Raw genomic sequence first — 115,343 nt, 5'->3', positions numbered from 1 at the left:
TTCCAATGAAATATAAACACCGGCTAATGAAAGAAGATTAAAGATTGCTTCAAGTGGTCCTTGATATATAAATGAATAGATAAGAATCACTGCAAATACAGCATATAAAATAGGTTTGAAATTGAAAGCTACTTTATTTTCTGCATTTTCAGTCTTTTCAAACAGAAGAACAAAATCTGTAGAATTCTTGTAAAGCTCTTCTTTATCTAGTGTTTTTGCTTTTTCGGAATACACAGAATAATTACTTCCAGATTTTTTCACCAGTGAGAAGGAATTGTCAACAATGGCAATAAATTCTTCCGGAAGCTCGTCCCAATATTCTTTGTCAAGTTGATAGGCATCATTTTTTACTCCCAAAAAGTTTAGTGTATCACTGAACGCCAGTGCGGACGGATAGTTGGGGTGAGAGTTAAACTGGAAAATAAATTCCTGCTTATCAAGTTTTAGGTAGTTAATTAGTTTATCAAAAATCATATTAATATTTTCAACTAAAATACACAGATGTTTTAAATTAACAAAAGAATTTTTCTTTTATTAGTGAGATATAAGGTGGTATTGGTAGATTTGATTTGAATATCAATATTTTATTTTATAGAATTTGGCTTTAAAACCAAGTTTCCTAAATTATAATATTGCATTGCTTCTTGATGCAAAGGATTTTGACTCCAGTCTTCCCAAGTGCACGTATATGGATTATAACCACATTTTAAAGGTTTTGAAATATCAAGACCCTCTTTATTCTTGTGGGTTCTTCCTGTGTAAGCACGGCAATCAGTGCAAACATACCGAAACTCACAATCTTTACAAATTTCTATTTTGTCTTTAGTGAGGTTCCAATACTTTTTGAAATTGTTTTGTATCAGAACCTCTTCAAGACTTGATTCATGGATATTTCCAAATTTTTCCGGCATTAAAGGGCAGTTCTTTATATTACCGTTGATATCAATTCCTATTTTTTTGTGTAAACAGGAATTGTGATTAATTGCTTCAAGAACTTTTGGAAGATTGGTATTGAAGTATTTTAGATCTATTTTTCCGCAAGCGGATATTTTGATGTTTTCATGGTTAAAGTTTATCGTAAATCTAAATACTTCTGTGGTCTTAAAAGGGATCTTTTTGCAATCGTAAAAAAAGAAATTATAAATTCTTGTGGTTGTTTGATTGAGTATTTGGAAAAACTCCTGATCTAAGGCATTATGAAATGGAGAATATATTTCTATACCTTCTAAAACAGAGCCTTTAAATTTATTGTCTATAGCCTGGCATTCTTCAAGAGAAAGTTTCTTAATACAATAAATTGTTAAATGTTTTACCCCTAAGTTGTTAATAGAGTTTTTTATCCTGTCAAGAATAATGATGTCATCAATTTCAATGAAAACATTTGAGACTTTGCTTACTTCCTGGAACTCATAGGACATGGGAAGGAAATTCCTATCCCAATCATCATTTGTTATAAAACCATATTCTTTTTCAAGCAGAAAGTCTATATATTCATGAATAATCTCTTTAGATTCAGCATCATAATTTTCTAAGATATTTTCAATAGAATCATTTTTCAGCTCCTCGATAATATCATATAATTCCAAAGGATAAAGATCCGAGATTTTCCTCTGAAGATCCGAGATCAAGATTCTTCCGGCTCCTTTGGTGATTAAAATATTACTGAATAGGTTAAAATATCTCATAATAATCTTGTAAGTGCTTTTATTGGCCTTTCCCTCATCAGATAATCTGTTTGATAGACTTCACACTCTATATAGTTTATGTTAATACTGGTTTTATCATTAGATTTTTTAGTGCCAAGCTTTTCAATAAATTTAAAGGTAAGAGGTAATTTATTTTTTTCTTCTTTAAATAATTTTTTCATAAATATTGTGCTATTTCTTTTTCTAATGAATAGTTGCAGATTTCTGATAGCCCAATGAACTGACCTGTAGGATTAACTTCCAAAAAGTAGAACGTGTTTCCACTTTTTATAAAGTCTATCGAGCCACAGCTTAAGTCCAGTGATTGCATAAGCAGATGCGTTTTTTCTTCAATGTCTTCAGGAAGTTGGTATTGTACTTTTCTATTCGGCTTTTTATAATTATATTTTCTAAAATCGGTTTTAGTCTGCTCATCATTTTGAGAAATAATAGCAGTAGACCACATTTTACCAGCCAGATAAAAGCTTCTTATTTCAAAGTCCTTTTCAATTTTTTCCTGAAAAAAGGTGATGAAGAATTCTTCTTTCTCTTTTTCCTGTATTACTGAAGTGTAAATGATGCCGTTGAAGTTTTTCTCGACAGAATCTAATATTACATTTTCTGTAATGGGTTTTGTAATTGTTTTATTGATAACAACTTCATCAGTATTTTCTGCTAGAAAATATTCTGGAACTTTTAACCCAATTTTCTTTGCCTGCTCCAGGACCAAGAGTTTATTAACATGATTGTTGCTCTGTTTATTAATGCTTTTTTTTGATTCCAAGGTTTTTATCACGTAATCTTCCAGCCAATGTTGGTGTTCATCCATATGGTGGTTGGCAGCATTATTATCATAGGATAGGCGTTTGAATTTTAAACCTCCTCTTCTGTACCATGTACTTGCAATTTCATCCAGAAAAAAATTGTTTCTGTTACTCACCAAATAAATTCTTTTTTTATCAGCCTTAATTTCAAAAAACTCATCTTCATGCACTCGAATAAACTTCTTTCCCATTGCCGAAAGATATTTGATAACTTTTGTGGTTGTGGAATCTCCGTTATTCGATATGATGAGTATCATCTTGTTTTAGTTTTTTAAAAAAATCTTTTCTTATTTTGGAACTGTGTTTCATGCTTGGAATTCCCAGACTTTTCCGGTTACGGTCAGTCAGTGCACTGTCTTTTACAGGAATCATATTAAAACCATATAGTGTAATTTTTTTATGAGCTCCTAAGTAGGTATCCTCCATCCTTGCATAGTCACGCGGGGAGAAGTCTCCTGATTTTACATATTCCAGTAATTTTTCCTTTATAAATGGATAATTTTTTTTGGACTCAACCATATGAGTAATAAAGGTTGGCATTGGAAACCATCCTATTTTTTGAGGTGTTGGAAATCCATGATTTTTAAAGGTCCATATAAGAAGATTTGCGTTTTTCTCTACATTTTTTCTGGTCAATGCTGTATCAAGGGGACGACCTGCCTGATCTCTTATCAGAGCAATCTTGAAAGAATCAACCAGTGTTTTATCTAGTCCTTGTTTCCATTCTGTTATTTTTTGTTCAACAGATGTATTGTCTATTCCATATTTATTAAAAAGAGGCAGATACTTTTTATATTCGTCTCCATTAGGGGCAATCAGAGAAATTAATTGATAAAGACTTTTTTTTCCACCAAAGTCTTCATGATACTGATCAGCAAGAGTGATATAAGTTGCATATTCTTCAATACGGTCCTGATTTTTAGGATCATATTCTTTGAAAATTTGCCTGTATTCATTTACAGCTAATTTAGGATTGTTGGCCAGTCTATATATGCTGTCAATCTCGTTCACCTTATTATAATAAGTTATATAGTTCTTTTTACAAGATGTAAGGAATAATAAAATGATAAGAGAGAGAAATGGTAAAATTTTCATAAATAATTCAATTTAATAATATGGATAAAAAGGAGGGATATTCACCCTCCCTTTTTCTTTTTCATATGTTTAGCAAACTTCTAGTCTACCGATATAAGCACCTCCATTAGATGTATAATGGTCAGCTTCATAGCATCCTGGTGTCGTAACTGCAGCACTAGATTCGATAGCATAAGACTTTAAACTACCATTAACTGATTTTAAATCGTCTCTTTTCAATTTTTTGTTTTCCAAAGAAGAAAAACCTTTCTTCATTCCTGTTAACTTTTTCATTGTTAAAATTTTTTTTTAAATTAATATTTGCTTGCCATATATCCCAGGCTTGGGAAGGTGCTGATCAGCTTGTATATTCATATTTTGTACTGTACACATACAAAAAATAAATTTTGTGTTTTTACCTGGAGCAAACTTACACAAGAACAAATCGTAAAAAAAGTCTTAAGGTTGTAGATTTATAAATCTACATATATGAATTTATAAAAATAGAATATTAAATCACTTGTATATCAGTTGATTATTGTTGTTTTGGGGATCGTTTAAGCTATCAATTTCTTTAATGTACATAGAAAGAGTAGTGCCTGTTTTTTTCTTAAAAGCTAAAGAAAATGCCTGTTCATTATTGTACCCCAACTCTTCAGCAATGACAGATAATTTGTAGGAACGGAATTTTTTATCTTTTACTAACCTGTCTAAAGCAAAATCAATACGGAGATCATTAAGATATGCTGCAAAGTTTTTTCCTTTATAGGTATTAATAATTTCTGATAAATAAGTGGTATTGGTTTTTATATTTTTGGCTAGGCTGGCTAATGTAATACCCTTTTTTAAGAAAAGATCTTTAGATTCAAATATTCTCAATTCTTGTAATATAAATTGAGTGACTTCTTCGGAAATAATCTTAGGGGCTTTATCATTTTGTTCACTTTGCTCTGGAGCCTCAATATGAGCTATTTTAAAGGTACTAACTTCATTTTTTTCATCTTCATTTCTCTCTTCAATATTTCTCTTTTCAACCAAATTGATTAAATCCTGAGCAATTTTTCTTTGCTCTTTTTCTGTTTTCTTAGATTTATAATATAAATATATAATGAATAAAAGGATTAATAAAAGTACCCCCACAGAAATATAGAGTACTCTTTTTCTAGTCTTTAACTCTCCAATGATATCTTCTTTTTCTTGCAAAAGATTGGGGGTATCATACTTTCTTGGTATTTCTGTTGAAAGATATTTGAATTGCTCATCAAGCTTTTGATCTACTTTTAGAAAGCGTTCAATATAGTAAAGTTGTTGCTCTTTGTTGTTTTTCTCTTTATAGTAATCAATAAGAAAAGTATAGACATCCCTCAGTTCAGGAAATGTATATCCACTTTTTGCAATGATGGAATCCAGTTTAGTATAATTTTCTACGGCTTTCTCATTGTTTTTTAACCCCTCATAAGATTTACCAATATTTAAAAGGGAGTAGTTCATATTCTGATCTTGGATACCAGAAAAATATTGATAAGCTTTTAAAAAATTTTTGACTGCAACATCATATTTTTTTAATTTTAAATTATATGCTCCTACATAATAAATATATTGATGATTAACGTATTTGTTTTGGGAAGTCAATGGTGCTTTTAACCCTTCATTGATCAGAATATTAGCAGAATCCAATTTATTAAGTTCAACATAACAATAGATAAGGCTTATGCGCATTTGATTATGCTGAGATTCATCTGTGATACCATCTCCGTTATATAAATAGTATCTGAATGTTTTGGCAGCATCGGCATTTTTACCCATATAGCTATTTAAATAAGCAATATTCATATTAGCATAGGCAATCTGTTTCTTGTCTTTTTGGGCTTTTGAGTATTGTAATCCTAAAATATAATTGTCTAAAGCATATTTTAAATTATCATACTTATAATAAAGATTTCCCTTCATCAAATAAGTCTGAGAGGGATATATAGTTCCTTTTAAGTCTTTGGTAATGATGGCTGCGCTATCCAGATACTTTAGAGCGTTTGAAAAATTTTCATTGAAATGAATAAGAACATATCCATCTGCTGTCTGAAGAGTATTTTGCTCCTTTTTAGCCTTTTGGAGGTAATATTTCGCTATGGTTTTAGCCTGATCGGTCTTTATATTTTCAAAATAATTATAAAATTTATTTTTCAATTCTTTATAGCTATATGTTTCTAAGCTATCATTTATTTTATTTTGTGAATAAAGTAAATTACTTAAAAGAATAAATAAAAAAAGGGCTTTAAATCTCATCATATTATATAAATACAGTACAAATTTACATTTTTTAATCCAAAAAAAAATTAATAATAAGTAAAGTGGATTTTAGTTTAACTGGTTGCTTTACAGTGGTTTTTTGTGTTTTTATTATACTTCGAATTTATAAATCTATAGTATAAGTTTTAATGTAATTTAAAAAATATTACTTTCTTTGTAAGGTAAAACTACAACATAAACAAACATGAAAAAGAGGGTAAAAGAAGAAAAAAGGCTATCTTTAAACAAGATGCAAATGATGAAAGCAAGTCAAATGAAAACCATTCGCGGAGCTTTCGGTATTACACTTGGTTTTAATGGAAATGGAAGTGATGATCCACCTCCAACACCTTTTCAAACAGCCAGCGGTAAATAATTTTTAAGAATAATGAAAATAAGAATATTTGTTATTATCTGTTTGTTATCTGTTTGCATTCATGCTCAAAAAACAAATCTAGCTCCATCAAAACCTGCTACTGACAGATATTTTGAAACTAGCATTGTTGATGAATACAGAAATTTAGAAAATATAGAAGATGTCCAAACTCTTAATTGGATGAAGTCACAGACTGCATACACCAATTCTGTTCTTGATCGGATTCCGAAAAAGAATTATTATTTAGAGAAAAGGCTAGAGATTGATAAGAGACAAGGCAGTTCTGTATCTAACTTAAAAATATCAGGTAATAATAAATATTTTTATTTAAAGAAGAAGGGAGATGAGAAAGTACAGAAATTGTATTATCGCAATGGATTTACAGGGAAAGAAGAATTACTTTACGATCCTGCTCATTACAAAAGCACCGAACCTAACCACAATTTTGTTATCAATAGTATAAGTCCTAGTTGGGATGGTAATAAAATTGCTTTTTCCATGTCTGAAAAAGGAAATGAATTGGCAGATATACTTATCATGGATGTCAAAACAAAATATATTCATCCTGAAATTATTACAAATGGCGCTCCTGCTACTTTTAGTGGAATAAAATGGATAGATGATAACAGTGGCTTTTTCTATGTTGCATTTTCGGTAACAGATCCTAAATCTAAAAATTTTTATAGAAATACACGAACTGTTTTATATAAAATAGGTACAGCCCCCAACACCATTCGTGAGGTTTTTTCTGCCAAAAATAATCCTAATCTCAACATCACTGAGGATCAGTATCCTATGATTTTAAATTTTGATTTAGATCAGGATTATTATATAGGAATGGTAGTAGATTATCAAACCTACAGAAAAACCTACATCATTAAGAAAAAAGATTTACTAGATGGTAAGAATAATTGGAAAGCTCTTTCTGATCCAAGTGATAAAGCAAAAAGCCTAGAAGTACGAAAAGATCAGATTATATTTCAATCAAGCTATAATTCTCCATTTGTTAAGCTTTGTAAAACCAATATTAAAAACCCTGACTTCAAGAATGCAGAGGTTTTGATACCTGAAAAGAAGGATGAAATCATTAAAAGTTATGAGGTCACTAAGGATGGTATTTATTATACGACTACGAAAAACGGAGTAGAATCTAAATTGTATTTATATAAAAACGGAATAGATACTCCTATTCAACTTCCTTATCCATCAGGGGATATTGGGTTAGAAGTTAAAGATGAAAAATCTTCAGATATATGGGTGACATGTTCAGGTTGGGCCAATGATGAACAGCGTTTTAGCTATGATTTAAAAACGAATACTTTCAAACCGGAAAATATTGCTCCGGTTGCAGAATATCCTGAATTTAAAAATATTGTAGTTAAAGAAATTACTATAAAAGCAAGAGATGGCGAAGAAGTTCCGGTGTCTTTAATTTATAATAATGACATTGTGAAAAATGGAAAAAATCCATTATTAATTGATTCTTACGGGTCTTATGGATTATCCAGTACTCCTTTTTTTGCCAAAACTTACTTATTGTGGGTAAATGAAGGAGGAATAGTAGCCATTGCCCATGTAAGAGGAGGTGGTGAAAAGGGTGACCAATGGAGGCTAGCAGGCTTTAAAGCTACAAAGCCTAATACGTGGCGAGACCTAATTGACTGTACAGAATATTTAATCAATGAAAAATATACTTCCAAAGAAAAGGTCGCTATCTGGGGAGCAAGTGCAGGAGGGATTACCGTGGGGCGAGCTATGACCGAAAGGCCAGATCTTTTTAAGGCTGTTATTGCAGAAGTGGGAGCGTTGAATATGCTTAGAGATGAAGCCGCTGTCAATAGCCAGCCCAAAGAATTTGGATCTGTAAAAGATCCGGAAGAGTTCAAAGGAGTGTTGGAAATGGATGCTTATCAAAATATAAAAAAAGGGATACAATATCCTGCTACCTTTATCACTGGAGGAATGAATGATCAGAGAGTAACCCCATGGATGCCTACAAAATTTGCGGCTAAATTAATAGCTGATAACGCTTCTGATAATCCTATATTATTGAAAATAGACTTTGAAGGAGGACATTCCGGTAATGTTCCTATAGCACAGAGATATGCCAATATAGGAGATATGTTTGAATTTGCACTATGGCAACTAGGACATCCTGACTACCAGCCTAAAGAAGAAATAAAAAAATAAATGTCTCGTTTTCCTTATCAATTTTTCGAAGAATATATTGTACGTACTCCTTTATTTTCATGTAAAAGATTTCTTGAAGCAGTAAATAAAGATAAAATTTCTGATGGAGAATTAAAAAATGAATTTGCCGATCAATCGGTTTTTCTGGAAGCAATTTATTTAGCTTCACCTGATTTGTATGAGGAAATTACAAGATGGCTTCACTCAGAAAAAGACCTTTTACCAAAAGAACACCAAAAACTAAAACATACTTTATTAAAATACTATAGCCGAATGAGTACCCGTTGTACCCCATTCGGCTTATTTTCTGGAGTTGGGCTGGGTGAGTTTAGTGAAGACTATGAAAACTCAGAATTGCATAATGATCATGTAATTCGGGATACAAAATTGGATATGTATTTTCTGGTATCTCTGGCTCAATATCTCGTTAAAAAACTGGAGATAAGAGATAAGCTGTTGTTTTATCCTAATAATACGATTGATAGAGTAGGAAAAAAAATACGATATATAGAGTATCAATATTCAGGAGGTAAAAGAGATTATATTATCTCATCGGCTCCGCTTTCTGAAGAATTGCAAGAATTATTACAATTTTCAAAACAGGGAAAGACCATACAGGAACTTTCAGAAATCCTGATTTCGGAAGAAATAACCCAAGAAGATGCCTCAGTGTTTATAGAAGAACTGATTGATAATCAGGTTTTAACAAGTGAGATTGAACCTAATGTTTCAGGAATGGATTTTTTAGACATTATCATTTCTGTTTTAGAAAGACTCAAGGCAAATGAAGCCAATATTTTGATTTCTATAAAAGATAGACTTAATAAGTTAGATCAAAATATAGGAAATGAGGTTTCAGACTATGTTGAGATTGAAGAACTCATTGCATCTTTTGGAATAGAATATGAACGGAAATATCTATTTCAAACCGACTTATATTATAGAAATCAATTGTCTTTATCATCGTATTGGAAAAAAGATATTAAAAGAGCATTTAGTTTTTTGAATAAAATAACCCTAGCTCAAGAAGATAATCGTTTAGAAAAATTCAAGAAAGCTTTTCATGACCGATTTGAAACAGAGGAAATATCATTGCAATATGTTCTAGATTCTGAGATAGGTATTGGTTATAAACAAAATACATCAATAAGAGGAGTTCATCCGTATTTAGATGACCTAGGACTTCCAATCTCTGAAAGAAATAAAAAGATAAGTATTGAGCTGAATCTGATTCAAAAGATCCTTAATGAGAAGTTACAGGATGCTTTATTAGAAAACCAATACAGGATAGAATTATCGGATGATGATTTTGAAGGCTTAGAAGAAAATTGGCAAGATTTACCTGATACAATCTCTTTTTTGACAGAAATTATATCAGAGGATAATAAAGAAAAATTATTCTTAAATGGGAGTACAGGAAGTAGTGCCGCCAATTTATTAGGAAGATTTTGTTCTGAAAAATCTGAAATACATAAACTTACCAAGGCTATTGCCGATAAAGAAGAAGCTTTGAATCCTGAATACATTTTGGCAGAGGTAATTCACTTACCTGAAGCAAGAATAGGTAATGTGGTGAGAAGGCCTACAATAAGGAATTATGAAATTCCCTACATGGCACAATCTGTTTTGCCGGAAGAAAACCAAATAACACTAGATGATCTTTATATTTCATTGCGAGGCAATAGATTTGTTTTACGATCCAAAAGGCTTAATAAAGAAATAAGACCGTATTTGACAAATGCTCATAATTATTTTCAAAATACACTACCCGTTTATCATTTCCTTTCTGATCTGTATTCTCAGGAAATAAGAAAGGGATTGTATTTTGATTGGGGAGGATTGAATGATATCTACAGATTTCTACCAAGAGTAGAATATAAAAATATCATTCTTGTAAAAGCTCGTTGGAAGATCTCGGATAAAGAGATTATCTTTTTAGATGAGTTTATTTTAGATCAAGCTAACTTTTTATCCGAACTAAAAAACTGGAGGACCAAAAGGAAAGTTCCTACATGGATACAATGGGCAGAGTCAGATAATACTTTAGCTCTAAACCTTGACAATTACGATATGGCCATGCTTTTTATCCAGACCGTTAAAAAGAAAAAAACAATCATGATAGAAGAGTTTTTATATAATGAAAATGAAAACTTTAAACATGAATTTGTTTTTGCAATGTATAAATTAAAATAAATATTGATGATAAGAAAGTTTATTCCCGGAAGTGAGTGGCTATATGTCAAAATTTATACAGGAGTGAAAACAGCAGATGTTATTTTGGATGAGGCTCTAGTCCCTTTATTACAGAAGCTGCAAGAGGAAGACCTGATAAAGAAATGGTTTTTTATTCGTTATTATGATCCACGGGTCCATCTTCGACTTCGTTTTGAACTTTCAGACCTTAATAATTTTAGTAGGGTGGTTTCGTTAATAAATAACTCCCTGCAGGAATATAGAGATTCTGGAGAAGTATCGGAATGTATCATAGATGTTTACCGGAGAGAAATTGAGCGGTATGGAGGAGCTACAATGGAAGAAGCTGAACTTTTATTTTACAAGAGTAGTGAGAGCGTGCTTTATGAATATCTCCATTTTGATGATGAAGAAAAAATTATGGTATGCCTTTATTATATTGATAAGGTATTAGAATATCTAGGGTTGTCCATGGAAGAAAAACTAAATTGGATCCACGAATTTAATTTTGCTTTTAAACAGGAATTCAATGCAGATAAAAAGCTAAATACTCAGCTTGATAAAAAATATAGAATATTTATTACTAAATATCAGGAGTTTATTGAATTGGAGGATTATATTTCTTTTAGATCTGCTATTCTCAATAATATTCATGAATCTAAGGAAGCCCTGCAACATATAAAACATCATTCAAACTCTCTTCAGCGCTTTTTTTCTAGTGTATTTCATATGCATATCAATCGGATGTTTGTTTCAAATCAACGACTGTTTGAAATGATTGTTTATGATTATTTATTCAGATATTATAAGAGCCTGGCTTTTAGAAGTAACAGAACGATATAATATGGGGAATATTTAATCCATATCCCACTATAATTTTTGGCTCAAAGAAATTCCCATTTCTATTAAAAATAGATGGGGAATTTAATGAAAGAGTAGGAGAGTAATAGTGGAGATATTTTGAATTTTCGAAAGGATAACTCTAATTTTTTACTCATTCAAAATCCAGAATAAATGGAATATTTTATGTTTAAATAAATATTTGGTTTTGTAAATTTTTCGCAGTTTAACTATAATTTGTTTATTATTTTAATAGTATATGTAAGGTGTGATTGTAATTCATGTTAACTACTGTCGAACTCAAAAAAACTTAAAAAATCATAAAGTTTTCATAAAGTTTCAAAAAAGAAAAGAAATGTTTTTGTATTTATAAAATATGTCGTACTTTTACATCGCCTTGAATGAGGGAACAAGTCAAGGTAATAAATTTTTTTTCATCATTTGTGTTTTTAGAATCGTATCGCCTGATACGATTCTTTTTTTATGCCTATTTTTCATAGTTTAGAAGGAGATCAATAAAGTAAGAATAGGTGACTGAACCTTCCTGTTGGTTGCTCTTCAGAAACAGATTATTCGTGAATCCAAAGAAGTTATCCAACCAACCCTGATGCCTGAATGCGAAACTTTTCTCATAAGCCCGGTCTCTTTTCATTCCGGGAGAGTAATTTTGGATAACAGATTTTACAAATTCCGGGTCTTTGTCAACTATAAAACGTAAAAGACTTTTCAAGGTAAAATATTCAGTACTGTATCTTAGCTCAGAATTACTGGAATGAACTCCTATCAGATAACCAATAAAATTAGCCTCTTGTTCTCTCGCGAAACCAAGTTGATGAGAACTTTCATGGGCTGTTGTAAAAGGGATGAAAGTATGGGGTAGTTCAGCGTTATATTGTGCTTCTGCGGTAAAAGGATTGTAATATCCTAATATCCCTGTAAAGTTCATTACATTTTTAAATAAACTAGGTTTAATAGAAAGAATCTGAGGTGACTTTTTATCCGAAATATATTTTGGAAGCTGAGTTTGCTGGAATAAAATTTCCTGTTGTACTGCCCTAAGATTGGTGACAATGAAGATCCCATTATGGTCCTCATGTATGGATGCACGGGTAAGTTTACATTTTTCCAGATAATGTAAGGCCAGTTTTTTTGCTTTATTTAGGTCAGGAGTGTCCTGACGGGAAAGTTTCTTAATGATTGGAGTCTGGAAATAAAGCATTCCCCAGAATATCTGATAAGTAAAGTAAAGGATGTTTCCAATGATAAGGATTCTTAACAGGGAAGTATGCCTATTTTTCTTTTTAAATAAAGCAATAAGGCTATATAAAAGAACAATTCCCAATACGATATAGATAATATCTCCCACTGAAAAAGAAAGCCCACTGAAGATCATCTGATGAAGTCTTTTCTGGAATTCGAAGAATTTTTCAAAAAAAGAAATCATGAATAAAGATTTTGAGAAACCATAAAACAAAAGAAATTGGGCAAGTAATACACCTGCCCAAAATCTTTTCTTCTTATATATATGTAGTCTATTTTTAGTGTGCACCTTCGGATTCTAAAACGTCAACGTTAATTCCCTGTCTAAATAAAGATTTTTTAGCCAGATAAGCAAATAAAGTAATGTAAACAAAACATAATACAGGAATTACATAAGAGCTGTGAATTCCGATAATGTCAGAAAGCTTACCCTGAAGCGGTGGAATAATACCTCCTCCAAGGATCATCATTACAAGGAATGCAGACCCCTGAGCGGTATATTTTCCTAAACCAGTAATGGCCAGTGTAAAAATAGATGGCCACATAATGCTGCAGGCAAGACCTCCGGAAAGGAATGCATAGATCGCCACATTTCCTGTAGTTAATAATCCTGTAATCATAGCAGCAGTTCCAAATAATCCAAAAATAATTAGCGTTAATGCCGGTTTATTTTTACTGATTAGGAATAATATAACCTGGATAGCTACACAAACTGCATAAAAATACAGATGTGACATGTCTTTTTGAGCAATCGTATTGATTCCGATAATCACAGAAAAAGCAATAAAAGGAACAATGATGGTAGCAATGGTCTGTTGTTGTTTATTCAGGTTAAAAACCGCTATAGCACCGGTCCATCGTCCGATCATTAAACTTCCCCAATACATGGAAATGTAAGGAGCAAGATCAGAAGACTGATGTCCCCCAAATTCAGGCATGCTTAAAAGTTCTCCAAGATTACTTCCTATGGCAACTTCCACTCCTACATAAGCAAGAATAGCGATCATCCCCAATACAAGCTGTGGATATTTCATCGCACCCCAGCCTTCAGCATTTTTCTTAGCACTGGAATTAGCAAATACAAGAGAAACAATGACAACAAGTAACGCACCTCCCAGGTACATCATCCTTTTTTTCTCCAATGGATGCTTGATGGTTTCCAGTTCTGTTTTCTTATCTGAAATATGTTGCTTGAGTTCTGTGATTTTTACGGTATCAGTTTCTTTTTCAAGAGTTTTGTCTAATACAGTAATTTCATTGCCCAAAATTTCAATATTTTTAGCTTCATCAGAATTGTAGCTGCTGAATACCGGAATAAAGAAAAGAATAACAAGAATTGTCATGGCAATCAATGTTTTTCTTGCTTTTCCAGCTTTTTCCATAGGTTCGGTAGAAATTCCGTCAGGAAGCTTCTTTGAAAAGTAAAAGATTCCTGCAGCAATCAGGAAAAGAGCTCCCACTGCTGTATAAAGAAGGATTACTTTGTCAAGAGCAAGATGTTTGATCTGGTCGTCATCTACTGTTGCTGTAGTTCCAAAAAGTGCCAGTCCAACGATAATAGGTCCGATGGATGTTCCAAAAGAATTGATTCCACCTGCAAGGTTTTGTCTACTGGCTCCTGTTTTAGGATCTCCCAACAATACGGCAAAAGGGTTTGCAGCAGTCTGTTGAATAGAGAATCCTAATGCAACTACAAAGAGTCCGATGAGCATACCATAATATACATTGCTTTTAACAGCAATAATCATAATAGCAGCACCAAGGGCTGAGAGGAGAAGTCCGTAGACAATACTCTTCTTATATCCCCATTTTCCGATAATGTCAATTCCTTTTATGGTACTGAATATAAAAAGCAATAAAGCTCCCAGGAAATAAGCAGTATAAAAAGCAAAATCTATTAATTGGGACTGAAATTGGTCGAGAGAAAAATAGTTTTTACAGAATGGGATGAAAATACTATTGCCGGCAGCAATAAAACCCCAGAAAAAAAATACAAGTACAAGTGTGTACAGTGCCGGGTAATTAGTCGGCTGGTTGGTTTTTGACATATTTTATTGAAAATTTCGCAAACAAATATAACTAATTCTTTTAAATAGAATGCTCTGTCAAAGTTTTTTTAATTACTTGATAAGCCTCTGCTTTTAAGTCTTTTGGAGAATTAGTAGGTTCTATAATTCCATTGAAATAGACCTTTACTCTTCCGGGATAACCCTTAGAGCTATCAAAAGGAAACATTTCTTTAAGTCCTATAAAGGTATAAACAGCAATTGGAGAGTTATGTTTTGATGCTAACATAAACGCCCCGTCTTTAAAGTCATCCAGAATAATAGACGTGTCATCCGGTACACCCCCTTCAGGAAAAATGGCAATACTGTTGCCTTCCTCCATTTTTTCAGCACATCTGCGGTATACATCAGCACGGCTTTTTGCGCTTGATCTGTCTACCATTACACATATCCTTTGATAAATAGTTCCGAAAATAGGAATCTTAACAAGTTCTTTTTTTCCAACAAAACAAATTGGGTGATGTGGAAAAAGCATGCAGGTGAGCATAATATCCATAATAGAAGTATGATTCGAGATGAAAACATATTCTTTGTTTCTGTCTTTTTCTTGCTCAGAAAGTTTAATGAGATCATATCGAAAGCCCATGCCATAAAACATGCCGAAACACCATAGACGGACAAATTTATAAGCGTATTTATAATGCTTTTTACTAAAAGATAAAATATAAACGGGGATCCCGAGAGTGGTTGTTAGAACAAATGCTAATAACAACAGCCAAAATCTCCAGAGATAGTTTAGAATTTTTGCCACAGTTTAACCGTTAAAAATTACTTTCTTTTTTACAGAATAATTAAGAATGGAAACCAACAGGATCGCTGCAATCTTGCTTATCATTTCCGGACTCAAGGTATAAAAAATTAAATTGATATTATCCTTAAATATAAAACTGTAAAATATCTGAAAGAAACTAAGGCTTAGTAAAGTAGAGAAAAAGGATACTGCCATAAAATAGGCAAACTCTTTTTTCTTAGAATGTTTTCCTCTTTCAAAAACAAACCAAATACTCAGAAAATAATTGCTGATGATCCCGCAGCAGGTAGAGAAAATATTGCTTAAAGGATAGTGTATACCATGAAAATTAGTTTCTCTTGCAAAGAAGTGGGGCAGGTAAGTGCTGAATATTTTAAAGCTGCCAATCTCCACAATGGCACTCAGTCCTCCGGCAATAATGAAGAACAAAACTTGTTTCTGGCGTATGAGTATTTCTTTCATTTAATTAATATAAAAGCTGAAAATATATCTTATATTGTATTAGATACCAGGGTGTTTTATAAGAAAAACAATCAGTAATTCTTTGGATCCTATGTGTTCATAATGTTTTTCAATTATTTTAAATCAGGATTCTTTACAATATCAATCTGCAAATTTATAACTATATGTTAAACACTGAAAAAAGTTGTTAAAATATTTTTTTAAATAAAAATTATTTCTAATTTTAATAAGCGGAATGATGTCACTATAACCTGATAATAAATTCATTTTCAAATCCTTGTGATGTGGGTTTTTCTATCTTGTAATGCCTATTTGAAAGCATACTACTCTAATTTTTTATGACCAATTGTTAATAATATTTGTATGAAAAGTCAAAACAAATACAGAAAATTCCAGCTTCAACAAAAAAATATTGAAGCGTTGGAAAAAGAAAACTCCCGCTTCAAACGAGTGTATTCTGAATATGAAAATATGTCTAATGAACTTTGGAATCTTGAAAATTCCAATGGTGAACCCGTACCTGATGATTTTATCAATGCAATGGTACTGCAGGCATCTTATCTGGAAGATGAAATTGAAGATTGGCTTCTGCAATTCAATGAAAAGAAAACTAAGGTTAAACATTAATGATTTTAGACAGCTTCCAGGTTGTTTTTAAATGCTAATTGAAGATAAATTCATAATTTAGCACCCTTAAATTAAAATCTAAAATATGGTTGCTATTGTAGATAGTGGTTCTACTAAATCGGATTGGGTAATATTGGATGACTTCAAAAAGGTTTTTCTGAAAACGGAAACCATCGGTTTTAATCCGAATTTTATCAACAGAGAACTTATCACTCCTGAAATACAGAAGAACAGCAACCTTATATTGGTCAAAAATTCAATTACGAAAGTCTTTTTCTATGGCTCTGGATGTGGTGTGGAAAAAAACCGTGAGATTATAGAAGCTGAACTTAAAAAAGTTTTTAGCAAAGCTGAAATCATTGTAAAAGAAGACCTGATGGCTGCAGCTTATGCTGCCTATAAAGGAAAACCCGCGATCGTGTGCATTTTAGGTACAGGATCAAACTCATGTTATTTTGATGGCAAAGAGGTGAAGATTGAATTGCCATCCCTTGGATTCCTGATGGGAGATGAAGGAAGCGGAAGCGCCATTGGAAAACAGTTGGTACGCAGATACTTCATGAAAAAACTTCCCACAGATCTTCATAATGAATTTGAGGCTGGTTATAAACTTACCATAGAAGATGCATTGAAAAATATGTATCATACTCCAAGACCAAATGCTTATTTAGCTGATTTCAATAAATTTGTTGTCGAAAGAAAAGATCATCCTTATTTCATGAACATGGTTTTCGAAGAAATGAAAAGCTTCTTCGAATATCAGGTTATGCCTTATGAGGAAGCTCATGATGCCGAAATCAATTTTATTGGCTCTATTGCTTATTATTATGAAAATATTTTACGCTCTGTAGCGGAAGAACTTAATTTAAATGTGGGACATGTAGTTCAGAAACCAATTGAAAGCTTAGTAGATTACCACATTAAATATATACTCTAACAAAAAATAAAACGTATGTCAAGTAACAACAATCGCGACGAAAAGAATTTCAGTCAGGCCGCGTTAGATTATCATAAAGCAGAACCCAAAGGGAAAATCGAAGTTATACCATCCAAGCCACACTCATCTCAAAGAGATTTATCATTGGCTTATTCTCCCGGAGTAGCGGTTCCTTGTATGGAAATCCACGACAAGCCGGAAACTGTATACGATTATACAGGAAAAGGAAACCTGGTAGCGGTAATCTCTAACGGTACTGCAGTACTTGGATTGGGAGATATCGGAGCAGAAGCTTCAAAACCGGTAATGGAAGGTAAAGGACTTTTGTTCAAAATTTTCGCTGATATCAACGTTTTTGATATTGAGATTGATGAAAAAGACCCAGATAAATTCATTGAAATTGTAAAAGGAATTGCACCTACATTCGGGGGAATCAACCTTGAAGATATCAAAGCTCCTGAAGCTTTTTATATAGAGCAAAGACTGAAAGAAGAATTGAATATTCCTTTGATGCACGATGACCAGCATGGAACAGCAATTATTTCTGCTGCTGCATTAATCAACTCATTACAGATTGCCAATAAAGATATTGATAAAGTAAAAATGGTGGTAAATGGAGCCGGAGCGGCTGCCATTGCTTGTACCAAGCTTTATATTTCATTAGGACTGAAAAAAGAAAATGTCCTGATGTGTGACAGTAAAGGAGTAATCAATCATAAGAGAGAGAACCTTACTCCAGAAAAATTAGATTTCATTGCTCAGACAGATATCGAAACATTAGAAGATGCTGTAAAAGGATCTGATGTTTTCGTAGGATTATCAAAAGGAAATGTGATGACTCCTGAAATGCTATTAAGCATGAACGATAACCCTATCGTATTTGCTTTAGCGAATCCGGATCCTGAGATTGCTTATGATCTTGCTCTTGCAACCCGTAAAGATGTGATCATGGCAACAGGAAGAAGTGATTTTCCTAACCAGGTAAATAATGTATTAGGGTTCCCTTATATTTTCCGTGGAGCATTAGATGTTCAGGCAACAGGGATTAATGAAGAAATGAAGCTTGCAGCGGTACACGCTATTGCTGACTTGGCTAAAGAACCGGTGCCGGAAGCTGTAATTCTTGCCTACAATGTTCAGAACCTGCAGTTTGGAAGAGACTATTTCATTCCAAAACCATTTGACAACAGATTGATTACAAAAGTATCAAGTGCTGTTGCGAAAGCAGCTATTGAAAGTGGAGTAGCAAGAAAAGCGATTACTGATTTCGAAGAGTATGAGCACCAGCTTTTAGACAGAATGGGTCGAGATGAGAGATTGGTAAGAATGATGCAGAGCCGTGCAAAATCTAATCCGAAGAGAATTACGCTTGGAAATGCTGAAGAATATAATGTATTGAAAGCAGCTCAGATTCTTTATGAAGAAGGGATTGCTTATCCAAGCCTTTTAGGAGATAAAAAGTACATCAAGCAGCAGATGGAACGTTACGGGATCAACCTGGATATTCCAATCATTGATCCAAGTGATGACGATCAGAAAGAAAATAGAAAAAAATACAGAGAAACACTTTGGAAGCTTCGTCAGAGAAAAGGGATGAACGAGTACAAAGCCAAGAGATATGTTCGTCAGAGAGATTATTTTGGACCTTTAATGCTGAGACATGGTGATACTGATGGTCTGATTGTTGGTTTCTCTAAAAACTATACTTCTGTATTGCGTCCTGTTTTAGAAGTTATTGAAAAAGATAAAGGAGTAGATAAAGTAGCTGCAATGATGATGATCTTATCTGAAAAGAAGCCTATTTTCTTCGCAGATACTTCTATCAACCAAAATCCTACCTCTGAAGATCTTGTGAATATTGCTAAAATGGCTGAGTTTACAGTGAAATCTTTCGCTATCGAGCCTAGAATTGCGATGCTTGGATTTGAAAATTTTGCTGCCATTTCAGATACTTCCAAAAAAGTGGCAAAGGCTGTAAGCATTCTTCATGAGAAATATCCTAAGATGATCGTTGATGGTGAAATTCAACCGGATTTTGCAATGAATGCAGATCATCTAAGTGATTATCCTTTCTCAAAATTAGGAACAACTCCAGCAAACACCTTCATCTTCCCGAATCTTGAAAGTGCCAATCTTTCTTACAAGATTCTGAGAGGAATGAAAGTAGCACAGGTAATCGGGCCAATCCTGATGGGATTAAAACAACCGGTACACGTTCTTCAGATGCGTTCAAGCGTAGATGAAATCGTAAACCTTGCAACCATTGCTGTTCTTGACGCGCAGAGAAGAGAGAAAAAGTAATTTATTTACTCTATAATATTATAAAAAGCATCTTGTAAAAGATGCTTTTTTTGTTTATATATCCAGGAATTTATTAATTTTTAGAACAACTAGTTCTCTTAATAGTTTTTATTACCTTTGGCATCAATATGTGGTGATATATTTTTACTGTTTAAGACTACCACACTCAAAAAACAGAAGAATAAAACTAATAATCTGATATATGCAATTGAAAACGTTCTTAGCAATTCTGCTTTTCTCATTCATTCAAAATTTTTATTCTCAGGATATGAGAATAGACTATAATCTTGTTTATAAACAAGACACATTAAGTTCTGAAACAATATCCAAAAAGATGGTACTCCTCGTCAAGGATGGAGAATCCAGATTTTGCACTGAAAAACAATATCAGGTAGATTCTCTGAGAAGTATTGGCTTTTATGGTTTTGCCGTGGGAGATCATGTTTTTGATGCCGTAAGAGATAAGCAGAATAGAAGCTCAAGGTATTACTATATATCAGCCGATGCATATAAACTGACAGAACCTATACAGTTGGACTGGAAAATAGAGAAAGAGGTTGCTAAAAAATATGGTTATAACTGCCAGAAAGCAACATTAAATTATAAAGGAAGAAAGTGGGAAGCTTGGTTTACACAGGATATTCCATTGCATGAAGGCCCCTATGTCTTCAAAGGATTACCAGGCCTGATTGTGGAGATGGAAGATAAAAGCCATTCCTATAAATTCTCCTTTTCAGGGTTGAAAAAAAGCTTTCACAAAATGAGCTTTGAGAGCTTGGGCTTTAAGCGCGTAGATGTTTCAATGAATAATCTTAAAAAGGTAATGTTGGACTATTATAATGATCCGTTTCGTGAGATGACCTCTGGAAATGTGAAAGCAAAATTTAAGGATGAAAAGGGAAATGAAATAGAACCCAATTTTAGGGAAATGACAAAGAATGTACAAACTTCCCTGAAAAAAAACAATAATCCAATAGAATTATCAGAAGCGATTAAATATCCATAGTCGTTAAAAACAATTTATTTTAACCTTTAATGCTGTATTTGGAGGTTAAATTTTTATATTTGGGGAGTTTCAAAAATTAATAATGATATTTTCTTTACAAGGTACTGTTCAAGAACTTACACCTACCTATGCAGTAATCAACGTACAAGGCGTTGGCTACTATGTGGGGATCAGCTTAATGACCTCACAGACACTTACTTTAAATCAGCAAACTGTTTTATTTATTCAGCAGATCATCCGTGAAGATGCTCATCTTCTGTTTGGCTTTAACACTCGTTCGGAAAAAGAAATGTTCAATCTGTTAATAAGCGTTAATGGAGTAGGAGCAGTTTCTGCACTTATTCTTTTATCCACACTAAGCCTTGATGAGATTGCTGCGGGAATCCTTTCAGGAAACAGTGCACTCATTCAGAAAGCCAAAGGAATAGGAGCCAAAACAGCAGAAAGAATTATTGTTGATCTTAAAGATAAAGTACAGAAATTCAGTGGTCCAGCGGAGAATATTTCGTCGATGGTGAATAATAAAATCAAGGAAGAAGCGTTATCTGCATTAGAAGTTTTAGGAATTCCTAAGCGAACCAGCGAGAAGATGGCAGATAGGATATTAAAGCAGAATCCTGACCTTTCGGTTGAAGAATTGGTTAAACAAATTTTAAAAAACATTTAACATTTGGTGGCGAATAATAAGCATTTTAAAATATTTTTGTTCCTGTCGTTCCTGTTTATGTCTGTAAGTGCTTTCGCACAGCAGGCAAAAGACACAACGATCATACGAAAGCAATATGAGATAGCAGACCCCACGAGGTATGAGGCCTATTTCGATATCAAAACCGGGATGTACTATGTATATCCCAAAATTGGAAATACCATTACCGGTCCTCCTACTGCCATGTCTCCCGAAGAGTATAAAGAATATGTACTTGCTCTTCAGACCAGGGCATACTATAAGGAAAAATCGGAAAAATATAATCTCCTTTTTAGAAAAGACAAAAGTGATGCCAGAAAGAGAGGATTGATTCCTTCAGTGATGATTAACAATAAATTATTTGAAACCCTGTTTGGGGGAAATAAAATTGAGATCATCCCTTCCGGATATGCGTCCATTGATTTTGCAGGACTTTACCAGAAAATAGATAACCCGCTGATCCTTCCACAGAACAGGACCAGCTTTACTTTTGATATAGACCAGAGAATCCAGCTCGGATTATTAGGGAAAGTAGGAGAAAACCTTCAGTTGAAGGCCAATTATGATACCCAAAGTGGTTTTGCCTTTGAAAACAGGATGAATCTTGTGTGGCAGGCAAAAGGGAGCTGGAAAGACCTTCAGCAGAAAGGTCTTGGAAATGTGGATAAACCTAATGAAGGCGGCGAAGATAAAATCATTAAAAGAGTTGAGTTTGGTAACGTAAATATGCCTCTTTCAACAAGTTTGATCCGTGGTTCACAGTCATTGTTTGGGGTGAAAACAGAATTCCAACTAGGAAAAACTTTTGGAACGGTTGTCCTTTCCCAACAACAGGGTGAAGCCAGAAATATTGTCGTACAAGGAGGTGGGGTAATGAATAACTTTAAAGTCAGTGCCAATGAATATGAAGAGAATCAGCACTACTTTTTAGGGCATTATTTCCTTGATAAATATGATAATGCATTACTTAATTATCCACAAATCAATTCAACAATCAATATTACCAGACTTGAAGTTTGGGTATTGGATCAAGGAAACAGTAACCTGGCTTATCAGAAAGGAATTATCGGGATCAGGGATCTTGGTGAAGGAGGTGGTGTACTGCCGGATAACTCCGTAAATAATTTATATGATGATATTTCCGCAAAAGCAGGGACGAGAGAAGCCGGTAAAGATTATAATGGCGTTTACCAGGGACAAGTATTTGGGGGATCACAACCTTATATAAACGGTGAGCATTTTATTTTTAATAGCAAAGCAAGAAAGCTGAATGCTAATGAATTTACATTCCAGCCACAATTAGGATATATTTCATTGAATCAAAAGCTTAATGATCAGCAGCTTTTGGCTGTTTCCTATTCATATACGGTAAATGGAAGTAATAAAGTATACAAAGTCGGAGAATTCTCAGAAGAAAGCCCGGTTTTGATTACTAAAGTATTGAAAGTGAACAACAGTGTAGATGTATCTTCTCCAATGTGGAAACTGATGATGAAGAACGTTTATTCTTTAGATGCAGGTCAGGTATCTCCTGATGGGTTTATTCTTAATGTATATTATAGAGATCAGAAAACCGGAGGGAAGGTAAATTATCTTCCGGATACTTCTGTTAAAGATGTCAATCTATTGAAATTACTGAACTGGGATCGCCTTAATATGAATGGTGATATTCAGAACAATAAAGATGGTACCAAAGGGGACGGGGTTTTTGACTTTGTTAACGGAATTACAGTGAGACCGGAAACCGGAAGAATTATTTTTACCAAGGTGCAGCCTTTTGGTGATTATATGCAACAGGTATTAGGAACCAATGACCCACAATATGTTTTCCATGATCTGTATGATCAGATAAAGCCTACGAATGGTCAAACCATAGTTCCTCAACGATATACCATTGAAGGTCGTTACAAAGGGGTGCAGGGACAAGGTATTTCTCTAGGTGCTGTAAACGTACCTCAAGGATCTGTAAAAGTTTCTGCAAATGGAGTACAGCTTTCCGAAGGGGTAGACTATACCGTAGACTATATGCTTGGTACAGTAACCATCATCAATGAGAATGTAAAACAGTCTGGCCAGGCCATTAATATTTCCTTAGAAAACCAACTTACATTCAATACTCAGAGAAAAAGATTCCTGGGATTGAATTTGGAAAGAAGATTTAATGAAAACTTTATTTTAGGAGGAACCGTTATTAATTATTCAGAATCTCCACTTACCCAAAAGGTAAACTTCGGACAGGAGGCTGTAAATAATACAATGGCAGGGATTAATTTGATGTATAATAATCAGGCTCCTTATCTTACAAGATTTACAGATAAACTTCCACTGATAAAGACTGAAGCTCCATCTAATATCAACTTTAAAATGGAGGCTGCGTATCTTCTACCTGGATTGAATAAGGCAACCAACAGCCAGTCTTATATTGACGATTTCGAGCAGACAACTTCTAAAATATCTTTAAAGGAACCTGCAGCCTGGAGTTTAGCCTCAAGGCCAGAAAAAAATACAGAACCTCCTTTCAATATTCCGCCAACAAGTGATGACTTAACAAGCGGCTATGGAAGAGGGTTATTATCATGGTATAATATTGACCCAAGATTCTGGGGAGTTGGAGGGAGAGCTCCTGGAGGAATTACACCACAATCGGTATCCAACCATGCATCAAGAAGGGTACTACTCTCTGAAATTTATAATAACAGAGATTTTGTAGCCGGAGATCAAACCTATACCAATACTTTAGATATCTCTTTTTTTCCTAAAGAAAGAGGACCTTATAACGTGAATCCAGGAACAGAGCCGGCGGTTAGCAGATGGGGAGGAATTATGAGACCTATCAGTGTGCCTAACTTTGTAAGTTCAAATATTGAATATGTTGAATTCTGGATGATGGACCCTTATGCTGATGGTAATAAGCTAGGAGATAATCCAAAATTATTACTACACTTAGGAAATGTATCTGAAGATATCCTTAAAGATGGGAAAATGTTGTACGAAAATGGACTTCCTGCACCAGGAGTAGTATCTAATACAACAACTTCCAATTGGGGAGTACAGCCAAAACAACCTCCTATTTTATATGCTTTCTCTACTGAAGGAGATGGAAGAAAAGCGCAGGATGTAGGATATGACGGTTTAAGTTCAGACCAGGAAGCAATGAGATTCGGGAATACCTTTGTAAACCCGGTAACAAATATTGTTGACCCTGCAGTGGATGACTTTGTATTCTATTTGTCAGATAAATTTACAGGTAGTCAGGCCGCTTCATTGGTGGAGCGTTATAAATACTTCAGAAATCCTGATGGAAACTCAGAAGCAAATTCATTGAATGTGGCTTCACAGACTCCGGACGCAGAAGATATTAACAGAGATTATAACCTGGATCAAATAGAAAGTTATAATGAATATCCAATAAAATTAGATCAGGCCAGCCTTTCATTAGGATCAAATAATATTGTTGATGTTAAGACCGTAAAAGCTGTTTTCCAGAACGGGCAGTCGGGTGATGTGAAATGGTACCTTTTCAGAATACCGGTTTCCAATTTTGATAAAACGCAGGGAGCTCATAGTGAAACAGTACTTAATAATGTAAGATTTGCAAGGTTAATGCTTACAGGATTTGAAAACACGTCTACTTTGAGATTCGGGACAATGGATCTTGTAAGATCAGATTGGAGAAAATATCCTAGAAGTCTTGCTACTTATTCTAATGAGGCATTAGATCCAGCAACGGATGAAGGAGTAACAATAGATCCAGAAATTGGTAAACTTGAGGTAGGAAGTGTGAATATAGAAGAGAATGCTCTTAACCAACCTCCTTATGTATTGCCTCCTGGAATTGACAGGCAGGTATTAAGTGGAAATGCAGGAGCACAAAGACAGAATGAGGCGTCATTGTATATGAAGGCTAATGAGTTGAGACCAGGTAAATCACAAGGGGTATTTAAAAATACTACCCTAGACATGAGAAGATATAAAAAACTTAAGCTTTTTGTACATGCTCATGAACCTAAAAACAATATAGTAGGAATGGATAATAACACCAAATTCTTTATTCGTTTTGGGAATGATGCCACAGATAACTATTATGAGTATGAAGCATCTCTAAAGTTAACTCCAACTACTGCAACAGCTCCGATGGAAATCTGGCCAATGGAAAATGAAGTGAACCTTGAAATCCAGAATTTTGTTGATGCGAAGATTAGAAGAGATAAAGCATATGCAAATAAAATAGCAGAGCGATATCTTGATCCAGTTTTTGATGCAGGAGATAATCAAAAAAGAATTTATATCAAAGGACGTCCAAGCTTAGGAAATGTTACAACCATCATGATTGGTGTTAAGAATGCAGGGGGATCAAGAGTCCCTATAGATAGAATTTTATGGGTTAATGAAATTCGTCTTTCTGAAATTGAAAATGATGGTGGATATGCAGGAAATGCAAGCTTAAATTTCAACTTGGGAGATTTTGCAACCGTAAATACCAATGCCTCTTATACTTCAGTAGGATTCGGAAATATTGATTCTAAGCCGGCAGAGAGAAATCAGTCTACTCAGTCTGCGTTCAGTATCAATACAGCAATTAATGTTGATAAACTTTTACCGGAAAAAACAGGGGTAAAGATTCCATTGAACTATTCTTACTCACAAACAATAGAAGATCCGAAGTACAATCCTTTGGATACGGATGTTGAATTTAGTAAGGCTCCAAACAGAGAGCAACTGAAAAAAGTGGCAAGAACATATACGCAGCAAAGAAGTATTGGAGTTGTTAATATGCGTAAAGAAAGAGTCAATCAGAATAAAAAGCCTAAGTTCTATGATATCGAAAACGTTTCAGTAACTGCGGTATATAATGATGATTATTTCAGAGATATTTATACAAAGAGAAATTACAGACAGTATCTGAGAGGGTATGTTGATTACAACTATACTTTCAAACCATGGGTAATTAAACCTTTCAATAAAATGATTAGTGATACTGCTAAGTCTACTAAATACCTGAGATGGGTAAAAGAATTTAATATCAATCCTATTCCAACAAGATTATCTTTCAGAACAGAGGTTGATAGAAACTATAACGAACTTGAATTTAGAAATATTGAAGCTATTTTAGGAGGGAATACCGCAGGAGACATGGAAGCGATCAGAAATAGAAACTTCTACTTCGGATGGCAATATGGTTTAGGATTCAATTTTACAAAATCATTAAAACTGGAGATTAATTCAGCAACCAGAACGCTTAACGATAACATTGACGTAAATACGATGAATAATAAAGCGATTTTCGGGAATGTATTCAGAGCGGGTAGACCGGTATTGTATAATCACAGAGCACAATTGAACTATAAGCTGCCATTCCAATATTTGCCTTATCTGGACTTTATTGATGCGGAAGTAGGGTATGGATTTACTTATAACTGGAATGCAAGATCTACAGCCTTACTTTCAAGCCCTGAAGGAAGCTTAGGATCAATAGGTCAGAATACCAATGTGATCCAGGCAACTGCATCAGCAGATATTCCTAAATTCTTTGGACAGTTTAATTATTTCAAAAATATTAATACTAAACTTCAGAAGCGTAAGCAGGAAATGGATTCCCTGAACAATGTATATACAAAGCAATGGGAAAAGAACAGATACGCATATAAGAAGTATAAATTCAAAAATAAACTTACGGTACTTCAAAGTGCAGCCTTCTTCCTGACTTCATTCAAGCAGTTGGATGTAAGCTATACTGAAAACAACGGAACAGTGCTTCCAGGTTTATTATCAGCTCCGAACTGGTATGGCTCTGGTCAGACATTGGGAGGACCTACCATCGGATTCCTGCTAGGATCTCAGGCTGATATCAGAAGAACAGTAATGGAGAATGGATGGGTAAGCAGCTCTAATTATATGACTGATGCCTATGTAAGAATGTCCACCAGAGAATTACGGGCCAATTTACAGATGATGCCAATGAATGATTTTAGGATTGACCTGAATGTGTTGCATAATTTCAACAGTAACTTTTCGCACTCAGGATTTAACTATGTTAATCCAGGAGGGGTTGCTGACCCAAGTTTTACATTTGCAACCGATATGATTACCTATTCAAATTCTACAATGCTGATTAGCTCATCATTTAAAGATGGTACAGCAGTGTATCAGGCAATCAGGGAAAATGCAATGAAACTTTCACAACAGCTGGGAGGACCTAATGCAGAAATAGGAAATGATGGCTTTGCTAAACATTATAGTATTGCAAACGCTTATGTATTAATTCCTGCATTCAGGGCAGCTCTTGAAGGAAAGTCCGTTTCTCCGATAGGAAATCCTAAAAAGGCAGGAATGCCATTACCGAACTGGAGAATTACCTATTCAGGATTAAAGAACATTCCAATCATTAGTGGGCAGTTCACGAAGTTTGATATCTTGCATGGTTATACAGCTACCTATACTGCAACAGGAATTCAAAGTAATATTGATTACCATAGTAACCCTGGTGGATATTATCAGACCGTAGACGATGCCGGTACTATTAAACTGAATGATGGGGATAAGATTAATCCTTATACTTTTGCTCAGGTAGGTTATGTAGAGTCTTTCTCTCCACTTATTGGAGTAGATGTTACCATGAGAAACAATATGCAGTTCGGGTTACAGTACAACAAAAACAGAATGATGGTGCTGGGATTAGTAAACCATACCCTGACTGAAGATTCTAACTCAGAATACGTAGTAAGATTAGGATATATTGTCCGAAACTTCAGATTAGGAACTGCCAATGTAAGAGGAAGAGGAACCAGAGGAAAAGGAAGTGATCTTAACATCCGAGGAGATATTTCACTAAGAGATAGTAAAACTTCTATTATGAATATCCTATTAAATGATTCACAAATTACAGGAGGGCAGAGGCTTCTTAATATCAAGCTTTCCGCAGACTACAATGTCTCCGAAAACCTGAATCTGAGAGTCTTCTACGAACAGATGACTTCAAAATATAAGATCTCAACAGCCTTCCCGTTGTCTACGATCAGAGCAGGGATTTCCGCAACATTTACATTCGGAGAGTCCGGTGGCGGATTCTAGATAATAATATGAATTTTATAATAAAGCCTCTTTCTGAAAGAAAGAGGCTTTAATTTTTATTAATAATACTCTGATTGTTGAATTAAATGTTAATTTTATAGGTGATTAAACAAATAAACTAATAACGATGAATAAGATTATCCTATCTTTTCTTACTCTAGCGTCAGGAGTTCTTATGGCGCAAAGCCTGACCCCAACAGTTTCTATTTCAGCGGCAGGATCTGCAGATAATTTTAAGGGAGGTTATACCTTTGCTTATGCAACATCGGGAACACCCTGGAATGGCCCTCTCTTAAGTTTTGGTGGATTTAATAATAATTACGATGCCCAATTAAACACAGACTATGGTCCCAATGGAGGAGAGCATATATCATTTAGAACAAAAAATGGAGATGCAAACGTTTGGAATTCTTGGAATGAATTAGCAACTAGGGGAACTAATAATTTTACGGGCAAACAATCCATCATGGGAAACCTTGGTATTGGTACCGGTGCACCTTCTGAAATGCTAACTGTTTCTGGTGGTCATACGGGCTCTATGATTTTATTGAATTCGTCTGGTGATGGAGGAAATAGTCCTGCCAATTTAACGCTTTGGGCTTCAGAGCCACAAGAAACGTATACAGGAGTAGGAATTGGTAACAATGTGAAAAACTACAACAGTACCAATAATCAGGTTTTTCCCCGTATAAATGCTAGTACTGGAGGTTCTTATATGAGATTACTTGATAATCAGATCCACTTCAATATAATTTCTAATACAGGAGACAATAAGAAAATAGCTACTTTGGCAAGGGATAGGTTTGATGTAAGTGGTTCTCTATCTTCTCAAATTAGCTCAAATGAAGGAGGTGCTATTATTTTAGAAAATCCAACAAAAACAGCCGCCAACATGGCTAGAAAATGGGTGCTTTATAATATGACTGGAGGTTATGGAAATTCTTTACAATTCTGGAGCTATTCCGACGGAGGAGCCTATGGAGCAAAGCTTCTTCTTTCCGATGCGGGAAACATGGCATTACAAGGTAAATTTGAAGCAAAAGAAATTAAAGTAACCCTTACCCCAACAGCCGACTTCGTATTTGATGAAAATTATGATTTACCAAAGTTAGAATCTGTTGAAAAGCATATTAAAGAGAAGAAACATCTTCCTGAAATAGCCTCTGCAAAAGAGATGGAAAAAGAAGGGGTAAATGTAGGAGAGTTCCAGATTAAGCTACTACAAAAAATAGAAGAACTTACCCTGTACACGATTGAGCTGAATAAGCAGGTGAAAAAGCAAGCGGAAGAAATTGAAGCTTTAAAAAAATCAAATAAATAATATTCTACTACATTGATATTGGAACATCCACTTAATGAAAAACAAATGATGAATGCCAGAGTGAGTACCTGGATATGAAGTAGTTTTTATTTCGTGAGTTGGTAACCAGGAAATATTACATTAAAAGAATACGCAATAATTATGAAAAAACTAATATCCATGGCTGTAGTATTAGCAGCACAAATTTCTTTTGCACAATTATATACCCCTAATGGTGGTATGAATGCAACCTCTACTCCAGGATCTACAAATGTAGGGATAGGAATTCATGACCCTCATTCTAATTTAGAAGTAGCTGATCAAAACGGAGGTAAAATAATAATATCAACAGGTGGCTGGAGTGCATCATCAGTTAATCCTAAACTTCCCATCTTAGAATTTGCCGGATATTTGAATTATCCTAAAGTAAGATTGATGGCAACTGAGGAAACAGGAAATACAAATGGATCTAGATTTTCCATTTTAGTTAACGATAACACAAGTGCTACAAATCTTGTTGAAAGATTTTTAATTCTCCAAAACGGAAATGTAGGATTGGGAAATTCACAGCCAAAAGAAAAACTAGATGTTTTAGGTAATATTTTAGCCGGAGCTACCCATTCAACAGAAGGAATCAATGCTTTTGCGATAAGATATGAAAACGGATCATTAAGTAACTGGGGATCATTGAGAAGTTCAGCCGCAACTTATATGAGCTTTGGTACTAAAGCAGATCCTAATACGGCAGACGGATGGCTATCTTCTAATGGAACGCTAAATTTTTCCAAAGTTGCTATGACAATGAATAATGAAGGAGTAAGATTCTTAAGTTCACCAGCACAGGCTATTCCTTTAGATACTCCTGTAACAATGAAGGAACTAATGAAACTTTCTCCAAACGGTAATGCTTCATTACAAGGCAAATTTGAAGCAAAAGAAATCAAAGTTACCCTCACCCCAACAGCCGATTTCGTATTTGATGAAAATTATGACTTACCCAAGTTAGAAGCCGTTGAAAAACATATCAAAGAAAAGAAACATCTTCCTGAAATAGCTTCTGCAAAGGAAATGGAAAAAGAAGGGGTAAATGTAGGTGAGTTTCAGATTAAGTTGCTACAGAAAATAGAAGAGCTGACACTGTATACCATTGAGCAGAATAAACAGCTTAAGAAGCTTCAGGAGAATAATGATAAGTTAATGAAAGAAGTTTCTGAACTAAAATCTAATAAAAACTGATTAGAACATGAGAAAATTAAAATATACTTTATTTATATTCCTGCTTTTGATTAGTTTTTTCAAAAGCCAAGTAGGGGATAACGGATACCCATTTTTGTATGAAAAATTAACTTCTGAACGCCGTATTACAACCAGAGAAGAGTATAAAGACCATTTGGGTAACATTATTCCTTTGTTGGAACTAAAGCAGAATGTTAAAGCTTTTGAAACAGATGATGTTAATAATCAGCAAATAATAGATGAGGTTGCTGGTTTGAAAGATAAAGATTATATAAATCAAAATATTTACGGCAAAGCTGTTTATAGAGAAATTAATATTGCAGATGATAATAATAGGATTGAGTACGATGGAAGATATTATTACTTATATAAGGTTAAGTCGTCGGATGCTAAAGCACTGCAAATCTATTTTAAGAAATATCTTTTACCGAAAGATAGTAAGCTTTTCCTATATGCAGAAAATGGATTTGTCTTAGGAGAATTTAACGATAAAAATAATCCAGACCCTAAAAACAAAGGATTAGAATTTGGGACACAGCCAATACCCGGAAATACATTTTATATTGAACTTTCTTATCCTGTAAATAGTAATAATAAACCTTTATTAGTTACTGAGAAAGTTATTCATTCCTTTACAGATTTTTATGGTGGAGTTTATGGCACAGCAGGTAATTGTCATAAGAATATAGCATGTGGATTTACAATTGATAATAAGTCAAGAAATATAAAATCTGTTGGCTTGATGTTATATCCGATATATCAATGGGGGACAAACACACATACTTATTCCGCAAGTTGCTCAGGAAACCTAATGAATAATACTGCTCAAAATGGAGAACCTTATTTTTTGACAGCTGCTCATTGTATAGGATATGAAGCTGCTAATAATAATATCAATTGGAGTACAGAATTAATTACTTTATTTAACTATGAAGCGTTAAGCTGTACAAGTAGTGGAACAGATGCCCCAGCTGCATTATCCAATAATTCAGTTTTCGGATGTACCTTGTTAACGCAAAGTCCGGCTACTTCTTTAGATTATGCTTTAATAAAATTGAATACAACAGCGAGTGCCTTAGCTCAATATAAAATTTGTTATGCTGGCTGGGATAACAATCCTAACGCATATTCGGTAAATCCTACGAATGCATATTCAGTACATCATCCCAAAGGTGATGTGAAAAAAATATCTATGGTTCAGGAATTAAATCCTGTGATGAGTAACCAGCCTATACTACAATCAGGATTATTCGGATATTACGCTGTTCCGTGGCCAACAAATACATCAGGAACATTTTTACAGAACTCCTGGAGAAATGGTATTGTAGAGAAAGGGTCTTCCGGATCTCCATTATTCAATAGTTCCGATAGGTTAATAGGATCTTTATCAACAGGTCCTGACCCTAACCATTTTAATTGTAATAATCCGGATATTTATAGCAACAAATGGTTTACTTATTATTCGAGATTTTCTAATAATTATTATACCATGTCTCCGTGGCTAAATCCTAATGGAACAAACGTACAATCTATAGGACCATATTGTCCATCTTATATTCAAGTTGGTGCTCCTATTATTGTTAATCCAGGAGGTGGAGGAGGAACCCAACCAACAAATTGGGAAGATGAACCTATTGATATAAACGGAGAAAGAGTTCATCCTGCCAATACATGGGGTAAAAAAATCTATTTAAGAGAAAAAAATGGATCTTATAATTCCCTACAAGAGGTAGACACAAATTTTTATTATTATAGATCAGTCATGTCTGCAAACCAAAATACATTTGCCATGAGTGAAAACCTATATGATATATACTATTTTAATATAAACGATTTTTTATCTAAGTTCCAGCTTTGGGGAATATATAAAATAGTTGATTGTAATAAAATTAAGTATATAAAACCTGCCAAAATAACAATAAAAAACCCTGGAGTGACTGGTGAAATCCATGATTGTTTGATAGATGTTGTAGGGGTTACTAATGACAGAGTTCATATTCTTATTGAAGTTTGGAGAAGGAATGCTGCATTTGATTTGTATAAAACATACGAACTTCAATCTTTTAAAATAGTAAATAATGAACTCGTATTTGAAAATTATAAAACACTTTTTTATGATCAGCAAAACCTTAATATTTCAAAATATTATGATTTTGATAATGGGCATTTAATGCTATCCGTAAGTCATAATTCAAATTTGTTAAACAAAATATATTCGTGCTATTACAATGAGCAGAATGGTACCTGGTCAATGGATGCCAATCCAATACCGAACGGATCTACTGGTGTATTTACAAAAATTGTAGGAGATAAAGTTTTTATACAACCATCAGGACAAAATAAAGTTGATATTTATAATCTTGCTTCAAATTCACCCGCATTTAGTTTGAAGGCATCATTGTCTAATCAATTTTTATCTGTTCCTGGAACAAATGGAGTAGGTGATCGTTTATCTATATTTAAAAGGTCAGATGATGTATATAATATTGTCTATAAAAATACTAATGGTGTTGGATTTTATGAATTTATGCAAGTGAATTTATCAGGAAATTCAGCCACTTCTTCTCATATTACAATGCCGGCAGACTTTAGATACGTCTATGGTTCTGGGTCTAATTTTATTATAAAAGATAAGGAAATTATTAAATTAACTAATGTAGGATGGGCATCAAATGCGAGTAGTGAATATGGAAATCATTTCTATCAAAATTACATAAAAGATGGTAGTGGAAATTGGATAAAAGATAAAACATTTCCACTTAAATGGAAAGATATCGGAGCATTCAATAACAGATATATAATCAGTTCTGATGATTATTATAATAATAGTACTGGTCCAAAGCGCAGGATGTTTAGTATAAGAGAAATTGATTATATAGCACATCCGTATATTAGGTATGATGATAATGTATTTTATCCAGCAGCTTATCACCGTCCAAAAAAATTAGACAACTATTATTTTAGTGCGGGTATTGTTGTTAATGGAAGAGAAGAATTTAAAAATATAGCTGGAACTAGCTTAAACAAATTCTTATATAGATCTCCTAATTTAGGATATGATTTTAATGCTACAACTTATGATACCAAAACCGTCATTTTAGATGATAAAACACAGAAGTTGACGGGGTACAAGAGTGTGGCTATACACGGGAAATATTCTGTTGTAATGAAACCTGGCTTTAGTGTTTCTGCTTCAACCGGGGTAGAATTTACGGCAAAAGCACAAGCTCCTTTGCCAGCAGATATTCCTGCATGTTCTCTTACCTTTGATGATATGCTTAATCCTCAGATAACAGAAACACCTAATGAAACACTCTATCTTAAACAGGTCGGCGTGAAATTAGGAAATGAACCTTATTACGGAGAAATTGTACTTAATGGTACTCTTGCAAACCAGGAAGTCGTTATTGACAGGGCCGTGAAGTTATATCCAAACCCTACCAAAGATATATTGAATATTGACTTTAATGGGAAAAAGTTCAAAACATTAGACGTATATTCATTAGATGGTAAGAAAATTATGACACAAGATTTATCATCCTTGAATACTATCCAAGTAAACTTATCTCAATATCCTGCCGGAATTTATATGGTAACCCTCATAGATTCAAATGGAAAGAACTATCCAAATAAGATTATTAAAAAATAATTATTTAATCCAAATCGCTGCTTTTGCAGCGATTTTTTTATTTACAACCAAAATTTATTGAAGATGCCTATTAAGGCTTTGAACCTTTTATAATTTTGAATACATTTGTAGAAAATAAAAATTAAAAAATGAACACACCATCAGAATTAAAGTACACTAAAGATCACGAATGGATCAATATCGAAGGTAATGTTGCTACAATTGGTATTACAGACTTTGCTCAGGGAGAACTTGGAGACATTGTTTATGTAGACGTAGATACAGTAGATGATGATCTTAATGGTGGCGACGTTTTCGGAAGTGTAGAAGCAGTAAAAACTGTTTCAGACTTATTCTTACCTATTGCAGGAAAAGTTATCGAATTCAACTCAGAATTGGAAGACCAGCCAGAATTGTTAAATACAGACCCTTATGGAGACGGATGGATCATCAAATTAGAAGTTGCTGATGGAGCAGACCTTTCTGAATTACTTTCTGCAGACGATTACAAAGCGATCATTGGATAAAATTTCAAAAATATTTAGTAAGATATTGCCCATTTATTGGGCATTTCTTACTTATATGCTTCTCAAACCCGGAGAAGAAAACCAAGAATATTGGTTTATGTTCAGTGGTATCGATAAAGTATTGCACATAAGTATATTTGCCGCTTTAGGATTTTCTTTCATTGCCGCATTTCCCAAAATAAAATTTTCTTACTTCTTTCAGATTATTCTTATATATGGATTCCTTACAGAGATCCTTCAGGAAGAAATGGGATTGGGCAGATCTATGGAAACACTGGATATCGTCGCAGACACTGTAGGCTGTCTCATAGGCTACTTTACCTATAAGCTTTTGATTAAACGATTTTTCTAATTCTATTTTTAGAAATTGGACTTTCCTGGATGAGGTCCCTTACCTTTCTCTCGTCCCTTTCTTTTTAGAATTCTTAAACCATTCAGTTTATTCAGGAGCTATTTCCCGCTATCCACTCTTACTCCTCACGCCTTTACCCTCCAAGGCTCAAACCCTCCATCTCTCCAAACCCTGTTGCGGGGTAACCGTTACTATCGGGGCTAGGGTAGTGGACATATATTATAAATAATGAGTAATAAGTAATAGAGGATGGTTTTTATAAAAACCCGTCTTCTTATATATAAGTATACATCAATATCTCCTGAAGTCTTTGTCATTGGCGATGTTTAATCTTCTATTCCGGTAAGAACTCCCACAAAAGCTACCTATTCCTTTAAGAAGATCGAGTGACTCTTTCAATTAGATATACCAGAAAGCTATTCACAATACAACCCGCACTATCATCTGTGACAATCCGTGTCCTCCGTGAGAAATAAAAAAAAACACAGCGTTTTTCTATAAAACAATCTTAGAGAATAATCATCATATCCGTCAGTCTCTTTATTTCTCTATTTTCCTCCGTACCAATTTTGTCATCCTGTAGGGATCTCAACACCGCATTATTAAAATAAACCTTGATCTATAATTTCCAACGTACAGAAATCCATCAATAGGAGTGGGCTTTAGCCCACTCAAATAAAATAAACGCCCAGCCATTGGCTTTAGCCCAAACCTATTTCAAAATAACTCTGAAAACTTACCCCATGTATTATTTATCATGTATACCTTCCATTACCCATTACCCATTACCCATTACCCATTACCCATTACCCATTACCCATTACTCATCATTATATAGATGGTATATCATATATAAACACCCCCATTTCTTCCCAACTTTCATCCCCTTGGACCCTTTCCCTCCAATCCCCAAACAAATGTTTAAAATTTTTCTCTCATAGTACCAGCGCTTTAAGGGTGAAACATTACCTGAATATGAATTTTATGTTAAATAAACTTGCGGGTAATGGATGAAGTTTCTATCTTTGCCCCACTGAAAAACGAAAGGGATTCAGTAAGCGCAGAAGAGCTTTTAAATAAGCATAAACATTATACTCTACGAAAGAGACAGATGAAAAAAAACTTTTAATTTTTAGGATTTAAAAGTTGCGAGTTAAAATAAAGTTTGTATCTTTGCAATCCCAATTAAGGGAGCGCAGGAGTAGAGGGATTGAGGGTTAGGAAAGAGATTAAGGTTACTTAAAAAACTTTAAAATTTTCTTTCAAAACATTTGGTCGAATCAAAATAAAGTTTTACTTTTGCACTCGCAAATACGGAGCGACACTGACAGAAAGATTGCTTCGTTGAAAAGCGAAAGATATAAAGATCATTGACATACAATATAACAACCAAGTAAGGAAAAACTAAAGCGTTAAAAAACTTTGAGTGAGTCAGACAAACATACAATGGAGAGTTTGATCCTGGCTCAGGATGAACGCTAGCGGGAGGCCTAACACATGCAAGCTGAGCGGTAGAGATCTTTCGGGATCTTGAGAGCGGCGTACGGGTGCGGAACACGTGTGCAACCTGCCTTTATCAGGGGGATAGCCTTTCGAAAGGAAGATTAATACCCCATAATATAAGAGACGGCATCGTTTTTTATTGAAAACTCCGGTGGATAGAGATGGGCACGCGCAAGATTAGATAGTTGGTGAGGTAACGGCTCACCAAGTCTGCGATCTTTAGGGGGCCTGAGAGGGTGATCCCCCACACTGGTACTGAGACACGGACCAGACTCCTACGGGAGGCAGCAGTGAGGAATATTGGACAATGGGTTAGCGCCTGATCCAGCCATCCCGCGTGAAGGACGACGGCCCTATGGGTTGTAAACTTCTTTTGTATAGGGATAAACCTACTCTCGTGAGAGTAGCTGAAGGTACTATACGAATAAGCACCGGCTAACTCCGTGCCAGCAGCCGCGGTAATACGGAGGGTGCAAGCGTTATCCGGATTTATTGGGTTTAAAGGGTCCGTAGGCGGATCTGTAAGTCAGTGGTGAAATCTCACAGCTTAACTGTGAAACTGCCATTGATACTGCAGGTCTTGAGTGTTATTGAAGTAGCTGGAATAAGTAGTGTAGCGGTGAAATGCATAGATATTACTTAGAACACCAATTGCGAAGGCAGGTTACTAAGCAACAACTGACGCTGATGGACGAAAGCGTGGGGAGCGAACAGGATTAGATACCCTGGTAGTCCACGCCGTAAACGATGCTAACTCGTTTTTGGTTTTTCGGAATCAGAGACTAAGCGAAAGTGATAAGTTAGCCACCTGGGGAGTACGTTCGCAAGAATGAAACTCAAAGGAATTGACGGGGGCCCGCACAAGCGGTGGATTATGTGGTTTAATTCGATGATACGCGAGGAACCTTACCAAGGCTTAAATGGGAAATGACAGGTTTAGAAATAGACTTTTCTTCGGACATTTTTCAAGGTGCTGCATGGTTGTCGTCAGCTCGTGCCGTGAGGTGTTAGGTTAAGTCCTGCAACGAGCGCAACCCCTGTCACTAGTTGCCATCATTAAGTTGGGGACTCTAGTGAGACTGCCTACGCAAGTAGAGAGGAAGGTGGGGATGACGTCAAATCATCACGGCCCTTACGCCTTGGGCCACACACGTAATACAATGGCCGGTACAGAGGGCAGCTACACAGCGATGTGATGCAAATCTCGAAAGCCGGTCTCAGTTCGGATTGGAGTCTGCAACTCGACTCTATGAAGCTGGAATCGCTAGTAATCGCGCATCAGCCATGGCGCGGTGAATACGTTCCCGGGCCTTGTACACACCGCCCGTCAAGCCATGGAAGTCTGGGGTACCTGAAGTCGGTGACCGTAATAGGAGCTGCCTAGGGTAAAACAGGTAACTAGGGCTAAGTCGTAACAAGGTAGCCGTACCGGAAGGTGCGGCTGGAACATCTCATTTTAGAGCGTCGTTAGACGATAAAAAAAATAGTATCGCAAGATACAGAACTTACTTAAAGTTCAAGCTTTAGTTTTTTGTTTGGTTGATTATATTAAAAATACAAAACCCACTAGAAATTAGTAAAGGGATAGAGAGATTTTAGATTATAAATTATAGATTTTAGATTTAAAGAATCATTTAAAATTTTCAATTTAAAATTTAAAATTAATAATGAAGTCTCGTAGCTCAGCTGGTTAGAGCGCTACACTGATAATGTAGAGGTCGGCAGTTCGAGCCTGCCCGAGACTACTAATTATAAGACGGGAAGATATAAGACATCAGATGTCAGACAATAAAGTCTGTAATCTGAGATCTAAAATCTGAAGTCTACTAGAGGGGGAATTAGCTCAGCTGGCTAGAGCGCCTGCCTTGCACGCAGGAGGTCAAGGGTTCGACTCCCTTATTCTCCACATCGATGGTTTAATTTTAAAAAAGCAAATAGAGCCAAAAACAATATTTGCGAATTAGATCAGAAATAGATAAAGATCATTGACATTAACGGTAAAGACATCACAAAGAGATAACCGAGCACTTTCGAGTGCCGAGTTTATAAAAATATCGATAGACGAGAGTTTATCAAAAAATACTGAACTAATTTAATATTAGGAAAGAAATCGTTAAGGGCGTATGGCGGATGCCTAGGCTTTCAGAGGCGACGAAGGACGTGGTAAGCTGCGAAAAGCTGCGGGGATTGGCACACACGAATTGATCCGCAGATGTCCGAATGGGGCAACCCGGCTGGTTGAAGACCAGTCACCTCGTAAGAGGAGCAAACCCGGAGAACTGAAACATCTAAGTACCCGGAGGAAAAGAAATCGAAGAGATTCCGTAAGTAGTGGCGAGCGAAAGCGGATTAGCCCAAAAGCTTTTATATGTTTAATAGAATGTTCTGGAAAGAACAGCCGCAGCGGGTGATAGCCCCGTATATGAAAGGCATATTTAAGTGATAAATGAGTAGGGCGGGACACGTGAAATCCTGTCTGAATATGGGGGGACCATCCTCCAAGGCTAAATACTCCTGAAAGACCGATAGTGAACAAGTACTGTGAAGGAAAGGTGAAAAGCACTTCGAATAGAAGGGTGAAATAGAACCTGAAACCGTACGCCTACAAGCGGTCGGAGCAGCATTAAGCTGTGACGGCGTGCCTTTTGCATAATGAGCCTACGAGTTAATTTTACTAGCGAGGTTAAGGTATTAAGTACCGGAGCCGGAGCGAAAGCGAGTCTGAATAGGGCGCATAGTTAGTAGGATTAGACGCGAAACCTTGTGATCTACCCATGGGCAGGTTGAAGCTCTGGTAACACAGAGTGGAGGACCGAACCGGTTGACGTTGAAAAGTCTTCGGATGACCTGTGGGTAGGGGTGAAAGGCCAATCAAACTGGGAGATAGCTCGTACTCTCCGAAATGCATTTAGGTGCAGCGTCGTATATAAGTTTATTAGAGGTAGAGCTACTGATTGGATGCGGGGGTTTCATCGCCTACCAATTCCTGACAAACTCCGAATGCTAATAAATGTTCTACGGCAGTGAGGGCATGGGTGCTAAGGTCCATGTCCGAGAGGGAAAGAACCCAGACCAACAGCTAAGGTCCCCAAATATATGTTAAGTTGAAGCAACGCGGTTGGACTGCATTGACAGCTAGGATGTTGGCTTGGAAGCAGCCATTCATTTAAAGAGTGCGTAACAGCTCACTAGTCGAGCGGTCCGGCATGGATAATAATCGGGCATAAACATATTACCGAAGCTATGGATTTGTATTTTAGAATACATCTGGTAGGAGAGCATTCTATTTGCGCCGAAGCAGTACTGTGAGGTATTGTGGAGCGGATAGAAAAGAAAATGTAGGCATAAGTAACGATAAAGCGGGCGAGAAACCCGCTCACCGAAAGACTAAGGTTTCCTCAGCCATGCTAATCAGCTGAGGGTTAGTCGGGACCTAACGCGAACCCGAAAGGGGTAGTGGATGGACAATGGGTTAATATTCCCATACTTGCTCACACTAAAAAGGGGACGGAGTGCCGTACTTACTGGAGACTGACGGAATAGTCAAGGCCTAGCCTTCGGGCGAAGCTGCTGTAGGGAAAGTGCTTCCAAGAAAAGCCGAAGTGAAGCAACCCGTACCAAAACCGACACAGGTAGTCGAGGAGAGAATCCTAAGGTGCTAGAGTGAATCATGGTTAAGGAACTAGGCAAAATAGTCTCGTAACTTCGGGAGAAGAGACGCCATCAGCAATGGTGGCCGCAGTAAAGAGGCCCAGGCGACTGTTTATCAAAAACACAGGACTCTGCAAAATCGAAAGATGCAGTATAGGGTCTGACACCTGCCCGGTGCTGGAAGGTTAAGGAAGGTGCTTAGGGTTAAACCGAAGGCATTGACTGAAGCCCCAGTAAACGGCGGCCGTAACTATAACGGTCCTAAGGTAGCGAAATTCCTTGTCGGGTAAGTTCCGACCTGCACGAATGGTGTAACGATCTGGGCACTGTCTCAACCATGAGCTCTGTGAAATTGTAGTATCGGTGAAGATGCCGATTACCCGCAATGGGACGAAAAGACCCTGTGAACCTTTACTATAACTTCGTATTGACTTTGAGTAAGTAATGTGTAGGATAGGTGGGAGGCTATGAAGTGGGCACGCTAGTGTCTGTGGAGCCGACGTTGAAATACCACCCTTTACTTACTTGGAGCCTAACTTCTTTTAGAAGGACATTGCGTGGTGGGTAGTTTGACTGGGGTGGTCGCCTCCAAAAGAGTAACGGAGGCTTTCAAAGGTACCCTCAGCACGCTTGGTAACCGTGCGTAGAGTGTAATGGCATAAGGGTGCTTGACTGTGAGACCAACAAGTCGATCAGGTGCGAAAGCAGGACATAGTGATCCGGTGGTTCCGTATGGAAGGGCCATCGCTCATAGGATAAAAGGTACTCCGGGGATAACAGGCTAGTCTCCCCCAAGAGCTCACATCGACGGGGAGGTTCGGCACCTCGATGTCGGCTCGTCACATCCTGGGGCTGGAGAAGGTCCCAAGGGTTGGGCTGTTCGCCCATTAAAGTGGCACGCGAGCTGGGTTCAGAACGTCGTGAGACAGTTCGGTCTCTATCTATTGCGGGCGTTAGATGTTTGAGAGGGCTTGATTCTAGTACGAGAGGACCGAATTGAACAAACCTCTGGTGTATCAGTTGTACCGCCAGGTGCACTGCTGAGTAGCTACGTTTGGAAGAGATAAGCACTGAAAGCATATAAGTGCGAAACTCGCCTCAAGATGAGACATCTTTTAAGGGTCGTGGGAGATGACCACGTTGATAGGCTATAGGTGTAAAGACAGTAATGTCATAGCCGAGTAGTACTAATTACCCGTAGATTTATAGCCTGATATGGCGCACGAAAGTGCAGCAAGGTTAGCTCTTTGTGAAAGTTTTTATCGCTTAAAACAGATATCAGAGATTAGATCTCAGATATCAGACAAATTCGTCTGACATCTGATGTCTTGCATCTGACATCTTATATACAACCTTTAGGGTGGTTTTAGCGGTGGGGCTCACCTGTTCCCATTCCGAACACAGAAGTTAAGCCCACCAGCGCCGATGGTACTGCTAACGCGGGAGAGTAGGCCGCCGCCAGTTTTTATTTTATTTTTAAAAGTCTCATACAATTATGTATGAGACTTTTTTTTGCTCTATACCCAAATCCAACAATATAATGAAATAAGCAATCAGTGATAAGTAATGAGTAATAAGCAATGAATGATGAGTAATGGGGGAATATCTAAGTTTTGGCTAATGCCCAATTCAATTGAATATTGAATATATACAATATCAGAAGGCTTATTTTCAGTTTTTCATTCTTTTTGTAACGGATATTCTTTTGTATCATTACTATTCTTACTAAGCCTTCTATTGTCTTGCTGGAAGAGTCCGGCCAGCTTTATCCAGGCTTTTCTCATGTAGTCCTAGGATTACTCTTGGTTCTTTATCCTGTTCTTCATTTTCTATTTCTCCTTTAGCTTTTTTTTCCGGATTAACTTTTCTGTTTTCCATTCTTTATTTTATCATAGCTATCTTCTTTAGTATCATTACTTCTGATGAACTTACCGCATTTTGTCTTCTTGGGTGGATCTAAACAATAGGAAGAGAGTACTTCTTATTTTCAATAGTAAACATAGTAGTATAATAATTATAGATAATGTACTTTTGGATCCCTGCAGAATGACAAAGGGAGAAGGTTGCTGATAAATTGAAGGATCATACTAATGCTCATCATTCATTACTTATTATAGATTACTCATTATTATTCATAGATATCATAATTATCCCCAAATAATTTTTTACAAAATCACGTGTTTCCAGGTTCCAGCTATCCACCATATTATAAATCTGCATTTCGAATTTTAAATGTATAATGCGATATATGGTTTTATTCAGGTTTTCTTTTGGTAACTCCAGATTATCTATCCACATTGTGGATAAGTATAAACTTACATTTAAATACAAACAAACCAGTAAGTTAAACGGTATACTTATTCACAATTGCTTTATGGGTGTAAACTTTATGTTAAATAAACTTGCGTGAAATGGATGAAGTTTCTATCTTTGCCCCACTGAAAAACGAAAGGGATTCAGTAAGCGCAGAAGAGCTTTTAGATAAGCATAAACATTATACTTTACGAAAGAGACAGACGAAAAAAAACTTTTAATTTTTAGGATTTAAAAGTTGCGAGTTAAAATAAAGTTTGTATCTTTGCAGTCCCAATTAAGGGAGCGCAGGAGTAGAGAGATTGAGGGTTAAGAAAGAGATTAAGGTTACTTAAAAAAACTTTAAAATTTTCTTTCAAAACATTTGGTCGAATCAAAATAAAGTTTTACTTTTGCACTCGCAAATACGGAGCGACACTGACAGAAAGATTGCTTCGTTGAAAAGCGAAAGATATAAAGATCATTGACATACAATATAACAACCAAGTAAGGAAAAACTAAAGCGTTAAAAAACTTTGAGTGAGTCAGACAAACATACAATGGAGAGTTTGATCCTGGCTCAGGATGAACGCTAGCGGGAGGCCTAACACATGCAAGCTGAGCGGTAGAGATCTTTCGGGATCTTGAGAGCGGCGTACGGGTGCGGAACACGTGTGCAACCTGCCTTTATCAGGGGGATAGCCTTTCGAAAGGAAGATTAATACCCCATAATATAAGAGACGGCATCGTTTTTTATTGAAAACTCCGGTGGATAGAGATGGGCACGCGCAAGATTAGATAGTTGGTGAGGTAACGGCTCACCAAGTCTGCGATCTTTAGGGGGCCTGAGAGGGTGATCCCCCACACTGGTACTGAGACACGGACCAGACTCCTACGGGAGGCAGCAGTGAGGAATATTGGACAATGGGTTAGCGCCTGATCCAGCCATCCCGCGTGAAGGACGACGGCCCTATGGGTTGTAAACTTCTTTTGTATAGGGATAAACCTACTCTCGTGAGGGTAGCTGAAGGTACTATACGAATAAGCACCGGCTAACTCCGTGCCAGCAGCCGCGGTAATACGGAGGGTGCAAGCGTTATCCGGATTTATTGGGTTTAAAGGGTCCGTAGGCGGATCTGTAAGTCAGTGGTGAAATCTCACAGCTTAACTGTGAAACTGCCATTGATACTGCAGGTCTTGAGTGTTATTGAAGTAGCTGGAATAAGTAGTGTAGCGGTGAAATGCATAGATATTACTTAGAACACCAATTGCGAAGGCAGGTTACTAAGCAACAACTGACGCTGATGGACGAAAGCGTGGGGAGCGAACAGGATTAGATACCCTGGTAGTCCACGCCGTAAACGATGCTAACTCGTTTTTGGTTTTTCGGAATCAGAGACTAAGCGAAAGTGATAAGTTAGCCACCTGGGGAGTACGTTCGCAAGAATGAAACTCAAAGGAATTGACGGGGGCCCGCACAAGCGGTGGATTATGTGGTTTAATTCGATGATACGCGAGGAACCTTACCAAGGCTTAAATGGGAAATGACAGGTTTAGAAATAGACTTTTCTTCGGACATTTTTCAAGGTGCTGCATGGTTGTCGTCAGCTCGTGCCGTGAGGTGTTAGGTTAAGTCCTGCAACGAGCGCAACCCCTGTCACTAGTTGCCATCATTAAGTTGGGGACTCTAGTGAGACTGCCTACGCAAGTAGAGAGGAAGGTGGGGATGACGTCAAATCATCACGGCCCTTACGCCTTGGGCCACACACGTAATACAATGGCCGGTACAGAGGGCAGCTACACAGCGATGTGATGCAAATCTCGAAAGCCGGTCTCAGTTCGGATTGGAGTCTGCAACTCGACTCTATGAAGCTGGAATCGCTAGTAATCGCGCATCAGCCATGGCGCGGTGAATACGTTCCCGGGCCTTGTACACACCGCCCGTCAAGCCATGGAAGTCTGGGGTACCTGAAGTCGGTGACCGTAATAGGAGCTGCCTAGGGTAAAACAGGTAACTAGGGCTAAGTCGTAACAAGGTAGCCGTACCGGAAGGTGCGGCTGGAACATCTCATTTTAGAGCGTCGTTAGACGATAAAAAAATTAGTATCGCAAGATACAGAACTTACTTAAAGTTCAAGCTTTAGTTTTTTGTTTGGTTGATTATATTAAAAATACAAAACCCACTAGAAATTAGTAAAGGGATAGAGAGATTTTAGATTATAAATTATAGATTTTAGATTTAAAGAATCATTTAAAATTTTCAATTTAAAATTTAAAATTAATAATGAAGTCTCGTAGCTCAGCTGGTTAGAGCGCTACACTGATAATGTAGAGGTCGGCAGTTCGAGCCTGCCCGAGACTACTAATTATAAGACGGGAAGATATAAGACATCAGATGTCAGACAATAAAGTCTGTAATCTGAGATCTAAAATCTGAAGTCTACTAGAGGGGGAATTAGCTCAGCTGGCTAGAGCGCCTGCCTTGCACGCAGGAGGTCAAGGGTTCGACTCCCTTATTCTCCACATCGATGGTTTAATTTTAAAAAAGCAAATAGAGCCAAAAACAATATTTGCGAATTAGATCAGAAATAGATAAAGATCATTGACATTAACGGTAAAGACATCACAAAGAGATAACCGAGCACTTTCGAGTGCCGAGTTTATAAAAATATCGATAGACGAGAGTTTATCAAAAAATACTGAACTAATTTAATATTAGGAAAGAAATCGTTAAGGGCGTATGGCGGATGCCTAGGCTTTCAGAGGCGACGAAGGACGTGGTAAGCTGCGAAAAGCTGCGGGGATTGGCACACACGAATTGATCCGCAGATGTCCGAATGGGGCAACCCGGCTGGTTGAAGACCAGTCACCTCGTAAGAGGAGCAAACCCGGAGAACTGAAACATCTAAGTACCCGGAGGAAAAGAAATCGAAGAGATTCCGTAAGTAGTGGCGAGCGAAAGCGGATTAGCCCAAAAGCTTTTATATGTTTAATAGAATGTTCTGGAAAGAACAGCCGCAGCGGGTGATAGCCCCGTATATGAAAGGCATATTTAAGTGATAAATGAGTAGGGCGGGACACGTGAAATCCTGTCTGAATATGGGGGGACCATCCTCCAAGGCTAAATACTCCTGAAAGACCGATAGTGAACAAGTACTGTGAAGGAAAGGTGAAAAGCACTTCGAATAGAAGGGTGAAATAGAACCTGAAACCGTACGCCTACAAGCGGTCGGAGCAGCATTAAGCTGTGACGGCGTGCCTTTTGCATAATGAGCCTACGAGTTAATTTTACTAGCGAGGTTAAGGTATTAAGTACCGGAGCCGGAGCGAAAGCGAGTCTGAATAGGGCGCATAGTTAGTAGGATTAGACGCGAAACCTTGTGATCTACCCATGGGCAGGTTGAAGCTCTGGTAACACAGAGTGGAGGACCGAACCGGTTGACGTTGAAAAGTCTTCGGATGACCTGTGGGTAGGGGTGAAAGGCCAATCAAACTGGGAGATAGCTCGTACTCTCCGAAATGCATTTAGGTGCAGCGTCGTATATAAGTTTATTAGAGGTAGAGCTACTGATTGGATGCGGGGGTTTCATCGCCTACCAATTCCTGACAAACTCCGAATGCTAATAAATGTTCTACGGCAGTGAGGGCATGGGTGCTAAGGTCCATGTCCGAGAGGGAAAGAACCCAGACCAACAGCTAAGGTCCCCAAATATATGTTAAGTTGAAGCAACGCGGTTGGACTGCATTGACAGCTAGGATGTTGGCTTGGAAGCAGCCATTCATTTAAAGAGTGCGTAACAGCTCACTAGTCGAGCGGTCCGGCATGGATAATAATCGGGCATAAACATATTACCGAAGCTATGGATTTGTATTTTAGAATACATCTGGTAGGAGAGCATTCTATTTGCGCCGAAGCAGTACTGTGAGGTATTGTGGAGCGGATAGAAAAGAAAATGTAGGCATAAGTAACGATAAAGCGGGCGAGAAACCCGCTCACCGAAAGACTAAGGTTTCCTCAGCCATGCTAATCAGCTGAGGGTTAGTCGGGACCTAACGCGAACCCGAAAGGGGTAGTGGATGGACAATGGGTTAATATTCCCATACTTGCTCACACTAAAAAGGGGACGGAGTGCCGTACTTACTGGAGACTGACGGAATAGTCAAGGCCTAGCCTTCGGGCGAAGCTGCTGTAGGGAAAGTGCTTCCAAGAAAAGCCGAAGTGAAGCAACCCGTACCAAAACCGACACAGGTAGTCGAGGAGAGAATCCTAAGGTGCTAGAGTGAATCATGGTTAAGGAACTAGGCAAAATAGTCTCGTAACTTCGGGAGAAGAGACGCCATCAGCAATGGTGGCCGCAGTAAAGAGGCCCAGGCGACTGTTTATCAAAAACACAGGACTCTGCAAAATCGAAAGATGCAGTATAGGGTCTGACACCTGCCCGGTGCTGGAAGGTTAAGGAAGGTGCTTAGGGTTAAACCGAAGGCATTGACTGAAGCCCCAGTAAACGGCGGCCGTAACTATAACGGTCCTAAGGTAGCGAAATTCCTTGTCGGGTAAGTTCCGACCTGCACGAATGGTGTAACGATCTGGGCACTGTCTCAACCATGAGCTCTGTGAAATTGTAGTATCGGTGAAGATGCCGATTACCCGCAATGGGACGAAAAGACCCTGTGAACCTTTACTATAACTTCGTATTGACTTTGAGTAAGTAATGTGTAGGATAGGTGGGAGGCTATGAAGTGGGCACGCTAGTGTCTGTGGAGCCGACGTTGAAATACCACCCTTTACTTACTTGGAGCCTAACTTCTTTTAGAAGGACATTGCGTGGTGGGTAGTTTGACTGGGGTGGTCGCCTCCAAAAGAGTAACGGAGGCTTTCAAAGGTACCCTCAGCACGCTTGGTAACCGTGCGTAGAGTGTAATGGCATAAGGGTGCTTGACTGTGAGACCAACAAGTCGATCAGGTGCGAAAGCAGGACATAGTGATCCGGTGGTTCCGTATGGAAGGGCCATCGCTCATAGGATAAAAGGTACTCCGGGGATAACAGGCTAGTCTCCCCCAAGAGCTCACATCGACGGGGAGGTTCGGCACCTCGATGTCGGCTCGTCACATCCTGGGGCTGGAGAAGGTCCCAAGGGTTGGGCTGTTCGCCCATTAAAGTGGCACGCGAGCTGGGTTCAGAACGTCGTGAGACAGTTCGGTCTCTATCTATTGCGGGCGTTAGATGTTTGAGAGGGCTTGATTCTAGTACGAGAGGACCGAATTGAACAAACCTCTGGTGTATCAGTTGTACCGCCAGGTGCACTGCTGAGTAGCTACGTTTGGAAGAGATAAGCACTGAAAGCATATAAGTGCGAAACTCGCCTCAAGATGAGACATCTTTTAAGGGTCGTGGGAGATGACCACGTTGATAGGCTATAGGTGTAAAGACAGTAATGTCATAGCCGAGTAGTACTAATTACCCGTAGATTTATAGCCTGATATGGCGCACGAAAGTGCAGCAAGGTTAGCTCTTTGTGAAAGTTTTTATCGCTTAAAACAGATATCAGAGATTAGATCTCAGATATCAGACAAATTCGTCTGACATCTGATGTCTTGCATCTGACATCTTATATACAACCTTTAGGGTGGTTTTAGCGGTGGGGCTCACCTGTTCCCATTCCGAACACAGAAGTTAAGCCCACCAGCGCCGATGGTACTGCTAACGCGGGAGAGTAGGCCGCCGCCAGTTTTTATTTTATTTTTAAAAGTCTCATACATAATTGTATGAGACTTTTTTTTTGCTCTATACCCAAATCCCAACAATAAATGAAATAAACAATTAGTGATAAGTAATGAGTAATAAGCAATGAGTAATATCCCCACTTCTATTGAATATTGGCTGTATAGAATACAAATAGTATTTAGTTTTACTCAATATATTGGTCATTATAGATTGTCCCATTATTGATTATTCATACCTCTTTCTAGCCCTGATAGGAACGGTTACCCCGCAGCATGGGTTGGCCCTTGGGTTAGGCGTAGGGTAAGGTAAAGGCAACGGCGCGAGGAGTATGAGTGGAGAGCAGGATTAAGCTCGTGAAAATTATTTTTGTAGATATTAAATCGAGATTATTTCTATTCATAAAAATTATAATAGACTAAATCTCTTAAACACTTTCTATTTATGTTGTAACTTTATTTTATGAAAGAGCATATTGTGAGAGGGTTCAGATTTGAAACTTACAAAGCACCGGAACTCTCCGTATTCGATCGTTTACTGGAAATTTTTACAGATTTATTAACCCATACTTCGGGAGATTTTGATGAAGCTATTGACTGGCTTCGAATGCTGGATGATGAGTATCAGCTTACTACTCCGGAATACACGATTGATGACTTTATTGAAGATCTTAAAAAGAAAGGATATATCCGTGAAGAAGTTAATCCTAATGGAGGAAAAGGAATTCGTCTGAGCGCAAAAATGGAACAAAATATCCGTAAACAAGCGCTTAACCAAATATTCGGAAACCTTGGGAAAAGTGGTAACGGCAATCATAAAACCAATAAGAGCGGAACGGGAGAAGATACAACAGGAGAATTCCGTAATTATAACTTTGGAGATCCGGTAGAGAAAATTTCTATTACAGAAAGCCTTAAAAATGCTCAAATCAACAATGGAATTGGAGATTTTCATCTTACTGAAGATGATTTAATCGTAGAAGATAGTATTCATCAATCACAGATGAGTACCGTTTTGATGATTGACATCAGCCACAGTATGATATTGTACGGTGAAGACCGAATCACTCCTGCCAAAAAAGTGGCGATGGCTCTTGCCGAACTGATTACAACGCGTTATCCAAAGGATACTTTGGATATCATTGTTTTTGGGGATGATGCGTGGCCTGTTAAGATTCAGGAGTTGCCTTATCTGCAGGTGGGTCCTTATCATACCAATACAGTTGCGGGGCTTCAATTGGCATTGGATATTTTACGGAGAAAGAGGAATACCAATAAACAGATTTTCATGATAACCGACGGAAAGCCAAGTTGTGTTCGTCAGGCTGATGGTACTTATTATATGAATTCTTATGGCTTGGATGAATATGTTGTTCAGAAATGTTATAATATGGCATCCCAGGCTAGAAGGCTGCATATTCCGATTACTACTTTTATGATTGCTCAGGATCCTTATCTACAACGTTTTGTAAGTGAATTTACAGAAGCTAATCAAGGAAAGGCTTTTTATACGGGACTCAATGGATTAGGACACATGATTTTTGAGGATTATGAGACCAATCGTAAGAAAAGAATACGTTAAAAAAAATATATTTCAAATTTTATAAAATCAGATATTAAATAAAATGACTGAAAAGCCAAACATAAAGACACTGGGCTCATTAAGAGCATCAGGATATATATCAAAAAATATAAAAGACGAATTAAGAGATAATTTAAAAACTAAAATTCGTAATAAAGAATCTGTATTTGAAGGGATTTTCGGATATGAAAATACGGTTATTCCTCAATTGGAACACGCTATTCTAAGCCGACATAACATTAATTTATTAGGATTGAGAGGTCAGGCGAAAACCAAACTGGCAAGAATGATGACCTCTTTACTGGATGAATGGATTCCTTTTATTGGAGGAAGTGAAATTAATGACGATCCATTTAATCCGATTTCCCGTTATGCTAAAGAGTTAGTGGAAAAGGAAGGTGATAATGCTCCAATAGAATGGCTTCACCGCGATGAAAGGTTTTTTGAAAAACTGGCTACTCCGGATGTGACTGTTGCCGATCTCATTGGTGATGTGGATCCTATTAAAGCTGCCAATCTTAAACTTTCTTATGCAGATGATCGTGTGATTCATTTTGGGATGATCCCGCGAGCGAACCGTTGTATTTTTGTAATTAATGAATTACCGGATCTTCAGGCGAGAATTCAGGTTTCTTTGTTTAATATTTTGCAGGAAGGCGATGTGCAGATTCGCGGATTTAAGGTGAGAATGCCTTTGGATATACAATTTGTTTTTACCGCGAATCCTGAAGATTATACCAACAGGGGAAGTATTGTAACGCCACTGAAAGACCGTATAGGATCGCAGATTTTGACACATTATCCTGAAAACATCAATATTGCAAGAGAAATTACGAATTATGAATCCAGTTTAGACAGCCGTCAGAAAAATGGTGTATATGTTCCTTCTTTAGCGAAGGATCTTTTGGAACAGATTGGTTTTGAGGCTCGTGAAAGCGAATATGTAGATTCAAAAAGTGGAGTGAGTGCACGTATGAGCATTACTGCTTTCGAAAACTTATTGAGTACAGCGGAGCGTAGATCTTTACTAACTGGTGAAGAAGCAACTTCTGTAAGATTAAGCGATTTTGTGGGGGTAATTCCTGCAATCACGGGAAAAGTGGAATTGGTTTATGAAGGCGAACAGGAAGGGGCGGAAGCGGTTGCCCAGTTATTGATTGATAATGCGATCAGAACTTTATTTACATCTTATTTCCCGAAAGTAGAAAAACTGGAGAAAAAGAATATTGATGGGCCGTTTAACCAGATTACGGATTGGTTTTTGGAAGACGATGGATTTTTGGAAATTACGGACGAATCTTCGGATGAATCCTATGCAAAATCTCTTAACAGGATTGATCCTCTTGATCAAATCATTGAAAAATATCAACCAGATACTCAGCCGGAGGATATTTTATTCTTAAAAGAGTTTATTCTTTGGGGATTGGCAGTTAACAAAAAACTGAATAAAGAAAGATTCAGAACAGGAGTTTTCTTTTCTTAAATTTTCAAAATTTTAAAAGGCATAAAACAAAAAGATGTGGAAATTAATTTCCACATCTTTTTATATTTTTAATCAAATACTTATCAAACCTGGATAACTCCCAGATTAAACTTTTCTGTAATAGGAGCATGATTGGCTGCTTCTATTCCCATAGAAATCCATTTTCTGGTGTCGGCTGGATTAATGATAGCATCAGTCCATAATCTAGCTGCTGCGTAGGTAGATTCTGTTTGTTTTTGATATTTTTTTGAAATGGTATCTAATATCTCGTTGTGTTCTTCTTCAGAAATTTCTTTACCTTGTTTTTTCAGGGTAGACTCCTGAATCTGTGCCAGTACTTTAGCAGCTTGGGTACCTCCCATTACGGCAAGATCTGCCCAAGGCCATGCTACAATCAATCTTGGATCATAAGCTTTTCCACACATCGCATAATTTCCTGCGCCATAAGAATTTCCCGTAATGATTGTAAATTTAGGGACTACTGAGTTAGAAACAGCATTTACCATTTTTGCTCCATCTTTGATGATCCCTCCATGCTCTGATTTTGAACCTACCATGAAGCCGGTAACATCCTGTAAGAAGATTAAAGGGATTTTTCTTTGATTACAGTTGGCAATGAATCGAGTCGCTTTATCAGCAGAATCGGAATAGATCACTCCTCCAAATTGCATTTCTCCTTTACCGCTCTTTACTAATTTTCTTTGATTGGCTACAATTCCCACAGACCAACCATCTACTCTTGCCGTAGCACAAATAATACTTTTACCATAGTCTGGTTTATATTCTTCATATTCGGAGTTATCCACAATACACTTTATAATTTCGTAAGTATCATATTGTTCAGCTCTGGAAACCGGCATAATTCCGAAGATATTATCAGGACTTTCTTTTGGTGGAAAGCTTTCTATTCTGTCAAAGCCTGCTTTTTCAGTACTTCCGATAGACTTCATAATATTTTTTATTCTGTCTAAAGCATCTTTATCATCTTTCGCCTTATAATCGGTAACACCAGAAATAGAACAGTGAGTAGTAGCCCCTCCTAATGTTTCATTATCAATGCTTTCTCCAATAGCAGCTTTTACAAGATAGCTTCCTGCCAGGAAAATAGAACCTGTTTTATCCACAATCATAGCTTCATCGCTCATAATAGGTAAATAAGCACCTCCAGCTACACAACTTCCCATAACCGCTGAAATCTGGATGATTCCTGAAGCACTCATTTTAGCATTATTTCTGAATATTCTACCAAACATTTCCTTATCCGGGAAAATTTCGTCCTGCATAGGTAAGTACACTCCTGCAGAATCAACAAGGTAAATGATTGGAAGTCTGTTTTCCATTGCTATTTCCTGTGCTCTCAGATTTTTCTTTCCAGTGATAGGGAACCAAGCTCCTGCTTTTACCGATGCATCATTGGCTACAACAAGACATTGTCTTCCTGAAACATATCCCATTACTACTACAACTCCTCCGCTAGGGCATCCACCATGTTCTTCATACATTTCATAGCCGGCAAAAGCTCCTATTTCTATGGAATCAGAATCTTTATCAAGAAGATAGTCTATTCTTTCTCTTGCAGTCATTTTTCCTTCTTCACGAAGCTTCTGAAGCCTCTTTTCACCGCCTCCTTTTTTGATCTCGGCAAGCAAGCGATTTATCTCTGATAATTTTAATCTGTTCTGATCTTCTCGTTTGTTGAATTCGATGTCCATAGAATTTTCAATTTTTTACGCTTAAAGATACTATTTTTATGAGGAATATGATTAGGAAGTAAAACAGTTGTTTAATAGTTTGGTTATTAGTTAATTGTGAAATTTTTAACAAAAAAATATTTTTAAATAATTTAAATTTTTTCTAACTTTACAATAGAGTAACAGGGGGTGAAATCCTCTGAAAATACTCTGTTCCTAGTTTATTTTTTTAATAGTTTATTATTTGAAGGCCCTGAAAGTTTAATAAATTTTCAGGGTTTTTTTGATACTAAATAATAATTGTTAATAATATTTTCTAAATTCTAAAATAGTAAGATCAGTAATTGGATTTTTAAATTTCTTATATTTTTTAACGGGAATGAATCCAAGTTTTTCCGGAATTTTTTTACTGGCTAAATTGTCTTCATCTACTGGATATACAATATATTTAAATGTAAAATTGTTTTCAAGAAATTCAATAAGTTTGGTTATGATTTCAGTTCCTAATCCTTTCCCTTGAGAACTTTTTTTTAGCCATAATCCAAGCTCAATGGATTCCTCTGTTATGTTATGAATACCGCAGCATCCAATAAAAGTTCCTTTTGTATCTAAAGCAACCATTACCAAGTCCGTATTTTGTGATAAAGTTCTTTTCGATTCATTAACAAAATTGATAATCTCTTTTCTGTCACCTTGTGGGTTGAAGGGCATATATTTAGTGACTTCTTTTGTAAAATGTTCTAGAATATCATCAATGTATGAATCATTAACGGGTTGTAAGGTTATACGTTCTGTCTTAATTGTAATGTCCGGATTTAATATCATTATTTTTTTTAATCTTTTTTAGAAAATTAATAGAATAGATCATGTATTGGATACAAAAACTATTAAAAACTATATTTATCATTTTTTATTAACTTAAATTTATATTTTTTGTGAGATTTATAAAAGCCTATTTGTAAATTTGCCTGTTAAAATTTTAAAGAAGGTAGGATATGCATAAATTAGCTCTTTTCAGATTGCACTTAATAGTATTTTTATGGGGATTCACTGCAATTTTAGGAAAACTGATTCATGCGAATGCTCAGATTCTGGTATTTTACAGAATGCTGTTTGCAGCGATCTTTCTTTTTGCATTTATCAGAATATATAAAAAAGAAAGCATAAGGGTTTCAAAAAAAATATTTTTTCAGCTGGCTGCAATAGGTTTTACCATGGCCCTTCATTGGTACTGTTTTTTTTATTCCATTAAAGTTTCCAATGTCTCCATTGCATTAAGTTGTTTATCATTATCCACACTCTTTGCCTCTATTTTGGAGCCTGTTATCTTTAAAAGGAAGATTGATATTTCAGAAGTGGTGATGGGAGTCGTGATTGTAGCCTGTATTTTATTGATCTTCAAGACAGAATTTCAATATAAAGAAGGAATTATATATGGTATTCTGTGTGCTGTCTTTGGGACTATATTTTCTGTTTTTAATGGGAAAATGTTTGGAAAAACGAGTTCCGGAAATATTATATTTTACGAAATATTCTGTGGTTGGTTCATTTTAATGGTAATTTATTTGTTTTCAGGACAAATTTTTCAGATGAATGAAATAAACTATCGTGATATAGCGTTAATATGCTTGTTAGCCAGTGTTTTCACTGCTTTTCCAATGCTGGAATCGGTGAAATTAATGAAGTATATATCGCCTTTTACTCTAATTTTAACAGTTAATTTGGAACCTGTTTACGGAATTATACTAGCTTTTTTTATCTTTGGGGAATCAGAACATATGAGTCCTATATTTTATATAGCTTCAGGAGTTATGATACTGGCAATCATTGCGAATGGATTAATAAAAGCCAGAAAAACTAAAAACTTTAACTAGCATCAATTTTAAATGATGAAAAAATATTTTTTACTTGCATTTTCACTGCTCTATGGGCTGTCTCAATCTCAGATCATCAGGAAATATTCCAATGAATTCTTAAATATCGGAGCGGGTGCCCGAGGACTGGCAATGGGAGGTGCTGTAATATCCAATCAGGACGATGTGTATTCTCCTATGTGGAACCCGGCAGGTTTGATGTCTATTGAAAAAGACTGGCAGGGAGCTGCAATGCATGCTGAATACTTTGAATCTATTGCAAAATATGATTATCTGGCTTATGCTAAAGTATTGGAGGAAGGAGTTTTTGGAGTTTCTGTAGTAAGGCTAGGAGTAGATAATATTTTGAATACCACCCAGATGATTGATGCAGAAGGGAATATTGATTATGATAAAATCACAAAATTCTCTCAATCTGATTATGCTGCTATACTTTCATATGCATTCCGTCCCGGAGGAAATCCCAATCTTGATGTTGGGGTGAACGCTAAAATTGTCTATAGAAATGTAGGTAAATTTGCAAATGGATATGGTTTTGGTTTTGATGTAGGGGCTATTTATAAAGGTGAAAACGGATGGAAATTCGGGGGAATGATAAGAGATATTACGACTACTGTTAACTTTTGGAGTATTAATCAGAAAGAATTATCAACAGTGGTGAACGGCGAAGAATTTAACCCGGCACCAAAAGATAAAATGGAACTTACGATGCCTAAGCTTAATGTAGGAGCGAGTAAATTATTTGAAATCAACAGTAGTGTTTATGTATTGCCGGAAGCAGGAATCAATGTAGATTTTGCGAAAACGGCTTCTTTGATCTCAACCGATTTTGCCAGTATCAGTCCCTATGCAGGAGCTGAATTAGGATATCAGAAAATGATTTTTGTGCGATTAGGGATCAATAGGTTCCAGTCTATTACAGATATAGAAGATTTAAAAAGAAAAGTTTCTTTCCAGCCAAGTGCGGGGATCGGGATCAGATATAGAGGACTTACGCTGGATTATGCGATTACGAATTCAGGAATTGGAGGTTCTAATTTCTATTCTAATTTCTTCTCACTTAAACTGGATATGGGAGCATTCAGAAACGATTAAAATGAATGATATGAAAAAGTTATCAATATTGATGTTGGCCATTTGCTCAACAGCCATTTTCGGGCAAAAAGTTTCAGATTATAAATATGTATCTATTCCGGAAGAATTTAAAACTTTCAAAGGAGATAGTTATGGCTTAGAAGCAGCTTTAACAAAAGCATTAAAAGGTAAGAAGTATGTAGTTTTATCTACAAATAAGGATCAATGGCCTACAGAAGCTAGAGAGAATTCCTGCAATGTATTGAACGCTGAAGTTCTGAATGTAAAAAGTATGTTTACAAATAAACTAATGCTAGTTATCAAAGACTGTGATAATAAAGTTCTTCTAGAATCTAAAGGAAGTTCTGGTATTAAAGAATTTGAAGAAGGTCTTGCAGATGCCTTGCAGATGGCCTTAGTAAATGTAGGTGTATCCAATCCGGTTGCTATGCAACCTGCAAAAAATCAACCTTCAAATAGCATAAATACTAATAATACTACCCAAAGTTCTGTTCAGGAAACAGCTGTGGTTGCTCCTGCAGCGGGTAATTATTCTAACGGAAAAGTAGATGTACAGAAAATACAGATTGATGCTAATCAATTTATTCTGGCGAAATCAGGAAGTTCTGTGCCGTTTGCTATCTTTAAAACAACTTCAAAAAAAGATGTATTCATAGTAAAGCTTGCAGATAATAATATGACCATTGGTTATTTTGAAAATGGAACTATTGTAATTGATATTCCACAGGCTGATGGAAGATATTCTAAAGAAACTTTCGTTGCAAAATAATCTACATAAATAGAATCCATAATAATTAATCCTTAGTTCAAAATATTTTTGAATTAAGGATTAACTTTATAAATTAAAATCGTGAAAAAAATTTATATTTCGATATTGGCAGTGATGTCAATATACTCAAGTGCACAAAATGTATTTAATACTCAATTACATGAGATTAACTTCGGATCTTCAAGTAGCCCAGCCCCGCTTATAAAATTGAATGACCGTATTCTTTTTCCTGCTTCAAAATCTGATGGAACAGCGTTGTGGAGTTTTAATCCAATAACACAAAAATCATCGTTAATAAAAGATATTTTTCCGGGCTCTAGTATGAGCATGTCTGGTAATCCTGCTTTTATGAAACTCAATAATAAGATATACTTTATTACTCAGAATAATAATGACAACAAACAGCTCTGGGTAACAGATGGAACAACGGCAGGGACTTCCAAATTAACAGATCTTAATTTTTATTATTCAATTGAAGTTACCGCAGCCACAGGAAATAATATCTTTTTCTATCACAATAAAGAACTTTGGGGCTATAATATAGTGACAGGTATTCTGCAGCAGCTAAAAACATTTGAATATACTTCCGGAAATATTAAAATGTATACCATGAATGATACCGTGTTTTTTGCGGCTAATGATGGTGTGCATGGAACAGAGATATGGAAATCAGATGGTACGGCAGCAGGAACATCATTATTAAAAGATATTGTCACCGGTCCATCATACGGAAGTATTGATGGAGACTTTAAAGCATTAATTTTAAAAAATAAACTTTATTTTGTTGCTAATGTTGGAACAGGATATGAATTATACTCAACAGATGGAACTGAAGCAGGTACAGTATCTGTAAAACCTGTAGGGTTTTATCAGCTGGAGGGTGCAGCAACTGATGACTATTTTGTTTTTACAGGATCTGATACTGTAAACGGTTTAGAACCGTGGATTTCTGATGGAACAGCTGCCGGAACACATTTACTCAAGAATCTGATGCCCGGAGCTACAAGTTCTATGACCATGATGAAATTTGTAAAATTTAATAATAAAATATTCTTTCAAAATGGTGCCAACGGGGTAAGTTTGGGATATGGTAATTATATTTGGGAAACAGATGGTACAGAAGCTGGAACTGTTCGCTATAATACCAATAATGATGCTTTGATATATGGAACGAGTTCAGATAATAACCACCTGATTCTTACAATGCCTAATTATTATAACAGATTCTGGGTTGTTAATGGAAATTCATCTCAGAATTTTGAGATCACAGGACTTGATATGTCATCCAATAATAGTTTTATTGACCTGAATTCTAAAATTTATCTTAGCGGAAGTACTCCAAAATATGGAACAGAGCTATTTTCATTAGATCCGGCTACCCATGAGATTGCAATAGCTTCTGATATCAATAAGTCTGATAGTTCTTCCCCTCATGCATTTTATGGACTGAATAATGACCTGATTTTCATTGCAACAGACAGACAATATAAAAGCCAGATTTATAAAAGAAATAAAAGTACGCAGCAAATTGAGAGACTGTCCAATTATGGGAATGATTGGTCTGTTGGAATGAGCAGTGGCTTTAATGACAATTTTATTAAAGTTGGAAATTATCTGTATACACCTGAAGGGGCCTACAGAACAGATGGAACAGCAGCCAATACCATATCAATATCATCGCCGGATATCACCAGCAGGGTATTGTATACAAGTTTAAACGATAATACATTACTTTTTGCCGGATATAATAATTTGGTGGGTACTGAACTTTGGAAAATTGATAATACATCTAATACCGTTAGTCTAGTAAAAGATATTTCCACAGATAATATGGGAAGTCTTTATTCCGTAGATTCAAAAGCTGCAGTGTTGAATGGATTTGCCTATTTTGTGGCAAAAGAAAATGGAAAGCTGGGAATCTGGAAAACAGATGCTACTGAAGCAAATACTCAAAAGGCAATACAGTTTTCCTACCAGGATGGAACAGATGGTGATATCAAAGTCTTAAATACATTTAATGATAAGCTATTCTTTACAAAACAACAGGAAAATACTCCGACAAACTACAGCTCCGGACAGAATGAACTTTGGGTCTCAAACGGAGATCAGGCATCTGCTGTATTGCTGAAATCTTACGCAGCTCCTTATAGCTCTACCACTATTGCAAGAGAAACAATAGTGTTTAATGATAAGTTATTTTATGTGACCTCAGGTTATCCCTCGCCAGCTTTGTATTCTACAGATGGAACTGTTGCCGGGACGGAAAAGATTGTATCAGATCATTTTTCAGGGAATGTACAATTTAAAAAATGTGGAAATCAGTTATTTTTTACCAATAACAATAATACGCAACTGTGGAAAACAGATGGGACAGCTGGTGGTACTTCTAATTTATCCCAAAATATTTCTTCTGTGAAAGATATGACGTGTATTAATAACTATTTTTATTTCCTGAATGGTGATTCCCAAAAAGTATGGAAAAGTGATGGTACTTCCGTTTATCCTATGGATATTTTTGTAACCAACGATGATAATCAGCTTTTGGCTAATGAAAATATTCAGAAAATGGGAACAGATGGTGAGAAACTATTTCTGACCATTTCCACCAAAGAACATGGAAGTGAATTATATGAAATTACAGATCTAATGCCGGTTTATCTGGCAACCAATGAAACTACTAAAACAGAAAGTAAAAATAGAACTTTAGATCTTCAGATTTATCCTAATCCTGTTTCAGAATATTTTTCAGTAAGATTGAAAGAAAATGATAAAATAGAGACCCTGAAAATTTTCGATTCCTCCGGAAAGTTGGTGAAGGATATGATCTACAACCATACGAATATTAATGTAGCAGAACTTTCATCAGGAATATATTTCATTAAAGTCAAAACAAGTAAAGGAGATTACCTCGGTAAAATCATAAAAAAATAATCAATATAAAAGGCTCTTGAAAAAGAGCCTTTTTGTAATAGATATGTTGATGTGTTTTTTCTTTTTTTAGAGTAATAATTAGGAGTCTACCAGGTTATGGATTTGTATAAAAAAAATTAGAAAAAGGGAAAATAGGGTAGAATGGCTAATGCATTATCATTTGCAGAATGAGTTTTTTTTCATGGTATTATTGTTTGTTAATTGATAATACTAATTTATGAAAAAAACACATATAATAATATTATTTGTTTTATATTTTAAATATATTGAATTTTTATTAGCCTTAATATAGGTTTGTGATGTGTTTTTATAGTATTTGTCTCTTATTGAGGAAATGTATTTTGAATTGTAATTTTATAAAAAAAAGTTCCTTTATTTGTGAAAAATAAATTAATGGAGTAGGCGAGACTATCCGTTATTATTGAAAAACTCCCAAATCACTTTCGCTTTACTTTTACCTAAGATCTCTTCCAATGTTTCTTGGTTGGCTTCTTTAATTCTTTTTACAGACTTAAGTTTAGACAGTAATAATTCTATGGTTTTTTCTCCCACACCAGGAATTTCTTCCAGTTCAGATTTTATAGTGGAATTTTTTCTTCTTGTTCTGTGATGTTTTACCCCAAATCGGTGAGCTTCATCCCGTACTCTTTGTAAGATTTTTAAAGTCTCGGACTTTTTGTCGAGATATAATGGAATAGGATCTTCCGGAAAGAAAATCTCTTCAAGCCTTTTGGCAATTCCTACGATGGTAATTTTCCCATACAATCCTAATAGTCTAAGACTTTTGACAGCAGAAGATAATTGACCTTTTCCACCATCAATAAGAATCAATTGTGGTAAGCTTTCCCCTTCATCCAGCATTCTCTTATATCGACGGTAGATAACTTCCTCCATTGTTGCAAAGTCGTTGGGACCTTCTACTGTTTTAGGGTGAAAAATTCTGTAGTCTGCCTTGCTAGGTTTCCCGTCTTTAAAAACTACGCAGGCAGAAACCGGGTTGGTTCCCTGAATATTCGAGTTGTCAAATCCTTCAATATGGCGGGGCTCTACAGGCATTCTGAGAAGCTTTTGCATTTCAGCCATAATCCTGTTCGTATGTCTTTCCGGATCAACAATCTGAACTTGTTTTAATTTTTCCAGACGATATTCCTTTGCATTTTTTTCAGAAAGCTCTACGATTCTTTTTTTATCCCCAACTTTAGGAACAATAAGTTTTACATTTGGAATTTCTACAGATAAATGGAAAGGAAGCAGTACTTCTTTAGAATCAGATCCAAACTTCTGCCTGATCTCAATTAAAGCCTCTTCCATAATATCTTCATCAGTCTCTTCAAGAATTTTTTTAATTTCTGTAGTGAAACTCTGGATGATATTTCCGTTTCTTATTTTGAAGAAGTTAACATAAGCTGCAGTCTCATCACTGGTCATACCGAAAACATCCACATCATCAATATTTGGATTGACCACGGTATTTTTAGCCTGATAATCCTCCAGAATATCCAGTCTTTCCTTAATAATCTGAGCTTCTTCAAACTGAAGATTGGAGGCGTGCTTCATCATTTGATTCACCAGATACTCCTTTGCTTTGCGGAAATCTCCTTTAATGATTCCACGGATGGCATCTATCTTTTCATCATATTCTTCTTTACTTTCAAGATCTTCACAAGGACCTTCACAGTTTTTAATATGATACTCCAGACAGACTTTATACTTTCCGTCTGCAATTTTAGCAGGCGAAAGATTCAGATTACAGGTTCTGAGTTTATAAATATGTTTGATGGTATCCAGCAAAATTTTTGCGGGACGTACTTTTGCATAAGGTCCATAATATTCCGAACCATCTTTAATGACATTTCTGGTGAGAAAAATTCTGGGAAAATCTTCATTTTTAATACAGATCCAAGGATAGGTTTTGTCATCTTTAAGCATGACATTATAAAACGGTTGATGTTCTTTAATCAGATTATTTTCCAACAAAAGAGCATCATACTCACTGTTTACAATGGTTGTTTCCAGACGTTGGATCTTGCCAACCATAATTTTGATCCTGTATCCTGAAAGATTTTTATTAAAGTAGGAGAGAACCCTTTTCTTTAAATTTTTAGCTTTTCCTACATACAATAATTGCTCGTTTTTATCATAATAACGATAAACACCAGGTTCGGAAGGTAAAGTTTTGAGCTGTAATTCTAAAGAAGGATTCATATAACAAAATTAAGGAAACTTTCCCTATTTAAAAAAAGAAAAACCTGCAGATGATTCTACAGGTTTTGATATTTTAATGATGTATTTTATCCGTGGTTCATATCAGTATATTGATACACTAAAAAGCTGAAATAATCCCATTCTACAGAATTTTTTGGATATTTTTTCATGAATTCAGCGTTATCTCCAAATAAAAAGTCATAATTGTCCTCAAAATCATCTTTGTGAAGCCACATTACCTTATTTCCTTTCTTTACATAATAAGATTTAATAACACCTCCTCCAAATGCAGGAGCACCAGCAAAACCAGTACTGATAGTTTCTGAAGCAAATGGATCATGGTAAACGGTTATAAGTTCATTAAATTCAGGATTGATGACCTGCATTAAAAAAGCTTTGGGTTCTTTCTTGTTTTTTAAAGAAACGATTTGGTTTTCATAGGGAATAGCATCGTCGGTTATAGATTTACTGTATTTTTTAGTGCTGTAATTTCTCATATTTGAAATAAACTTTGCTGCTTTCATAGACTTTTCAGTGTCTGTTGCATACAAATACATTTCAGCAATATCAGCTGCCGCAAATTTCATAGGTTTTCTTGAATCAACATCTTCAATAGTAATAGAAAGAATCTGTCCTCTTTGCTTTTCCCATGATTTGCTATATCCTTGATGTTCCGTATTGTCCTTTAAGATAATGGTGGAAACTTTTTTGTCTGTTGCCGTATTGAAACCTTCGTTAAATAGATAACGATTCATTTCTTTTCTTTCTTCCTTGGAATATTTCACTTTTTGGGCAAAAGTGGCTGTGCCTGCAACACATAATGCAAGTAGTAGAGTTTTCAGTCTCATGTATTATAGTTTTTAATTTTGGGGGTAAAAATAACAAATTAATTCACTTCTTTACATAAAAAGATAGAACAGTGAAATTTAGTTTCTTCAATTATTGTTAAATGCGTAATTTTAAGAAAATTTTTTAGAAATGATATACGGAGTAGATGTTTTTACTTTCCATGATGTTCTGGAAATATGTAAAAAACCTAATAAAGCCAAGCTGAATAAAGCAGCAAAAGACCAAATTTTAAAATCTCAGAAAAACGTACAGCAAATTGTTGAGTCCGACAGATGCGTATATGGTATCAATACAGGGTTCGGACCACTGTGCGATACTAAAATATCAGCTGATGAAACAGCTCAGTTACAGTATAACCTGATTATTTCCCATGCTGTAGGAGTAGGGAAGCCTATTGAAAAAGAACTTTCTAAAATCATGATGATTGCTAAAGTTCATGCTTTGTCAAAAGGATTTTCCGGAGTTTCTCTTGATGTTATCGAGAGAATGATTCTTATGCTTGAAAAAGATATTATTCCGGTTGTTCCTGAACAGGGATCTGTAGGTGCTTCTGGGGATCTAGCTCCTTTAGCTCATCTGGTGTTGCCTTTATTAGGTCTTGGACAGGTTTGGGAAGGAGATACAATTTCTGATACCCTGGAAGTATTGGAAAAACATAATCTTGAACCATTGGCTCTTGGGCCAAAAGAAGGATTGGGACTAATCAATGGTACCCAGTTTATCTTAGCGCATTCCATCAAAGGACTTGAGAAATTTGAATATCTGTTGGATCTTGCTGATATGACAGCTGCAATGAGTATTGAAGCATACAGAGGGTCTGAAAGTCCTTTCAAAAAAGAACTTCATGAGATCAGACCATTTGAAGGAAGTAAAAAAGTAGCTGCAAGGATGCTTAAGTTCCTGAAAGGTTCAGAAAATATGAAAGCTCATGAAGATTGTGAGAGAGTGCAGGATCCTTATTCCATGAGATGTGTGCCACAGGTGCACGGGGCGAGCAGAAATGCTTTTGAACATCTTAAAAGTATGGCAGAAACAGAATTGAACTCTGTAACAGATAACCCGATTGTTTTAAGTGCTGAAGAATCTATCTCCGGAGGAAACTTTCACGGGCAGCTGATGGCTTTACCATTAGATTATGCAACGCTTGCAGCGGCTGAATTAGGAAATATTTCGGATAGAAGAAGCTACTTATTATTGGAAGGAAAATATGGACTTCCAAGATTATTAACAGAAAGTTCAGGACTGAATTCAGGGTTTATGATTCCTCAGTACACTTCTGCAGCGTTGGTAACAGAAAATAAAACATTGTGTTTCCCTGCATCTGCGGATTCTATTCCTACAAGTTTAGGACAGGAAGACCACGTTTCCATGGGAAGTATTTCTGGAAGAAAATTCAATCAGGTTCTTGGAAATCTGGTTAATATTCTATCTGTTGAATTAATGTTTGCTGCTCAGGGTCTAGAGTTCAGAAGACCATCAAAGTGTTCTAAGATCATTGAAGAAAACTTCACAATTCTTCGTTCCAAGGTTGCTAAACTTGAAGATGACAGACTGATCGGTCAGGATATGCTGGCCATTGCAGAGCTTATCAAAGAAAGAAAGTTTGTTGTAAACTAATCAAATAAAAATGAAAGGCTCCCAATGGGAGCTTTTTTGTTTCTAAAATCGATCAAATAAATATGACTATCCATAGAACAGATTCCAGCTCTTCAGATTTTCAAATCTTGGTAAAGTACCTTGATTCTACGCTTGCAGAACATAACGGAGCTGATGATGCATTTTTTGCCCAGTTTAATACAACTGATAATATTAAAAATTGCATTGTGGTTTATATTGATGAAGTTCCGGCAGCATGTGGCGCTTTCAAAGAACTTTCCGAAGATACTGTGGAGATCAAAAGAATGTTTACCAACCCAGCGTTCAGAAAAAGAGGGTTAGGCTCTTCCATTGTAAAGGAATTAGAAAATTGGGCTAAGGATTTAGGGTATAAAAAAGCAGTTCTCGAAACTTCCAGGGAATTGACGAATGCCATTTCCGTTTATGAAAAAAGTGGATTCTTAAGAATTCCAAATTATGGACAATATATTGGTGTGGAGCGTAGTGTATGTTATGAAAAGCAATTGAGGTAAGAACACTTGAAATTCTGACCTGGTATTTACTCCTGATATTAATATTCATGTAATGCTAAATTTATTTTTTTTAAACTTTTAATTCTCATGAAAGTGTTATATTGTGGCTCCAACCAAAATTATAACATATGAAAAAAACTGTATTTTTCCTGGCATTATTTTTTGCCTTAAACTCCTGTACACAGGAGGAACTTCGCAATGAGAACCCGAATACTGAGATGTCTCAGAAAACTCCTTTAACGGAAAAACAGATTAATGAAAGGATCAACCAGGCCATAAAAAATGAAGGAACTTTCAATTGGAAGAATGAATCCGATCATTTTCTTTGGAGTGCTATTTTCCGTGGGAACAGAATGGTATCTATTGGATTTGGTTCATCCAAGGATGATTTTGACAGAAGTAAATCTCCGGATAATAAAAATATGGAGGACGAAATTTTAAATGCCATTGCAAAATCTGAAGGAAGAGGATCAGCAAGATTCCTTTTGAATTCCGACAAGTATCTTAACCAACTGGATGTAACCATCGAAAAAGAAGAAACGATAACGGCTCTTCGCCAGATGAAAAATATACGATATGTAGAGCCCGCAGACTATCATTATTTTGAAAATGAAGCCAAATATAATACCACTTCAAAATCTTCAGGCAGCGGTTCTTCAGGATGTGGTTTCTCCACTGCTACTCTAAGTGCTGTAGATTATACATCCACAACACCCACTGCAAAAATTCCATGGGCATTTACCAAACATAATATTCCTGACGCCTGGAACTACAGTACAGGAGCAGGAGTAACCATTGGGCTTATTGATACTGGAGTTTCTCCAGATCAGTCTTTACTAGGATCCAGTTTTAATAATGGAGCATCATCAGGAAGAACGATCACCAAATTTGGAGTTTATAATGCTGATGGTTCAGCAGATCAATGCGGGCACGGAACCAAAATGGCTTCTGTAATGGCGGCCCCGAGAAATAATGCGGGACTTCCCGTAGGAGTAGCCTACAATGCAAATCTTATTGCTTACCGTGCTGCCGAAAATGTAGTATTGGAAACTTCCAGTGAGCAAAATGGAGTGAAAACTGCGTTTACAGACTTAGGTAACAATACCAATGTAAAAATCATCTCTATGTCAATGGGACATATTTTTTCAGTAGGGAAAATTGAGGATGGAGTGAAATATGCTTATGCCAGAGGAAAACTGATTTTCTGTGCAGGAGGAACATCTACCAGCTTTACGAATTTTGTAGGGGTTATCTTCCCTGCTTCAATGCCGGAAACCCAGGCAATAACAGGAGTAAAAGAAGGAACTTCCAATCAGAAATGTAATGTTTGCCACTCCGGAAGTCAGATTGATTTTACCTTCCAGATGGAAAGAGCATCAGGAAATACAGTTCCGGTTTTAAGTTATTACAACGGACAAGCAGATTACGTAGGAGGATCTTCAGTGGCGACGGCGGCCACTGCCGGAATTGCAGCATTGGTTTGGGCTAAAAACCCATCATGGACCAGAGATCAGGTTCTTAATAAAATGAGGCAGTCGGCAACCTATTATCCAACTGTTAATTCGAGCTATGGCTATGGGAACATTAATGTTTTAAAGGCTGTACAATAATTTTTTTTAAAGGAAGCAGGGAAAGAGAATTCCTGCTTCTTTTTTATATTGCCCCTTAATCTCCCAACTGATAATCCAAAGGAAGCATTTTTTCAACTTTATTTCTCGAAAATTCTCCCTGGGTAACAAGCTGATCAGGTGTGGTAATATTTCCATCTTTTGAAACTTCAAAAGACTCTCCTTCCTCTGAATAGAGAAAAGTAGATAAGGTTCTATTGTATTTTCCTCTGATAAATTGATTTTTTTTAATGCTTTCATAAGGTGCCTTGGTATAATTAACCTGAAGAATATCTTTAAAACTAAAGAGAACCTGTCCGTTTGTTCTTTTCACATAGTCTGAATCAGGGATCAGTGTTTTGGTGATAGCAAGAGAATAAGGTTTTTGACTATTCTTTCTACGGGAAATATCTCTGATATCTTCAGGAATATTGATTGTCTCTGAAGATTTCGATATGGTCATGAAATCTTTTAAAACATTTAATTCTTTCTCAGTAGGGTAGTTTGAATTGGGGATTTTTACAACCTGATTGACAATGAATTCGTTTTCAGGAATTGTATTATGGTAAATACTTCTGAAAAAATGAAGTGAACTTCCGTCATAAGCATTCATCCGGTTGATTTTAACCTTATCTGTATTTTTAGTTTCCTTAAAGAAACTTGTTCCTGTATAATTGGTAATATTCGTATTAAAATCTGTTGAATAATTGATCAGATTGTATTCAATTTCATATCCCAGATTTTTATTTTCAATGAGTAAAGTCTTAGGTGCTTTTACTCTAAGCAGCTTCTTCTTTTTATCATAAGAAAATTTAAGTGTTTTTTGATTTTTGATTCTCACATTTTCTAGATCATCTCCAATAAAATTACGGAGAAAAGTATTGATATAATGAGTATAAGCTTCGGAAGTATAAGGGACCAATACTATTTCTTCAATAGCATTGGTTTTAGTTAAAACAACCTTTAGATTTTTGTTGACAACTGTTGAGATTTCTGTACTGAATGTTTCATAATCTTCTTTCTGAAAAATAATATTGCCACTGGTTTGTGTAGAAAGAGAAAGGCTAAAAGTTCCATCTTCTTTTGAAACCGTTCCTGTTTTTGTTCCGTCAATATAGATGCTCACACTGCTTAATCGATGCTCCTTATCATCTACCACGGTACCTTTGATGACCTGGGTAAAAGAAAAGGAATAAGTGAATAAAAAAAATAGTAATATCGTTTTCATGGTTAACAATATTACTAAATTTTTAGTGATAAAAAAGATATGATTGAAAATTGCTTATCCAATTCTCACACTGGTCATACTTAAAGATCCACCAATCAGTTCGTCGTTAAATAAAGATAATTTTTCGGTTGTATCTTTCAAAGCTAGGGTGTAGATCAAAGGTAAATAATGGTCAGGAGTAGGAACTGCATATTGTAGAGAAGTTCCTTGTTTATGGTAATCAATAATATTCTGAAAATTACCATCCAAAAGCCAATTATTGGTTTTTTCCCTTGCTTCTATAGCCCAGTCCCAGCCAGCACCAACGGTATTGATATTTTTCCAATCGATCATACGTAGGTTATGAACAATATTTCCGCTTCCTATGATTAGGATTCCTTTCTCACGAAGCTTATTCAGCCTTTGGGCAAGGTCATAATGATATTGTGGCGGTTTTGTATAATCAATGCTTAATTGAATAACAGGAATATCTGCATCAGGATATAAATGTCTTATAACAGACCAGGCTCCATGATCCAGTCCCCAATTGTGATCTTCCTCTACTTCTACAGGAAGCAAAAGCTCAGCAGTTTCCCTGGCAAGTGCCGGACTTCCGTGAGCGGGATACTGTACTTCAAACAATTCTTTTGGGAAACCATAAAAATCATGGATTGTTTTAGGCATTTCCATAGCGGTGACAAAGGTTCCCGGCGTATACCAATGTGCAGAAATACATAGAATAGCATTCGGTTTTGGAATTTCACTCGCTATTTTGCGGAATCCTTGTACAAACTGGTTTTCTTCAATAGCATTCATCGGAGAGCCGTGTCCAAGGAATAAAACCGGCATTCTTTGTGTGTTGTTGAAACTGTCACTTATATTTTGAAGATCGTTGAGGTTCATAAGTATTGAATATTGATAAAAAAATAAAAGGTCCAAGGCTTTTTAATAAAAATCCCTGAACCTTTTAAAAAGTATGTTACAAATTATGCTTGTTTTACAAACTGTAATTCGCCAGCGATTTTTACATCATCACTTACCATTACCCCTCCTGCTTCAAGCGCTGCATTCCAATTCAATCCAAAATCTTTTCTGCTGATTTTTCCTTCAAAAGAGAAACCTGCTTTTGTATTTCCCCATGGATCAACATTGATTCCACCGAAGTCTACATCTAATGTTACAGGCTTTGTAATTCCATTGATCGTAAGGTTTCCAACTACTTCGTTGTTCAGTTTCTGAGATTCAAAAGTGATGGTTGGGTGAGCTTCAGCACTGAAGAATTCAGCAGACTTTAAGTGATTGTCTCTGTCTGTATTATTAGTGAATACAGAATCAGTCTGAATGGTAGCTGTAGTTTTTGCGTTTGCAAAGAATTCGTCTTCAGATTCAATTTCAGCAGTGAAAGTTCTGAAGCTTCCTTTTACGTTAGAAATCATCATGTGTTTTACTTTGAAAGTAATTTCACTATGCGTAGGGTCTAAGATCCATTTTGTTGCCATTGTATTTTGTATTTTTTGTTGTTGTTAATGATGCAAATTTAGGATAGAGAGTATATACAAGTCATTGATATAGGATAAGAAATGAAATTACTTCATTACAAACCATCTTTTTTTATTCAGACCCCGTTTTACCTTATCCAGGGAACCTCATAAAATTCCATTATTAAGGTAAGAAATAATTTTCATCAATTCATTAATTCCATTTTATGAATGTTTTATTTTAACGTTTCTTAACGGATGATTTTTATTTCTTATTTTTGATGGATTCAATTTTATACAATGAAATTACATAAATTTTCTTTATTGATGCTTGTTTTGGGGAGCTCAGCGTTTGCCCAGACACAGAAATTTACAATGGCGGAGGCTGTGAATGGAATGCGTACCAACCTTGCAGTGAAAAATATTTCGCAATTTTCATGGTCTGCGGACGGAAAATCTTATATCCAGTCAGTAAAAGGCGGATATCTGGCTACGGATTTAAAAACAAACAAACAGGATACCTTAATATCTCTGACGCAGTTGAACAAACCGTTTGCAAATAATAAGCTGAAATCTGTTCCACCTATTAAGTTTACAGGAACATCCAATGGATATTTCAATACTAATGGTGAGATGTTCTGGATTGAAAAATCTGGCAATGATTGGAAAATAAAGAACTCAACAAAGATTGATCTTGATGCAGCCAATGTGAAAATGTTTAGTGACGGACAAACTTTTGCCTTTACAGCAAAAAACAATTTATTTGTTAATAAAAACGGGAAAACCATAGCGGTAACCAATGAGGTTAATGAAAATATAATCAGTGGTCAGTCTGTTCATAGAAATGAATTCGGAATTGATACCGGAATTTTCCCTGCACCGAATTCTGAAAGTGTAGCGTTCTACAAAATGGACCAGTCAATGGTAGCAGATTATCCGATCATCGACTGGTCAGTAACGCCAGCCGTTAATCATAACATTAAATATCCAATGGCTGGCCAAACATCGCATCAGGTAACATTAGGGGTTTTCAATATCAAAACACAAGCTACAACTTTCCTTAAGATTGATGGTGAGAAAGATCAGTATCTAACAGCGGTTACATGGAGCCCGGACTCAAAATATATTTTTGTAGCGGTACTGAACAGAGGACAGAATCACATGAAGATGAACCAATATGATGCTGCTACCGGAACTTTGGTAAAGACTTTATTTGAAGAATCAGACAGCAAATATGTTGAACCACAACATCCACTTACTTTCTTCCCGAATTCAAATACAGATTTTATCTGGCAGAGTCAGAGAACGGGATATAATCACTTATTTCATTACAGTTTAGAAAAAGGATTGGTGGCTCAGATCACAAAAGGAGACTGGTTGGTAACCGATATTTTAGGATTTAATGAAAAGAAAAAAGAAATTTTCTTTACTTCTACTAAGGAAACACCTTTAGAAAGACATTTATATAAGATCAACTGGACAAATTTCAAAATGCAAAGATTGGATGCAGATGCAGGAATGCACTTCGGAATTTTGAGCAATGACGGAAACTATCTTTATGATGCTTACAGTAATGCCAATACTCCACGAGTAGGAAACATTATCAATACATCCAGTTTAAAATCTACCAATATCCTTACTTCTGAAAATACATTAAAGAATTATCAGAGACCGGAAATTAAAAATGTAGAATTAAAGGCTGATGATGGAACTCCTTTATATGGAAAGATCATCTTACCAACGAATTTCGATCCCAATAAAAAATATCCAACAATTGTTTACTTATACAATGGGCCACACTTACAACTGATTACAAACAGTTTCCCGGCTTCTGGAAATCTTTGGTATGAATACATGGCTCAGAATGGATATATCATCTTCACTATGGATGGAAGAGGTTCTTCCAACCGAGGAATGAAGTTCGAGCAGGCTGTGTTCAGAAATCTGGGGACGACAGAGATGAATGACCAAATGAAAGGAGTAGATTATCTGAAATCTCTTCCTTATGTAGATGGTGACAAAATGGGTATTCACGGATGGAGCTTCGGAGGATTCATGACAACAAGTTTCATGCTTCGTAAACCGGACGTTTTCAAAGTAGGAGTAGCTGGAGGACCGGTAATCGACTGGAATATGTACGAAATCATGTATGGGGAAAGATACATGGATACACCGCAAGAAAATCCACAAGGATATGCAACAGCTAATCTTTTGGATAAAGTTCAGAACCTGAAAGGAAAACTATTGATGATCCACGGGGCACAGGATGACGTAGTAGTATGGCAGCATTCCATTAAGTTTATCAAATCAGCTGTTGACAATGGAGTTCAATTGGATTACTTTACTTATCCGGGACATCCACATAATGTGATCGGAAAAGATAGAGTTCACCTGATGCAGAAAATCACAGATTACTTTGATTTATATCTGAAAAAATAAAATTAAAATCCAGCCATTGTGGTTGGATTTTTTTGTTGTTTTTTGTTGGGAAACTCAAGGACGCAAAGAACATTTAATAGAATATTTCTTTAACGCGCAAGGATTTAAAATTTTGAACCCCATAGGCACATAGAATATAGTCTCTAATATACGATCAATATTATAAGAAATTCGTGCATTTGTGGCAAAAAAATCAGTGTAACTCTTGCCGGAAATCTTATATTTTCTTGGAGACTATTTCTGCTGCATTGAACTTCCTTTATATTATTCGTAAAACTCTTTGATAATATAGTTTCCGTTGTTCAGTTTATTTAATTCTTTCAACAGGTAATAACGGTGCAGGAATCCGGTTAAAACAACTATTTTTTTGTGAGGATATCTTATCGAAACAGTATAGATATTCTGAGCCATAGTTTGGTTTCTTAGATCCCAAAAACCTGACATTAATTTAAACCCGCTTTTGTAGCTGATTTTTTCTCCATCAGGTTTGGTTACAAATCTTTCGGAAAATTCTTTCCTATTTTCTGTTATTTTTGATAAACCGGAGTATTGAGCATTTTGTCTTTTTTCTGAAATCTTATCTGTTGTTGTATTGTTGAAATTTTCGGGAGACAATTCAGCCTTTTTCATGAGTTCTTTAGTTGTATTTAGGAAAATTTCATATTCCTCAGCTTCAGGTGGTGACAATTTTTTAGCTTTATACAGACTGTCAATTAATTTTACAGACAAATTATCTGTTGGAACCATCCCTTTATCCCTTCTGTATTGATTCCTGTTTTCAAAATCAAAAGGAAGTCTCAGTGTATTGGGAAACTTTTTAAGATAGCGATTGCTTGCGATAATTTCGTTTCCCTTGAGATCTTTATCAGTTTCATATTCTTTCATTCCCTGGCTGTCAACCTCGTGAAGAATAATATCAGGTTTTATTTTGTTCAGGATATCAAACAATATTGTTGGATGATAATTTGGAACACTGTCATGTATATTTCCAATCACATAAATTTCCGTTTTGTTTTGTGAAAAGTAAAAAGTAGTCATTAGAAAGAAGAAAAATACCAGTGAGTGTCTCATTTTCATAAAGTTATTATTCTCAAATATAAATAAGTTTAAATACATGACAAAAAGAAGCCGTCATTTAGACAACCTGTGCCAAATTCCGATCTTATCAAACATCAATGCATCTGATACTTTATAGCTGTATTTTTGTATAACTAAAATCAACAATATGGAATTAGGAATAGGAATGTTCGGAGATTTAGCTTTCGATCAGTCAACTGGGAAATATAGAGATGCAGGAACCAAGCTTCATGAAATTCTGGAGCAGGTAAAATTCATGGATGAGGTAGGAATAGATGTCTTTGCGATGGGAGAGCATCATCGTCCGGATTATGCTGTTTCTTCGCCGGAAATAGTATTGGCAGCAGCGGCAAGCATTACCAAAAATATAAAATTAGCAAGTGGAGTAACCGTTTTGAGTTCATCAGAACCGGTAAAAGTGTATGAAGACTTTTCTACATTGGATTTAATTTCAAACGGAAGAGCAGAAATATTCGTTGGACGAGGGAGCTTTATTGAGTCATTTCCTTTATATGGTTATTCGTTGAATGACTATGAAGAGCTTTTCGATGAAAAACTGGATTTATTATTAAAGATCAATGCTGAGGAAAACGTAATATGGTCAGGGAAACTTCGTGCTCCAATGAATAATCAGACCGTATATCCAAGAGCAAAAAATGAGGGCAAAATATCGATCTGGAGAGCTGTAGGAGGAACACCACAATCTGTTTTAAGTGCTGCTCAATTGGGAATGCCATTAGTGGTTGCTATTATTGGCGGAATGCCGATCCAGTTTAAAAATCTGATTGAATTCTACAAACAGGAATATCAAAAAGCAGGACATGATATGTCTAAAATGCAGATTGCAATTCATTCACATACTTTTGTAAGTGACAACCAGAATGTGGTAGATGGATATTTCCACAATTACAAATCTCAAATGGATAGGATAGGCTCTTCCAGAGGCTGGGCACCTTATACCAAAATGCAGTATGATGGTGGAAGAAGTAAAGACGGGGCATTATTCATCGGAAGCCCGGCTGAGGTAGCAGATAAAATTGCTTACATGAAAGAAATCTTTGGAATTACAAGATTTATTGGTCATATGGATATTGGTGATCCGGCTCATGATGTCATGATGAGGTCTATTGAACTATTTGGAAAAGAAGTAAAACCATTGGTACAAAACCTGTAATTACAGGTTTTATTTAACCACAAAAGTCACAAAAGCTGTATTTTAAAACACTTTTGTGACTTTTGCAGTTTAAAATTTTAGAAGTTAGATAATCTCAATTAAACTTCCTCTTTCCTCATCCTTGATAATGTTGAGTGCCGTAGGAATCTTCTCTTTAAGTTCTTCTACGTGAGAAATAATTCCCACAATTCTATTTTCCTTCATCAGATTGGTCAGTGTTTCAAATACAATATTCACAGATTCCGTGTCCTGAGTTCCAAAACCCTCATCAATAAAAAAGAAGTTTTTATCAGCCTGGGCATTGGATTGAACACTTTCTGCCAACGCTAAGGCAAGACTTAAAGATACCTGGAAAGCCTGACCACCTGAAAGTGTTTTCACACTTCTGCTTCTGCCTTCGTTAAGATAATCGATGATCTCAAAGTCATTATTTTCATTAAGCTGCAGACTCAGTTGATTTCTTGTCATCCTATGGAAGCGGGTATTGGCATGATCACACAGTTGTCTTAGATAAATTGAGGAAACATATTGTACAAAACCGGCACCTTTGAACAGGTTTATCATCAGTTTCAGGTTTTCAGAACGTTTTTGAAGCTTTGATAATTCCTTCAGAAGCTCTTCTTTTTTCTGGTATTCCTTCTCTAGTCTGTCTTTTTCAGCAATCATAGTTACCACAGAATCATTGATCTGCTTCAATTCAGCCTGAGCTTCTTCAAACTGTTTTTCTGCCAATGAAAACTGTTCATCATCAAAGGAAAGCCCCTTAAGTTTCAGCTCCAGACCTTCAATAATTTTCTTTAAAGTTTCAAAATCAATTTTGAATTGCTGGATTTTAGCTCTTGCTTCCTGAATATTGATTTCCTGCTGAAGAATCTTTTCCACTTCATTAAATACTGTAAAATTGTGCTCGTTTAAAGCTTTATCAATAGTTTGCTGATTCCCGGAAATTTCTTTTTCAAGTTCTGCAATTTGTTTTTCAGACTGGCTGACGATAGCTTTCTGCTCTGCAAGTTTAGGAGCAAGATCTTTTTCCTGTTGAGAGGCTTTTTGATATAGCTGTTCTGTTTCAGTATTGGATTGCGCTAATTTCTGATAAGCTTCTTCAATTTCTGTTACAGTCTTTTGCTCATAATGTTCCCATTCTAGTACCTTAAGGTTAGAACGACTGATGTTGATTTCTTTCTGCTTGGTAGCCTCTTCCAGCTTGAAGGTTTCCAAAGCATTTCTATATTTTTCAAGAACTTTGCTTTCTTTTTCAAGGGTCTCACGTTCCAGATTAATGGTTTTGTCTGCTTCTTCAATTTGTTTTTCGATAACAAAAGAATCCGATCTTTTTTTCTCAAAATCATTCTCATGATCCGGGCTGAACTGTTTCCATATAAACTGTTGGAGATGACTTTCCCTATCCTTTTGGATCTGCTGAAGAACTTTTTGTTCAGAGATCAGTTGCTCTTCAAAGATCTTTTTTCTATCCAGTATTTTCTCAATAGCAGTTTCCTGTTGCTGAAGATGTTGAGCTTCTTGTTCAACGATCTTTATTTTTTCCTGAATGTCCTGTAGTTCGGTGTTGATATCATGAAATTCCACAATATGCGGATGCTCCTGGGAACCACAAAGTGGACAGGCTTCACCATGATGAAGTTCACTGGCAAAACGGGACAATTCTTTTTGGATTTTCAAATGATCCAGCTTTTGAGAAAGTTCCTTTTTCTTTGCTTCCAGCACTTCCTTTTTATTATTGAAATCAGTTTTAAAGTTTTCCTGAATCGCAAAAGGTTTTAATTCCTCAGCAATGAGTTCAATCTGTTTCTGATGTTTTTCAGTTTTTTCAATCTGCTCCTGATGTGATTTCTTGAAGTTTTTTTGTTGAATAAACCAGTTACCCACATCGGAAATTAAAGAGGGATCAAGCTTTTGAGCCTTCAAAACCTCCATATTTTTAGACAATTCAGTGATTTTTTTCTGAATCATATCTCTTTGAACTTCTACTTCCTCTACTTTTTCTGAGCCTTTTTGAGTTCTTTCATTAAGAGTTTTAATCTCATCATGAAACTTCAGAATTTGTACAATAAGACTTAAATCATTTTCCTGTATTCTGGACTGTTCCAGTGCTTTGACTTTAGGTTCTAGAGCAGTAAGTTGTTCTTTTACAACCTTAAAAGTAATTTCTGTTTCCTGTAAAGCTTTGGTTTGGTTTTCTTTCTCATTTCCTTTTTCAACAATACTCTTTAAAAGCCTGTTTTTTTCGGTAATCAAAGGATTAAAAACTCTAAGAGTACGATCATACCGTTCCGATTGAGCTTCCAGAGCATCCATCTGAGGTTTTTGTTCAGATAGTTTACCGAAGTTTTCCTGGTTTAGTTTTAAACTTTCAAAATCAGTTTTTAAATTTTTCAGTTGTTGATAAGTCTGGGAAGCTTTTTCAAACTTTTCATTGGCTTGAACCAGTTTTTTTTGTTCCTCTTCCAAAAGATCTTTCCGGAGTTGAATTTTTTCTTCATTCACTTCTTCAAAACCTTTCAGCTGTCCTTCAAGCTGATCCAGCTCAGATCTGTTTTTGGTATTCAAAGCTGAAACATTATTTTGCAGATCATACCGCTGAAGGCTGAAAATTTCCTTCATCATATTGGTTCTGTCAGCAGCACCTAATTCAAGAAACTCTTTGAATTGTCCTTGAGGAATAATGATGGTACGTTTGAAGTTGGAATAACTTAAACCAATAATAGTTTCCGCATTGGAATGATCCAAAGGAATCCACTTTCCATCAATATTTTCATAGAACGCTATAGAATTAGGTTTTACATCATCAAACTTCTTGGAATTTCGTCTGAAATCCCTCGTAGCGCGAAAAAGTTTATTTTCATAATTAATAAAATCAAACTCAATATAAGAACTGTTCGATTTTAAATTCATCATATTATACGCTCTTTTGTCACGCATATTCAAACGTTCCGTTTCCCCATACAAAGCAAACGAAATGGCTTCAAGAACTGATGATTTTCCGGAACCTACTGCTCCGAAAATACCAAATAATCCCGCTTCCGTAAGATTTTTAAAATCTATGGTCTGGCGCTCCTGGTAGGAATACAAACCTTCAACTGTTAATCGAATAGGAATCATGGCTTAGGTATTTAGAATTTCGTTAAACAATTTCATCAATTCTTCATTGGCCTCCTGTCCTGCATTCTTTGATTTAAAATAATCCTTAAACAATGTTTCTATATTCTGATTTAAATTAATTTCTTGGTTTGTTTCTTCACCGAACTCCTTACTTTTAACTTTAGGAATAAGATGGACAATTCCAGTATGAGACTGATAAATGAGCCTTCGTTCATCAGCCGTTAAAAAGGTTTCACTTTCTAATGTAAGTTCAATAAATGCATTTGGATTTTCCTGCAACCACTGAACAGTTTCATCGACAGATGTAAAGGTTTTTCGCACTAAAGTTCTTCCGCTTTTCAATACCTTTTTTTCATAAGAAACTGGTTGCCCCGGTTCTGCATCAATAATGGATATATATTTTGTCTGACCTGCCTCACTAAAGCTATAGCAAAGGGGAGAAGATGAATACACTACGGGCTTTTCCTTTGTTCCGATATTCTGATAACCATGCAGGTGACCCAAAGCTGTATATTGAATCTGTTCCGGAATACTGTCAGAATAAATAAGATCAGCATTTCCAATTTTAATCGGTTTTTCTCCTTCGGGTTCTTCCAAAATTTCACCTCCTCTTTTATTCATATACAAATGAGCGGTCAGTAGGTTAATCCCATTTTCATCACAGAGCTGATTGGCAAGATCTTTCCAAGTTTTCGAAAGGACATTATTGATCTCTTCTTCTTTATTTTCTCCTAAATATTCTTTCAAACGGATTTCATTAGCGTAAGGAGTATGCAATAGTCTTATTGGAAAATCAATAGTGTTGATTTTCACTTCTATAAAGCCTTCTTTTGAATGGGTAATGCTAAAATGTTCTGTTCCAAACGGAGTAATTTTTGCTTTGGGATGGCCAATTAGAATAATTCCACATTCTCTGGCCAATGGATCTGGTGCATTGATGAGGTTGGGGGAATCGTGATTCCCGGCAATGGCGATTACAGGACGTCTTCCGTTTTGAGACAAACGTTTCAGTGTTTTATAAAAAAGCTCAACAGCTTCAACAGCGGGGTTAAAATTATCAAAAAGATCACCGGCAACAAGAATAAGGTCTGCCTGTTCTTCATCAGCAATCGCAATGATTTCCTCCATCACTGAAACCTGCTCTTCCAGTCGGGAAAAGCGATCCAGTTTTTTTCCTAAATGCCAGTCGGCGGTGTGTAGAATTTTCATAAAAAGTTGATCGTTATTTATTATCGCTTTCTTTTGTTTTGAAATCAGCCATAATCTGTTTTAAACGTGCTTTCCTTTCTGCTTCGGCATTTTGTATTTTCCGTTTTTTCTGATCAATTTGCTTTTTATTTTTTTTCCTGTTGGCGTCGTTGTTTTTGCTCATATCGGTTTGTAGCGAATATTTTTTATAGGTAAAAAATTGCTTCATCAAAAATACTAAACATTAAGAGTTTAAACAATTTTAGTCGCTAAGTCTGATAAAATGTTTTAATTTTACCATGTTATGGAAGAAAAATCAAAAGATCCTTTACACGGAAAAAGACTCGATGCCATCCTTGAAGAATTGGTAGAATACTACGAAGGATTTGAAAAATTGGGCGAGCAAATTAATATAAAATGCTTTACAGATAATCCAAGCATCAGTTCCTCTTTAAAGTTTTTAAGGAAAACACCTTGGGCAAGAACGAAAGTAGAGAGCTTGTATCTTTTTGTACTGAGACAAAAGAAAAAGAGAGGAGACCAGAAATAAGAATAAAGGCTGGAAGCCGAAAGCCCGCTGCTGAATATTACTTGTAGTCTTAGAACTTCGGATAATTATTCTATGGAATTAAGAAGAATATTTTTAAAAGGTAAAAAGAAAATATAGTTGTTCTTTATGCCTTTCATAGCTTCATTCTTTCATCTCCCAGCTTCCAACCTAATTAAATAATTTCAAAAAGAGTATATTTGTAGTATCGTTAATCGTAAAAAAAATTACGACAAAAAAAGAAAAATATGACAATTGAAAACAATCACGTTGTAGCTGTAAAGTATATCCTTCACACTATCGAAGCAGATGGAAGTAAAGTTCTTGTAGAAGAAACAACAGCAGAAAATCCACTTACATTTTTGTATGGTGTTGGAATGATGATTCCAAAATTTGAAGAAAATATCCTTGGTCTAAAAGCTGGTGATAAAGCTGCTTTTGTAATTCAGCCTGAAGAAGCTTACGGAGAAAGACAGCCTGATGCTATTGCTCAATTGCCGCTTGAAATGTTCCAGGAATCAGGAACTCCACCTGTTGGGGCGATTTTACCTTTATCAGACAATCAGGGGAATAATTTCCAGGCTTTTGTAGTAGAAGTAACTCCTGAAGCTGTAGTAGCAGACCTTAACCACCCAATGGCTGGTAAAGTTTTAGATTTCCAGGTGGAAATTTTAAATACTCGTCCTGCAACAGAAGAGGAATTATCACACGGTCACGCTCACGGAATTGACGGTACTGACGCTCACTAAGAAATAATATAAATGTCCGAAATATCGGACATTTTTTTATACAATTATTATATTGTAAGACAATAAAAAGATAACCAGCAGAACGTTCTGCTGGTTATTTTGTTTTTATATACAAAAAGTAAGTATTGTGCTTGGCATTCCCCTTATTCTGCATCATACTCCGTTACATCAATAAATGTAAGGAACCATTTCCCATCAATTTTTGTCATGATAAAACTAAATCCATTAATAGGAGCCTTTTCTTTACTGTTCTCAGCAAGGGTTACAAAAACAACATTTTTAGGATTGGAATTGATCTTAAAAATCGTCTGCTCCTTTACAGCATATAGTTCTGAAAACTTGTCAGCATAATCATTGACTGTATTAGAATTAAACTGAACAAATAGCCCTTCTTTTATCCATTTCTTATTTTTTAAGTCATATCCAGAAGTCTGGTCGAATTGTATCGGAAACTGGTTTCTGATATTCCATACCTTTTTGATAGGTCCTAACGGCATGCTGAAATCAACATCCTCATTTAAAACAAATCCCAGCTCACCACCACTTTTAAAAAGGACACTTACACCATAGGTTTCATTCACGTATTTATTCATGATAATACCATTTTTGGTCTGGAAACCCTTTAAGATATCGGTTACAGCCATGGAAACTTCTTTTTTATCTTCAGCTGTTTGTGCGTTGAAAACACCAAAGCTGCAAAATAAAAACAGCAATGTGTAAATAAAATTCTTCTTCATATTATTATTAATCTAAAAATTCACCTGAAACATAATACCAGCGCTCATGCATTTTCTGAAAAACAGAAAATTCGTGATGAATTTGCGGATGACCATCCTGGTCTGTATAATAAGCCTTAAACTCTACATGGTTTAAGGTAGGAGTTTGAATAATTTCCAGTTTTGTCCATTCATTAATCTCTCCCCATTCCTGTAAATCCTGTTTGTTGTGGAATTTTCGTTTTCCTGGAAGGGTAGTTTCCATTAAATATTCACCGTTGGGAATAGCGAAGGCCGAAAATCTTGAACGCATCAATGCTTCAGCAGTAGGAGCATGTTTTTCTTCGGCGTGATAAGGCTTACAGCATTCTTCGTAGGATTTTCCTGAACAGCAGGGACAATTCATCTTTTTTATTTAAAATTTTATGCTGCAAAAATAAGGAATATCAATAAACAGACTTGATTTTTACCTGCTATAAAATTGTATGTTGATAATAATCGCCACGAATGCACGAATAATTTTATTTGTGAAGGTATGACTAAAAAAAGTTGAACTGCATAGAATACTCGAACCTAATATTAAAAAGTAAGAATAATATTCAACATTAAAAATTCGTGTGTTTGTGGCAAATAAAAGAAGCACTCTTAAAAGAATGCTTCTCATTGTATTATTTAATAAACCCTCTGTTTCTTAATAAAGGTTTAATGTCCGGATCATGTCCTGTGAAATCTCTGAACGCCTGATTAAGATCTACAGAATTTCCTACAGAAAGAATGTATTTTCTGAAACGGTCACCGTTTTCTCTGGTTAAACCACCATTCTTACTAATCCATTCCCATGCATCATTATCCAATGTTTCAGACCACAGATAAGCATAATATCCTGCTGAATATCCACCACCCCAAATATGTGCAAAATAAGGAGTATGGTATCTTGGTGGAACCGTTGCTAAAGTAAATCCGTGGTTTGTTAAAGATTGTTTTTCGAAATCCAAAACAGGGATAAGCTGGCTTTCATTCGTTACAGAATGCCAATCCATATCTAAAGCTGCTGCGGAAACCAATTCCGTAGTCATATATCCCTGGTTGAAGGTAGCCGCTTTTTTAATTTTATCTACTAAAGTCTGAGGAATCGGTTGTTTTGTTTGATAATGAACCGCATAATTTTTCATTACAATCGGATCCAATGCCCAGTGCTCATTGATCTGAGATGGGAATTCCACAAAGTCTCTCGGTACATTTGTTCCGGAAAGAGATGGGTATTTCTGGCTTGCAAACATACCATGGATAGAGTGTCCAAACTCATGGAAAATGGTTGAAACATCATCAAAACTGATTAATGAAGGCTTTCCAGGAGCAGGTTTCTGATAATTGTAGCAGTTTACGATTACAGGTTTTGTTCCCATAAGATAAGACTGTTCTACGAAGTTACTCATCCAGGCACCCCCATTTTTAGAATCTCTTGTATAGAAATCCAGATAATAGATCGCGATAGATTTTCCGTCATGATCAAAAACTTCATAAGTCACTACATCCGGGTGGTACACCGGAAGGTCAGTTCTCTTTTTGAAAGTTAATCCGTAGAATTTTTCAGCCGCGAAGAAAACTCCTTTTTCTAAAACGGTTGTGATTTCAAAATAAGGTTTAATCTCGCTTTCATCAAGGTCAAATTTAGCCTTTCTTACCTGTTCAGCATAAAAATTCCAGTCCCAAGGTTCTACTTTGAAACCTCCTTTTTGCTGATCGATAAGATCCTGAATATCCTTTGCTTCACGTCTTGCTGTTTCTACAGCTGGTGTAGCCACCTGATTCATTAGTTTCGTTGCCGCTTCAGGGGTTTTGGCCATCTGATCCTGAAGTTTCCATTCTGCGAAATTCTTTTTCCCAAGAATCTGAGCTTTTTTCAATCTGATTTTAGCAAGCTTTTCAATAGTTTCTCGTGTATCGTTCGCATCACCTTTCTCAGCTCTTGTCCATGAAGCTTTGAATAGCTTTTCTCTGGTAGCTCTGTTTTTCAGGTTTTGTAAAAGAGGTTGCTGGGTAGTATTTTGTAAAGCAAGAAGGTATTTACCCGGTTGTCCTGCTGTTTTAGCATCAGCTGCTGCCGCTGCAATTTCGTCAGCAGAAAGTCCGTCAAGTTCCTTTGCTTCAGAAAAGAATACTCCACCTTGCTTTCTTGCTTCCAATAATTTATTAGCATATTGAGTAGAAAGAGAAGCCAGCTCCTGGTTGATCTGCTTCAGTTTTTCTTTATCTGCAGCAGAAAGGTTAGCTCCTGCAATCTCAAAGTTTTGCTTGTAGTATTGTACCAATCTCTTGCTTTCAGGATCAAGTCCGTCTTCTTTGATGGATTTGATTCTTTTATAAAGATTTTCATTCAGGTACATTTTATCAGAATGTGCTGCAAAAATTGGAGCATATTCTTCATCCAAAGCCTGTAGAGTAGGGTTTGTATTTGCACTTGTCAGATTAGAAAAAACAATTTGAGTTCTTCTTAGTACTTCACCACTCTTTTCCAATGCAACGATGGTATTTTCAAAAGTAGGAGAAGCTGGATTGTTGGCAATCTTTTCAATTTCAGCAGCATGTTGCTTTAATCCGAATTCAAAAGCCGGTTTAAAATGTTCGTTTTTAATTTTGTCAAACTCCGGAGCTTCGTACTGAAGCTTGCTCTTCTTCATAAAAGGGTTTGAAGATAATGATGGATCGGGAGCAGGAAGTTCCTGTTGAGTATCGGTCTGTTTCATTGTAGTACAAGATTGATTGAACGCCAAGGCAGAAATTAATAATACCGATGAAATATTCTTCATAAATATAGTTGTTATTAAAGTATAAAGATATTAAAAACTTGTCTTACAGCTGATATTTTGCATTATGTATTTAATAAAACGGATAATTTGAACATTTTTGTGTAAAAAGAATATGACCTTTGTTTCATATTTTTTTTTCCAACGGTTGAGTTACAGAGACTAAAAGGATAATAATAAGAAGATGTAATATTTTTTATATTTTAGTTGTTATTAAATTATAATCCAAAAAATAATCTATAAAAAAAATAAACATGAAAAAAAGAACTCTTTTTATTTTTTCAGCCTTAGTGGTGTTGGCCTCATGTAATGAAAGACATGAGAAAAAGAATAGAGAAAACAATAATGGGTGGGTAGAGAAAGTCATCAATAAAGAAACCGGGCCTATTCAGCAGAGAGAATTCAAAGGAGATTTTGATGAAATTCAGGTTTCTCAGGCTATTGATGCAGAGGTTATAAAATCCGATGTAGAAAAAGTGATCATTTCGGCACCTCAAAGTATTATTGACGAAATTCTTGTAGAAAATAGCGGTGGAAAACTTCATATTCATTATAAGAAGGGAATCAGAGTAATGAATATCAGTAAAGTTACAGCAAAAATTTATACGAGAGACTTTACAAAACTGACTGCCGAATCTGCAGCAAGTATCAATGTAAAAGATAAGTTTACTCAGGAAAAAACAAGTGTGGAATTATCCAGTGCAGGGAGTGTTTCCGGAAATCTGGAGGCTAACGATTTCAATATTAATGCAGATAGCAGCAGTAATTTTAATGGAAAAATATGGGCTGTAAATCTTGAGATAGAATCTTCCTCAGGATCAAGTATTGATATTTCAGGAAAAGCAAAAAATGCGGATATCAATTCTTCTTCCGGCAGTAGTATTTCAGCTAAGGGTGTTATTGCAGATCATGTAGAAGCTGATGCGTCCAGTGGAGCCAGCATTCATATCAGTGCAGTTTCTTCGGTTAAAGCAGAAGCCTCTTCGGGTGGAAGTGTAGATATCGCCAGAAAAGGAGACCTTAAAAATATCACCAAGAATGAAAGCAGTGGTGGAAGTGTAAATATCGAATAAAATTAATCCTGGGATTCTTCTTCCTCCTCTTCTTCTGGAGATGAAGACGAAGAATCCCAGTTTTTATTATCAAAATTTAGATTATCATAAGCTAATAATTCCTCCTCACGCTGGAGGATTTCTTTTGTGGTAAACAAAGCAATCTCACTATCTTCCGTTGCCTTAGCCAACTTTCTGATAGAAGCTTTATCAATAGCCATAAAACGCTGCCCAAGACGTCTCGCTGCATATTTTCTCATCCCTGTTTCATGCAGGACATCCACAGCCATATCCACAGCAGTTCCCAAGGTTTCCCGATAAATATGATTAATGCCATTGTTAAGATATTCGTATGCGTCAATCCTGTTTTTGGCCCTTACAAAGATTTTTACCTTCGGATAATGCTCGCGAACCAGTTCTGCAATAAACATATTGTCATCCGCATCATCTAGACACAATACCAGAATTTCAGCATCTTCAATGCCTGCTGCTCTTAGAATAGGAATTCTAGTCGCATCACCATAATAAACCTTAAAGCCGTAGCTTCTCAACAATTTTACACGATCCGAATCTCTATCCAGAACTGTTGCCGATATTTTATTGGCTTTTAGAAGACGTCCCACCGTACTCCCAAAATGTCCAAAACCTACAATAATAATTTTTTTCTGACTTACATCACTGTCCAGAATATTATAATCATGTTCTTCCTCAGGGATTTCTTTAATAAATTTAGGGGTAATAAATTTATCGTTAACAATCAATAGAATAGGAGTAATACACATAGTGATTGCAGTGACAGCCATTAGCTGTGCATTCAGTTCCGGACCTAGAAGATAGAGATCCGAGGCATAATTTATCAATACAAAAGCAAATTCTCCCACCTGCGATAATGCAAAGGCATAGAAAAGGCTTTGTGGAGTATCTATTCTATAGAACTTTCCAATGGTATATAATACTAAAAATTTTATTGCCAGTACAGCAAATACGGTACTGAAAATAAATAATGGATCTTTTTGAATGATATTGAAATTTATCGTTGATCCCACACTCACAAAAAATACAGCGAGTAACAACCCTTTAAAAGGATCGATCTGTGCTTCAAGTTCGTGACGGAATTCACTGTTGGCCAACATGACTCCGGCAAGGAAAGCTCCTAATGCGGGAGAAAGTCCGATAACGATCATCAGTTCAGATACTCCAATAACCAGAAATAAGGAAGAAGCGGTCAGTAGCTCAGTCATTCCTGATTTTGAAACATAGCGTAAAAAGGGTACAAATACATACCTACCCAATAAAATCAATAGAGCTACTCCTAAAATCACTGTGCTGGCCTGAAGCCATTCCGGAAGTTTTTGGATCAGAATCTGAATTTCATTATCGTGATGCTTTGCTTTATAGTTAGCAATAATCGGAAGAATAGCCAAAATAGGAATTACAGAAATATCCTGAAATAATAAGGTCGAGAATGAAGCCTCTCCAGCTGTCGTTTTAAAGTTATTTTTTTCCTGTAAAGTCTGTAGTACAATTGCGGTAGAAGAGAGCGCAAAGCACATAGCAACAGCAATAGCCTTATCTATTCTCCAACCCACGCTGATGAATACCAGAAATAATAAAAAAATGGTCAGAAGCATCTGGGTAAGTCCCAATCCCATAATTTTCTTACGCATTTCCCAGAACTTTCGTGGTTCCAGTTCTAGCCCAACGATGAATAAGAGCATGATAACTCCGAATTCACTGGCATGCATAATATCGTTTACGTTATTTCCTGTCAGTTTGAGGACATAGGGACCAATAATAATTCCTCCTAAAATATAACCAATTACTGAACTCAATCCCAATTTTCTGGCCAGCGGAACCATGATAATGGCTACACCCAGAAAAATTAATGTGTTCATCGCTAAGCTGGACTCCATATATTATTGATTGAGCAGTTCTGTAAACTCTTTTTTATGTAAAATAATTTCTTTCTTAGACAATTTGTTGGCTTCGTAAACGATCTTGATGTGTTTAATATCAGCCTTGAAAACCTTTAAGGATACAATCAATCCACTGATAAGTTCATCAATAGTATATTGATAGGTTCCGGTCTTACTGAATGATCTTTCCTTTCCACCAGTGGTTACCAATATATAGACTTCCTTATTTTCAAGAGGGTTTTCTTTTCCGGGCTGTAACCAGTCACGATCGAAAACTTCATCAATCCATAATCTTAAGAGTGGAGGCATTCCGAACCAGATCAGCGGAAACTGAAAAATAAAGCGGTCATAATTAGCTAAACGCTTTCTTTCTCTGAAGGCCGCAATATGAAAATCAGGATATTCTTCATAAAGATCACGTAAGGTATAATGCTGATGACGAACGTAGAAATTGATGAGCTCTACATTCGAATTGGAGTGCTCCAGATAAGGGTGGGCAAATACTACCAGTGTCTTCTTCATAATCCTGTTTTCAGTAAATATACTGAAAAAATATTGAATAAAAGGTAGTTTTTATGTTGGTTTATTAATTTTTTAATATGTGAAAGTCAAATTAATGTTAATTAAAAGCAAAAAAACACTGTTATTTTAAGTTTTTAAATAAAAAATCAGGTCATTAAGACCTGATCTGTTGATATCTGAATAGAATGTTTGTAAGATTACCATCCTCCGGAAGCACCACCGCCTCCGAAACTTCCGCCACCGCCGAAGCCTCCAAAGCCGCCGCCGCCGGAACTGCCACCACCGAAGCCTCCGCCTCCAAAACTACCTGGGAATGGGAAGAACCCACCAGGATAATTTCTGCGTCCTCTTCGAGTGATAATTACATCATCATCGTCATCATAATTTCCACCTCCACCACGGCCACCACCTCGGTTACCAAAGAGAATAGCAATGATGATAAAAATAACAAAGGCGATAATAAGAACTTTAAGAGCACTGCCATCCCCGGAAGGAGCTGTCGTAGGAACAGGTTTGAATTTACCTTGGACAGCGTCCATAATGGCTGAGGTACCACCGTTGATTCCTTCATACCAAAGCCCTTTTTTGAAGTTAGGCGTAACAATATAATCCAGGATCTGTCCTGCAACAGATGCCGTAAGGTATTGTTCTACGGCACGTCCCTGTTGAATAGACATGGTTCTGTCTTCAGTAGCGATCAGGAAGACTACTCCGTTATCCACTCCTTTTTTTCCGATCTTCCATTGCTGGCCAAACATTGTGGCCAGAAAGTTGACATCTTCGCCTTTGGTGGACTTAATGATAACAACTTCAATTTCTGTGGAAGTAGAATCAGCAAATTTGATGAGTTTATTATTAAGCTCATCTTTTTCCTGTTGAGAAAGAAGACCTGCTTCATCAAAAACAGGGTATAAAACTGCTGGTTTTTCAGGAATGGTATATTGTGCTGATACAAAAGTGTAAAAGCAGAGTAGTAAAAATGAAAATACTATTTTAAGAGAATGTAATTTCATTCGGAAGTTGGTTTGGATTTTCTCCTTCTACAGGAAAATATTTTTTAAGTTCAAGACCTGTTTCAAGAATAGCACTTTTCAGGGCCTTATAATAATTTCCTTTGGCAAATTCAGAGGTGATATAGTCATGCAGATGATCCCAATACGATTGATTTACTTTTGCATGAATCCCTACATCTCCGATAATGGTGAGGTATTTTTTTTCAAAATTGACATGAAAAAGCACAGCATTCCTATCAGTAGTTTTATCCATACACAGTTCTTTGAAAACTTTGAATGCTGTTTTAGCATCACGGTTTTCCGTATTAGAGTCGATATGTACCCTGATCTCGCCTGTAGAATGGTCTTCTGCTGACTGAATCGCTTCCACAAGGGAAGCGATCTGTTGATTTGTAAGGAAATTACCCATTATTATTTGAATACTTCAGGGGCTTTCTGAGCACCTGCATCAGCCTTGAAATAAGGTTTTTCTTTAAAGTTGGTGAAATTCGCCAAAATATTATTGGGAAAAGTCTTGATAGAGGTGTTGTAATCCTTAGCAGCATCGTTATAATAAACAGTTTCTGTTCTGATGCTGTTTTCAATTGCGGTATACTCTCTCTGGAAGTTGATATACTGCTGATCTGCCTTTAAGTTAGGATAAGACTCTACCACAGCCATTAATCTGCTTAATGCACCGGATAATTCTCCCTGTGCTGCCTGGAACTTCGCAAGATCTGCTTCCGTCATATTGGTAGGATCAATGTTGATAGACGTCGCTTTAGAACGCGCTTCCACAACCTGAGTTAAAGTTTCCTGCTCAAATTTTGAATACGATTTTACAGTTCTTTCCAGATTAGGAATAAGATTGGCTCTTTTCTGATATACGGTCTCTACATTAGACCATTTTGCGTTAACGGTCTGTTCTTTGTTGACAAAGCTGTTATATCCGCTTTTTCCCCAGAAGAATAGGACGGCAACAATAATAAGGAGGGCGATACCAATAGTTCCGGCGCCCAGACATCCTTTATTTTTCATAGTTTATTTTTTTTTAATTTTTTGTGCTAATCAAATATACAAATTATGTGCTAATTTTGTAGAAAATTATATTTGAATGACAACAATAGTGGTGGCAATGGGAGAGAAGAACGAGATTGGTTTTGAAAACCAGTTGCTTTGGCATCTTCCAAAAGATTTAAAACATTTTAAGGACCTTACTTCAGGGCATCCGATTATCATGGGAAGAAAAACGTATGAGAGTATTGGAAAACCACTTCCTAACCGTACCAATATTGTTGTTTCAAGAAAGAAAGATTGGTTTGAAGAAGGGATTCTTATCGTAGGAAGTCTTAAAGAAGCTATGAAGTTTGCTAAGAAGATTGATGAAGAGGTTTTTGTTATTGGAGGCGGAAATATTTATGAGCAAACGATGGATATTGTGGATAAACTTGAGGTAACTCTGGTAAAAGCCGATCTTGAAGCAGACACTTTCTTCCCGAAAATTGATGCGAAAATATGGAAAAAAACAAATGAAGTATGCCATGAAAAAGACGAAAAAAATGGCTATGATTTTTGTTTCCAAACGTTTGAAAGAATCAAGAAAGAAGGATAAGAAGTCATTAGTCAGTTTTTGATTCATAATGCGGATAGTAAATTACCGACGGATATTAATAATTGACAAGCGCAGCGAATTGACCATTCACTATTGACTTTTTGAACTTTAACCTTTAAATTTATTATCTTTGCACTTCTAAAATTTAATAATGAATAAGAACATAAAAATTGCAGTAGCAGCACTTCTTATCCTTCTGGGACTTTATATGATGATTTTCACAAGAAATCTTGGATGGGGGATTGTTATTTTTCTTTTGGCTGCATTTCCCATTTTACTTTACTTTAAAAACGAGTATATTCTTTTGGCATTCTGGCAATTGAGAAAACAGAATATGGAAAAAGCTGCAGTATGGTTATCAAAAATTACCGACTATAAAGGACAACTTCATAAAACTCAATACGGATACTTCCATTATTTATTAGGCTTAACTCAAGCTCAGGATCATCCTACAAAAGTGGAACCTTTAATGAAAAAAGCTTTGGAGTACGGTTTGAATATGAAGCATGACAGAGCAATGGCTACTTTAAACCTTGCCGCATCTGCAATTTCTAAAGGAAGAAAGCAGGAAGGGCAAAAATTGCTGGAAGAAGCTAAAAGACTAGACAGTGCAGGAATGATGACCGATCAAATCAAAATGATGAAAGATCAGTTGAAAATGCCAACTATGCAGAAACATATGCATAATCCTAATATGAGACAGAGAGGTAAGTTCTAGTAAGAAACTACAGATAAAACCAAAAAGCACCTGAATAAGGTGCTTTTTTATTTGTTTTACATTGAGTTACATTTCCGAAGTCTGATCGTAGCCATAAAATTTAGGCATCTGCCAATGGTATTTAACGGCAAGTGTTCTGATCCCTACAATCAATAAGATGGTAAAGATCTGTATAAATGTGTAGGAAAGTGGAGTATACTTTGTCATTAATAAAAATGCAGATCCGCCTACAATACATGCTGTAGCATAGATTTCTTTTCTAAAGATCAGTGGAATTCTGTTCAACAATATATCCCGGATAATCCCTCCGAAACAGCCGGTAATAGTTCCCAATCCAATACAGATTAGAGGATGGATTCCAACATTGAGTCCTTTCTGAATCCCAATAATAGTAAATAATCCTAATCCAAAACTATCAAAGATAAATAAAGTGACCTTAAAGTTTTTTTCAAGGGATTTGAATACCATGGAAATAACGCTGGTGATAATAATCAGGGCACACATCAGAAGATCATGCATCCAGAATACGGGAATATCCAGCAGGAGATCCCTTACAGTTCCTCCCCCTACAGAAGTAACAAAGGCAATAATAAGAACGCCAAAAGGATCAAGCCGTTTCTGCATCGCTGCAAAACTTCCTGACATGGAAAACGCAATGGTTCCCAGTACTTCTATGGCAAAATTGAACTGTTCGTGCATATATTATGATGAGTAATGAATAATGAGCAATGAATAATAAAAATTATGCCACTTAAATTTGAGATAATTTATATTTGGCCATCACTTTTACAAGTTCTTCACATTCTGATTTTAAATGTAGAATTTTTTCTGGACTTATATATTCTAGTTCTTCAATAATTTCAAGCCAAAGTTGTGTCTCATCAATTTCCTCAACCACAATACAGATTTTAGCAAGCTTTTCTTTTTCAGATCTAGCCCTTGAAGTTGCTCTATAATTAGCAGCTACTGAAGTTGAAGATCTGATAATTTGTTTTCTTATTATTGAAACATCATCAGAATATGGCAATAGAGAAAATGCTCTAATGATATCATTAGAAAATTTCTTAGTCCTTTCACGGAAAATTTTGTTAAAATCTATACCATCAAAATTACTCATTGCTCATTACCTAATTACTCATTATATCTATCTCTCAACCCTAACGGAATCGGGAACCATCAGTTCATATTCGCCTCCGTGGGTAATAATTTCCCTTACGATGCTGCTGCTGATGAATGATTTTCCGGAAGAGGTTAATAAGAATACGGTTTCTAATTTTTTATGAGCTAATGTTCTGTTGGTGTGAGCTATTGCTTTTTCGAACTCAAAATCGGCAGGATTTCTAAGTCCTCTGATAATGTATTGAGCATTCTTTTCAAAACAGTAGTCTACTGTTAAGCCTTCGAATGAATCTACTTCTACATTGGGGAATTCTGCTACAGAGTTTTGAATGAATTCCATTCTTTTCTCAAGAGGAAACATATATTTCTTCTGGGAATTCTGCCCGATGGCAATAATTAATTTATCAAATAGCGGTGCCGCTCTTTCTATAATATCGTAATGTCCTAAAGTGATAGGGTCGAAAGACCCAGGGAAAACAGCAATTTTCATGTTGTATGAGTTATGATTTTGAGTTGTCAATGGAGGTTTGATTTCAAATTTTGCTCAATCATCAACCTCTGATTTCTAACTTTTATGATCTATTTTCTTTTATTTAAAGCTTTTTCAACTTCATTTCCACAAAGATCCATAATGGAAATTCCATAATGTTTGGCCTGTTGAGGAAGAATACTTGCCGGAGAGAATCCTGGGTTGGTATTCATTTCAAGCATATAAGGTATCCCATCCATTAAAATAAATTCACTTCTTGAGAATCCGCTCATTCCAAGAGAATTGTAGGCTCTTTTGGAAATTTCTTCTACTCTTTTTGTAGTTTCTGCATCAATTCTTGCTGGGGTAATCTCTTCAGATGCTCCTTCATATTTAGCTTCATAGTCGAAAAACTCATTGGTTGGAACAATTTCTGTAATTCCTAAAACGATAGTTTCTCCTTTAAAATCGATAACTCCTACAGAAACCTCCATTCCGTTTAAGAAACTTTCGATCAGGATTTCGTCATCTTCTTTGAAAGCAATTTCTGTAGCTGCGATGAGTTCAGATTTTTCCTTTACTTTAGAAATTCCCAGTGAAGATCCGGATTGGTTAGGCTTTACAAAAAGGGGAAGATTTAATTCTTCTACAATTTTATCTACATCGATGTTTTCTCCTTTTCTCAGATAAATGCTTTTGGCTGATGGAATTCCATATTTTGACAATACGGCAAGCGTATCTTTTTTGTTGAAGGTAAGGGCACTCTGGTAGAAATCACAACCTGTGTACTTTTGACCTATGGCATCCCAATAAGCCTGAAGAATACCATTTTCACCAGGTGTTCCGTGGATGATATTGAAACAAGCATCAAATTTTAATGTTTCTCCATTATCTAAGGTGACAGAAAAATCGCCTCTGTTGATCGGGTATTTTTTATCATTTTCTCCTAAAAAATACCATTCATCTTTAAGGACTACTACTTTATATACATCATACAAATTTCTGTCTAAGGAATCGTAGATCAATTGTCCGCTTTTTAAGGATACAACATATTCATCAGAATAGCCTCCCATTACTACGGCAACACTTTTTTTATTCATAACCATATAGTATCAATTAAGGCAAATTTAAACATTTTATGCAATGCAATACGGGAAATCGGGAAATTTTCAAATCAAAAATGAATTGTGTTAAATAAAAAGTCCATTCTAAAATTATTAGCTATATTTGCGGTTATAATTAAAGTATTTTTAAGTATGCTTAAATCACTTTTCAATTGGAAAGTTTTAGTCAATTTAGTAGTGGCAATCGGTGTTTTCGTAGGGCTTGTATGGCTTACGTTCCGTTGGTTAGAGTACCACACTAATCACGGTCAGGAAATTCCTGTTCCTAATGTTGTTAATAAATCTGTACATGATGCTGTTAAAATATTAGATGATACAGGGTTGGAATATGAAGTAGACAGTGCCAATTATGACCCTAAATACAGACCATTTCAGGTTTTACAAATCTATCCAGCTCCGGGTTCCCGTGTAAAGGATGGAAGAACAGTGCGTCTTAAAGTGAATCCTAGAACATGGGCTCAGATTGCTGTTCCGGATGTTATCAATAAATATTCAGGACTTGCATTCCAGAGATTGGATCAGGTTGGACTGAAAATTGGCGATACTATTTACGAGCCGAGTATTCAGAAAGATGCTCTTTTAAGAATTTTATATAAAGGAAATGCTGTAAATCCAGGTGCCCGTCTTCCTAGATTCTCCGTAATTGATGTTGTGGTGGGATCAGGGCCGATGAGAAATATTTCCATTCCTAATGTAGTAGGGCTTTCCGTAAAAGAAGCGAGAGCTGTCATTACGAAGAGTATGTTTGAAGTAGGATTGGTAGAACATGAAGATGGTGGTAAGGATGAATCTGATATTATCTATTATCAAGATCCTGCTTCCGGTGATGTTCGTGACCAGGGAATGCAGATTGACCTTTGGGCAAGTAAGAAAACCCCGGCAGAACTTAGAGCAAAAGTGGAACAGCTGAATTCTATTTACCGTATGAAAGTAGACACTTCTCTGCCGCCAGTACGATATGAAGAAGTTCATCATGAACCAAGTTATGAAGCTCCGGTAGTACCTGCACCCGCACCTAGGAGAGAAACTCCAAAGACGGAAGCTCCGAAAACTGAGACTCCAAAACCTCAGTCTACAACTCCAAAACCGGCAAGTACTGGGACAGAAAAGCCTAAGGCTTCTACAAGTACGCCTGCTACCGGAAATACTGCAAAACCAGCAGCTTCAACTTCTACACAACAGCCTGCTCAAAAGCCAAAGGCTAAGAAAGTAGTCGTAGAATAAATAAAGATTAATAATAAAAATATAGGCTTCAACTGCAAAATGTTGAAGCCTTTTGTGTAAAAAAATAAATACAATGTCAGAAGATAACGAAGATTTTTTAGACGAAGAATTATTAGACTCCAACAGTATTGATAATATCGATATTGATGAGGAAAACAAAGGTTTATATGAACATCTTAATATTACGGTTGATCCAGGACAGGAATCATTAAGAATTGATAAATTTCTTTTAATACACCGTCAGAATTCTTCAAGAAATAAAATTTCTCAGACCTGCAGAGCTGGAAACGTTATAGTCAATGGTGCTGCAGTAAAGCAGAATTACCGTGTAAAACCCGGAGATCAGATCTCAATACTACTAACCCGTCCGCCAAGGGAAAATGTAATTATTCCACAGGATATTCCTATTAATATAGTGTATGAAGATGATGATCTGGTAGTTGTAGATAAAGAGCCTGGTATGGTAGTACATCCCGGACATGGAAACTGGGATGGAACTTTAGTTAATGCTCTGGCATTTCATTTTGAAAAAAATGGCTCAAAATCTGATCTTGACAGGGTAGGACTTGTTCATAGAATTGATAAGGACACTTCCGGACTTCTGGTAGTGGCTAAAAATGAATATGCATTAAGCTTTCTGGCTAAGCAGTTCTTCAACAGGACTACCAAAAGGCTGTATTGGGCTTTTGTATGGGGAAATCCTCAGGAAGAAGAGGGAACCATCAGAGGACATATCGGAAGGCATCCTAAAAATAGAATGCAGATGTCTGTATACGAAGATGGCAGCCATGGAAAACATGCTGTTACCCATTATAAAGTTTTAGAGAGATTTAAGTATATGACCTGGGTAGAATGTAAGCTTGAAACGGGAAGAACTCATCAGATTAGAGCACACTTCAAACATATTGGACATACATTGTTCAATGATGAGCGCTATGAAGGGCATACGCCTTTAAGAGGTGTGAATCTTCCAAAATACAAACAGTTTATTAAAAATGTTTTCGAAATTCTTCCAAGACACGCATTGCATGCACATACCCTAGGATTTATACACCCCACAACAAAAAAGGAATTATATTTTGAAAGCCCAATGCCCAAAGATATGGAGGATGCTGTAAAAAAATGGAGAATTTATTTAGAAAACTAAAAATATATTGAGATTTTTTTTATATTTGTTGAATTGAAATCAAGATTTGTTATGAGAAAACTATATGCTATCGTATGTTTAGCTCTTTTGTCAAATGCATACAAAGCACAAGAATCACTACCATATTATCAACAGTATCTTTTGGATGGTGATTTCCTGTTCAACCCAGCTCAGTACGGTAAAACAGACTACGTACAGCTCAATGCCATTTATCAGAAGCAATTTTCAAAATTCAGCGAATCCCCAAATGTACAATCGGTGGGAATTAATGCAAACATTTTCGATAGAGTAGGTGCTGGTCTTACCATATTCAGAGACAGCAACGGAGCTGAATCTGCGGGTGGTATTACGGCGGGTGCTTCATATTTTATTCCTCTAAGTAGTGAAGGAGACAGAAAAGATCAGTTCTCATTTGGTACAAGTGTAAGTTTGTACAACAGAAATTTTGATTATACTAAAATCAACGTTGAAGAGCAGGGAGATCCTTTAGTAAAAGGAGATCAGCAGAATATTTTCATGGCTTATGCTAACTTCGGTTTGGCTGCCACTTATAGAAACCTTTTTGGAGGTGTTTCCGTAAATGATATTGCATTAGGTAATGATAAACCTATTGTTAACGGATGGGAGCCTTCTCCAATTAAGTTTTTCTTAAACTTAGGATATAACTGGCATATTGCAGATAACATCATGCTAACGCCTGCTGCCATGATTAATCTAAACACGAACTCAACAAGAGTAATGGACTATAACCTAATGGCTACCTTCAATAATGAAGTGAATGCATTCTCTGTAGGGGTAAGTTATAGAGCGGCTCAGAACAGATTTGACAGCCAGCAATTGGAAATTGCTCCGATTGTTAAAGTAAGACTGAACAAAATCATGATTGGAGCTACTTATAACCTAGGTTTGTCTGATATTCAAACGTATGGAGGAAACAGCTTCATGATCGGACTTGGGTATAACTTCGATAACTTTATTAATGTTCGAGGATATAGATATTAATCAATTTAATTTAAATAAATTTGAGCTCTGAATTTTTTCAGGGCTTTTTTTATGATATATATTCACATTCCGTTCTGTAAGCAAAAGTGTAGTTATTGCAATTTCCATTTTTCAACATCTCTTAATTTTAAGGATGAAATGCTTCGTGCGATGAAAACGGAAATACAGCTTAGAAAGCATGAGCTGAAAAGTAAAAGCTTAAAATCGCTTTATTTTGGAGGCGGAACTCCTTCTATTCTTTCAGTGGATGAAATTAATTCTTTAATTGATGAGGTTTTACACGGTTTTAGTTTCGAAAAAGATATTGAAATCACATTGGAAGCCAATCCGGATGATCTGGATAAAAATTTCTTAAAACAACTGGCAGGAACACCTGTTAACCGATTGTCAATTGGAACCCAGAGTTTCTTTGAAGAAGATCTTAAACTGATGAACCGTGCTCATACCGCTTCAGAAGCAGAAGGATCTATCAAACGTGCTCAGGATTTTGGATTTGAAAACCTAAGTATAGATCTCATCTATGGTTCACCTACTTCCAATCTGGAGATCTGGAAAGAAAATTTACATAAAACTATTGCTCTGGAAGTTCCTCATATCTCCTCTTATGCTTTAACAGTTGAACCTAAAACAGCTCTTGACAATTGGATATCAAAAGGGAAAGTTAAAAGTCCGAAAGAAGAAGAGCAGAACCGTGAGTTCTATTATCTATCTGACTTTTTAAAAGATAACGGTTTTGAGCATTATGAAGTTTCAAACTTTGCAAAACCTGGATTCTATTCCAGACATAATTCAGCCTATTGGAAATATCAGGAATATTTAGGAATTGGCCCTTCCGCACATTCTTACAACGGATTTGATGTGAGAAGCTGGAATATAGCTAATAATCAACAGTACATTAAAAAACTCGGTGCAAAGCTTCTAGCCAAGGAAGAAGAAATTCTTTCTAAGGAAGATCAGTTTAATGAAATGATTATGATAGGCTTGAGAACCATTTGGGGGGTAGATATGAAAAGCTTAAAAGAAAAGTTTGATGACCGGTTCATGGAGCATTTTAAAAATGAGATCAGGCATAAAATGGAAGAAGGTATTTTAATCATAGAAAATGATCATCTGAAAATTCCGGAAAAGCATTGGTTTATGGCAGATGGAATTGCCTCAGACTTATTTATGGTGTAATATGACAAGATGCTTCAACTTTACTCAGCATGGCATGTTTAAAATATAGCTGATGGTTGCATCCAGCATTGAAGCTTCTTAATTATATAGTATATTATACCATATAAATTCATTAATTTTGTATAAAATTTCAGTGTCATTTGAAAACTAAAAAACAAGATTATTCGCATCTTTCACGCAGCCAGCCTATCGGTATTTTTGATAGCGGAGTAGGAGGGCTTACAGTTGCTAAGGAAATCAAAAGGCTTCTGCCCAATGAAGACCTTATCTATTTTGGAGATACCAAGCATCTTCCTTATGGGGAAAAGTCGAAAGAAGCGATTATCGAATATTCGACAAAGATTACCAATTTTCTGCTGGAGCAAAACTGCAAAGCAATTGTAATAGCATGTAATACAGCTACAGCTAATGCTTTGAATGAAGTGATGCAGTCAGTGGCAGGGAAAGTCCCCGTTATAGACGTTATTAATCCCGTTGCTGAAAAAGTATCTTATGAAATTCATAATAATGTTGGAGTAATCGCTACTAAGGCTACTGTGAACTCCGGATTGTATAAAAAGAGTATCAGGAAGCACAATAAATGGATTAAGGTAGATGAATTGGCAACGCCTTTATTGGTTCCGGCTATTGAAGAAGGATTTAAGAATCATCCGATTACTCATGCGATTATTTACAATTATCTGAGTAATAATAAGCTGAAAAATATTGAAACATTAATTTTGGGCTGTACCCATTATCCATTGTTGATTGATGAGATTAAACAGTATTATGGAAACAGGGTTCGAGTGATTGATTCGCCTAATATTGTAGCCAATCATCTGAAGATTATTCTTGATAAATACAATCTTCTGAATGAAAATAATCCTAAACCGAATTACCATTTCTACCTTTCGGATCTTACCAAAAACTTTGAAAAGATCTCTAAAAAATTCTTCGGTAAAACCATTGATTTAGAATTCAAAGTATTATAAATAAAAAGTCTGCCTCATAAAGAAGCAGACTTTTTTTATTAGTCATTGCAAGCGTTGTAAAGCAGTCGCAATTACTGTATATTGCCATAGGTACAGAATAGTTTTAGGTAAGCTTATTATCTATGTTTCTATGTGGTAAAAAGTATCATACCACATAGAAATATAGATTTTAGAATTAAGTATCAATAAAAGATATTCATATTTTCAAATTATGCTTCCAGGATCACTTTCTCAGCGTTTAATCTTGATTTTGGATTGAATTGAGGCTGGTTGGCATCCGTATCCAGCTTTTCCCCGATTGCAACAGCAAATAATGTTTCATATTTATCATTCTTCAGAATCTCGTCATAGAGCTCAGGTTCTATTCCTTCCATCGGTGTTGAATCAATTCCCATATCTGCACAAGCTGAAAGGAGTACTCCTAATGATAAATATACCTGATGTCCTAACCAGGATTTAACAAAAGCATCTCCTTTGGGCTTTACTCTGGTTCTGTAATAGTTTACAGCACCTTCAGGCAGGTTTTCTTCGATTTGCTTTTCAAAATCTTCAGGATTTTTAAGAACCTGAAAAATAATCAGATGGCTGCAGTCGATTACTTTTTCTTTATTAATAAAAGAAACCTCTGCTAGCTGTGATTTCAGCTCACCACGATTTACAAAGATAAAATTCCATGGCTGACTGTTGATGGAAGATGGACTTAAGTTCAGGATTTCTTTTAGTTGAGAGATCTGCTCTTCACTGATATTGCCCTGTGGGTTATACTTTTTTACAGTATACCTTGTTTTCATTTTGTTTAAAAAGTTCATAATTTTATACTATCATTTTTATAGTTACAAAATTAATTTAAGTTTCTTAACTTTGCAATAACGGTTAAAAATGATAGTATAAAAAATGTATACAATTGATAACAAATCTTACCCTTGCTGTACGAGTGTAACCATGCGATTTATAGGTGGAAAATGGAAGGCTGTCATCTTACACCATCTTATTCATGGTGCCAAAAGATATAACGAACTGAGAAAAGATATTCCTACAATTACAGAAAGAACATTGAGTCTTCAACTTAAACAGCTGGAAGAGGATAATATCATTGACAGAAAAGTATATACAGAAAAACCACCTTTGATGGTAGAATATACCTTAACAGAATTTGGAATAACATTGCTGCCAGTTCTGGAAGCAATTACCCGATGGGGAATAGATGCTCCTGAGAATTCAAAAAAAATAACCAAGAACTAAAGTTCCTGGTTATCTTCTTTATTCGGATCAAAAAAACTGAAACTCACGTTTCCGTATTTTCTCGTGTCTATCAGGTTTGGATGTTCCAGTTTCATGCGGCTTTGATGCTCTACAATAAGAACTCCGTTTTCTTTCAGGAACTTATTATTCAGAACTAAAGAGATCAATTCATAATATTTTTTCTCTTCCATTTCAAAAGGTGCATCAGAAAAAACAATTTCGAAGGATCTTTTATTTCTGAATTTTTTAAGCCAATCAAACACATCTCCTCTCTGTACATTGATCTGAAGAGCCATGTCAAGTTCAGACGCTGTAGAATTGATGAAGGCTGTGTGTTTTGGATTCAATTCAACAGAAGTTACATCCTGGCATCCCCTGGAAGCAAATTCGAAGGAAATAGAACCGATTCCTGCGAAAAGATCCAATACAGAGATTGACTGCATATCGTATTTATTTTCCAAAATACTGAATAAGGCTTCTTTTGCAAAATCCGTGGTTGGTCTTACTTCAAAGTTCTTGGGAGCGGCAATTTTTTTGGCTTTCCATTTGCCTGATATTATTCTGAACATGTTGTATTAGGGTTTAGGGGATAGATTATAGGTATATATAAATTTATTTTATCTTACTACCTATCTCTAGTTAAGTATAAAATTCTTATTAGGAATATTGTCAAAAACGATCTTCAGGTTTCTTACAAACTTCTGAAGTTCAGAAATGAACGTTTCATTTTCCGTAGTTTCACCATAAGCGTAAAAGCTGGTTTCATTAATTCCGAAACCTATTTTACTTAATGTAAACATGATGAAATAAAGGAAATCTACCTCAGAATTCACATCAAGATTGTTGTAAAGGATGATTTTCTTATTATCAATGGCAAAAAATTCACACTGATTATGGTAAAGATTGATATGGATTTCCTTGTTATTCTTATTGTGGATAGAGCTTAGAAACTTTTCCCCTGAAAAATTAAAATGTACTGGTATCGCCAGCTCCTTTATTTTTTTATAATAGTGTTTAGGGAAAGTATAATAAAACTGAATATTGAATTTTTTGTTGATGGAAAGCATCAGTTCTTCTTTCTCTCTATCGGCAGGAGCGTTAAATGAGATCAAATCAAATCCGGCATCATGGTCAGAGAAACCTTCAGGCATCAATGTAAAATGATTCAGTGCAGAAATTACCTGAATTTCATCAAAACGCTGTTTGAGAAGAACTTCATCCAGCTTTTCCTCTATAAGGTTCGCGGGCGTTTCTTCTGTAACGAAATAAGATTTCTCCTCCAGAATGTTTTTGTTTTTAACAATCTGATAAATCAATCCGTCTTTGGTAAAAAGTAAATTAAGTACGTTCATATTTCAATTCCTGCAAATTTAGTGAAATTCTACCATTACCGCACCCGATTGATGGTGAAGTATTTCCTTATTATAAAAATCAATATTAACCTGGCTATCCAAAACATCCCGAACCATCCGTTGTAACGTTCCATCCCCAATTCCGTGGACGATTTCCAGCCTCTTTAAATTATTTCTTCTGCAAAATTCGATCACTTCAATCAGTTTTTCCTTTTGAATAAACAATCTTTCAAAACTATCATAATCATTAGGATTCTTTACCAAATTATGAAAATGCAGGTCTAAAACCAAATGATTTTTCTGATGTTTTTTAGAAATGATCTTTTTAGGCTCCGCTTTTTTTATTACCCGGATATTTTCATAAAGATCAGGATTCTTGGGGACGAGTTTTTCTTTAGGGTATTGATGAGTAAAGCCATATTCATCTTTGAAAACCACAATATTCCCCTTTACGGAAGTTACCACACCGTTTAAATCTTCATCCACTACAGAAACTGTATCTCCGATTTTCATTTTCTTATTTTATACTCTTGAACCAAGCTCAATCACTTCAAGATCTTTTATTTCTTCCCCATCCACTACAAAACGCATCATCGTCCTCACTTTGTGCCAACCTTGTTTTCCACAGGCTCCTGGGTTCAAGTGTAAAAGATTGTTCTTTTCATCATACATTGCTTTTAAAATATGGGAATGTCCTGAGATAAATAATTTAGGAGCTTTTTCCGCAATTTCCTTTTTGGTTAGAGGAGTATATTTTCCAGGATATCCACCAATGTGAATCATTAAAACTTCCAGTTTTTCACAGAAAAACCGGTTGATTTCAGGGAATTCAGATTGTATTTTTGAGTTATCTATATTTCCGTATACACCTTTTAAAGGTTTTATTTTTTCCAGCTGTTCAATAACGTCTATGCTTCCAAAATCTCCACAGTGCCAGACTTCATCGGCTTGGGATGCATATTCCAGAATCCGTTCATCGATATAGGAATGAGAATCGGATAGGAGAAGGATTTTTGTCATTATCTAAGGGTTCTTTGCGTAATGTTTTCGTCATATTTTTCTTTGAATATTGCAAGACGATCAGGATTTAGTTCTCCATCCTGATTGATCACTCTTTCTTTGAGTAACCACCTTACCAACTTTTCCATTCCTTTCTTGGAATTCATAAAATTGGCAATTTTTGCTAAGTCAGTAGATTCTACCCTGGTTTTTTCCGTTAGGAAGTTCAGGACAAAATAATCATCACTTACATATCTTGGCGTTTCATTATCCATGTATTTGTACATCAGTACTTCTTCATCATCTTTCATGGAGAAGAATGAATATTGCGTAAGATTGATCTTTTCTGCTTTTAAAATTTGTTTTCCATCCAGAAGAACTTTATCATCTTTAATGCTTACATCCTGCGATGAATATAAATTACAGCCCGCTATCAATAAGAAGAAAGCGAATAGTCTGTTTATTATCATTTTTTAATGTTTTAAATTACAAATATAAAGAAGCTTTACTAAAACGATTTTGATTGAATTTTATATGGCTACTTAAGGTCTAATAAGAAATATTCTTGGTTCTTCGTATGGAGTCGAGTTTTTTTTCTATGTCTGCACTGAAGACCTTTCTTAGCTTTAATCCGCTTTCAGTAAGCCTGGAAATTACAAAAGTTCCATTCATGCTGTTGTTTGAAGAAAATACAATGGCAATGGTGGTATCTGAAACTTTTTTCCAACTTCCCATATACCGTTCCATTTTTGAGGCTTTTCCTGGAAAATCTTCTTTTGTATCATAACCATTGGCTGATTTACTCAAATTTCCAATGATTTTTCCGTTTTTACTAAATTTTAAACCAGGGGTTTTGGCATCAAAAATATTCTGCTTTTCGTAAGTATAAATGTAGTCATCCAGCTTATTCAGTTTCCAGGTCTGTAAGAGAAAAGGGTCTGAGGTTTTGTCCTGGCTTTTCATAAAACCGGCTGCGAAGAATAACAACAAAAGAAATGGGATCGACTTTTTCATACTTTTAAAATGATTACACTTTAATATTGACAAAATTAAGCTTTTCAATATAAGGCTGAAAGTTTTCCGCTTACAATAAATTTGTCATAGTCATTTACTATTTTCAATAAATTCTCAAATTGAGACATTTGTTGTTTTGTTGTCATTTTTTTATTTAATTCTTAAAAACATTTTTTTTAAATCTTAAAAATTGATTCTTGCCTTGGAAATTGGTGATCGTAAAAACAGATGTATTCACTTTTTGGTGTATTAAATGGGTTTTATTTTTAATTTTAATTAACTGTTTATCAGTGTTTTGAATTGTTCATTTTCAGTATTTTAAATAATTTTTTTGATGATAAGAAAATATGTATATATTTGTCTTAATTTTTATTTAATCTAAACAAAAATAATAATGAGTGTCGGTTTATACTTATTGGAAAGCAAAAACTGGTATTATTTTGACCTTATACCAAAGTTTGATGAAGAGTTGTCAACGTTCATGAACGGTTGTTCTGAAAGTAAATTCATCCGAATTAATATTACAGGTAAAGAATCTTATTTAATTGTTCCTGTAAAGCATTTTTCTACTACCGGAGTTCATTACATAGGGAAAGACGTAGGGTATCGAGAAAAGAAAATGGGCGAAGTAGTTAAGATCAGTGCCGAAGAATCCTATAGATTTCTTACTTCTGTTTTTTACGATGGAAATATAACCTTAGAAAATCCGGAAGAGGCTTATGTTAAATTTTTCTCAGAAGAATTTAGTGAGTATTTTGACCAGGGAAATAAAATTGTAAATAGTACAGAGGCTGTTAAAGCAGGATCTATTTTTAAATTCTTTGGCTACGATAATGATAATTTATTGGAGTTTATTTCTAAGAATATTGCCTTAGAAACCAATTATGATAAGAAAGCAGCGATTATACGATGGTTTTCAGAATATACCCATTCGTTGCTAAAGACAGCAGTAGGAAAATATATTGAGGAAGGGATCATCTATAACAGCAATATCGAACATACCTTGATCCATCAGAATACTGATAAGGTAGATGTTAGTTTTGATGAATACAATCCGGATGGAGCTGCTATCAGAACTGAAAAGGCTCAGAATTTTATAAGAACCCATGTGGTTTATTACAATTTATATCCTGTTCTAAGGCATTTGGCTTATTTGGGTTCAATAGAAGAAGAAGTTCTGTATCAAATTATAGATACTGAAATTGATTCTTTGAGAGAGGTTTATGGTGATGCCATGAATTTTATTTACGAAACTATAGAAGCTAGACTTTTCCTGAAGCAGGCTTACAGTCTCAACCAGGACATCTGGAAAGAATATATCAGACAGCATAATTTCCTGATTAATCCTAAACATTATTCCAAAAAACTAATAAAGCCTGATTATGGTGAAATACTGCATAAAAGATATTTCAATAACGGGACTTTAGAAATCACTTTGAGAGCTTTTAATCCGGAAACGGATATGGAGTTCCTGCACGAGTGGTCTAATATGGAATACGCGAAGAAGTATTGGGAAATGGATGTGGATCAGCAGGAGTTCGAGGAAGCTTACATCAAACACATGGGAGTAGATTATTCTCATCCTTATATTGGACTTCTGAATGGCAATCCTATTTTTACTTTAGAACTGTATTGGGCAGTAAAAGATGAAGTGGGTAAATATTACCGTTTCAATCCGGGAGATTACGGCTTTCATATGCTTATTGCTCCTGCCAAAGAAAAAATTCCAAACTTTTCAATGAATGCACTAGCCATGTGTATGGAATATTTCTTCTCTTTCCCACAACTGACAAGAATGATAGGCGAGGCCTCTGCATCCCATAAAGGAACTCACAACCTGATTACCAAAGTAGGGTGTGAATTCAACAGGTCACTGGCCCTCCCTTATAAAACATCCAACCTGACTTTCCTTGACCGTGAGAAATTCTATGAAACCACAGAAGATATCTTTAAAAATTCGGTCCTGAAAATAAACATTACAACATAATACTTGAATACTGAAAAAGATAATTTATGAAATATGATATCATTGGTATAGGAATAGGACCATTCAATCTAAGTCTTGCTGCTTTGCTTGAAGAACATGACCTGAAAACCATATTTTTTGATAAAGCACCCAGGTTCGAATGGCACAGTGGTTTGATGATAGACAGGACAACCCTTCAGGTTCCTTTTCTGGCGGATCTGGTAACGATCGTAAATCCCAAAAGCCCTTTTACCTATATCAATTATTTAAGAGAGAAAGGTAAAATTTTCCGCTTCTGCTTTAAGGAAAGCTTTTATGTAACAAGGATGGAATATAACCTTTACTGTAAATGGGTAGCCTCACAAATTGAAAGCCTTAATTTCAGCCATACTGTTACAGAAATAGACTATAATGAAATTCATGAATGTTACGAAGTTTCAGTCATTGATCTTATTAATTGTGAAAAGAAAGTTTATCTTACCGATAAAATTGTACTAGGAGTAGGTTCAATTCCTAATGTGCCTAAAATCACAGAACGTTTCTCTAAAGAACATATTTTCCACTCTTCTGAATACTTACACAGAAAACAATATTTGAAGAAAGGCAGTACTATTACAGTATTGGGCTCCGGGCAAAGTGGAGGTGAAGTCTTTTTTGATCTTCTTACTGCCAGACCGGAATTAGACTTGAAACTAAACTGGGTAACGGCTGCGGATAGATTCTTTCCTATGGAAAATTCGAAATTCACGTATGAATTTACTTCCATGGATTATATTTCCTACTTCAACAGGCTTCCATTAAAGAAAAGAAGAGAAGTGATTAACAAACAGGATATTCTTTATAAAGGAATCAATGATGAATTGATAAGTACAATTTATGATGAACTTTATCATCAGCAGATGAAAGAAGAGCAACCACTTCCTGTTAAAATACTGACCAATAGTTTACTTGAAGAGATGTCATACGATGAAAGCTATACGCTAAATATGAGGCATTTGGAAGAAGAAAAAACGTTTTCAGTAAATACGGATTATCTTATCCTGGCTACGGGTTACCGATATGAGGTTCCCCATTTTTTACAACCTATTGAAGATCGTCTGAACAAGAGCCAAAATGACGGAACATTATTGTCTTCAGAAAACTATACGGTGGATGTCAATGACAATGAGATATTTATGCAGAACGGTTGTGTAGACTCACAAGGGATTATCACATCAGATTTAGGAATGGGGCCTTATAGAAATGCTACCATTATCAACAAAATATTAGGACACGAATATTATCCATTGGAAAAAAACATTGCTTTTCAGCATTTCGGAGCATTAGAAACTATATAAACTATGAAGCGTATATTTTTTCTGATCTCTGCATTTTCTTCCTTAGCATTGGCTGCCTGCCCAATTACCTTAGTTGTTAAAAACATCAAGAATTATAATCATGATGAAGTATATGTAGTCATTAACGGTGAAAAGAAAAAGATTTCAAAACAGGGAACTGTTGATTTTGCTGAGGTTTCTGATGGTCTTGTAAAGGTGTCTGTATTGTATCAGAATAAATCTGTTTATAATGATACAATACATATCAATTGTCAAGCACACCAGAAATACGAAATAGAGATTTCAAATGCGAACCGGATTGATGAAGTTTATATCAGAGGTAAAAAGAAACTTGAAAAATTAAAGGAAACACCGCTAAGTGTAAAAATCGTTGATATGCAGGCGGTAAAAAGCCAGGCAAACAATATTGGTGAAATACTGAATATGGCGACCGGAGTTAAGCTCCGAACTGAAGGGGGCGTTGGTTCCGCATTTCAGGTCAATCTTGGAGGGCTTCAGGGGAAAGCAGTCAGAATTTTTAGGGATGGTGTTCCCATTGAATTTTATGGACACAGCTTTAATCCTAATGTTTTGTCTCCCAATATGCTGGATAGAGTAGATGTTTACAAAGGGGTAATGCCTATATCGTTGGCATCGGACGCTTTAGGAGGCGGGATTAATTTTATCTCAAAGCCGATACAGAAAGATAACCTTGAAATATCTAATGAGATTGCGTCATTCAGTACCTATAAATCACATCTTAATGCTGTATTTATAGGGAAAAAAGACAGTTTATTTTATATAGGAACCCAGGCTAGCTATGTGTTTTCCAAAAATAATTATAAAATTCTTGGTGAAGTTATTGATACTGAAACGGCCAATCTTAAAAAAGTGGAAGCCAAAAGATTTCATGATGATACCGAAGCTTCTTATATGGAGGTTTACACTGGAGTAAGGAATAAAAGCTGGGCGAATGACTTTAGAGTAGGACTTATTTATTCTCATTTTTATAAGGAAATTCAGAATGACCTCGAAATGAGAAAACCTTACGGAGAAGCTTTCGCAAAGGAAAATAATGTGACAGGATATCTTCAGTATAAAAAAATGTTCTTTGATAGTCGTCTTAAAGTAGATTTGATGACTGCCTTTGCCAGATATAACAATTCTTTTGTGGACATCAGCAGACGAAGATACAATTGGCTGGGAGAATACACTTTCAGTAATGAAAACAGCGTTGGTGAGATCAATAAAGGGAATGATCTGAAGATGAATTACAATATGTTTCATACAAGGCTCAATGCCGCATTCAGAATCAATAATAATCATAGCCTGGAATTTGGAAATATGTATTTCTATCAAAGAAGGAAGGGAAGTGATCCTTATGGGGCTGTCAATGTATACGGAGATGATGTTCTTAAAACCCCGGCGGTTTATAACAAGAATATTGCAGCACTGGGATTGGTATCTCATTGGCTTGACCGTAAAGTAGAAACTGTACTTGGGGTAAAGAATTATTTCTTCAGTTCTAAAGGATATACTACTGATAAATATAATTTCGCATGGGATTCTGACCGGAGTAAGAATGCCTCTGGATATATGGCTGGTATAAGTTATAAGCCTAAAAACTTTATCCTGAAATTATCCTATGAAAAAGCGGTTCGTCTTCCTGATGAAACTGAAATTTTCGGAGATGGAATTTTAATCAAAGAAAATCTTGATCTGGAGCCGGAAAAAAGTGATAATGTAAATGTTGTTCTGGATTATACTTCATCGAATTATAAACTGAATACGAGTTTAAATCTCTTCTACAGAAACGTCAAAAACACCATATTCATGATACCAGATAATCCTTATGGAAGGTATCAGAACTATTATGACAACAGAATTCTTGGATTAGAGTATGAGATCAATTATCAGCCTATAAAAAATCTTCAGACAGGATTCAATTTTACCTACCAGGATATAAGGCTTAAAAACCTTTCCGGTTCTGAAAAGATCTGGGAAGATGCCCGACAGCCGAATATTCCTTACTTATTTGGGAATCATTATCTGAGAGTGAATTTTTCAGATATTCTGAAAATGAAGGATAAGGTGGAGCTGTACTACAACATTAATTATGTGCATCGTTTTCTGTTATACCCTGTACCGAAAAACCTTGAGCCGGGATTGTTTTCTAAAGCAACTATAGCTTCCAGTGACCTTCTGATTCCGAATGACGGGAGACTGGGAATGGTAGATGTAGGGGTAGGAATTACCTATTTCCTTGCAGATCCTAAGTTGGCCATTAATTTTAGCATTAATAATCTTACGAACGAAAGACTGTATGATAATTATAATGCACAGAAACCTACAAGATCATATCATTTGAAATTAACGTATACAATTTTTTAATATTATAATCATGAGAAAATCAAAATCGATTTCAATCATTTTATCTGCATTAAGCCTATTGCTTTTTACCCATTGCAGCAGCGATGACAGTATTGAAGAGCAGAAACAGCCAACCACAACAGCTAAAGACAGCTGGATCATCTATAACAGTACAGCAGGATGGGGAGGAAATATTTATTCATTCTCAGAACTGCCTCAGGGAGAACTTTCATTGGCTGATAAAAAGCCGTTCTACCAGATTGCTTATTCTGCAGGAGGGAAAGCTTTTGGAGAAAACATGTACAGATTGGGAGGAGCCGCTTCTTCAGAAGAAGGATTTTCTAAATTGACAGCAGATAATGCCGGAAATATTTCATCAAAAGGGTTTATTGCTACTCAAAATAATGGATTTGAACCTAATTATCTTGTCGTAAGTGATACAGAAGGATATTATTGGGATGGTTCCAGAGGAATGCTTAAAATCCAAACCTTTAATCCGGGAACCATGCAGCGTACAGGAGAAATTGACCTGTCTTCATTAGCGCAAACTATTGATCCTGCAGTGCTTGAACCAGGAGAAACAGCTTATCAGGCTGCCGGACAATTAATCCTAATAAAAAGAGATGATAAATTGTATCTTGATTTACAGATTGGTAAAAAAGGATCGAACTGGCAGATCAAACCTGTTGTAAAAGAAGTGGCAGTTGCAGTTTATAACCTGACTTCAAAAAAGGTGGAAAATGTTACAAAATATCCTAATACTACCAACTTGGGACTTTTCACTGACCATGTTCTATGGAGTATTGATGAGGTAACCAAAGATATTTATATGGTAGCAGCATCAGATATGAAAGCTCAGGAATCAGCATATTCATCAAAGATTTTAAGAATAAAGAACGGGCAAACTGTCTTCGATGCTGGTTTTGAAATTGATATGAAGAATTATGTACAGCCGGCAGAGTTTAACAGAATCTTCGCTTATAACAATAAAATTTATACTACCATTCCTTCAACAGGTGCATCCTATTATGCAGGAGGCCATGGGGTAAGCTACAGAAATGATATCTGGTTCTGGAACGAAATTGATGTTCAGACGAAGAAGGCTGTAAAACTGGATATTCCGGTAGATAATTTCTACAACTATCAAAACCCATTCTTGTATAAAAACAGAATCTATTTCATGTCTAATAATAAAGCTGATAACTTTTCAGGCTTAAGTTCTTATGACCCGGTTTCTAAAAACACTAAAGTTGAGTTTAAACTTAAAGGAAGCGGAAGATTAATGGGTGTGAATGTCATTTCCAAAAAATAATTTCTTTTTTGTTAGTACAATAAGATCATTTGATTTAACGACAGCCGGGAGAGTTTTCTCCCGGTTTTTTTGTGGCGATAAGGAAGGATGCGTAGGGCTGAAAGCTAGGCGTTATCATACCCCGATTATTAAAATTCAACCTGAACTACAAGCTAAGTTTCTAATAACTTCCTTTTATTTATAGTTTAAGAGTATTTCCATCTTTCATCCTTAAGCTTCCCATCATATAAATCACAATTTTATTATTCCATACTCACTTATTTACTAAATTTGGGAAAATTAAAAAAATAATGAAGCAGAAATTTTCTTTTTTCATTTTTCTTTTAACCGTAGGATTAGCAAATGCACAGGTTGAAGAGAAAAAACTGGATGATCTGATCCAAAATACTTTGAAAACTTTTGACGTTCCGGGAATGTCGGTAGGAATTGTAAAAGATGGAAAAATTACCTATTCCAAAGGATTTGGAGTACGTTCTCTTACCTCTAAACAACCAATGGATGATAGTACTTTGGTAGGCATTGCTTCCAATTCCAAAGGTTTTACCTGTGTAGCATTAGCAATTTTAGCAGATGAAGGAAAATTGAATTGGGACGATAAAGTTTCAAAATACATCCCTGAATTTCAAATGTATGATCCTTACGTTTCTCAAAATATTACGATCAAGGATCTTATTACTCACAGAGCCGGACTAGGATTAGGACAAGGAGATTTAATGTTTTTTCCGGAAGGAGGAAGCTTAACCGTTAATGATATTGTTCACAATGTGAGATACCTGAAACCAGAAAACCCTTTCAGAACAACTTTAGATTATAATAATATCATGTTCATCGTTGCCGGTGAAGTAATCCACAGAATTTCAGGATTAAGCTGGGCCGAATTTATTGAGCAGAGAATCATGAAACCAGTAGGAATGACTTCCAGCTTTGGAAGCTACAACAGAGCGAAAGCAGTAACAAATAAAATTGATGCCCACGCTCCTGTAGATGGAAAAGCGATTGCCGTTCCTCACGACTGGAACGAAACCGGAAATGCCGCCGGAGGAATCATGAGTAATATTAAAGACATGACCACCTGGGCAGAATGTTTACTGAATAATTTCACCACCAAAGACGGTAAAAAATTAGTTTCCGATAAAAATGTTCAACAGCTTTGGAGCTTACAGATTCCGGATAAAGTAGCGGCTAAAAACCCTTATGATACAAGTTTCTACGGATATGGGTTAGGTTGGTTCTTAAGTGATGTAAAAGGTCACAAACAAGTACAGCATACAGGTGGATTGATTGGAACTGTAACGCAGTTTACATTAATTCCTGATCTTAAATTAGGAATCGTGGTGTTAACCAACCAACAGTCGGGAGCAGCGTTCAATACCATTACCAATACGGTTAAAGATTCTTACCTTGGAGTGGCAGACAGAAACTGGCTGAAAACGTATGGAGACAGAATGGCAAAAGTGAATACAGAGTACGATAAACAAAAGAAAGAAGCTTTTGCAAAATCAGAAGTCTTTAAAAAGGAAAAAGGGCTTCAACCTAAAGCAGAACAGTTTACAGGAATGTACAACGATGTTTGGTTCGGTGATGTAGACATTGCCCAGCAGGGAAGTATTTACAGAATTTCATGTAAAAATTCCCCAAGATTAAAAGGAGAGTTGCTTCCTTATTCCAATAATTCATTCATCATTAAATGGGATGACAGAAGCTACGATGCTGATGCGTATATCATATTTGATTATGATGAAAACGGAAAAGCTCAATCAGCAAAATTAAAGGCAATTTCCGATGTCACAGATTTCAGCTTTGACTTTGACGATCTGGATCTGAAAAGAAAGTAGATTGTAAAATCAATGAATATTGAAGAACGGACTTTGGTTCGTTCTTTTTTATTCTTGTAGCTCTCATTGGATATATAAATAAGGCTGCTGTAACAATCCAAACTAGATTTACCCAAGGTTTCTGTGAAATCTGTGGGAGATATTACCATCCATCAAAAAAAATTGTCAACCCTTCGGAGGAGGGGAATATAAAATGTGTAAAATGAATGTAGTTTATTGGAGCAGATTGATATCCTGCTCAGTACGGGCAAGTTCTGAATTGAGATGATGTTTTTCAAAGAAATTTTTTAATTCAAGCAATCGTTTTTTGTTATCATAGGGAATACTTGAGTTGAGTTTTCTCTGGCAGAGAGAACAGGCCCTTGCATAATGAAAATCCGTTTCAGTAAGAGTATTGGTTCCATTCATTACACAATTAGCATTTAGACAATGACTGATCCCAAACATATGTCCAATTTCGTGGGAACTGATCTTCATCAATCTTGTAAGACTCTCATTAAAATTAGAATCTGTAAGATGCCCGTTGGCAAATCGATAGATTGAAGTAACACCCACTCCATTTTCATAGGATGCAAATCCAAAAACATAGTTCCATTCAGGCTTTGGAAAAAGGTCTCTTTCTGTGATTCCCATAAGTACTATAGCATCTTTTGGCTTTCTTTTCATTAAAACACTATCCAATACATATCCGGCTAATACTTGTTCTTGCTCATCCTTGAAAATTCTTTTTACAGTTTTTGGGAAAATACTGTTGGATACTATTGGTAATATTTTCGTTTCTAGTTGAAAATAAATTTTTAAATATTCTTTAGTGAATTCAATTTCTTTCTTCTGTAATTCAGTGAATCCACCAATAGGCTGAAGATAAATGGTATTTTTTCCAGGTTCCGGCTTTATCTTTTTTGACCTTTGAAAATCTTCAAATTGCTGAAATTTTTCATCATGATTATACCTCCAGCTTCCAGGTTTGGGAGTGGTAGACAGCTTTACATCATTGATGGCAATTGCTTCAAAATAGGTCTTATTTTTCTTCTGACATGAAAAAAAAAGTATAAAGACTATGACATAAAAAGGGGTAAGGGTGAATTTATATTTTCCCTGGCTCATAAAAGAACAAAAGTTTCTTTCTGGCTCCATCAAATTCAGACCAGGAATCGCAGTCTACTTCAAAACCGGCAACTCCACAGGTTGGAAAATGAAAAATATCTTCAGAAATGGAATTGGCAAAATTGGAAATACCATTATTATGAGAGAAAAGGGCAACTGAATTTACATTGTCATCCAGATCATAAATTACAGATTCAAAATTTCTTTCCGAGGGATTATATAATTTTTCATTCGTAGAACAGTTCAGTTGATACGTTTGATTAAAAATTTTACATGTATTCAGTGCACGGACTGCCGGGCTGGATACAAAATGATCGATAGAAATATTATTGTTTTTCAGGAATCTGGACATGTTCATAGCATCTACCAGGCCTTTGTCTGCCAAAGGTCTGTCAAAATCATCCGTTTCTTCTGGCCAGTCGCTCTTCGCATGTCTTACGAGGATGAGTCTCTTCATATATCTGTTTTTTGGAAGATTAAAATTATAAAAAAAAATATGGAATAAAACATGATTTACATAAAAAAACTGCGTAATGAATAAAATCAGTAAATTTTACTAAATTTGCAGACTTATGGGACAAATCCTTGCAATAGACTACGGAAAAGCCCGTTGCGGCATCGCTGTAACGGATGATATGCAGATTATAGCCAGTGGGCTGGAGACTGTTGAGAACCGTATTTTAATGGAATTTTTGAAAAAATATTTTAGTGAAAATAAGGTAGATGAAGTAGTGATTGGCCTTCCCATAGATTTGAAAGGAAATATTTCGGAGGTGGAAACCGATATTTTAAAATTCATTGAAGAATTTAAAAAAGAATTTTCGGATATTGCAGTCCATCGTTTTGATGAAAGGTTTACTTCCAAAATGGCTTCATTCTTTATTTCCCAAAGTGGAAAAAGTAAGAAGAAAAGACAAGAAAAAGGATTAATAGATAAAGTAAGTGCAACCATCATATTGCAGAATTTTTTAGAACAAAGATTAAGATGATATTACCGATAAGAGCTTTTGGGGATCCTGTTTTGAGAAAAGTGGGAAAAGATATAGAAAAAGATTACCCCGGATTACAGGAACTGATAGATAATATGTTCGAAACGATGTACAGCGCAAACGGAATTGGTCTTGCAGCGCCTCAGATCGGTTTGGATATCCGTATGTTTGTAATAGACGTTACTCCTCTTGCGGATGATGAGGATTATGAGGATATTAAGGATGAATTGGCAGAATTCAGAAAAGTATTCATCAATGCCAGAATCCTTGAAGAATCCGGTGAAGAATGGAAGTTCAATGAAGGCTGTCTGTCTATTCCGGATGTAAGAGAAGACGTGAAAAGAAAAGGGACAATCGTTATTGAATATTATGACGAAAATTTTGTGAAACATACAGAAACTTTTTCCGATATTAGAGCCCGCGTAATTCAACATGAATACGACCACATTGAAGGAATTCTGTTTACCGATCACTTAAGTGCCTTAAAGAAGAAGCTGGTAAAAGGAAAACTATCAAAGATTTCTCAGGGAGACGTAAGTATTGGTTACAAAATGAGATTTCCAAAGTAATTTAAACAAGGATTAAAAGAAACAATAAAAAGCAAAAAGCTTAACGCTGATTGCAGAATTTACAAAAAATAAAATTATGCTGTTAGAAAAAATAATTTCAATTTCTGGAAAACCAGGACTTTACAAATTAGTTTCTCAATTAAGAAACGGATTCATCATTGAAGATGTTACCAACAAGAAAAAAGTAAGCATTGGAAACTCTAGCCAAGTAAGCTTATTAGATAATATTGCAATGTTTACATTTGATAAAGAAGTTCCTTTGTTTGAAGTTTTTGAAAATGTAGCTAAAAATAATGATTATAAAGAGACGATTTCTCACAAATCTTCAGATGCAGATTTGAAAGATTTTATGTTAAGTTCTCTTCCTAATTATGATACTGAAAGAGTATATGCTTCTGATATCAAGAAATTGGCTCAGTGGTATAACATCCTTCACAAAGCAGGATATATCACTCCTGAAAGCTTCGTAAAAGCAGAGCCTGAAACTTTAGATGGTGAGCCTGCAGAAGAAGTAAGCCTAGATATTGATGCTAAAAAAGCTGCTCCAAAAGCAGAAAAGCCGGCTGCTCCAAAAGTAAAAGCTACTTCAGCTGCAAAATCAGCTCCTAAAAGCACACACAGAAAACAAGGATAATTCAATTCTGAATTAACAATACAAAGCCTTGT

The 115,343-nt window shown here is 35.8% G+C and carries 89 protein-coding genes, 4 tRNA genes and 6 rRNA genes (1 of these 99 only partly in view); 55 read left to right on the top strand and 44 right to left on the bottom strand.

All coding sequences use genetic code 11. The features are described from left to right. From EG344_RS08175 to EG344_RS08145, 7 genes are all read right to left on the bottom strand, one after another. Positions 1-474: the 5' end (the start) of a vitamin K epoxide reductase family protein gene (locus EG344_RS08175; protein ID WP_123909035.1), read on the bottom strand. The gene continues 1,035 nt to the left of window position 1, outside the view; 474 of the gene's 1,509 nt are visible here — the first part of the coding sequence; the start codon lies at positions 472-474; its stop codon lies off the left edge, out of view. A gap of 110 nt (positions 475-584) precedes the next feature. After that, positions 585-1,685 carry a grasp-with-spasm system SPASM domain peptide maturase gene (gene gwsS, locus EG344_RS08170; RefSeq protein ID WP_123909034.1) on the bottom strand — a complete coding sequence of 367 codons (1,101 nt, stop codon included), beginning with the start codon at positions 1,683-1,685 and terminating at the stop codon, positions 585-587. After that, positions 1,682-1,867, bottom strand: a complete 186-nt coding sequence (locus EG344_RS08165; RefSeq protein ID WP_123858957.1) for a hypothetical protein — start codon at positions 1,865-1,867, stop codon at positions 1,682-1,684. Before EG344_RS08165 ends, gwsS begins: the two co-directional genes overlap by 4 nt. Continuing rightward, entirely contained in the window at positions 1,864-2,766 is a 903-nt protein-coding gene (gene gwsG / locus EG344_RS08160) for a grasp-with-spasm system ATP-grasp peptide maturase (RefSeq protein ID WP_123909033.1), read from the bottom strand. Before gwsG ends, EG344_RS08165 begins: the two co-directional genes overlap by 4 nt. Further along, on the bottom strand, positions 2,744-3,604 hold the full coding sequence (locus EG344_RS08155; RefSeq protein WP_123909032.1) for a hypothetical protein: 861 nt from the start codon (positions 3,602-3,604) through the stop codon (positions 2,744-2,746). Before EG344_RS08155 ends, gwsG begins: the two co-directional genes overlap by 23 nt. Before the next feature lie 69 nt (positions 3,605-3,673). Further along, positions 3,674-3,877, bottom strand: coding sequence for a TIGR04139 family peptide modification target (locus EG344_RS08150; protein WP_123909031.1), 204 nt, complete (start codon positions 3,875-3,877; stop codon positions 3,674-3,676). Between the two features lie 222 nt (positions 3,878-4,099). Continuing rightward, entirely contained in the window at positions 4,100-5,533 is a 1,434-nt protein-coding gene (locus EG344_RS08145; protein WP_164464406.1) for a helix-turn-helix domain-containing protein, read from the bottom strand. A 541-nt stretch (positions 5,534-6,074) separates the two neighbouring features. On the opposite strand from EG344_RS08145, the gene EG344_RS23855 reads away from it, so the two are divergent. From EG344_RS23855 to EG344_RS08130, 4 genes are all read left to right on the top strand, one after another. Further along, the gene (locus EG344_RS23855) at positions 6,075-6,245 is read left to right on the top strand and encodes a hypothetical protein (protein WP_164464405.1); all 171 of its coding nucleotides are present in this window, start codon (positions 6,075-6,077) and stop codon (positions 6,243-6,245) included. 12 nt (positions 6,246-6,257) lie between these two features. Beyond that, positions 6,258-8,435, top strand: coding sequence for a prolyl oligopeptidase family serine peptidase (locus EG344_RS08140; protein WP_123909029.1), 2,178 nt, complete (start codon positions 6,258-6,260; stop codon positions 8,433-8,435). Continuing rightward, on the top strand, positions 8,436-10,628 hold the full coding sequence (locus tag EG344_RS08135; RefSeq protein WP_123909028.1) for a lantibiotic dehydratase family protein: 2,193 nt from the start codon (positions 8,436-8,438) through the stop codon (positions 10,626-10,628). 63 nt (positions 10,629-10,691) lie between these two features. After that, a complete protein-coding gene (locus tag EG344_RS08130) occupies positions 10,692-11,471 on the top strand; it encodes a thiopeptide-type bacteriocin biosynthesis protein (RefSeq protein WP_262698051.1) in 780 nt (259 codons plus the stop codon). A gap of 484 nt (positions 11,472-11,955) precedes the next feature. Here EG344_RS08130 and EG344_RS08125 read toward each other — a convergent pair whose 3' ends face one another. The 4 genes from EG344_RS08125 to EG344_RS08110 form a co-directional block, all read right to left on the bottom strand. Beyond that, positions 11,956-12,912 (bottom strand): DUF3810 domain-containing protein, encoded by a 957-nt coding sequence (locus EG344_RS08125; RefSeq protein ID WP_228412886.1) that lies wholly within the window; start codon positions 12,910-12,912, stop codon positions 11,956-11,958. Positions 12,913-13,006: 94 nt separating this feature from the next. Then, positions 13,007-14,776 (bottom strand): MFS transporter, encoded by a 1,770-nt coding sequence (locus EG344_RS08120; RefSeq protein WP_123909025.1) that lies wholly within the window; start codon positions 14,774-14,776, stop codon positions 13,007-13,009. Positions 14,777-14,816: 40 nt separating this feature from the next. Further along, positions 14,817-15,545 (bottom strand): lysophospholipid acyltransferase family protein, encoded by a 729-nt coding sequence (locus tag EG344_RS08115; RefSeq protein WP_123909024.1) that lies wholly within the window; start codon positions 15,543-15,545, stop codon positions 14,817-14,819. 3 nt (positions 15,546-15,548) lie between these two features. After that, positions 15,549-16,007, bottom strand: a complete 459-nt coding sequence (locus EG344_RS08110; protein ID WP_123909023.1) for a GtrA family protein — start codon at positions 16,005-16,007, stop codon at positions 15,549-15,551. A gap of 363 nt (positions 16,008-16,370) precedes the next feature. On the opposite strand from EG344_RS08110, the gene EG344_RS08105 reads away from it, so the two are divergent. The 16 genes from EG344_RS08105 to rrf (EG344_RS08030) all read left to right on the top strand — a co-directional run bounded on the left by EG344_RS08105 (position 16,371) and on the right by rrf (EG344_RS08030) (position 42,295). Next, on the top strand, positions 16,371-16,634 hold the full coding sequence (locus EG344_RS08105) for a hypothetical protein (RefSeq protein WP_123909022.1): 264 nt from the start codon (positions 16,371-16,373) through the stop codon (positions 16,632-16,634). Positions 16,635-16,719: 85 nt separating this feature from the next. Beyond that, on the top strand, positions 16,720-17,571 hold the full coding sequence (locus EG344_RS08100) for a BadF/BadG/BcrA/BcrD ATPase family protein (protein WP_123909021.1): 852 nt from the start codon (positions 16,720-16,722) through the stop codon (positions 17,569-17,571). 15 nt (positions 17,572-17,586) lie between these two features. After that, the gene (locus EG344_RS08095; protein WP_123909020.1) at positions 17,587-19,872 is read left to right on the top strand and encodes an NADP-dependent malic enzyme; all 2,286 of its coding nucleotides are present in this window, start codon (positions 17,587-17,589) and stop codon (positions 19,870-19,872) included. Between the two features lie 202 nt (positions 19,873-20,074). Continuing rightward, positions 20,075-20,878, top strand: a complete 804-nt coding sequence (locus EG344_RS08090; RefSeq protein ID WP_123909019.1) for a GLPGLI family protein — start codon at positions 20,075-20,077, stop codon at positions 20,876-20,878. Between the two features lie 82 nt (positions 20,879-20,960). Next, positions 20,961-21,545: a Holliday junction branch migration protein RuvA gene (ruvA, locus tag EG344_RS08085; protein ID WP_123858973.1), complete on the top strand. Its 585-nt coding sequence runs from the start codon at positions 20,961-20,963 to the stop codon at positions 21,543-21,545. Between the two features lie 57 nt (positions 21,546-21,602). After that, positions 21,603-28,634 (top strand): cell surface protein SprA, encoded by a 7,032-nt coding sequence (sprA, locus tag EG344_RS08080; protein WP_123911783.1) that lies wholly within the window; start codon positions 21,603-21,605, stop codon positions 28,632-28,634. Positions 28,635-28,761: 127 nt separating this feature from the next. Then, positions 28,762-29,955, top strand: coding sequence for a hypothetical protein (locus tag EG344_RS24260; protein WP_228412885.1), 1,194 nt, complete (start codon positions 28,762-28,764; stop codon positions 29,953-29,955). A 141-nt stretch (positions 29,956-30,096) separates the two neighbouring features. After that, positions 30,097-31,170 (top strand): hypothetical protein, encoded by a 1,074-nt coding sequence (locus EG344_RS24255; RefSeq protein ID WP_228412884.1) that lies wholly within the window; start codon positions 30,097-30,099, stop codon positions 31,168-31,170. Between the two features lie 7 nt (positions 31,171-31,177). Continuing rightward, positions 31,178-34,819 carry a T9SS type A sorting domain-containing protein gene (locus EG344_RS08065; RefSeq protein WP_123909018.1) on the top strand — a complete coding sequence of 1,214 codons (3,642 nt, stop codon included), beginning with the start codon at positions 31,178-31,180 and terminating at the stop codon, positions 34,817-34,819. A gap of 128 nt (positions 34,820-34,947) precedes the next feature. Continuing rightward, complete coding sequence (gene gcvH / locus EG344_RS08060; protein WP_123909017.1) at positions 34,948-35,325, top strand: glycine cleavage system protein GcvH; 378 nt, start codon at positions 34,948-34,950, stop codon at positions 35,323-35,325. After that, a complete protein-coding gene (locus EG344_RS08055; protein ID WP_410494000.1) occupies positions 35,267-35,677 on the top strand; it encodes a VanZ family protein in 411 nt (136 codons plus the stop codon). Before gcvH ends, EG344_RS08055 begins: the two co-directional genes overlap by 59 nt. A gap of 1,443 nt (positions 35,678-37,120) precedes the next feature. Beyond that, positions 37,121-38,637: ribosomal RNA gene (locus EG344_RS08050) — 16S ribosomal RNA — on the top strand. 214 nt (positions 38,638-38,851) lie between these two features. Beyond that, a tRNA-Ile gene (locus EG344_RS08045) sits at positions 38,852-38,925 on the top strand. 87 nt (positions 38,926-39,012) lie between these two features. Continuing rightward, positions 39,013-39,086: transfer RNA gene (locus EG344_RS08040), tRNA-Ala, on the top strand. Between the two features lie 197 nt (positions 39,087-39,283). Then, a 23S ribosomal RNA gene (locus EG344_RS08035) occupies positions 39,284-42,042 on the top strand. A 145-nt stretch (positions 42,043-42,187) separates the two neighbouring features. Continuing rightward, positions 42,188-42,295: ribosomal RNA gene (gene rrf / locus EG344_RS08030) — 5S ribosomal RNA — on the top strand. Positions 42,296-42,565: 270 nt separating this feature from the next. Here rrf (EG344_RS08030) and EG344_RS23845 read toward each other — a convergent pair. Next, complete coding sequence (locus EG344_RS23845; protein ID WP_164464404.1) at positions 42,566-42,709, bottom strand: hypothetical protein; 144 nt, start codon at positions 42,707-42,709, stop codon at positions 42,566-42,568. Positions 42,710-43,680: 971 nt separating this feature from the next. On the opposite strand from EG344_RS23845, the gene EG344_RS08025 reads away from it, so the two are divergent. The 7 genes from EG344_RS08025 to EG344_RS07995 all read left to right on the top strand — a co-directional run bounded on the left by EG344_RS08025 (position 43,681) and on the right by EG344_RS07995 (position 51,910). Further along, positions 43,681-45,197 (top strand): 16S ribosomal RNA (locus EG344_RS08025). Between the two features lie 214 nt (positions 45,198-45,411). Beyond that, positions 45,412-45,485, top strand: a tRNA-Ile gene (locus EG344_RS08020). An 87-nt stretch (positions 45,486-45,572) separates the two neighbouring features. After that, positions 45,573-45,646: transfer RNA gene (locus EG344_RS08015), tRNA-Ala, on the top strand. A gap of 197 nt (positions 45,647-45,843) precedes the next feature. After that, positions 45,844-48,602 (top strand): 23S ribosomal RNA (locus EG344_RS08010). A gap of 145 nt (positions 48,603-48,747) precedes the next feature. Continuing rightward, a 5S ribosomal RNA gene (gene rrf, locus EG344_RS08005) occupies positions 48,748-48,855 on the top strand. Together the 16S, 23S and 5S rRNA genes with 4 tRNA genes alongside form the textbook arrangement of a ribosomal RNA operon. A 453-nt stretch (positions 48,856-49,308) precedes the next feature. Continuing rightward, on the top strand, positions 49,309-50,427 hold the full coding sequence (locus EG344_RS08000) for a vWA domain-containing protein (protein ID WP_123909015.1): 1,119 nt from the start codon (positions 49,309-49,311) through the stop codon (positions 50,425-50,427). Positions 50,428-50,470: 43 nt separating this feature from the next. Then, positions 50,471-51,910: an AAA family ATPase gene (locus tag EG344_RS07995; RefSeq protein ID WP_123909014.1), complete on the top strand. Its 1,440-nt coding sequence runs from the start codon at positions 50,471-50,473 to the stop codon at positions 51,908-51,910. Positions 51,911-51,993: 83 nt separating this feature from the next. On the opposite strand, the gene EG344_RS07990 is transcribed toward EG344_RS07995, so the two are convergent. Continuing rightward, positions 51,994-53,622 carry an acyl-CoA carboxylase subunit beta gene (locus tag EG344_RS07990; protein WP_123909013.1) on the bottom strand — a complete coding sequence of 543 codons (1,629 nt, stop codon included), beginning with the start codon at positions 53,620-53,622 and terminating at the stop codon, positions 51,994-51,996. 282 nt (positions 53,623-53,904) lie between these two features. Further along, positions 53,905-54,426 carry a GNAT family N-acetyltransferase gene (locus tag EG344_RS07985; protein WP_123909012.1) on the bottom strand — a complete coding sequence of 174 codons (522 nt, stop codon included), beginning with the start codon at positions 54,424-54,426 and terminating at the stop codon, positions 53,905-53,907. A 170-nt stretch (positions 54,427-54,596) separates the two neighbouring features. Between EG344_RS07985 and EG344_RS07980 the strand changes: the two genes are divergently transcribed. The 4 genes from EG344_RS07980 to EG344_RS07965 all read left to right on the top strand — a co-directional run bounded on the left by EG344_RS07980 (position 54,597) and on the right by EG344_RS07965 (position 60,270). Next, on the top strand, positions 54,597-55,475 hold the full coding sequence (locus EG344_RS07980) for a DMT family transporter (protein ID WP_123909011.1): 879 nt from the start codon (positions 54,597-54,599) through the stop codon (positions 55,473-55,475). Between the two features lie 12 nt (positions 55,476-55,487). Then, complete coding sequence (locus EG344_RS07975; protein ID WP_123858982.1) at positions 55,488-56,570, top strand: PorV/PorQ family protein; 1,083 nt, start codon at positions 55,488-55,490, stop codon at positions 56,568-56,570. 10 nt (positions 56,571-56,580) lie between these two features. After that, positions 56,581-57,339 carry a hypothetical protein gene (locus EG344_RS07970; protein ID WP_123909010.1) on the top strand — a complete coding sequence of 253 codons (759 nt, stop codon included), beginning with the start codon at positions 56,581-56,583 and terminating at the stop codon, positions 57,337-57,339. 81 nt (positions 57,340-57,420) lie between these two features. After that, positions 57,421-60,270 (top strand): T9SS type A sorting domain-containing protein, encoded by a 2,850-nt coding sequence (locus EG344_RS07965; RefSeq protein WP_123909009.1) that lies wholly within the window; start codon positions 57,421-57,423, stop codon positions 60,268-60,270. Positions 60,271-60,678: 408 nt separating this feature from the next. Here the strand turns inward: EG344_RS07965 and uvrC are convergent, their stop codons facing one another. Together uvrC and EG344_RS07955 are read right to left on the bottom strand one after the other, a co-directional pair. Then, positions 60,679-62,475, bottom strand: coding sequence for an excinuclease ABC subunit UvrC (gene uvrC, locus EG344_RS07960; protein ID WP_123858985.1), 1,797 nt, complete (start codon positions 62,473-62,475; stop codon positions 60,679-60,681). Between the two features lie 86 nt (positions 62,476-62,561). Continuing rightward, positions 62,562-63,323: a hypothetical protein gene (locus tag EG344_RS07955; RefSeq protein ID WP_123909008.1), complete on the bottom strand. Its 762-nt coding sequence runs from the start codon at positions 63,321-63,323 to the stop codon at positions 62,562-62,564. A 130-nt stretch (positions 63,324-63,453) separates the two neighbouring features. On the opposite strand from EG344_RS07955, the gene hutH reads away from it, so the two are divergent. The 3 genes from hutH to EG344_RS07940 all read left to right on the top strand — a co-directional run bounded on the left by hutH (position 63,454) and on the right by EG344_RS07940 (position 67,063). Beyond that, complete coding sequence (gene hutH / locus EG344_RS07950) at positions 63,454-64,941, top strand: histidine ammonia-lyase (protein ID WP_123909007.1); 1,488 nt, start codon at positions 63,454-63,456, stop codon at positions 64,939-64,941. 62 nt (positions 64,942-65,003) lie between these two features. Further along, positions 65,004-65,453: a GNAT family N-acetyltransferase gene (locus EG344_RS07945; protein ID WP_123909006.1), complete on the top strand. Its 450-nt coding sequence runs from the start codon at positions 65,004-65,006 to the stop codon at positions 65,451-65,453. Between the two features lie 128 nt (positions 65,454-65,581). After that, positions 65,582-67,063: a S8 family peptidase gene (locus EG344_RS07940; protein WP_123909005.1), complete on the top strand. Its 1,482-nt coding sequence runs from the start codon at positions 65,582-65,584 to the stop codon at positions 67,061-67,063. 55 nt (positions 67,064-67,118) lie between these two features. Here EG344_RS07940 and EG344_RS07935 read toward each other — a convergent pair whose 3' ends face one another. The 3 genes from EG344_RS07935 to EG344_RS07925 all read right to left on the bottom strand — a co-directional run bounded on the left by EG344_RS07935 (position 67,119) and on the right by EG344_RS07925 (position 69,766). Further along, positions 67,119-68,288, bottom strand: coding sequence for a carboxypeptidase-like regulatory domain-containing protein (locus tag EG344_RS07935; RefSeq protein ID WP_123909004.1), 1,170 nt, complete (start codon positions 68,286-68,288; stop codon positions 67,119-67,121). Between the two features lie 54 nt (positions 68,289-68,342). After that, the gene (gene ygiD, locus EG344_RS07930) at positions 68,343-69,170 is read right to left on the bottom strand and encodes a 4,5-DOPA dioxygenase extradiol (RefSeq protein ID WP_123909003.1); all 828 of its coding nucleotides are present in this window, start codon (positions 69,168-69,170) and stop codon (positions 68,343-68,345) included. Positions 69,171-69,253: 83 nt separating this feature from the next. Further along, entirely contained in the window at positions 69,254-69,766 is a 513-nt protein-coding gene (locus EG344_RS07925; protein WP_123909002.1) for a YceI family protein, read from the bottom strand. A 279-nt stretch (positions 69,767-70,045) separates the two neighbouring features. Here EG344_RS07925 and EG344_RS07920 point away from each other — a divergent pair, with 279 nt between their 5' ends. Then, entirely contained in the window at positions 70,046-72,184 is a 2,139-nt protein-coding gene (locus EG344_RS07920) for a S9 family peptidase (protein WP_123909001.1), read from the top strand. Between the two features lie 264 nt (positions 72,185-72,448). Here the strand turns inward: EG344_RS07920 and EG344_RS07915 are convergent, their stop codons facing one another. Continuing rightward, positions 72,449-73,255, bottom strand: coding sequence for a hypothetical protein (locus EG344_RS07915; RefSeq protein WP_228412883.1), 807 nt, complete (start codon positions 73,253-73,255; stop codon positions 72,449-72,451). A 154-nt stretch (positions 73,256-73,409) separates the two neighbouring features. On the opposite strand from EG344_RS07915, the gene EG344_RS07910 reads away from it, so the two are divergent. Further along, positions 73,410-74,435: an LLM class flavin-dependent oxidoreductase gene (locus tag EG344_RS07910; protein WP_123908999.1), complete on the top strand. Its 1,026-nt coding sequence runs from the start codon at positions 73,410-73,412 to the stop codon at positions 74,433-74,435. A gap of 84 nt (positions 74,436-74,519) precedes the next feature. On the opposite strand, the gene EG344_RS07905 is transcribed toward EG344_RS07910, so the two are convergent. Genes EG344_RS07905 through EG344_RS07895 form a run of 3 tightly spaced genes read right to left on the bottom strand, consistent with a single transcriptional unit; the run spans position 74,520 to position 78,927 of the window. Then, positions 74,520-77,555 (bottom strand): AAA family ATPase, encoded by a 3,036-nt coding sequence (locus tag EG344_RS07905; RefSeq protein ID WP_123908998.1) that lies wholly within the window; start codon positions 77,553-77,555, stop codon positions 74,520-74,522. 3 nt (positions 77,556-77,558) lie between these two features. Beyond that, complete coding sequence (locus EG344_RS07900) at positions 77,559-78,764, bottom strand: exonuclease SbcCD subunit D (protein ID WP_123908997.1); 1,206 nt, start codon at positions 78,762-78,764, stop codon at positions 77,559-77,561. Between the two features lie 13 nt (positions 78,765-78,777). After that, positions 78,778-78,927 carry a hypothetical protein gene (locus EG344_RS07895; RefSeq protein ID WP_164464403.1) on the bottom strand — a complete coding sequence of 50 codons (150 nt, stop codon included), beginning with the start codon at positions 78,925-78,927 and terminating at the stop codon, positions 78,778-78,780. A 120-nt stretch (positions 78,928-79,047) separates the two neighbouring features. On the opposite strand from EG344_RS07895, the gene EG344_RS07890 reads away from it, so the two are divergent. Together EG344_RS07890 and EG344_RS07885 are read left to right on the top strand one after the other, a co-directional pair. Continuing rightward, positions 79,048-79,293 carry a VF530 family DNA-binding protein gene (locus EG344_RS07890; RefSeq protein ID WP_123858999.1) on the top strand — a complete coding sequence of 82 codons (246 nt, stop codon included), beginning with the start codon at positions 79,048-79,050 and terminating at the stop codon, positions 79,291-79,293. A 245-nt stretch (positions 79,294-79,538) separates the two neighbouring features. Next, positions 79,539-80,039: a peptidylprolyl isomerase gene (locus EG344_RS07885; RefSeq protein ID WP_123859000.1), complete on the top strand. Its 501-nt coding sequence runs from the start codon at positions 79,539-79,541 to the stop codon at positions 80,037-80,039. 143 nt (positions 80,040-80,182) lie between these two features. On the opposite strand, the gene EG344_RS07880 is transcribed toward EG344_RS07885, so the two are convergent. The 3 genes from EG344_RS07880 to EG344_RS07870 all read right to left on the bottom strand — a co-directional run bounded on the left by EG344_RS07880 (position 80,183) and on the right by EG344_RS07870 (position 83,565). After that, a complete protein-coding gene (locus EG344_RS07880) occupies positions 80,183-80,776 on the bottom strand; it encodes a hypothetical protein (protein ID WP_123908995.1) in 594 nt (197 codons plus the stop codon). Positions 80,777-80,783: 7 nt separating this feature from the next. Next, a complete protein-coding gene (locus tag EG344_RS07875) occupies positions 80,784-81,161 on the bottom strand; it encodes a YchJ family protein (protein ID WP_123908994.1) in 378 nt (125 codons plus the stop codon). Between the two features lie 262 nt (positions 81,162-81,423). Continuing rightward, positions 81,424-83,565, bottom strand: coding sequence for a M3 family metallopeptidase (locus tag EG344_RS07870; RefSeq protein WP_123908993.1), 2,142 nt, complete (start codon positions 83,563-83,565; stop codon positions 81,424-81,426). A 251-nt stretch (positions 83,566-83,816) separates the two neighbouring features. Here EG344_RS07870 and EG344_RS07865 point away from each other — a divergent pair, with 251 nt between their 5' ends. After that, positions 83,817-84,635: a GIN domain-containing protein gene (locus EG344_RS07865; protein ID WP_123908992.1), complete on the top strand. Its 819-nt coding sequence runs from the start codon at positions 83,817-83,819 to the stop codon at positions 84,633-84,635. A 2-nt stretch (positions 84,636-84,637) separates the two neighbouring features. On the opposite strand, the gene EG344_RS07860 is transcribed toward EG344_RS07865, so the two are convergent. From EG344_RS07860 to EG344_RS07840, 5 genes are all read right to left on the bottom strand, one after another. Next, positions 84,638-86,527: a monovalent cation:proton antiporter-2 (CPA2) family protein gene (locus EG344_RS07860; RefSeq protein WP_123908991.1), complete on the bottom strand. Its 1,890-nt coding sequence runs from the start codon at positions 86,525-86,527 to the stop codon at positions 84,638-84,640. A gap of 3 nt (positions 86,528-86,530) precedes the next feature. After that, a complete protein-coding gene (locus tag EG344_RS07855; protein WP_123908990.1) occupies positions 86,531-87,052 on the bottom strand; it encodes an NAD(P)H-dependent oxidoreductase in 522 nt (173 codons plus the stop codon). Between the two features lie 197 nt (positions 87,053-87,249). After that, positions 87,250-88,065 carry a TPM domain-containing protein gene (locus EG344_RS07850; RefSeq protein WP_123908989.1) on the bottom strand — a complete coding sequence of 272 codons (816 nt, stop codon included), beginning with the start codon at positions 88,063-88,065 and terminating at the stop codon, positions 87,250-87,252. After that, entirely contained in the window at positions 88,046-88,474 is a 429-nt protein-coding gene (locus EG344_RS07845; RefSeq protein WP_185145600.1) for a TPM domain-containing protein, read from the bottom strand. The genes EG344_RS07850 and EG344_RS07845 overlap by 20 nt, the downstream gene beginning before the upstream one ends. Positions 88,475-88,476: 2 nt before the next feature. Continuing rightward, entirely contained in the window at positions 88,477-89,082 is a 606-nt protein-coding gene (locus EG344_RS07840) for a LemA family protein (protein ID WP_066690947.1), read from the bottom strand. Positions 89,083-89,158: 76 nt separating this feature from the next. Between EG344_RS07840 and EG344_RS07835 the strand changes: the two genes are divergently transcribed. After that, complete coding sequence (locus tag EG344_RS07835) at positions 89,159-89,656, top strand: dihydrofolate reductase (protein ID WP_123908987.1); 498 nt, start codon at positions 89,159-89,161, stop codon at positions 89,654-89,656. A 151-nt stretch (positions 89,657-89,807) separates the two neighbouring features. Continuing rightward, positions 89,808-90,374 (top strand): tetratricopeptide repeat protein, encoded by a 567-nt coding sequence (locus tag EG344_RS07830; protein WP_123908986.1) that lies wholly within the window; start codon positions 89,808-89,810, stop codon positions 90,372-90,374. A 66-nt stretch (positions 90,375-90,440) separates the two neighbouring features. Here the strand turns inward: EG344_RS07830 and EG344_RS07825 are convergent, their stop codons facing one another. From EG344_RS07825 to EG344_RS07810, 4 genes are all read right to left on the bottom strand, one after another. After that, positions 90,441-91,073, bottom strand: a complete 633-nt coding sequence (locus tag EG344_RS07825) for a trimeric intracellular cation channel family protein (protein WP_123908985.1) — start codon at positions 91,071-91,073, stop codon at positions 90,441-90,443. Between the two features lie 52 nt (positions 91,074-91,125). Beyond that, positions 91,126-91,491: a four helix bundle protein gene (locus tag EG344_RS07820; RefSeq protein WP_185145599.1), complete on the bottom strand. Its 366-nt coding sequence runs from the start codon at positions 91,489-91,491 to the stop codon at positions 91,126-91,128. 27 nt (positions 91,492-91,518) lie between these two features. Beyond that, positions 91,519-91,983, bottom strand: coding sequence for a pantetheine-phosphate adenylyltransferase (gene coaD, locus EG344_RS07815; RefSeq protein ID WP_047098871.1), 465 nt, complete (start codon positions 91,981-91,983; stop codon positions 91,519-91,521). Between the two features lie 89 nt (positions 91,984-92,072). Then, on the bottom strand, positions 92,073-93,062 hold the full coding sequence (locus tag EG344_RS07810) for a D-alanine--D-alanine ligase (protein ID WP_123908984.1): 990 nt from the start codon (positions 93,060-93,062) through the stop codon (positions 92,073-92,075). A 156-nt stretch (positions 93,063-93,218) separates the two neighbouring features. On the opposite strand from EG344_RS07810, the gene EG344_RS07805 reads away from it, so the two are divergent. The 5 genes from EG344_RS07805 to murI all read left to right on the top strand — a co-directional run bounded on the left by EG344_RS07805 (position 93,219) and on the right by murI (position 98,606). Further along, positions 93,219-94,310, top strand: a complete 1,092-nt coding sequence (locus tag EG344_RS07805) for a PASTA domain-containing protein (protein WP_123908983.1) — start codon at positions 93,219-93,221, stop codon at positions 94,308-94,310. A gap of 73 nt (positions 94,311-94,383) precedes the next feature. After that, positions 94,384-95,457: an RluA family pseudouridine synthase gene (locus EG344_RS07800; RefSeq protein ID WP_185145598.1), complete on the top strand. Its 1,074-nt coding sequence runs from the start codon at positions 94,384-94,386 to the stop codon at positions 95,455-95,457. Positions 95,458-95,508: 51 nt separating this feature from the next. After that, positions 95,509-96,459, top strand: coding sequence for a type IX secretion system membrane protein PorP/SprF (locus tag EG344_RS07795; protein ID WP_123859016.1), 951 nt, complete (start codon positions 95,509-95,511; stop codon positions 96,457-96,459). A gap of 51 nt (positions 96,460-96,510) precedes the next feature. Continuing rightward, positions 96,511-97,635 (top strand): radical SAM family heme chaperone HemW, encoded by a 1,125-nt coding sequence (hemW, locus tag EG344_RS07790; RefSeq protein WP_123908982.1) that lies wholly within the window; start codon positions 96,511-96,513, stop codon positions 97,633-97,635. Between the two features lie 140 nt (positions 97,636-97,775). Then, entirely contained in the window at positions 97,776-98,606 is an 831-nt protein-coding gene (gene murI, locus EG344_RS07785; RefSeq protein WP_123908981.1) for a glutamate racemase, read from the top strand. A gap of 209 nt (positions 98,607-98,815) precedes the next feature. Here the strand turns inward: murI and EG344_RS07780 are convergent, their stop codons facing one another. Continuing rightward, positions 98,816-99,397, bottom strand: coding sequence for a nitroreductase family protein (locus tag EG344_RS07780; RefSeq protein WP_317126490.1), 582 nt, complete (start codon positions 99,395-99,397; stop codon positions 98,816-98,818). A gap of 103 nt (positions 99,398-99,500) precedes the next feature. On the opposite strand from EG344_RS07780, the gene EG344_RS07775 reads away from it, so the two are divergent. After that, positions 99,501-99,848, top strand: coding sequence for a winged helix-turn-helix transcriptional regulator (locus EG344_RS07775; RefSeq protein WP_123908979.1), 348 nt, complete (start codon positions 99,501-99,503; stop codon positions 99,846-99,848). On the opposite strand, the gene EG344_RS07770 is transcribed toward EG344_RS07775, so the two are convergent. From EG344_RS07770 to EG344_RS07745, 6 genes are all read right to left on the bottom strand, one after another. After that, positions 99,845-100,417, bottom strand: a complete 573-nt coding sequence (locus EG344_RS07770) for an RsmD family RNA methyltransferase (RefSeq protein ID WP_123908978.1) — start codon at positions 100,415-100,417, stop codon at positions 99,845-99,847. The genes EG344_RS07775 and EG344_RS07770 overlap by 4 nt on opposite strands. Before the next feature lie 66 nt (positions 100,418-100,483). Then, complete coding sequence (locus EG344_RS07765; protein WP_123908977.1) at positions 100,484-101,200, bottom strand: DUF3822 family protein; 717 nt, start codon at positions 101,198-101,200, stop codon at positions 100,484-100,486. 18 nt (positions 101,201-101,218) lie between these two features. Beyond that, the gene (locus EG344_RS07760; protein WP_123908976.1) at positions 101,219-101,713 is read right to left on the bottom strand and encodes a Smr/MutS family protein; all 495 of its coding nucleotides are present in this window, start codon (positions 101,711-101,713) and stop codon (positions 101,219-101,221) included. Positions 101,714-101,722: 9 nt separating this feature from the next. After that, positions 101,723-102,220, bottom strand: a complete 498-nt coding sequence (locus tag EG344_RS07755) for a metallophosphoesterase family protein (protein ID WP_123908975.1) — start codon at positions 102,218-102,220, stop codon at positions 101,723-101,725. Continuing rightward, positions 102,220-102,669 (bottom strand): hypothetical protein, encoded by a 450-nt coding sequence (locus EG344_RS07750; protein WP_123908974.1) that lies wholly within the window; start codon positions 102,667-102,669, stop codon positions 102,220-102,222. The genes EG344_RS07755 and EG344_RS07750 overlap by 1 nt, the downstream gene beginning before the upstream one ends. A gap of 79 nt (positions 102,670-102,748) precedes the next feature. Next, entirely contained in the window at positions 102,749-103,213 is a 465-nt protein-coding gene (locus EG344_RS07745) for a hypothetical protein (protein WP_123908973.1), read from the bottom strand. Positions 103,214-103,607: 394 nt separating this feature from the next. On the opposite strand from EG344_RS07745, the gene EG344_RS07740 reads away from it, so the two are divergent. The 5 genes from EG344_RS07740 (at position 103,608) to EG344_RS07720 (ending at position 112,012) form a co-directional block, all read left to right on the top strand. Beyond that, complete coding sequence (locus EG344_RS07740; RefSeq protein WP_123908972.1) at positions 103,608-105,200, top strand: GNAT family N-acetyltransferase; 1,593 nt, start codon at positions 103,608-103,610, stop codon at positions 105,198-105,200. A 26-nt stretch (positions 105,201-105,226) separates the two neighbouring features. After that, on the top strand, positions 105,227-106,516 hold the full coding sequence (locus EG344_RS07735; protein WP_123908971.1) for a lysine N(6)-hydroxylase/L-ornithine N(5)-oxygenase family protein: 1,290 nt from the start codon (positions 105,227-105,229) through the stop codon (positions 106,514-106,516). 3 nt (positions 106,517-106,519) lie between these two features. Beyond that, positions 106,520-108,886: a TonB-dependent receptor gene (locus EG344_RS07730; RefSeq protein ID WP_123908970.1), complete on the top strand. Its 2,367-nt coding sequence runs from the start codon at positions 106,520-106,522 to the stop codon at positions 108,884-108,886. Between the two features lie 10 nt (positions 108,887-108,896). Beyond that, positions 108,897-110,177, top strand: coding sequence for a hypothetical protein (locus tag EG344_RS07725; RefSeq protein ID WP_123859030.1), 1,281 nt, complete (start codon positions 108,897-108,899; stop codon positions 110,175-110,177). Positions 110,178-110,467: 290 nt separating this feature from the next. Beyond that, positions 110,468-112,012 (top strand): serine hydrolase, encoded by a 1,545-nt coding sequence (locus tag EG344_RS07720; RefSeq protein ID WP_123908969.1) that lies wholly within the window; start codon positions 110,468-110,470, stop codon positions 112,010-112,012. Positions 112,013-112,225: 213 nt separating this feature from the next. On the opposite strand, the gene EG344_RS07715 is transcribed toward EG344_RS07720, so the two are convergent. Together EG344_RS07715 and EG344_RS07710 are read right to left on the bottom strand one after the other, a co-directional pair. After that, positions 112,226-113,119, bottom strand: a complete 894-nt coding sequence (locus EG344_RS07715; RefSeq protein WP_123908968.1) for an archaemetzincin — start codon at positions 113,117-113,119, stop codon at positions 112,226-112,228. After that, positions 113,100-113,576 carry a SixA phosphatase family protein gene (locus EG344_RS07710; RefSeq protein ID WP_123908967.1) on the bottom strand — a complete coding sequence of 159 codons (477 nt, stop codon included), beginning with the start codon at positions 113,574-113,576 and terminating at the stop codon, positions 113,100-113,102. The genes EG344_RS07715 and EG344_RS07710 overlap by 20 nt, the downstream gene beginning before the upstream one ends. 115 nt (positions 113,577-113,691) lie before the next feature. Here EG344_RS07710 and ruvX point away from each other — a divergent pair, with 115 nt between their 5' ends. From ruvX to EG344_RS07695, 3 genes are all read left to right on the top strand, one after another. After that, complete coding sequence (gene ruvX / locus EG344_RS07705; RefSeq protein WP_123908966.1) at positions 113,692-114,108, top strand: Holliday junction resolvase RuvX; 417 nt, start codon at positions 113,692-113,694, stop codon at positions 114,106-114,108. Continuing rightward, complete coding sequence (gene def / locus EG344_RS07700; protein WP_123908965.1) at positions 114,105-114,677, top strand: peptide deformylase; 573 nt, start codon at positions 114,105-114,107, stop codon at positions 114,675-114,677. The genes ruvX and def overlap by 4 nt, the downstream gene beginning before the upstream one ends. 76 nt (positions 114,678-114,753) lie before the next feature. Next, a complete protein-coding gene (locus EG344_RS07695; protein ID WP_123908964.1) occupies positions 114,754-115,311 on the top strand; it encodes a DUF5606 domain-containing protein in 558 nt (185 codons plus the stop codon). Positions 115,312-115,343 lie beyond the last annotated feature (32 nt).

This window comes from Chryseobacterium sp. G0162, from assembly GCF_003815715.1.
Classification (GTDB): domain Bacteria; phylum Bacteroidota; class Bacteroidia; order Flavobacteriales; family Weeksellaceae; genus Chryseobacterium.
Note: the sequence above shows the minus strand (reverse complement) of the source record. Positions and strands in the feature narration are given on the sequence as shown.

Coding starts and splice junctions, on each gene's coding strand:
- gwsS (WP_123909034.1), bottom strand. CDS start 1,685: ATGAGATATTTTAACCTATTCAGTAATATTTTAATCACCAAAGGAGCC.
- EG344_RS08165 (WP_123858957.1), bottom strand. CDS start 1,867: ATGAAAAAATTATTTAAAGAAGAAAAAAATAAATTACCTCTTACCTTT.
- gwsG (WP_123909033.1), bottom strand. CDS start 2,766: ATGATACTCATCATATCGAATAACGGAGATTCCACAACCACAAAAGTT.
- EG344_RS08155 (WP_123909032.1), bottom strand. CDS start 3,604: ATGAAAATTTTACCATTTCTCTCTCTTATCATTTTATTATTCCTTACA.
- EG344_RS08150 (WP_123909031.1), bottom strand. CDS start 3,877: ATGAAAAAGTTAACAGGAATGAAGAAAGGTTTTTCTTCTTTGGAAAAC.
- EG344_RS08145 (WP_164464406.1), bottom strand. CDS start 5,533: ATGAAGGGAAATCTTTATTATAAGTATGATAATTTAAAATATGCTTTA.
- EG344_RS23855 (WP_164464405.1), top strand. CDS start 6,075: ATGAAAAAGAGGGTAAAAGAAGAAAAAAGGCTATCTTTAAACAAGATG.
- EG344_RS08140 (WP_123909029.1), top strand. CDS start 6,258: ATGAAAATAAGAATATTTGTTATTATCTGTTTGTTATCTGTTTGCATT.
- EG344_RS08135 (WP_123909028.1), top strand. CDS start 8,436: ATGTCTCGTTTTCCTTATCAATTTTTCGAAGAATATATTGTACGTACT.
- EG344_RS08125 (WP_228412886.1), bottom strand. CDS start 12,912: ATGATTTCTTTTTTTGAAAAATTCTTCGAATTCCAGAAAAGACTTCAT.
- EG344_RS08120 (WP_123909025.1), bottom strand. CDS start 14,776: ATGTCAAAAACCAACCAGCCGACTAATTACCCGGCACTGTACACACTT.
- EG344_RS08110 (WP_123909023.1), bottom strand. CDS start 16,007: ATGAAAGAAATACTCATACGCCAGAAACAAGTTTTGTTCTTCATTATT.
- EG344_RS08105 (WP_123909022.1), top strand. CDS start 16,371: ATGAAAAGTCAAAACAAATACAGAAAATTCCAGCTTCAACAAAAAAAT.
- EG344_RS08100 (WP_123909021.1), top strand. CDS start 16,720: ATGGTTGCTATTGTAGATAGTGGTTCTACTAAATCGGATTGGGTAATA.
- EG344_RS08095 (WP_123909020.1), top strand. CDS start 17,587: ATGTCAAGTAACAACAATCGCGACGAAAAGAATTTCAGTCAGGCCGCG.
- EG344_RS08090 (WP_123909019.1), top strand. CDS start 20,075: ATGCAATTGAAAACGTTCTTAGCAATTCTGCTTTTCTCATTCATTCAA.
- ruvA (WP_123858973.1), top strand. CDS start 20,961: ATGATATTTTCTTTACAAGGTACTGTTCAAGAACTTACACCTACCTAT.
- sprA (WP_123911783.1), top strand. CDS start 21,603: ATGTCTGTAAGTGCTTTCGCACAGCAGGCAAAAGACACAACGATCATA.
- EG344_RS24260 (WP_228412885.1), top strand. CDS start 28,762: ATGAATAAGATTATCCTATCTTTTCTTACTCTAGCGTCAGGAGTTCTT.
- EG344_RS24255 (WP_228412884.1), top strand. CDS start 30,097: ATGAAAAAACTAATATCCATGGCTGTAGTATTAGCAGCACAAATTTCT.
- EG344_RS08065 (WP_123909018.1), top strand. CDS start 31,178: ATGAGAAAATTAAAATATACTTTATTTATATTCCTGCTTTTGATTAGT.
- gcvH (WP_123909017.1), top strand. CDS start 34,948: ATGAACACACCATCAGAATTAAAGTACACTAAAGATCACGAATGGATC.
- EG344_RS08055 (WP_410494000.1), top strand. CDS start 35,267: ATGGAGCAGACCTTTCTGAATTACTTTCTGCAGACGATTACAAAGCGA.
- EG344_RS23845 (WP_164464404.1), bottom strand. CDS start 42,709: ATGGAAAACAGAAAAGTTAATCCGGAAAAAAAAGCTAAAGGAGAAATA.
- EG344_RS08000 (WP_123909015.1), top strand. CDS start 49,309: ATGAAAGAGCATATTGTGAGAGGGTTCAGATTTGAAACTTACAAAGCA.
- EG344_RS07995 (WP_123909014.1), top strand. CDS start 50,471: ATGACTGAAAAGCCAAACATAAAGACACTGGGCTCATTAAGAGCATCA.
- EG344_RS07990 (WP_123909013.1), bottom strand. CDS start 53,622: ATGGACATCGAATTCAACAAACGAGAAGATCAGAACAGATTAAAATTA.
- EG344_RS07985 (WP_123909012.1), bottom strand. CDS start 54,426: ATGATATTAAATCCGGACATTACAATTAAGACAGAACGTATAACCTTA.
- EG344_RS07980 (WP_123909011.1), top strand. CDS start 54,597: ATGCATAAATTAGCTCTTTTCAGATTGCACTTAATAGTATTTTTATGG.
- EG344_RS07975 (WP_123858982.1), top strand. CDS start 55,488: ATGATGAAAAAATATTTTTTACTTGCATTTTCACTGCTCTATGGGCTG.
- EG344_RS07970 (WP_123909010.1), top strand. CDS start 56,581: ATGAAAAAGTTATCAATATTGATGTTGGCCATTTGCTCAACAGCCATT.
- uvrC (WP_123858985.1), bottom strand. CDS start 62,475: ATGAATCCTTCTTTAGAATTACAGCTCAAAACTTTACCTTCCGAACCT.
- EG344_RS07955 (WP_123909008.1), bottom strand. CDS start 63,323: ATGAGACTGAAAACTCTACTACTTGCATTATGTGTTGCAGGCACAGCC.
- hutH (WP_123909007.1), top strand. CDS start 63,454: ATGATATACGGAGTAGATGTTTTTACTTTCCATGATGTTCTGGAAATA.
- EG344_RS07945 (WP_123909006.1), top strand. CDS start 65,004: ATGACTATCCATAGAACAGATTCCAGCTCTTCAGATTTTCAAATCTTG.
- EG344_RS07940 (WP_123909005.1), top strand. CDS start 65,582: ATGAAAAAAACTGTATTTTTCCTGGCATTATTTTTTGCCTTAAACTCC.
- EG344_RS07935 (WP_123909004.1), bottom strand. CDS start 68,288: ATGAAAACGATATTACTATTTTTTTTATTCACTTATTCCTTTTCTTTT.
- ygiD (WP_123909003.1), bottom strand. CDS start 69,170: ATGAACCTCAACGATCTTCAAAATATAAGTGACAGTTTCAACAACACA.
- EG344_RS07925 (WP_123909002.1), bottom strand. CDS start 69,766: ATGGCAACAAAATGGATCTTAGACCCTACGCATAGTGAAATTACTTTC.
- EG344_RS07920 (WP_123909001.1), top strand. CDS start 70,046: ATGAAATTACATAAATTTTCTTTATTGATGCTTGTTTTGGGGAGCTCA.
- EG344_RS07915 (WP_228412883.1), bottom strand. CDS start 73,255: ATGAGACACTCACTGGTATTTTTCTTCTTTCTAATGACTACTTTTTAC.
- EG344_RS07910 (WP_123908999.1), top strand. CDS start 73,410: ATGGAATTAGGAATAGGAATGTTCGGAGATTTAGCTTTCGATCAGTCA.
- EG344_RS07905 (WP_123908998.1), bottom strand. CDS start 77,555: ATGATTCCTATTCGATTAACAGTTGAAGGTTTGTATTCCTACCAGGAG.
- EG344_RS07900 (WP_123908997.1), bottom strand. CDS start 78,764: ATGAAAATTCTACACACCGCCGACTGGCATTTAGGAAAAAAACTGGAT.
- EG344_RS07895 (WP_164464403.1), bottom strand. CDS start 78,927: ATGAGCAAAAACAACGACGCCAACAGGAAAAAAAATAAAAAGCAAATT.
- EG344_RS07890 (WP_123858999.1), top strand. CDS start 79,048: ATGGAAGAAAAATCAAAAGATCCTTTACACGGAAAAAGACTCGATGCC.
- EG344_RS07885 (WP_123859000.1), top strand. CDS start 79,539: ATGACAATTGAAAACAATCACGTTGTAGCTGTAAAGTATATCCTTCAC.
- EG344_RS07880 (WP_123908995.1), bottom strand. CDS start 80,776: ATGAAGAAGAATTTTATTTACACATTGCTGTTTTTATTTTGCAGCTTT.
- EG344_RS07875 (WP_123908994.1), bottom strand. CDS start 81,161: ATGAATTGTCCCTGCTGTTCAGGAAAATCCTACGAAGAATGCTGTAAG.
- EG344_RS07870 (WP_123908993.1), bottom strand. CDS start 83,565: ATGAAGAATATTTCATCGGTATTATTAATTTCTGCCTTGGCGTTCAAT.
- EG344_RS07865 (WP_123908992.1), top strand. CDS start 83,817: ATGAAAAAAAGAACTCTTTTTATTTTTTCAGCCTTAGTGGTGTTGGCC.
- EG344_RS07860 (WP_123908991.1), bottom strand. CDS start 86,527: ATGGAGTCCAGCTTAGCGATGAACACATTAATTTTTCTGGGTGTAGCC.
- EG344_RS07855 (WP_123908990.1), bottom strand. CDS start 87,052: ATGAAGAAGACACTGGTAGTATTTGCCCACCCTTATCTGGAGCACTCC.
- EG344_RS07850 (WP_123908989.1), bottom strand. CDS start 88,065: ATGAAATTACATTCTCTTAAAATAGTATTTTCATTTTTACTACTCTGC.
- EG344_RS07845 (WP_185145600.1), bottom strand. CDS start 88,474: ATGGGTAATTTCCTTACAAATCAACAGATCGCTTCCCTTGTGGAAGCG.
- EG344_RS07840 (WP_066690947.1), bottom strand. CDS start 89,082: ATGAAAAATAAAGGATGTCTGGGCGCCGGAACTATTGGTATCGCCCTC.
- EG344_RS07835 (WP_123908987.1), top strand. CDS start 89,159: ATGACAACAATAGTGGTGGCAATGGGAGAGAAGAACGAGATTGGTTTT.
- EG344_RS07830 (WP_123908986.1), top strand. CDS start 89,808: ATGAATAAGAACATAAAAATTGCAGTAGCAGCACTTCTTATCCTTCTG.
- EG344_RS07825 (WP_123908985.1), bottom strand. CDS start 91,073: ATGCACGAACAGTTCAATTTTGCCATAGAAGTACTGGGAACCATTGCG.
- EG344_RS07820 (WP_185145599.1), bottom strand. CDS start 91,491: ATGAGTAATTTTGATGGTATAGATTTTAACAAAATTTTCCGTGAAAGG.
- coaD (WP_047098871.1), bottom strand. CDS start 91,983: ATGAAAATTGCTGTTTTCCCTGGGTCTTTCGACCCTATCACTTTAGGA.
- EG344_RS07810 (WP_123908984.1), bottom strand. CDS start 93,062: ATGAATAAAAAAAGTGTTGCCGTAGTAATGGGAGGCTATTCTGATGAA.
- EG344_RS07805 (WP_123908983.1), top strand. CDS start 93,219: ATGCTTAAATCACTTTTCAATTGGAAAGTTTTAGTCAATTTAGTAGTG.
- EG344_RS07800 (WP_185145598.1), top strand. CDS start 94,384: ATGTCAGAAGATAACGAAGATTTTTTAGACGAAGAATTATTAGACTCC.
- EG344_RS07795 (WP_123859016.1), top strand. CDS start 95,509: ATGAGAAAACTATATGCTATCGTATGTTTAGCTCTTTTGTCAAATGCA.
- hemW (WP_123908982.1), top strand. CDS start 96,511: ATGATATATATTCACATTCCGTTCTGTAAGCAAAAGTGTAGTTATTGC.
- EG344_RS07780 (WP_317126490.1), bottom strand. CDS start 99,397: ATGAAAACAAGGTATACTGTAAAAAAGTATAACCCACAGGGCAATATC.
- EG344_RS07775 (WP_123908979.1), top strand. CDS start 99,501: ATGTATACAATTGATAACAAATCTTACCCTTGCTGTACGAGTGTAACC.
- EG344_RS07770 (WP_123908978.1), bottom strand. CDS start 100,417: ATGTTCAGAATAATATCAGGCAAATGGAAAGCCAAAAAAATTGCCGCT.
- EG344_RS07765 (WP_123908977.1), bottom strand. CDS start 101,200: ATGAACGTACTTAATTTACTTTTTACCAAAGACGGATTGATTTATCAG.
- EG344_RS07760 (WP_123908976.1), bottom strand. CDS start 101,713: ATGAAAATCGGAGATACAGTTTCTGTAGTGGATGAAGATTTAAACGGT.
- EG344_RS07755 (WP_123908975.1), bottom strand. CDS start 102,220: ATGACAAAAATCCTTCTCCTATCCGATTCTCATTCCTATATCGATGAA.
- EG344_RS07750 (WP_123908974.1), bottom strand. CDS start 102,669: ATGATAATAAACAGACTATTCGCTTTCTTCTTATTGATAGCGGGCTGT.
- EG344_RS07745 (WP_123908973.1), bottom strand. CDS start 103,213: ATGAAAAAGTCGATCCCATTTCTTTTGTTGTTATTCTTCGCAGCCGGT.
- EG344_RS07740 (WP_123908972.1), top strand. CDS start 103,608: ATGAGTGTCGGTTTATACTTATTGGAAAGCAAAAACTGGTATTATTTT.
- EG344_RS07735 (WP_123908971.1), top strand. CDS start 105,227: ATGAAATATGATATCATTGGTATAGGAATAGGACCATTCAATCTAAGT.
- EG344_RS07730 (WP_123908970.1), top strand. CDS start 106,520: ATGAAGCGTATATTTTTTCTGATCTCTGCATTTTCTTCCTTAGCATTG.
- EG344_RS07725 (WP_123859030.1), top strand. CDS start 108,897: ATGAGAAAATCAAAATCGATTTCAATCATTTTATCTGCATTAAGCCTA.
- EG344_RS07720 (WP_123908969.1), top strand. CDS start 110,468: ATGAAGCAGAAATTTTCTTTTTTCATTTTTCTTTTAACCGTAGGATTA.
- EG344_RS07715 (WP_123908968.1), bottom strand. CDS start 113,119: ATGAGCCAGGGAAAATATAAATTCACCCTTACCCCTTTTTATGTCATA.
- EG344_RS07710 (WP_123908967.1), bottom strand. CDS start 113,576: ATGAAGAGACTCATCCTCGTAAGACATGCGAAGAGCGACTGGCCAGAA.
- ruvX (WP_123908966.1), top strand. CDS start 113,692: ATGGGACAAATCCTTGCAATAGACTACGGAAAAGCCCGTTGCGGCATC.
- def (WP_123908965.1), top strand. CDS start 114,105: ATGATATTACCGATAAGAGCTTTTGGGGATCCTGTTTTGAGAAAAGTG.
- EG344_RS07695 (WP_123908964.1), top strand. CDS start 114,754: ATGCTGTTAGAAAAAATAATTTCAATTTCTGGAAAACCAGGACTTTAC.